A 112367-nucleotide genomic window follows, 5' to 3' on the forward strand; every position below is an offset into this window, starting at 1 on the left:
CCCCCGGGGGCGATCAGCAGGGACCTTGCCGACATGGCCGCTCTCCTCCACACCCGGTGGAGGGGTCGGCAGCGGTCGCTACGCAGGTGCGATGGAGCTGCCGGGGTCCGGCGCCGGGCCCAGCCGCCCCCCGGCCGGAAGGGGGCGCCACGAGCCCGGCGGTAGGTGTCAGGCGCCCTCGGGGGCGATCAGCAGGACCTTGCCGACATGGCCGCTCTCCTCCACCACCCGGTGCGCCGCGGCAGCGTCCGGCATGGGGAGTTCCCGGTCGACGACCGGGCGCAGGTGGCCGCCGGTGAACAGCGGCCAGACGTGTTCGCGTACGGCCGCGACGATGGCGGCCTTCTCCTCCGGCGGCCGGGCGCGCAGGGAGGTCGCACTGATCGCGGCACGCTTGGCCAGCAGGGCGCCGATGTTCAGCTCGCCCTTGACGCCGCCCTGCATGCCGATGATCGCGAGCCGGCCGTTGACGGCGAGGGCCTTGACGTTGCGCTCCAGGTACTTGGCGCCCATGTTGTCGAGGATGACGTCGGCACCGGCGCCGTCCGTCGCCTTCCTGACCTCCTCGACGAAGTCCTGCTCGCGGTAGTTGACCAGGATGTCGGCGCCCAGCTCGGCGCACCGCTCGAGCTTCTCCTTCGTCCCGGCCGTCACGGCCACCCGCGCACCGACGGCCTTGGCCAGCTGGATGGCCATGGTGCCGATGCCGCTGGAGCCGCCGTGCACGAGGAGCGTCTCACCGGGCCGAAGGTGGGCGATCATGAAGACGTTCGACCAGACGGTGCAGGCCACCTCGGGCAGCGCCGCGGCCTGCGTCAGGCCGACCCCGTCGGGCAGGGGCAGCAGCTGCCCGGCCGGGACGGCCACCTTCTCGGCGTAGCCGCCGCCGGAGAGCAGCGCGCACACCTCGTCGCCGACGTTCCAGCCGGAGACACCGGGGCCGATCCCGGCGATCCGCCCGGAACACTCCAGGCCGGGGTAGGGGGACGCGCCGGGCGGCGGTTCGTAGAAGCCCTGCCGCTGCAGGATGTCGGCCCGGTTGACGGCGCCGGCCGCCACCTCGACCAGGACCTCGCCCTCGCCGGGCACGGGATCCGGGACCTCGGCCCAGACCAGCGCCTCGGGCCCACCAGGTTCGGGAATCGTGATCGCATGCATGCAGGGGACCGTACCCGTCGGTCCCCGCACGGAGTCCCCCTCCGTCCCCGGGACCGCCCCGCCTACGCCATGGGACCGGTCCCGGCGAAAATCCATGTGCGGGACCGATGAGTTTGCGCGACGGTAAAGGTCTCCCCATGCGTAGCCCAAGCACGCGGAAGGACCCCCAGCATGAACACGCAGACGTCCGGCCTGGCAATCGAGACCGCGGGCCTGGTGAAAACGTTCGGCGAGACGAGGGCCGTCGACGGAGTCGACCTGGCCGTGCCCGCGGGCACGGTCTACGGCGTCCTCGGCCCGAACGGCGCCGGCAAGACCACCACCGTGAAGATGCTCGCCACACTCCTGCGGCCGGACGGCGGCGAGGCACATGTCTTCGGCCACGACGTCGTCCGCGAGGCGGACGAGGTGCGCGGCCGGGTGAGCCTCACCGGCCAGTACGCGTCGGTGGACGAGGACCTCACCGGCACCGAGAACCTGGTCCTGCTGGGCCGGCTGCTCGGCCACCACAAGAAGGCCGCCCGCGAGCGCGCCGCCCAGCTCCTGGAGGCCTTCGGGCTCACGGAAGCGGCCGCGAAGCAGGTCAAGCACTACTCGGGCGGCATGCGGCGCCGTATCGACATCGCCGCGTCCATCCTCAACACCCCCGACCTGCTGTTCCTGGACGAGCCGACGACCGGCCTCGACCCGCGCAGCCGCAACCAGGTCTGGGACATCGTGCGGGCCGTGGTCGCCCAGGGCACCACCGTGCTGCTGACCACGCAGTACCTGGACGAGGCCGACCAGCTGGCGTCCCGGATCGCCGTCATCGACCGCGGGAAAGTGATCGCCGAGGGCACCAAGGGCGAGCTGAAGTCGTCCGTCGGCGCCGGATCCGTGCATCTGCGCCTGCGAGATCCCGACCAGCGCGATCTCGCGGCCGACCTGCTGCGCCGTGCCCTCGACGCGCAGGTGCAGCCGGAGCCCGACCCGGTGGCCCTCACCGCCCGCCTCGGCAGTGACGACTCCGCGGCCGAGCAGGCCGCCCGCGCGCTGAACGAGCTGGTCCGCGGCGGCATCACCGTCGACAACTTCTCGCTGGGCCAGCCCAGCCTGGACGAGGTGTTCCTCGCCCTCACCGGGCACGACACGCACGACTCCGCCGAGCACTCCGACGCCCCGAAGGACGAGGTGGCGGCATGAGCACCACGACGACCACCGAGACCAGAGACCTCGCCCCGGTCAAGACCGAGTCCCTCACCGCGCTGCTCGTCTCCCGGGAGCGGCCGCCGCGGCCCAGCGCGTGGTCGGCCTCGATGACCTTCGGCTGGCGGGCGATCCTCAAGATCAAGCACGTGCCGGAGCAGCTCTTCGACGTCACGGCGTTCCCGATCATGATGGTGCTGATGTACACGTACCTGTTCGGCGGGGCGCTGGCCGGCTCGCCGAAGGAGTACATCCAGTTCCTGCTGCCGGGCATCCTCGTGATGTCGGTCGTGATGATCACGATGTACACGGGTGTCTCCGTGAACACCGACATCGAGAAGGGCGTCTTCGACCGGTTCCGCAGTCTGCCGATCTGGCGGCCGTCCACGATGGTCGGCTATCTGCTCGGCGACGCCCTGCGGTACACCATCGCGTCGGTCGTGATGCTCACCGTCGGGATGATCCTCGGTTACCGGCCGGACGGCGGGGTCGCCGGAGTGCTCGCCGGGATCGCCCTGCTGGTGGCCTTCTCGTTCGCCTTCTCGTGGATCTGGACGATGTTCGGGCTGATGCTGCGCACCGAGAAGTCGGTGATGGGCGTCAGCATGATGGTGATCTTCCCGCTCACGTTCCTGTCCAACGTGTTCGTCGACCCGAAGACCATGCCGGGCTGGCTGCAGGCGTTCGTGAACAACAGCCCCATCACCCATCTGGCGTCGGCGGTGCGCGGCCTGATGGGCGGCGACTGGCCGGCCGACGAGGTCGCCTGGTCGCTGGGCTGGGCGGCGCTGTTCGTGCTGGTCTTCGGGCCGGTCACGATGCGGCTGTACAACCGGAAGTAGCTCTCGGACGCTCGGGCCCTGGCCGGCCGTCGCGCACCGTGCGGTGCGGGGCGGCCGGCCGTTCGCTCTGCTCGTCAGTTGCGGGGCATCGGGGGCATCGGGCGGATGTCCGGCGCGATCTGGGTGGCCGGAGTCTTCCGCACGATGGTGATGAGCCGGTCGGTCAACTCCAGTTTCCCGACGGCCGCATCGTCGTAGCCGAGCACCCGATGACCGCGTATGACGCTCACGACCAGATCGGCGACCTCCCTCGGCGCCTTGCCCACCTCGGCCTTGACGACCGGCCGCTCCACGATGTCGAGCCCGCTGCCCTGCTGGATGAGGTCCTCCAGCACCATGCCGGCGGAGGGGCTGAGCACGGAGAGGCCGAGCAGACGGCCGGCGGCGCTGGCGCTGGTGATGACAGCGTCGGCGCCGGACTGCTTCAGCAGCGGCGCGTTCTCCTCCTCGCGCACGGCGGCCACGATGTTCGCCCCGCGGTTGAGCTGCCGTGCCGTCAGTGCCACCAGGACCGCCGTGTCGTCGCGCTGGGTCGCGATGATGATCTGGCGTGCCTTGTGGACCTCGGCCTGCCTGAGCACCTCGCTGCGCGTCGCGTCTCCGACGATGCCCGCGTACCCCTCGGCGGTCGCGGCGTCGATCACCTTGGAACTGGGATCGACCACGACGACCTGTTCCTTCTTCAGTCCCGTCGCGCAGACGGTCCGGATCGCCGACCTGCCCTTCGTGCCAAAACCGATGACGACGGTGTGATCGCGCAACGTGGACCTCCAGCGGGTCAGTCGCCACTCCTCCCGAGTGCGTTCGGTGAGAGCTTCGAGCGTGGTACCGACCAGGATGATCAGGAACAGCACACGCAGGGGCGTGATGACGAGGATATTCGTCAGCCGGGCGCCATCACTGGCGGGAATGATGTCACCGTAGCCGGTGGTGGAGAGAGTGACGGTCGCGTAGTAGAAGGCGTCGAGGAGGTCGACGCCGCCGCCCGCGTTGTCGTTGTAGCTGTCGCGGTCGGCGTAGACGATCAGCGCGGTCATGAGAAGGACCCCCAGCGCCATCGACAACCGCCTGGCGACCTGGCGGATCGGATGCTCCACCACGGTCTTCGGGAGTTTCACCCGATGGGTCACCAGATGCTCGTCGGCCTGGCGGGCGATCGCGTCCTGGCCCGGAAGTTTCACGTGAAACACACCCCGATTCCTCCGGACGCCCACGGCAGGTCCAGCAGTTCCGTCTCCAGCCCAGGTCCAGCGCCGCCCGGCGGGACCACGGCCAGCGCGTCGGCGGCCGCGATGCCGCGCAGCATGGCGGGGCCGTTGTAGTGCAGCGGCACGGCCTCGTCGCCGCGCAGGACGACGGGGACGAGCCGGGTGTCGTGCGGGTGCCCCTGCACGGCGTCCCGGAGCGGCATCGTGTACGGCTCCGGGGCCGGGCGGGCCGTGAGGATCCGCAGCAGCGGCTCGGCGAGCGTCAGCAGCCCGGAGACGGCGGCGAGCGGGTTGCCGGGCAGGCCTACGAGGTGCTGGGTCTCCGTGGTGCGGGCCAGCAGCATGGGATGGCCCGGGCGGACCCTGACGCCGTCCACGAGGAGTTCGGCGCCGATCCGGCGCAGGGTCGGGTGGACGTGGTCGACCGGGCCCGCCGCGGTGCCGCCGGTGGTGAGGATGACGTCGGCGTCGGAGGTGGTGATGGCCTCGTGCAGGGCGTCGGCGTCGTCGCGGATGCGCCGGACGGCGGTGACCTCGGCGCCGAGCGCCCGCAGCCACGGCGGCAGCATCGGGCCGAGCGCGTCCCGGATCAGGCCGTCGTGCGGCCGCCCCTGGGTCAGCAACTCGTCCCCGAGGACCAGGACTTCGGCGCGGGCGCGGGGAACGGCGGTGAGGGTGTCGTATCCGGCCGCCGCCGCGAGCCCCAGGACGGCCGGGGTGACGAGGGTGCCGACGGCGAGGAGCTGATCGCCGGTGCGGCACTCCTGGCCGCGCGGGCGGATGTCCTGGCCGGGGACGACGTCCCTGGTCGCGTGGAGGCGGCCCGTGTCGTCGGTGCGGCCGTGCTCGCTGCGCAGGACCGCGCTGGTGTCCGGGGGGATGCGGGCGCCGGTGGCGATCCGGACAGCCTCGCCGTCGGTGAGGGGCGCGGGCGCGGCGTGTCCGGCCAGGACGCCCTCGTCCCGGACGTGCCAGGGGGCGGGGCCGCAGACCGCCCAGCCGTCCATCGCGGAGGTGTCGAAGGAGGGGAGGTCGGTGAGGGCCTCGAGCGGGGCGGCGAGGGTCAGGCCGAGGGCGGTGTCGAGGGGCGCGGAGACGGGTGCGCGGCGGGCGGCCCGGGTCGCGTTGCGGCCGGCGCGTTCGGCGAGGGCCCGGGCCTCGGGCCAGGGGGTGGCGCGGTGGCGGGCCTCGGGCCGGGCGGAGGGGTCCGGCTGGTGGGAGGTGCGGGCGCGGTCCGTCTCACCTCGCGCGGCGGGGCCGGGCAGGTGGTTGCCGTTGCTGTTCTTCACGAGGGCGAGCACCTCCTCGACGTCGAGATCCTCGGCGTCCTCACCGGCACGGGCGCCGTGCGGGGTCATCCGGCGTCCGGGCGGGTGTCGGGCGTGGCGTCGGGGGCCACATCGCCCTGAGAGGGCTGCGGCCCGCTGCCGGAGGGCCGGGCCTCCTCCGAGGTGCTCTCCTGCGCCCAGCGGACGGCGAGTGCAGCGGCCTTGCGGGCGGCCTCGGCGACCGCCTCGGGGCCTCCGCCGGCCCGGGCGGCCGCGTAGCCGACGAGGAAGGTGGTCAGCGGGGCCGCGGGCCGGGCCACACCGTGGGCGGCGTCGCGGGCGAGGTCGAGCAGCCCGTGGGTGTCGACATCGAGGTCGATCCCCAGTTCGTCCTTGACGGCGGAAATCCATTCATCCAACACGTGCCCATGCTCCCTGATACGTGCCCTGGCGACGGCGATGTCGTCCCAGGTGTCGCAGTCGAAGGACGCGACGGGGTCGGAGATGCGGGTGAGGTTCAACTCGGCGGTGAGACGCCGCAGGGGGAGACCGGTCAGGGCGCCGTGCCGGCCGGCGAGGAGCGCGAGCTCCTCGCGCAGCCGCGGCGCGCGGTAGGCGGCCACGAGCGGCTGGTCACGGCCGCCGGGGTCGGTCAGCAGCACGCCGTCGCAGGCGCTCGCCCGCAGCGCGCCCAGCAGGCGCCCCACGGTCGGCTCCTGAAGGAACGGCAGGTCGGCGGAGAGCACGACGACGTGCTCGGCCGTGGTGTGGCGGAGCCCGGCGTCGAGCGCGGCGAGCGGTCCGCCGCCGGGCGGCGGGTCCTCGCGCGCCCAGGTCACGGGCCGTGCGGTCGGCCGGGGCGCGGCGACGACGATGGTGCACCGGGCACCGCCGCAGGCGGCGAGCACGCGGTCGAGCAGGGCCCGCCCGCCCACGCGCACACCGGGTTTGTCCGTGCCGCCGAGGCGCCGGGCGGCGCCACCGGCGAGCACGACGGCGTCGTACCCGGCGGGGTCCGCCCCCTGCGCGGGGCCGGCGCCGGCGCCGGGTTCACCGGGGGGCTCGTAGGCGGTCACCCCACGAGTATGCGTGCCCCCGCGATCACAGGGAACGCGGGGGAACCGACACGATCACTGGCCCCGGTCCGCGGGCCGGACAGGAATCACCGCGTCCGCACGGTGGCCACGCAGCAATCCCGGCATCCGCGCGGTGGCCGCACGGTAGTCACGGCCGCCCGTCCCTTCGGCCGCGCAGGAGTCACGGCCGCCCGGCCTGTTGCCACCCAGCAATCCCGGCATCCGCGCCCGGTTGCCGCCCGGTGATCACGGCCGCCCGTCCCTTCGGCCGCGCAGAAGTCACGGCCGCCCGGCCTGTTGCCACCCAGCAATCCCGGCATCCGCGCCCGGTGATCACGGCCGTCCGTCCGGTCGGCCGCGCAGGAGTCAGGCCGTCCGTCCGTCGGCCGCGCGGGAGTCACGGCCACCCCTCCGGTCAGCCGCACAGGAGCCGGCCGGACGGGATCAGAGCGTGCCCGGACGGGATCAGAGCGTGCGCAGCAGCACCGCCGGTTGTTCCACGCAATCCGCCACGTACCGCAGGAAGCCGCCCGCCACGCCCCCGTCGCACACCCGGTGGTCGAAGGTGAGCGAGAGCTGGACGACCTGCCGTACCGCCAGCTCGCCCTCGTGCACCCACGGCTTGGGGACGATGCGGCCGACGCCGAGCATGGCGGCCTCGGGGTGGTTGATGATCGGGGTGGAGCCGTCGACGCCGAAGACACCGTAGTTGTTCAACGTGAAGGTCCCGCCGGTGAGTTCGCCCGGCGTCAGCGTCCCCGTCCGGCCCGCCTCGGTCAGCCGGGCGAACTCGGCGGTCAGCGACTCGGCGTCCCGCGCGTGCGCGTCCCGTACGACCGGGACGACGAGGCCCCGGTCGGTCTGCGCCGCGAAGCCCAGGTGCACATGGCCGAACCGCACGACCTCCCTGGCCTCCGCGTCCACCGTGGAGTTGAGCTCGGGGAAGCGGGCGAGGGCCGCGGTGCAGATCCGGGCCAGCAGGGCCAGGAGGGAGATCTTCGGTCCGCCGGCCGCGTTCATGGCCGTGCGCGCCCGCATGAGCTCCGTGGCGTCGGCGTCCACCCAGCAGGTGGCGTCCGGGATCTCGCGGCGACTGCGCGCGAGCTTGTCGGCGACGGCGCCCCGGATGCCCTTGAGCGGGGTGCGGATCTCGCCGGCGGCCGCTGCCTCCGAGGGCCGGGACGCCGGAGCCGGGCTCGGTGCCTGCGGCACGTGCGGCTGCGGCTCGGCCGTCGGCGCCGCCGCGGCGCCCTGGCCGGCGGCGCGCAGGGCGTACTCCACGTCCGCCCGCAGGATCAGCCCGTCGGGGCCGGACCCGGTCAGCGCCCGCAGGTCCAGGCCGTTCTGCCGGGCCAGCCGGCGCACCAGCGGCGAGATCACGGGGACGGGACCGTCGTCCGCCCCGGGCCCGCCCTGCCCGTTCACCGTCGTCGCGGGGCCGCCGGCCTGCGCGGTCAGCGCGGTCGCGGGGCCTGCGGCCCGCGCGTGCACCGGCGTCGCGGCGGCATCGGCCCGCCCTTTCACCGCCCCGGCGGCACCGGCCTGCCCGGCTGTCGCGGACGCGCGGGACACCGGCCGCTCCTGCCGTACCCGGCGACGCCGCGCGGGCGCCTCGGAGGTGCCGTAACCGACCAGGACGTTGCCCGAGCCCTGGGAGCCGGTGTCCCCGGCGCCGGAGGCCGGCCGCTCCCCCACCGCCACCGTGATCAGCGGCGCGCCGACGGGCAGTTCCGTGCCCTCCTCGCCGAAGCGGGCCGTGACCACACCGCCGTAGGGGCACGGCACCTCGACCATCGCCTTGGCCGTCTCGACCTCGACGACCGGCTGGTCGATGGCGACCACGTCGCCGACCTCGACCAGCCAGCGCACGATCTCCGCCTCGGTGAGCCCCTCACCGAGGTCGGGCAGCTTGAACTCCAGCACCTGTGCCATCAGCTCTCGGCCTCCCACTGCAGACGCCCCACGGCGTCCAGGATCCGGTCCACACCGGGCAGGTGGTGGCGCTCCAGCATCGGCGGCGGATACGGGACGTCGAACCCGGCCACGCGCAGCACCGGCGCCTCCAGGTGGTGGAAGCAGCGCTCCGTGACCCGGGCCGCGATCTCCCCGCCCGGGCCCCCGAAGGAACCCGATTCGTGGACGACGACCGCGCGTCCCGTCCGCCGCACCGAGGCGCACACCGTCTCGTCGTCGAACGGCACCAGGGAGCGCAGGTCGACGACTTCGAGGTCCCATCCCTCGGCCCGGGCCGCCTCGGCCGCCTCCATGCAGACGGGTACGGACGGCCCGTACGTGATGAGCGTGGCGCTCCGGCCCGGGCGCCGCACCACCGCGCGGCCGATCGGCTCGACGGGCGCCGGCTCCTCGGGGTTCCAGGAATCCTTCGACCAGTACAGCCGCTTCGGCTCCAGGACGACGACCGGGTCGTCGGAGGCGATGGCGGCGCGCAGCAGGCCGTAGGCGTCGGCGACGGTGGCGGGCGTGACGACATGGAGCCCCGGAGTCGCCATGTAGTACGCCTCGGAGGAGTCGCTGTGGTGCTCGACGCCGCCGATGCCGCCGCCGTAAGGGACGCGGATGGTGATCGGCAGGGGCATCCTGCCGCGGGTGCGGTTGCGGGTCCGGGCCACGTGCGAGATGAGCTGCTCGAACGCCGGGTAGGCGAACGCGTCGAACTGCATCTCCACGACCGGCCTGAGGCCGTACATCGCCATGCCGACGGCCGTGCCGAGGATGCCGGCCTCGGCGAGCGGGGTGTCCGTGCAGCGGTCCTCGCCGAACTCCTTGGCGAGTCCGTCGGTGACGCGGAAGACGCCGCCGAGGGCGCCGACGTCCTCGCCCATGACGTGCACGGCGGGGTCGGCGGCCATGGCGTCGCGCAGCGCGCGCGTGAGGGCCTGCGCCATGGTGGCCGGCTTGACGGCGACGGTGGTCATCGGTGCGTGCCCCCCTCAGGCTCGGTGTCGGCCTCGGCCTCCAGCTCGGCCCGCAGCTGGGCCTGCTGCTCGCGCAGTTGCGGGGTGGGCTCGGCGTAGACGTGGGTGAACAGGTCCATGGGGTCCAGGGCCGGGTCCTGGTTCATGTGCTCGCGCAGGGCCGCGGCCATGGTCTCGGCGTCCTGGCGGGCGGCCTCGATGCCGGCCTCGTCGAGCAGGCCGCGCGCGGTCAGCTCGTGCTCCAGCAGCTGGATCGGGTCGTGCTCGCGCCAGGTCTCGACTTCGGCGTCGCCGCGGTAGCGGGTCGCGTCGTCGGCGTTGGTGTGGGCGTCGACGCGGTAGGTGATCGCCTCGACGAGGGTGGGGCCGCCACCCGCGCGGGCGTGGCGTACGGCGTCGGAGAGCACCTCGTGCACGGCGGCGGCGTCGTTGCCGTCGACCAGGCGGCCGGGCATGCCGTAGCCGACGGCCTTGTGGGCCAGCGACGGGGCCGCGGTCTGCTTGGCGAGCGGGACGGAGATCGCGAAGCCGTTGTTCTGCACGAGGAAGACGACCGGGGCCTGCCAGACGGCGGCGAAGTTCAGCGCCTCGTGGAAGTCGCCCTCGCTGGTGCCGCCGTCGCCGACCATGGCCAGCGCGACCACGTCGTCGCCCTTGAGGCGGGCGGCGTGCGCGAGACCGACGGCGTGCGGCAGCTGGGTGGCGAGCGGGGTGCACAGGGGGGCGACCCGGTGCTCGTACGGGTCGTAGCCGGTGTGCCAGTCGCCGCGCAGCAGCGTGAGCGCCTCGACGGGGTCCACCCCGCGGGCCACCACGGCGAGGGTGTCGCGGTAGCTCGGGAAGAGCCAGTCGCGCTCCTCCAGGACCATGGCGGCGGCGACCTCGCAGGCCTCCTGGCCGGTCGTGGAGGGGTAGACCGCGAGACGGCCCTGCTTGGTGAGGGCGGTGGCCTGCGCGTTGTAGCGGCGGCCCTTCACCAGCTGCGCGTACAGCGTCCTGAGCAGCTCCGGGTCGGCCTTCGCGGCCGCCTCGGTGCCGAGGACGCGGTACGGCTCCGCGTCGGGCAGCAGCGGCGCGGGATCCGTCCGGGGCTGCCAGGCGGGCGGCGGGGTCGGCTTGTACGCGCCCCGCTGCTCCATGACCGTCATGACGGCACCTCCTCGTGGGAGCGGCTCGAAGAGGCGCGTCGGCTGTGACCCGCCTCACCTACCGATTGTTCGGTCGACGGCACAATTTGGCTATGGGTGGCCTCAGGCTGTGGACAAACGGTTCTCCACAGCCTGTGATGGACGCAGTACGTCCATGGCGGAGAGGCGGGGACGGGTGGCATCTGAACAAATGGCCGACGGCCAGGCCGACAGCGGTGTGCTGCCGCCGGCTCGGCCCCTGGACGCCATCGATCAGGACATCCTGCGCATGCTCCAGGCGGACGGCCGCGCCTCGATACGGTCGGTCGCCGAGCGGGTCCACGTCTCGCGCGCGAACGCCTACGCCCGCATCAACCGGCTCGTCGAGGACGGCGTCATCCGCGGCTTCGGCGCCCGGGTCAACCACGAGCGGGCAGGTCAGGGGACGTCCGCGTACGTGACCCTGAAGATCGTCCAGAACTCCTGGCGCACGGTCCGCGAGCAGCTCAGACAGCTGCCCGGCGCCTCCCACATCGCCCTGGTGGGCGGCGACTTCGACGTGCTGCTGCTGGTGCACGTGTCCGACAACCGGGCGCTGCGCGAGCTGGTGCTGACGCGGCTCCAGGCGATCCCGGAGGTGCTGAGCTCGCGCACGCTGCTGGTGTTCGAGGAGGAGGACCTGGAGCCGCAGAGCTGAGTCAGGCGGCTTTGCGCAGGCCGGAGAAGGCCAGTTGCACCACCGCGTCGGCCACCTCGCGCTCGCTCATGCCGCGGCCGTCCGGCCGGTACCACTCGACGATCGAGTTGATCATGCCGAAGAGCAGCCGGGTCACCAGCCGGACCTCTATGTCGGCGCGGACGTCCCCGTCCGCGGCGGCCGCCTTGAGCAGGTCGGCGACCTGGTGGTCGAAGTCGCGGCGCCGCTCCAGGGCCCACCGCTCGGTGTCGGTGTTGCCGCGCACGCGCAGCAGGAGCGTCACGTAGGGCAGTTCGGTGATGAGCACCTCGACCATGCGCCGGACGACGTACTCCAGACGGTCCGAGGCGCGCCCCACGCGCGCGTGCTCCTCGTCGAGGATCCCGAAGAGGCCGTCCAGCGCCCGGCTCACGGCCCGGCGCAGCAGCTCCTCCTTGCCGGCGACATGGTGGTAGATCGAGGACTTGGAGATGCCGGCCGCCTTGGAGAGGTGCTCCATGGAGGTGCCGTCGTAGCCGCGCTCGATGAACACCTGGACGGCGACGGACAGCAGCGTGTCCGGGGTGTACGTGTCGCGCTTGGCGGTGGTCATGAGGCTGTGCCCTCCCGCGGGTCGGAGGCGTGGGCGTGGCGGTACAGCGCCAGGGACGGCGCGTAGCGCCCCGAGGGATCGCGCCGGTGCAGGTCGTCCAGGAGCACGTAGGCCCAGGTACGGCCGAGCCGGCGGCTCCACTCGAAGGGGCCGAGGGGGTAGTTGACGCCCAGGCGCATCGCGGTGTCGATGTCCTCCTCGGTTGCCACGCCCTTGGCGACCGCGTCGTGCGCCAGGTCGATGATCCGCGCGACGGTGCGGGCGACGATCATGCCGGGCACGTCGCCGACGAAGCTGACCTGCTTGCCGAGCGCCTGGAAGAGTCCGGCGGCCTCGGCGAGGGTCTGCGCGGAGGTGTCCTGGGAGGCGGACAGGGCGATCCGGGTGGCCCTGCGGTAGTCCAGGGCGAGGTCGAAGTAGACGAGGTCCCGGAACTCCACGGAGGTCTGCCCGTCGGCGAGGACGAGCCGGCCGCCGCTCGGGAGCAGCAGAGAAGCCCCCTGGTCCTCGTCGTCGCTCTCGTCGCGGACCGGGATGCCCGCCTCGCGGATCAGCGCGAGCAACTCGGCGGCCGGCCCCAGATCGCCCTCGGCGACGACGTACGCGGGCGGCTGCCGCTGCTCGGCGGTGTCGGGCTCGGGGCGCTCGGCGCCGTCCCGGTGGTCGTACCAGCCGTGGCCGGTCTTGCGGCCGAGCCGGCCGGACTCGACCAGGCGCCGCTGGGCGAGGGACGGTGTGAAGCGCACGTCCTGGAAGAAGGACTGCCACACCGACTGCGTGACCGACTCGTTGACGTCCTGGCCGATCAGGTCGGTCAGCTCGAACGCGCCCATCCGGAAGCCGCCCGACTCGCGCAGCACGGCGTCGATGGTGGCCGGGTCGGCGCCCTGCGCCTCGTAGACCGCGAAGGCCTCGGCGTAGAAGGGCCGGGCGATGCGGTTGACGATGAAGCCGGGGGTGTCCGCGCAGGCCACCGGCGCCTTGCCCCAGGCGCGGGCGGTCTCGTACGCGCGCGTGGCGTACGTGACGTCCGTGGCGAACCCGGAGACGACCTCGACCAGCGGCAGCAGCGGCGCCGGGTTGAAGAAGTGCAGGCCGACGAACCGGCCGGGGGCGCGCAGGGCGCCGCCGATGGCGGTGACGGACAGCGAGGAGGTGTTGGTGGCGAGCAGGCAGTCGCCGTCGACGACGTCCTCCAGCTCGCGGAACAGCCCCTGTTTGACGTCCAGCCGCTCCAGGACGGCCTCGACGACCAGGGCGCAGTCGGCGAGGTCGGCGAGGTCCTCGGCGGGCAGCAGCCGGGCGCGGGCGGCGTCCCGGTCGGGGCCGGTGAGCCGCTCCTTCTCGACGAGCCGGTCCAGGCGGGCTCCGATCGCGTCGGCGGCCTCCCGCGCCCGCCCGGGGACGGTGTCGTACAGCCGTACCGGATGGCCCGCGACCAGCGCGACCTGGGCGATTCCCTGGCCCATGGTGCCGGTGCCGACGACGGCCACGGGACTGCTGAGGTCGAGTGCTGTCATGTGCGCGATCCTCCCGCACGGGGTTTTCCACAGATGCGGCGGACCCCCTTGAACCGACCGATCGTTCGGTTACTCTAGCTCTGTCTGAGTGTTCCTGCCCAGGTTTCTGCCCAGGTCATGAACTCGACGAAGAGTTCTTGAGACGAGGAGATGGTCACCCATGACCGCCGCACTCTCGGCGCACGAGCTGATCGCCCGGCACCGGTCCACCCTCGACCAGGCGCTGGAAGCGATCCGCACGCGCGCGTACTGGTCCCCGCACCCCGAGCACCCGAAGGCCTACGGGGAGAACGGCAGCCTGGACGCGGCGGCGGGCAAGGCCGCCTTCGACGCCCTGCTCGGCTCCCGCCTCGACCTCGGCCAGCCGGGCACGGACGACTGGGTGGGCGGCGAGACGTCCCCGTACGGCATCGACCTGGGCGTGACGTACCCGCACGCGGACCTCGACGTGCTGCTGCCCGCCATGAAGGCCGGACAGCGGGCCTGGCGGGACGCGGGCGCGGAGCAGCGCGCGGTGGTCTGCCTGGAGATCCTCAAGCGCATCAGCGACCGGACGCACGAGTTCGCGCACGCGGTCATGCACACCTCCGGCCAGGCCTTCATGATGGCGTTCCAGGCGGGCGGGCCGCACGCGCAGGACCGCGGCATGGAGGCGGTGGCCTACGCCTACGTGGAGCAGGTGCGCACGCCCGACAACGCCGAGTGGACCAAACCGCAGGGCAAGCGCGACCCGCTGGCCATGACCAAGCAGTTCACGCCGGTCCCGCGCGGCATCGCCCTGATGATCGGCTGCAACACCTTCCCGACGTGGAACGGCTACCCGGGCCTGTTCGCCTCCCTCGCCACCGGCAACGCGGTCCTGGTCAAGCCCCACCCGCGCGCGGTGCTGCCGCTCGCGCTCACCGTGCAGGTCGCGCGCGAGGTGCTCGCGGAGACCGGCTTCGACCCGAACCTGATCGCGCTGGCCGCCGAGCGCCCGGGCGAGGGCATCGCCAAGACGCTCGCGCTGCGCCCCGAGATCCGGATCATCGACTACACCGGCTCGACCGAGTTCGGCGACTGGCTGGAGGCCAACGCCCGCCAGGCGCAGGTCTACACCGAGAAGGCCGGCGTCAACACCGTCGTCGTCCACTCCACGTCCGACTACAAGGGCATGCTCTCCAACCTGGCCTTCTCGCTGTCCCTGTACAGCGGCCAGATGTGCACCACCCCGCAGAACCTCCTCGTCCCCCGGGAGGGCATCTCCACGGACCAGGGCCCGAAGTCCTACGACGAGGTGGTCGCGGATCTCGCCAAGTCGGTGGACGGGCTGCTCGGCGACGACGCCCGGGCGAACGCGCTGCTCGGGGCGATCGTCAACCCGGACGTGAAGGCCCGCCTGGAGGCCGCGGCGGGACTGGGCGAGGTCGCCCTGGCCTCCCGGGAGATCACCAACCCGGACTTCCCGGGGGCGGTCGTCCGTACGCCGGTGATCGTGAAGCTGGACGGGGCCAAGCCGGACGCGGAGGCCGCGTACATGAGCGAGTGCTTCGGGCCGGTGTCCTTCGCCGTCGCGGTCGACTCGGCCACGGACGCGGCGGAGCTGCTGCGGCGGACCGTCCGCGAGAAGGGCGCGATGACCGTCGGGGCGTACACGACCGACCCGGAGGTCGAGCAGGCCGTGGAGGAGGTCTGCCTGGAGGAGGCGGCGCAGCTGTCGCTGAATCTGACGGGCGGGGTGTATGTGAACCAGACGGCCGCGTTCTCCGACTTCCACGGTTCGGGAGGGAATCCGGCGGCGAGTGCGGCCTTGTGTGACGGGGCCTTTGTCGCCAACCGGTTCCGGGTGGTCGAGGTACGGCGGGACGCCTAGAAGCGCCCCTGGAGAGGCGCTCCAGAACCCGCGCTCCAGTGGTAGAGGGTCATCGCCACGCTCGTCGCCAGGTTGTAGCTGCTGACCTGGGGGCGCATCGGCAGGGACAGCAAGTGGTCCGCGCGGGCACGGAGTTCCGTCGACAGGCCCGTGCGTTCCGAGCCGAACGCGAGGACGGCGTCATCCGGGAGCTTGACGCCCCGGATGTCGTCGCCCTCGGGGTCCAGGGCGAACAGCGGGCCGGGCGGCAGGTCGGGCACCTCCAGCCGCTCCACCGTCGTCGCGAAGTGCAGGCCCGCCCCGCCGCGTACGACCGTCGGATGCCAGGGGTCGACCGTCCCGGTCGTCACCACGCCGGTCGCCCCGAAGCCGGCGGCCAGGCGGATCACCGCCCCCGCGTTGCCCAGGTTGCGCGGGTTGTCGAGGACCACGACGGGTGCCGTGCGGGGCACGCGCACCAGCTTCTCCAGGCTGGAAGCGCGCGACGGGCGTACGGCCAGCGCGGCCAGGGCGGTGGGGTGCGGGCGCGGCACGAACGACGCGTACGTCTCGTACGGCACCTCCGTCAGCAGCCCGGCCAGCGTGTCCCGGACGTCCGGGGCCAGCTCGTCGGCGAGGGCGAGGGCGGCCGCCCGGTCCGCGGTGACCGCCACCGGCACCTCGGCGCCGAAGCGCAGCGCGTGCTTCAGGGCGTGGAACCCGTCGAGCAGGACGGTGTCACCGGCGAGCCGGTGCCAGACGGTCACGGGGTCGGTCATGCCCCGAAGCCTACGTGCGTGGCCTCGGCGCTCTCGGGGGCGCGTTGCCCGGGGAGGGGCACCCGCCCGCCCCGGCGCGGGAGCCGGTCACGCGCGCGTGCCGCCCGGCCGCCCAGGCGGCGCAGGAAGCCCGTCGGCAGGAACACCGCGTCCGCCGCGATCATCGCCAGCGAGAAGAACGGCAGACCGAGGACCACGGCGATCACGGCGTGCTCGGTCATCATGACCGCCAGCAGGACGTTCTTCACCCGCCGGTTGAACAGGGTGAACGGGAAGGCGACCTGCACGAGGACCGTCCCGTAGGTCACCAGCATCACCATCGTGCCGCTGGCGGAGAGCAGGTCGGCGAGGGCGGGCCAGGGCGAGAAGTACTCCAGGTGGAGCGGGTAGTAGACCGCGGTGCCGTCCTGCCAGCGGGAGCCCTGGATCTTGTACCAGCCGGCCGTCGCGTAGATCAGGCACGCCTCGGCCATGATCACGAGCAGGGCGCCGTTGTGCACGATGTTCGCGACCACGTCCAGCAGGATCCGCGGCTCGCCGGTCCCGGCCCGGCGCCCGACCAGCCACCACAGGGCCTGCACCACCCACACCGTCCACAACAGCGCGGGTATCAGCCGGTCGCTCTCCATCCGGCCGGCCAGGGTGATGGCGACCAGCACGAACCCGAGCACGCCCCACAGGGCCGGGCCGGTCCGGTCCGTGACCCGCTCGCCCCGCGCACGCGCCGCCCGGTCCCGCGCGGCCCGCCGGGCGTCCAGCGACCACACCTGGGCGCACCGCGTGAACACCAGGTAGATCGACATCAGGTGCAGCACGTTGTCGCCGCCGTCGCCCATGAAGACGCTGCGGTTCTGCAGCGACAGCACGCCGACCATGAACAGCACCGACATCGTGCGGGTGCGCCAGCCCAGCATCAGCAGGGCACTGGAGAGGACCGCGAGCGCGTAGACGATCTCGAACCAGATCCGGCCGTCCGACCACATCAGGGTGGTGAAGGAGCCGTTGGACGCGACCAGCTGCTGGGCGAGATCCCAGCTCCAGGGGCCGTCGGGACCGTACAGCTCGCGGCGGTGGGGGAGCTCGCGGAGCAGGAACAGCAGCCAGGTGGCGCTGAAGCCGATACGGACGACGGCCGTCTGGTAGGGGCCGAGGGCGGTCTCGGTGACGCGGGCGATGCCGCGCGAGACGGCCAGGGAGAACTGGTTCACCGCACGCCTCCCCGGGCCTCGTCCCGCGGCACCGTCCACCACGGCAGCTCCCGGTAGGACGGCGTCATGGAGACCTTCTCCCGGCTCCACTCCGGCGGGGGCACATTGCTGGTCCGGGAGCGCACCTGTACGCGCTCGATGACACCGGCGCCCCCGGTCGCGGCCCGCACCGTGTCGTCGCGGCCGAGGCGCAGCACCATGATCCGGCGCAGATACGACTCCGAGAGCGAGCCGCGCAGGCCCACCGGCCGGTTCTCCCCGTCGTGCGTCGCGACGAAGAAGTCCCAGGCCCGGCGCAGTTCGTTCTGCTGGGTGTGGCTGGGCAGCAGGTTGCCGTCGATAGCCCTGCCGTCCTCGGCGGACAGGTCGTACCAGCCGGTCGTCAGCGTCATGCCGTCCGGCCCGCGGACCCCGGCCCGGACCTGGATCGAGATGTTCTGCTGGAGCGGGTTCGGCGCGAAGAGCTTCCAGTTCTGCTCGAACTCCGGATAGATCCAGTCGTCCACGGCCTCGCCGTGCGCCCTGGTGACCGTGTTCGCCGGCGCGACGTGCAGGAACGTCATCGCCAGGTGCACACACACTCCGATGGCGACGACCGCGAGGGCCAGGGCGACCCCGACCTGGTAGCGGAGGGAGAGCGCGGCGATGCCGGTACGGGGTTCACCGGGCGGGTACGGCTCGGCCGGCCCGAGCGACACGACCGGCGCGACCGGCCCGGCAGGCCCGGACGGCCCGCCCGGCTCGACGGAGTCCGCCGGTGCGCTCTGCTCCCCGGGCGCGGCCGGCCGGCTCGGCGTGTCCGGCCGGCTCGGCGTGTCCGGGCCGTGCCGGGCGTTCGAGCCCTCGTCGTACGCGTCCATCCCGCCCCGTTCCACGATCCCGGTCCGTCGTTCCGTCCGCCCGGCCGCGAGGGCGTCGTACCGCCCCCGCAGCACTGCGCGGCGTCGGCACGGGCACGGTACTCAGGACGCCCACCCCGGGCACAGCCCCCGTCCGCCGGTCCCGCCGTGGCCGTCGCCACACCGCGGAGGCCGACCGTACGGCGAGTGCGACCGTCCGAGGGCCGCGGTCCCCCTGGTCCACAGGGGACCTCCGCAGGTTATCCACAGGGCACCCCGGCCGGTCGTCCACAGGAGTGACACCCTACGGCGCCCGCCCGTACACCCATTCCCTTCTTCTAGAACCTGTTCTATCTTGACGCCCCGTCAGCTCAACGGGATCCGCCGGAAGGACAGGCACCGTGGACTTCACCTTCACCGAGGAGCAGCAGGCGGCGGCCGAGGCGGCGAAGGGCGTGTTCGCCGGGGTCGCGCCCGACGCCGTGCCCAGCCCGGCCCTCACCCAGGGCGCCGTCGCCGAGACGTACGACCGCGCCCTGTGGGCCAGGCTCGCCGATGCGGACCTGCTGAGCCTGCTGCTCGACGCCCGGTACGGCGGGGCCGGCCTGGACGCCATCGCGCTGTGCCTGGTGCTGCGGGAGTCGGCGCGGGTCCTGGCCAGGGTGCCCCTGCTGGAGAGCAGCGCGGCAGCGGCGGCCGTCCAGGCCTACGGCGGTGAAGAGGCGAAGGAAGACCTGCTCGCCCGGGCCGGCCGGGGCGAGACCGTCCTGACCGTCGCCGCGCACGGCCGCACCGGCCACGACCCGGCCGAGCAGGCCGTGACCGCCCGGCAGGACGGCGAGACCTGGGTGCTGGACGGGGTGCAGACGGCGGTGCCGTGGGCCTACGACGCGGACGTCACGGTCGTCCCCGCGCACACCGGGACCGGCCGGACCGTACTGGCCCTGGTGCCGCGCGGGCTCGAGGGCGCCGCCCTCGCCGAGCAGTTCTCCACCAGCGGCGAGCGGCTCGGCGAGCTGCGCCTGGAGTCGGCACGGCTCGCCGCCCGGGACGTGATCGACACCGCCGGGGCGTGGGAGTGGCTGCGGGAGCTGCTGACCACCGGGACGTGCGCGCTGGCGCTCGGGCTCGGGGAGCGGGTGCTGCGGATGACCGGGGAGTACACGGGCAAGCGGGAGCAGTTCGGGTTCCCGATCGCGACCTTCCAGGCCGTCGCCGTGCAGGCCGCCGACCGCTACATCGACCTGCGCGCGATGGAGGCCACCCTGTGGCAGGCCGCGTGGCGGATCGCCTCCGGGGCCCCGGGCCCGCTGCCCGCCGCCGGTGACGTGGCCGTCGCCAAGATCTGGGCGGCGGAGGGCGTGCGCCGGGTCGTGCAGACCGCGCAGCACCTGCACGGCGGGTTCGGCGCCGACGTGGACTACCCCCTCCACCGGTACCACGCCTGGGCCAAGCACCTGGAACTGTCACTCGGCCCGGCCGCGGCCCACGAGGAGGCGCTCGGCGACCTGCTGGCGGCCCACCCGCCGGCCTGAGCGCGCGGCCGGGGGACGGGTGGGCCGAAGAGACGGGCGGGTGCTAGAGGACGAAGCCCTGCTGCCCGTCGTCCGTCACGACGGGACGGCCCACCGCCTCCCACACCTGCATGCCGCCGTCGACGTTCACGGCGTCGAGGCCCTGCTGGGCCAGGTACATCGTGACCTGGGCGGACCGGCCACCGGAGCGGCAGATCACATGGACCCGGCCGTCCTGCGGGGCGGCCTCGGTCAGCTCGCCGTACCGGCCCACGAACTCGCTGATGGGGATGTGCAGCGCCCCTTCGGCGTGACCGGCCTTCCACTCGTCGTCCTCCCGGACGTCCAGCAGGAAGTCGCCGTCCTTGAGGTCCGCGACCGCGACCGTGGGCACACCAGCTCCAAAACTCATGCGTCCGACGCTACCGGAACCGGCCGGAGCGTCGGCCGGGGCACGGCTCAGCCCTGGTCCTCGCCCTCGCCGAGCAGCGCGGCCAGCTCCATCTCCCGCTCGGTGACCTGGCCGAGCAGCCCCTGCCCGATCTCGTCCAGGAGCCGGTCCGGATCGTCCGGGGCCAGCTGGAGCATGTGGCCGATGGCGCTGTCCTCCAGTTCCCTGGCGAGCAGGCCGAGCAGTTCCTTGCGCTGGGCGAGCCACTCGAGGCGGGCGTAGAGCTCCTCGGCGCGGCTCGGGCCCCGCTTCAGCTCGGGTCCCCTGGCCCACTCCGCGGCGAGTTCGCGCAGCTCCGCCTCGTCGCCCCGGGCGTAGGCGGCGTTGACGCGCGTGATGAACTCCTCGCGCCGCTCACGCTCCTTCTCCTCCTGCGCCAGGTCCGGGTGGGCCTTGCGGGCGAGGTCGCGGTAGAGCTTGCGGGCCTCCTCGCTGGGGCGGACCCGCTGCGGGGGCCGGACCGGCTGGTCCGTGAGCATCGCGGAGGCCTCCGGGAACAGACCGCTGCCGTCCATCCAGCCGTGCAGCAGTTCCTCGACGCCGGGGATGGGGGCGAGCCGCGCCCGGGCCTCCTCCGCCCGCTGCCGGTCCGCGGGGTCGCCGCTGCGCGCGGCTCTGACCTCGAGGATCCGGGCGTCCAGCTCCTCGAGCCGGGCGTACAGCGGACCGAGCTTCTGTTCGTGCAGCCGGGAGAAGTTCTCGACCTCGACGCGGAAGGTCTCCACCGCGATCTCGTACTCGATCAACGCCTGCTCGGCGGCCCGCACGGCCCGCTCCAGCCGCGCCTCGGGCCGTGCGGCGTCGCCGCCATCCTGCTCAGCTTCCGGGGTCGTCACCCGACCAGCCTAGGTGACGGACCGACCGCGCCCGCGCCCCGGAGGCAGGGCCCGGGCCGTAGCGGCCCCGGGCGCTGCCGGGCGCACCCGGGCGGCACGAGCGGCTCGACGTGGCTCGATCGGCGCGGACGCCCGGGAGGCCGGGGTACGCCCGGGAGGCCGGGGTACGCCCGGGAGGCCGGGGTACGCCCGGGAGGCCGGGGTGGTCAAGCAGCACAGGGCGCAGCCCGCAGCGGCCCTCAGGCGTCCCTACACTCCCGTCTCCGCCGCGATCTTCCCCGCCCGCACGCCCGCCAGCAGGTCCGCGTGATCCGCCTCGGTCCGGTCCGCATAGGCCACCGCGAAGTCCGCCATCGCCTCGTCCAGCTCCTCGTTCTTCCCGCAGTACCCGGCGGTGAGCCGCGGATCGGCGCTGTGCGCGTGCGCGCGGGCCAGGAGGGCACCGGTCATGCGGCCGTAGTCGTCCAGCTGGTCGGCGGCCAGGGCGGCCGGATCGACGCTGCCCTTGCGGTTGCGGAACTGGCGGACCTGGAAGGGGAACCCGTCGACGGTCGTCCAGCCCAGCAGGTTGTCGCTCACGACCTGCATCCGCTTCTGGCCCAGGACGACCCGCCGGCCCTCGTGACCGGCCTCCGGCGTCTCGAAACCGGCCGTCACCAGATGCGGCACCAGCGCCGACGCCCGCGCCTCCTTCACCTGGAGCACCAGCGGCTCGCCCCGGTGGTCCAGGAGCAGCACGACGTAGGACCGAGTGCCGACACTGCCCGTGCCGACGACGCGGAAGGCCACGTCCTGCACCGCGTGCCGGGCGAGGAGCGGCAGGCGGTCCTGCTGCAGGGTGCCGACGTACTCCTCCAGGGACGCGGCCACCGCCGCGGCCTCCGCGTCCGGGACGCGCCGCAGCACCGGCGGGGCGTCGACGAAGCGGCGGCCGCCGTCCTCTGTGGCCTCGGTCGACTTGGCCGCGAAGCGGCCGCTGGTGTTGTGGCGGGCCTTCTCGGAGACCCGCTCCAGCGTGCCGAGCAGGTCATGGGCGTCCGCGTGGGAGACGAGCTCCTCGTCCGCGATGGCGTTCCACGCGTCCAGCACCGGGAGCTTGGCCAGGAGCCGCATGGTCCGGCGGTAGGCGCCCGCCGCGTCGTACGCCGCCTTGCGGCACTGGTCCTCGTCGGCGCCCGCCACCCGGCCCGCGAGCACCAGGGAGGCCGCGAGCCGCTTGAGGTCCCACTCCCAGGGGCCGAGCACCGTTTCGTCGAAGTCGTTGAGGTCGATGACCAGGCCGCCGCGCGCGTCGCCGTACAGGCCGAAGTTGGCCGCGTGGGCGTCGCCGCAGATCTGGGCCCGGATCCCGGTCATGGGCGTGCGCGCCAGGTCGTGGGCCATGAGGCCCGCCGATCCGCGCAGGAACGCGAACGGGGTGGCGGCCATGCGGCCGACCCGGATCGGGGCCAGCTCGGGCAGCCGCCCGCGGCCCGACTCCTCGACGGCGCTCACCGCGTCGGGCCGGGACGCGTCCAGGTCGAGCGCGGCATGTGCGCTGCGCGGGATCCGCTTGCGCAGGGCCTTGCCCTCGTCCTTGGGCGAGCCTTCGGCCGGCCACTCGGCGAAGCCCCCCACCCGGGGCAGCCGGCGCGGCGCTCCGTCCTTCGCCATGGCCCTGCCCTCGTCCTGAGCTCCAACCCCGGTCATCCTGACCGCCTCCCCCGCACGCGCACGAACATCAACTCGTGCCGACCGTACAACCGGCGGCCGAAGCGCGTCACACCCTGTGGACAACTCCACAGCTGTGGACAACCCGTGCCGGGCCCGTAGGGCGGTGGCGCTCTGGGGCTGTGGGGCGGTGGGGCGGTGGCTACGCCCCCGAGGGCACGGAGGCCTGGACCGGCACGGCCGCTTCCTCCTCCGTCCGCACCTGCGCCAGCACCCGCTCGGCCCGGTCCACCGAGATGTCGAGCCGGGCCAGCACCGCCGGCACGGTGATGCTGGGCAGGAAGTGCTCGAACAGCACGACGACACGGCGCTCCAGATCCTGCCGCTGGCAGCGCAGCTGGGACAGCAGCTGCACCCCGGAGAAGCTGCCGACCAACAGCTCCGCCGTCTCCGCCACGTCGACGTGCTGCAGCAGCTCGCCCCGCGTCTTCGCCTCGGTCAGCATCTGCACGTTCTGGTCGATCCACATCCGGAAGGCCGGGGTGCGGTCGAGGTCCATGGCCCCCTGGTCGAGGGCGAGCCCCACGCTGGCCCGCACCAGCGGTTCGGACCGCAGCCGGCGGGCCATCACCAGACCCGAGTCGACGAGTTCCTGGAGGTTGCTGGACTGCGGCGGGAGCGTGATCGCGAGCTGCTCCTCGAACACCCCCACCGCCAGCTCCTCCTTGGAGCCGAAGTGGAAGTAGAGCGCGCCCTTGGTGACGCCTGCCCGGTCCAGGATCTCGCCGATGGTCGCCGAGGTGTAGCCGCGTTCGTCGAAGACGGCCGCCGCCGCCTCAAGGATGGTCCGCCGGGTGCGGATCGCGCGCTCCTGTCGCGCCATCGGGTGCCTCCTGATCTCCGTCGATCCCTGTGAAGTCGCTGTGTGGCGAGGGCGCGAGAGCCTGTTCCCAGCGGCTTGGCTCACCCTTTGAAAAAAACCGGCTCGTCCGTATCTTAGTCAAGCGTCGACCGCGGCCAGGCAGCCGATCCTGGGGGTTCTCATGCCGCAGACAGGGCCTTTAAGCGCACTCACGGACGATCAGACCGGACGTGGGGGCCGTCCGGCAAACGCAACCGCTACGACCGTCGAGAACCCGCCACAGACCACAGCCCCCCGAGAGACCGTGCCACCGAGCCCCGTCACCGAAGAACCCGCGCCGCCGGTCGCTGCCACCGACGAACCCGCGCCACCGGCCACCGTCGCCGAAGAACCCGCGCCACCAGCCACTGCCACCGACGAACCCACGCCACCGGCCACCGTCGCCGAAGAACCTGTGTCCTCGGCCGCCGTGAGCGAGGAACCCGTGCCACCGGCAGCCGTCACCGAACGCCCCGCCCCCCATTCCCACACCGCCGTCACCAGAGAACTCGCCCATCGAACCACCGAGACGGACGTCTTCCCCGCCCGGTGGACCCGAATCTCCGACACCCGGTTCCGGTTCCTCGCGCACTGGCCGGCCGACCACCCCTTCTTCGGCCCCGTGGACGACCGCCACCAGGACCCGATGATCGTGGGCGAAACGTTGCGGCAGGCCTCGATGGTGCTGGCGCACGCCGAGTTCGGCGCCCCGGCCGACACGCACTTCGTCATGTGGGACCTGACGGTCCGCGTCGACCCGTCCGCGCTGCTGCTGGCGGACGCCGCCGAGCCGGTCGAGTTCGACGTCGTGTGCTCCGAGGTCCGCCGTCGCGGCCGCGGGCTGCACAGCATGCGGACCACGATGGAGTTCCGCCGCGCGGGACGGTTCGTCGCCAGCGGTACCGGCAGCACCGGCTGCACCTCGCCGCGCGCCTACCGCCGCCTGCGGGCGGGCAGGCTGAACGCCCTGGACACGCCGGTTCCGCTGCTGGCGGGAACAGCGCCCGAGGCCGTGGGACGGGCCCGCGCCGAGGACGTCGTCCTCGCCCCGGCCGACCGCCCCGGCGTCTGGAACCTGCGCGTCGACACCGGCCACCCGGTCCTCTTCCCGCGGCCCAACGACCACGTCCCCGGCATGGTCCTGTTCGAGGCGGCCCGGCAGGCCGCGACCGCCGCGTCCGGCTTGCACCCCTTCCTGCCGGTCACGATGACGGCCGGCTTCGCCCGGTACGCCGAGCTGCACAGCCCCTGCCGGATCGAGACCGAGGTCGTCGAAGAGCGCTCCGGGGAGGTGACCGTACGGGTGTCCGGGCGGCAGGACGGCGCGTCCGTCTTCACCGCCGGCCTGACCGCCGCCCGGTCGGCGCGGGTACGGTCCCTGTCGTGACGGTCAAGATTCTGATCACGGGCGCGAGCGGCTTCGTCGGCAGCCGGGTAGCCGCCACGGCGCAACGGCAACCGGACGTCCACGTGCGCCTGTTGTCCCGGCACGCACCGCACGGCCCCGAGTACGTCCACGGCGACCTCTGCGCCCCGCCCTCCCTGCGCGGCGTCTGCGCCGACACCGACGTCCTGGTGCACTGCGCCACGCGGGTCGGCGGCGACGCCGAGACCGTCCGGGCGGTCAACGACCACGGCACCCGGGCCCTGGTCGAGGAGGCCGTGCGCGCCGGAGTGCGCCGGATCGTGTACGTCAGTACGGCCGCCGTCCACGGCCGGGGCCCCTTCCGCGGCGTACGCCCCGGGGAGGTGCCGATCGCGCCCGCGTCGTCCACCAGCCGCACCCGGGCCGCCGCCGAACGGTACGTCCTCGACGCGGGCGGCCTGGTGCTGCGCCCGCACCTCGTGTACGGCGAGGGCGACCGCTGGGTGATCCCCGGGCTGGTGTGGCTGATGAAGGAGCTGTCGGCCACCCTGACCGGCTGCGAGGCGCTCCAGTCGATGATCAACGTCGACACCCTGGGCCGTGCGGTGGTGGCCGCCGCGCTCTCCCCGGCGCCCGGCGGCGGTGTGCACCACGTCAACCACCCCGAGCCGGTCGCGGTTCCGGACCTGCTGGCGGCCGTGTGCCGGGAGTTGGAGGAGCCCGGCGGCGGTGCGGCCGTGGACGTCGCCACCGCCCTCGGCCGGGCCGCCGGGTCACCGCTCGCCCTTCATCACCTCGGCATGCTCACGGTCGACCACTGGTTCGTGGACGACGCGTTCTGGAAGGACTTCGACTGCTCGCCCGGCGAGGGGTTCGCGGCCGCGTTCACCGGCGCGGCGCCCTGGTACCGCGCGTTCCTCCAGGGCCTGAGAGTTTCCTGATCGCCTCCGCCTCCTGCGGGCGCGGGCCCGGGTCCCGGCCGTGCAGCAGGACCGGCAGTTCCTCGTGGCCGGTGGAGATGATGGACCGCAGCCGCTTCGGCGGACGCGCCGGGTCGGCCAGGGCCAGCCGCGGGAAGCGCGCGAACAGCGACGTCAGGGCCACGGTCGCCTCGGCCATGGCCAGGGGCCGGCCCAGGCAGTGGTGCACGCCGTGTCCGAAGGACACGTGGTCGCGGCTGGTGGCACGTGTGACGTCGAACCGTTCGGCGTCCGGCCCGTGCCGCTCGGGGTCGCGCCCGGCCCCGGCGAAGGAGACCACCAGCGGGTCGCCCTTGGGGATGGTCAGGCCCGGCTCGATCTCGATGTCCTCGACGGCGTAGCGCAGGCCCGACATGGCGCCCGGCGCCTCGAAGCGCAGCGACTCCTCCAGGGCGTCCTCCCAGGTCACCCGCCCGGAGCGGACGAGGTCGAGCTGGGCGGGGTGGGCGAGCAGGCTGTGCACGGTGTTGTCGATGAGGTTGACGGTCGTCTCGAAACCGGCGGTGAGCAGCAGGATCAGGTTGTCCATCAACTCCTGTTCGCCGATGCTGCCTTCGTCGCGTGCGGCGATGAGTGCCGTCGTCAGGTCGTCGGCCGGGTGCTCGCGCTTGTGCTGGAGGAACGCGGTCAGCGTGCCGTAGAGGTCGACGGCGTTGGCCTGGGCGTCCTCCAGGGAGATCGCCGTGTCGAAGAAGCGGTTGATGATGCGGTAGAGGGACGCGCGCGGGCCGTCCTCGCCGGGCGGTACGCCGAAGAGCTCGCACACCACCTCGTGCGGGACCGGCGCCGCGAACGCCGCCCGCAGGTCGACCACTTCGCCCTCCGGGATCCGCTCCAGGGCGTCCAGCGCCCGGTCGACGATCTCCTGGACGCGCGGCAGCAGCGCGTCGACGCGGCGTTTGGTGAAGGCGGCGGCCATCGGCCTGCGCAGCCGGCTGTGGTCGGAGCCGTAAGCGGTGACCATGTTGCGTACCGAGACCCAGATGGCGAGCGGCCAGGTGCGGGAGATGTCCCCGTTGATCCAGGCGGGCCAGTGCTGGTAGGCGTCCTTGCTCGTCTCGGGGCCGGACAGGAGCCGCTTGTTCAGCTCCAGGCCGGTGATCCACCACGCCCGGACACCGCCGGGGAGTTCGACCTCCACGGCCGGGCCCTGGGCGCGGATCCGGGCTATCTCGCCGTAGAGGTCCTGACCGGACGGGTCGATCGACAGGAAGGGGCAGGCCTGCTGTGCCATGACTCATCGCTCCTTGGTCCAGGGGCTGGGAGACCATCGTGCGATCCGCGGGCCGAGAAAACTTGGCATCCGGTTTGTTTTGGCCATGGCTTCACGCACTGTCGGCCAGGGGCGGAGTGAACTACCGCAGGGCGAGCCCCACCCGGCCCGCCTCCGCCGGGACGTCCGGGGCGACCGGTCCGCTCCCCGTCGGCTCACTCCCCGCCGGTCCGCTCCCCGCCGGATCCAGCGCCCCGGCGACACACGGCGCCGCCAGGCACGGCAGCAGCAGCTGCCACAGGTCGGTCAGCGACGGCCGGGCGAGCCAGCCGTGGTCCTCCCGGGCCAGCACCTCGACGCCGGTCGTGGCGGCGAGGACGACGGCGCTGGTGCGCTGCGGCGTCACACCGGCGGCGAGTTCGCCCCTGCGCTCCGCCTCGTCCAGCAGTCCCTGCACGCACTCCCGCCATTCCCGGCGCAGGTCCCGCACCCGCCCGGCGAGTCCCTCGGCGTTCAGCCGCAGCCCCGCCCGCACCACGACCTCGGCGCACAGCAGCCGGGCGACGTGGTGCGTGACGTCCACGAGGCGTTGCAGGGCGCAGCCGTCGCCGTCGCGGCCGCGGACCGCGGCCTCGCGCAGGGCACCGGCGGCCGTGTGCTCGACGGCCTCGGCGACGGCGGCCTTGTTGGCGAAGTGGAAGTGCAGCGCGCCGGAGCTGACGCCGGCTCCGGCGCTGATCTCCGCCAGGCTGGCCCGGACGTACCCGCGGGCCTCGAACTGTTCGGCCGCCGACCGGATCAGCGCGAGACGGGTCCGGACGGCCCGGTCCTGTTTGGTCACCCGTGGCTCCCCTGCAGGGCTCTGATGGCGACGCAATGAAACCAACTCGCTGGTTTTTATACAACGCGTCGACGAGCCACGGGCCTTGGGGAGACCCCCTAGGCCCGCAGATACGCGAGCACGGCCAGCACCCGGCGGTGGGTCGCGTCCGCCGGCGGCAGGTCCAGCTTGGTGAGGATGCCGGAGACGTGTTTGCCCACGGCCGCCTCGGAGACGACCAGTTCGCGGGCGATCGCGCTGTTGGACCTGCCCTCGGCGATCAGCGCCAGCACCTCCCGCTCGCGCGGGGTGAGCCGCTCCAGCGGGTCGCGGCGGCGGCGCAGCAACTGCCGTACGACCTCGGGGTCGACGACCGTGCCGCCGTCCGCCACCTCGCCGAGTGCCTCGACGAACTCCTCGACCTGGCCGACGCGGTCCTTGAGCAGATAGCCGACGCCCGTGCCGTCGCCGGAGTCCAGCAGGTCGGCGGCGTACCGGCGCTGCACGTACTGGCTGAGGACCAGGACGGGCAGCGTGGGCCGCTCCCCGCGCAGCCGCACGGCCGCGTGCAGGCCCTCGTCCTGGAAGCCGGGCGGCATCCGCACGTCCGTCACGACCACGTCCGGGTCGTGCTCCCCGACGGCCGCGACCAGTGCCTCGGCGTCCCCCACGGCCGCGACGACCTCGTGCCCGCAGCGCGCGAGCAGTCCGACGAGCCCGTCCCGCAGCAGCACGCTGTCCTCCGCCAGGACGACCCGCAGCGGCCGCTCAACTCGCAGGGTCACAAGGGATCTCCACACGCAGCAGGGTCGGTCCGCCGGGCGGACTGGACAGGGAGAGTCTGCCATCGAGCACCGACACCCGGTCGGCGAGCCCGGTCAGCCCGCTGCCCTGCCCGGCCCGTGCGCCACCGCGTCCGTCGTCGCGTATCCGCAGGATCAGCCGCCCGTCCCGGTGCCCGCCGCTGACCTGCGCCCTGCCGGCTCCGCTGTGCCTGCCCACGTTGGCGAGCGCCTCGCACACCACGAAGTACGCGGCGGCCTCGACCGCCGGGGGGAGCCGCCCGGGCAGCTCCAGGTCGACGTCCACGGGCACGGCCGAACGGTCGGATGCGTCGGCGACGGCGGCTTCGAGACCGTAGTCGGCGAGGACCTTGGGGTGGATGCCGTGGATGAGCTCGCGCAGTTCCGCGAGGGCCGTGCCCGCCTCCTGGTGTGCCTTGGTGAGCTGGTCGGCGAGCGGGCCGGGCGGGGCGTCGAGGCGGGCCAGTCCCAGCGTCATCGTCAGGGCGACGAGCCGCTGCTGCGCCCCGTCGTGCAGATCGCGCTCGATACGCCGCCGCTCCGCCTCGAAGGCGTCCACCAACCGCACCCGGGACCGGGCCAGTTCGACCACCCGGGCCCCGAGATCGGCCTCCCGCGGCGCGACCAGCAGCCGGGTCAGCCCGGCCCGGGCCCCGGCCACGACGCCCAGCAGCCAGGCGCCCAGGGCGAGGAGGACCAGCCCGAGGAGGGCGAATCCGAAGGCAGCCGGCCAGGTGGTGACGAGCCACACCTTGAGCACCTTCGCCTCGCCGGAGACGGCCAGGAAGGCCGGGGTGGCGACCACGGTCAACGGGCACAGCAGGCCGACGGCGAGCGCGAGGGCGTCGACCGGCCACAGCAGCCCCGCGAACAGCAGGGCATGGCCCAGCTCCCGCCAGGTGGCCCGCTCCCGCAGCCGGGTCGTCAGCCAGGCCCGCAGCCCCGGCTCCCCCGGCGGCTTGTGCGGGTCGGACGCGGGCTCCGTGTCGACCATCCGCAGCCGGAACCTCTCGAGGGCCGCCACCGGAATGCCCGCCAGGGCCGTCCCGAGCAGCAACGGCAGCCCCACCAGCGCGACCGCGAGCACCCCGCCGACCGCCCCCGAGAGCACGATCCCCACCAACACGACGGCACCGGTCACCGTGCCGGTGAGCAGGTATCCGGCCGACCGCCACGGCCACGCCGACAGCAGGTAGCCGGGGCGGGACATGGCCTGCCACACGTTCCGAGGGCGCATGGGGATCACCGTAGAAGCCGGCCGGGGCCCCGGCCATGGGCGCAGGCGGAGGTCCGGGGGTATGCCTGGCCCTACCCCAGGTCTAGGCCCCGCCGCACTGCGCGGGCCCGCCCCCGACCGGTTTCGTGGAAGCGACACCGACACCAGGGGGAACCCATGACACACGACGCCGTCCGGCTGGACTCGGTCACCAGGGCGTACGGGCCCGTGACCGCACTCGACGGAGCCTCACTCGCCTTTCCGGCCGGGACCTTCACCGCCGTGATGGGCCCCTCCGGCTCCGGCAAGTCGACCCTGCTCCAGTGCGCGGCCGGCCTGGACCGGCCCACCTCCGGGTCGGTCACCGTGGGCGGCACCGAGCTGACCGGGCTGAGCGAGCGGCGGCTGACCCTGCTGCGCCGCGAGCGCGTCGGGTTCGTCTTCCAGGCGTTCAACCTGCTGCCCTCGCTGACCGCCGAGCAGAACGTGGCCCTGCCCCTGCGCCTGGCAGGACGCCGCGTCCCCAAGGGCCCGGGTACGTCAGGCGCTCCAGCAGGTCGGCCTGGCCGAACGGGCCCGGCACAGACCGTCCCAGCTCTCCGGCGGCCAGCAGCAACGCGTCGCCCTGGCCCGTGCGTTGATCACCCGGCCCGACGTGCTGTTCGGCGACGAGCCGACCGGCGCCCTGGACACCCGGACCGGCCGCGAGGTGCTGGAGCTGCTGCGCGGCATGGCCGACCGCGAGGGCCAGACGGTCGTCATGGTCACGCACGACCCGGTGGCCGCCGCGTACGCCGACCGCGTGGTCTTCCTCGTCGACGGGCGCGTCCACGGGGAGTTGACCGGCCCGGACCCCGAGGCCGTCGCCGCGCGCATGACCCGTCTGGAGGCCGTGCCGTGCTGAGCGTCGCCCTGCGCACCCTGCGCACCCGCTGGGTCACCTTCACCGGCAGCTTCGTCGCGCTCTCGCTGGGCGTGGCCCTGCTCACGGTGATGGGCCTGGCCCTGGCCTCGTCGGCCGCCGCCCCGGAGCGCGGCTCCGAACGCTTCGCCGCCGCCCCGGTCGTCGTCAAGGGCCAGGACACCCTGCGCGTACCGACCCCGAACGGCGACCGCACGGCCCCGCTCGCCCACCCGCGCCCGCTGTCCGCCGCGACGGTCGCGGAGGTACGGAAGCTGGGCCCCGTCGTGGCGGACCGCTCCTTCGCGGTACGCGCCGCGGGCGCCCCCGCCGATCTGGTCGGCCACCCGTGGTCCACCGCCGCGTTCGCCCCCTACGACCTCGCCACGGGCCGCGCGCCCCGCACGGCCGACGAGGTCGCCGTCACCGGCGACTGGGCACGCCCCGGCCGGCAGCTCCGCACCGACCGGGGCCCCGTACGCGTCGTCGGCACCCTGACCTCCCGCGGCTTCGAGAACGCCGTGTTCCTCACCGATGCCCGCGCCGCCGAACTGGCGCCTGAGATACACCAGTTGACGGTCACGGCGGATCCGGCAGCCGTGCGGAAGGCCGTGGGCGACAGCGCCCAGGTCCTCACCGGGAACGCGCGCCGCCTCGCCGACGCCGATCCCGACCGGGACAGCGAGGCGCTCACCGCGATGAACGCCCTGTTCGGCACCGCCGGCGGCGTCACCGCCTTCGTGTCGGTCTTCGTCGTGGCGTCCACCTTCGCCTTCGCGGTCGCCCAGCGGCGGCGGGGCTTCGCCCTGCTGCGCACCGCCGGAGCGACTCCCGGCCAGATCCGCCGGGCCGTCCTCGTCGAGGCCCTCGTCGTCGGCACCCTCGCCTCGGCCGCCGGCTGCGCCCTCGGCTCCTACGGGGCACCGCTGCTGGCGGCCCGGGTGGTCGAAGGGGGCCTCGCCCCGGCCTGGTTCACCATCGGCGAGCACACCTGGCCCTGCCACGCGGCCTTCTGGACCGGCCTGCTCGTCTCCCTGTGCGGAGCGGCCGCGGCCTCCTGGCGGGCCGGCCGCACCGCCCCCACCGAGGCCCTGCGCGAGGCGGCCGCGGACAGCAGGACACTGACGCCAGGCCGCCTGCTGTGCGGTACGGCCCTCCTGCTCACCGCCGCCGCGACCCTGGCCCTCTCGCTCACCGGAGACCCGTCCGACCTGCTCCACCGCAAGACGTACATCAGCCGCCCCATGCTGCTGATCACCGCGGCCGCCCTGCTCGCGCCCCTCGTGCTGCGGCCGCTGACCCGCCTGCTGACCTGCCTCCCCTCGGCCGTGGGCATGCTGGTCCGCGAGAACACGGCCACCGGAGTACGCCGAACCGCCGCACTCGTGGCCCCCGTCCTCGTCACGGTCGCCCTCGCCGGTTCACTGCTCGGCGCCACCGCGACCCTGAACCACGCGAAGACCACCGAGACGAGCGACCGCACCACGGCCGCCTTCGTCGTCACCCCGGCCGCCGCGGAGGGCTTCGACGCCGCCACCCTGCGCCGGCTGCGCGCGGTACCGGGCACGCGGATCTCACCGACGTCCTCGACGGCCGTGCACGTCCTGGAGGACGGCGTGGCCCTGATCCGCTCCGAGGCCCGCGCCGCGGCCCCCGGCGGCCTGGCGGCCACCACACGCCTGCCGCTCGCCACGGGCGGGCTGAGCGACCTCGACGACGGCTCGATCATCGTCAACGAGGAGTGGCAACGGCACCGGGTCGGCGAACGGGTCCGGGTGTGGCTCGGCGACGGGACACCGCGCACCCTGCGCGTCGCCGCGGTGATGACCACCGGTACCGGCGGCAACGGCGTCTACGTCACCCCGCGCAACGCCCCGGGCGCCACGGTCGACCGCGTCGACGTGGCACTCGCGGACGGCACGGCCCCGGACACCGTGGCCACCGCCCTGCACGAGGCGATCGGTACGGATGGCGGCCGGGTCCTCACCCGGGACGCCTGGATCCGGGCCACCCACCCGGAAACCAACCGCACCACTCGCCTCGGCCTCTTCCTGGTCCTGGGCATCGCCCTGCTCTACACGGGCATCTCCGTGGTCAACACCACGGTCATGGCGGCCTCCGACCGGGCCCGCGACCTGGCGGTGCTGCGGCTGGCCGGAGCCACCCGGTGGCAGGTGCTGCGGCTGACCGCCGCCGAGGCCCTGACGGCCGTCACGGCCGGCGCGCTCCTCGGCCTGCTGGTCACCGGCGTCAACCTGGCCGGCATGTGGAGCGCCCTCGCCCTGCTGTCGGTCCGGCCCACCGTCGGTCTCCCGTGGCAGGCCCTCGGCGCGACGGCGACCGCCTGTGCGCTCCTGGCCGTCCTCTCCGCGACGCTCCCCGCCGCCGTCGCCCTGCGCCGCCGCCCGGTGGAACTGGCAGGCGTACGGGAATGACGTCCCGAAGGCCGGTCGATCTCATCATGAGACCAACCGGGGGAAGCCCCCTAAAGTGGTGCCATGAGACGGACCTCGTTCGGCGGCTGGCCCTGCTCGATCGCCCGCACGGCCGACATCCTGGGCGACGCCTGGACCCTGCTGGTGCTGCGCGAGGTCTTCTACGGCGAATCCCGCTTCGACGGCTTCATCGGCACGCTCGGCATCGCCCGCAACACCCTCACCGACCGGCTGCGGCGCCTGGAGGCCGAGGGCCTGCTGCGGCGGCGCGCCTACCAGAGCGACCCGGTCCGCCACGAGTACCTGCCGACGGACAAGGGCCGCGACTTCTTCGGCGTCCTGGCCGCGCTCAACGCCTGGGGCGACCGCTGGCTGGCCGACGACGCGGGCGCCCCGGTGGTCCTGCACCACACGCCCTGCGGCCACGACACCGAGGCCCGGGTCGTCTGCTCGGCCTGCGGCGAGCCCCTGCACCAGCGGGACATGACCGCCCGCACCGGCCCGGGCTACCCGGCCCGCCTCCTCGACGACCCGGTCGTGCGGGAACGCTTCGCCCCGGGGCGGTCCCTGGGGGAGGCCCGGGCCGGCGAGGGCTGAGCGTTCCTCACCGGCTCGGCACCGAACCCGTCGTTCCCCGGCACCCGTTCGTTTCCCGGCACCCGTTCATTCCCGAGATCCGGTCACTCCCGAGAACCGGTCACTCCCCTTCCGGCTCCTTGACGCGGTCGGCGTCGCAGTAGTCCTGGTGCCAGTAGGGGTAGGGCAGCGGCGGGGCGCTGACCTCGTCGAGGGCGGCGCGCTCCTCGGGGGTGAGCGACCAGGTCGTCGCGGCCAGGTTGTCGGCGAGCTGGCGTTCGTTGCGCGCCCCGATCACGACCGAGGTGACGCCGCGGCCCTCCAGCGCCCAGCGCAGTGCCACCTGCGCCGGGCTCACCTGCCGCTCCCCGGCGATCTTGCGAAGGACGTCGATGGTGTCGAACGTGCGCTCCGGATCGACCGGTTCGAACCAGCCCACCGCCCGCCGCGTGCCCGGCGGCGGCGTCGCGCCCCGCTCCTGGTGGCCGCTGAGCAGACCGCCGGCCAGCGGGCTCCAGACCATCACGCCCACGCCCTCGCCCTCGGCCATGGGCAGCAGCTCCCACTCGACCTCGCGGGCGGCCAGGCTGTACTGGATCTGGTGTGAGACGAACCGTTCCAGACCCAGCCGCTCGCTGGTGGCCAGGGCCCGGGTGAGCTGCCAGGACGTCAGGTTGGAGGCGCCCACGTAACGGACCTTGCCGGCCCGCACGAGGTCGTCCAGGGCCCGCAGGGTCTCCTCCCACGGTGTCTGGCCGTCCCAGCCGTGCGTCTGGTACAGGTCGATGTAGTCGGTGCCGAGGCGGCGCAGACTGGCCTCGACCGAGCGCACGATGTGGTGCCGGGACAGTCCGCGGTCGTTCGGTCCGCTGCTGCCGTCCGGCATCTGCCAGCGCACCTTCGTCGCGATGATCACGTCGTCGCGCCGGTTGCCGAGGGCCCCGCAGAGGACCTCCTCCGACTGCCCGGCGGAGTACATGTCGGCGGTGTCGAAGAAGTTGACGCCCGCGTCCATGCTCGCCCCGACGAGCCGCCGGGCCTCGATGGTGGTGAGCTGGCCCATGTGCTGGAAGCCGTGGCGTCCGCCGAACGTCATGGTGCCGAGGCAGATCTCGGAGACCCGCAGGCCGGTGCGGCCCAGATAGCGCATACGCATGGGGATGCCGTTCCTCTCGGTCTCACCGGGCCTCGGCCGCGACCTGTTCGTCGAGGACCGGGGCGGGGCTCGGGGCGGTCTGCCGGGGCCGCAGGAAGGCGATGGCGACCAGGCCCGCGACGAGCAGCGCGCCGGCGGCGGTCAGCAGTCCGCTGCGCACACCGTCCAGGACCGCGGCGGCGCCGCTGCCGCCGGAGGCGTCGATACCGGCCGCGGCGACCGTGGCCAGGACCGGGGTGCCGACGGTGACACCGAGCTGCTGGCCCGTGTAGGCCAGGCCCGTGGCCAGGCCCTGCTCGTGGTCGGGCAGCCCCGAGGTGGCGGTGATCATGTAGCCGACGACCGCCAGCAGGTGGCCGAAGCCGCCCGTCGCGGTGGCCACGAGCAGCAGGGGCATGCTGCCGTCACCGGTGTCGAGGAAGAAGAGCACGGCCGTGCTGGCCGCCTGGAGCAGCAGGCCGTGGACAAGCGCCCGGTGGACGCCGATGGCGCCGATGATGCGGGCCGCGAAGGCACCGCCGAGGACGGCCGCGACGCCCAGCGAGGCGAAGGTGAATCCGGCGTTCAGCGGCGTCATCCCGCGCACCTGCTGCATGTACAGCGTGAGCAGGAAGACCATGCCGGTCATCATCGCGAAGGTGACCAGGCCGGTGGCGTTGCCCCAGCTGACGGTGCGGCGGCGCAGCACGTTCAGGTCCACGAGCGGAGCGGCGACCCGGGACTCGACGGCGAAGAAGGCGATCAGCAGCACCACACCGGCCGCGAGCGCGAGCAGGGTCGTGCCGGCGCCCCAGCCGTTGCGCTCGGCCGAGGTGATGCCGTAGATGATCGACAACAGACCGCCGGTGACGGTGATCGCGCCGAGGAGGTCCAGCCTCGGCGTCTCCTCGTTGCGGCTCTCCTTGATCAGGATCGGGGCGGCGATCGAGGCGACGAGGCCGACCGGGACGCTGATGAACAGCGTGACGCGCCAGCTGGTCAGGTCGGTGATGACACCGCCGAGCACCACGCCGGACAGGAAGCCGAGCGAGAGCAGGGCGCCGTTGATGCCGAGCGCGCGGTCGCGCTGCGGGCCCTCGGTGAAGCTGGTCGTCAGCAGGGACATCGCCGCCGGGGTCAGCATGGCGGCCGCGACACCCTGCGCCGCACGGGCCGCGAGCAGGAAGCCGGGCGAGGGCGCGAGGCCGCCGGCCAGCGAGGCGACGGTGAACAGGACCATGCCGGCGATGAACCAGTTGCGGCGGCCGTACAGGTCGGCCGCCCGGCCGAAGAACAGCAGCAGGCCGCCGGACGGCAGGGCGAACGCGGTGACGACCCACTGGAGGTCGCTCAGCGCGAAGCCGAGGTCCTTGCCGAGGACGGGCAGCGCGACGCTGAGGATGGAGAAGTCCAGCGCGAGCATGAACTGCGCGCCGCACAACAGGGCGATGACGAGCCACTGGCGCGTGGTGAAACGCGCCTTGGCCGCGGAGGTGCCGGGATCGGAAGTCATGGGACGAGGCTGGCCATGTCCAACCCGCCGCGGGGAGCCCGAACTTATCCTGGGTTTATGACCACCAGCCTCAACGCAGTACGGGAGTCCCGTCGACGCGAGGAGCTCAAGCAGTTCCTGCGCACCCGCCGGGAGCGGGTCAGGCCCGAGGACGTGGGCATTCCGCCCGGCGCGCGCAGGCGCACCCCGGGACTGCGCCGGGAGGAGGTCGCGATGCTCGCCGGCATCGGCGCCTCCTGGTACACCTGGCTCGAACAGGGCCGGGACATCAAGGTGTCGGAGCAGGTCCTGGACGCCATCAGCAGGACCCTGCGCCTGGACGCGGTGGAGCGGGACCACCTCTACCAGCTGGTGGGCATGAACCCGCCGCAGCGCACGGCGGACGAGACCCCCGGCACCGCGCAGTTGACGGCCCTGCTGGAGGGCTGGATGCCGAGTCCGGCGTACGTCATCGACCGGTGCTGGAACATCGTGGGGACCAACCGGGCGGCGGAGCTGGTCTTCGGGTTCCGCGAGGGCGACACCAACTGCCTGGTGGCCTTCTTCACCAACCCGGCGTTCCGGGCGCGCCACCGCTACTGGGACGAGATCGCTCCCGGTCTGGTGTCCGAGTTCCGCCGGGACGCCGCCCGTTACCCCGACGACCCGGAGTTCACCCGGATCTCGGACCTGCTGACCGAGGAGAGCGCGGAGTTCGCCCAGCTTTGGTCGCGGTACGAGATCACGGCGGCCAACCAGGGTGTGAAGGCGATCGACCATCCTCGGGCGGGGTGCCTGATCTTCGAGCACTCGGTGCTGGAGATCCCCGACCGCCCGGGCGTCCGGCTGATGCTGCACACCGCCCAGGCCGGAACGGACACCCGCGAGCGGGTCATGGAGCTGCTGGGCCGGGACGCCCGCAAGGGCAGGATCTCGCTGGTGGAGGCCGGCTGAGCCAGGCGCGCACGAGAACCACTGGAGAATCACAAAAGGCCTGTTCAGGAACTCAAGACAGGGCTCGATCCAGTGACAATGCTCTGATACACATGCTGCGGTCAGGTACCCGTGAGCGGAGGAGTACGTACCGTGGTCAGCAAGAGCAAGGTCGCAAGTGCCGGTGCCGTCGCCGCGGTGATGCTCGGCGCCGGATTCGTCGTCCAGCCCGTCGCCCGGGCCGAGGTGCCTCCGGTGAGCGCGGTCGTCCTGAGCCAGGGCGTCACATCGGCGCCGTTCAAGATCAAGGCGAACGGCGACCGCAAGGTGCTCTACCGCAAGGCGGTGGTGCAGCCGGGCGCGTCGACGGGCTGGCACTACCACGTGGGCGAGGAGATCGCCGTCATCAACTCCGGCACCTTCACCCGGATCGACGGCTCGGACTGCTCGGTGCGCGAGTACGGCCCCGGTGAGTCGCTCGTGGAGCCCGTGGGTCCGGACACCGTGCACATGGGCATCAACAACGGCACCGAGCCGGTGGAGCTGTACGTCGTCGACATCATCCCCAAGAACGCCACCGCACCGACCACGGCCGCCCCGGACCCGGGCTGCGACACGACCGGCACGCACGCGGGCCGCGGAGGCAAGTGATGCGGCTTCCCCGGCCGTTGGGCATCTCGGGCCCCACGCTCTGGCTGCCCGCCGGGCGGCAGAGTGCCCAGGAGGCCGTCGGCCTGGAGCTGCTCGACCCGGAGACCGCCGACGAACTGGGCTGTGACGAGCTGCCGGTGGCCGACCCGGCCCCGCCCGAGATGGCGGTCGAGGCGGGCCGCCGGGCACTCGGGGCGGCCGGTGTCGACGCCGGTGCCGTGGGCCTCGTCCTGCACGCCTGGATCCACTACCAGGGCCACGACCTGTGGTCCCCGGCGCACTTCATCGCCGACCGGCTGGGTGCGGCGGGCGCCGTTCCCGTCGGCGTCCAGCAGGTGTGCAACGGCGGTGCCGCGGCCGTGGAGCTGGCCGCGGCCCGGCTGTTCGTCGAACCCGGCCTCGGCAGCGCCCTGGTCACCACCGCCGACGCCTTCCTCGAGCCGGGCTTCGACCGCTGGAGGGGCGACTACGGCATCGCGTACGGCGACGGGGCCACGGCCCTGGTCCTGCACCACCTGCCGGGCACCGAGGGCGGCAGGCCGGCCGACCTGGTGCTGCACTCCCTGGCCACGGTGGCCGCGCCACGGCTGGAGCGGATGCACCGCGGGGACGACCCCTTCAGCCCGGCCGCCCGCTCGCTCGGCCCCCGGGTCGACATCCGCCGCACCAAGAAGGCGTATCTGCGCAGCGCGGGCATGGAGACCTTCACCGAGGCCAGCGGCGCGGCACTGCGGTCGGCGGTGGAGTCGTGCCTGGCGGACGCGGGCCTGGCGGCCACGGGCGATGTTCCGCTGCGGTACGTGGTGGCACCGCGCCTCGGCCGCAAGACCGTCGACCTGGCCTACGCGCCGCTGCTGACGAAGCTCACCGGGGCGGAGCTGCTGCGCCCCGGAGCCGGCACCGGGCATCTCGGGGCCGGGGACACCGCGGCGAACCTGGCCGAGCTGCGCACCGGGCGGATGCTGGGCCCCGGCGAGTACGCCCTCGTGGTGAGCGCCGGCGCGGGCTTCACCTGGTCGTGCCTGCTGGTGAGCGGCACCTGACCCCGGGCACCGACGCCCGGGTGGAGACGGGTGCCGGACGTGCGGGGGTCCGCGGGGCGATCCGCCCCGCGGACCCGGGTGGCGTCGGCCGGCTCAGCCGGTGGGCTGCATGGCGGACCGGGACACGCGCTGCACCACGCTCCGCACCGACATCCGGTCCTGCTGCCGTCCGGAGCACTGGGGCTCGGCGGCCCTGGGCCGCGACCGGTCCAGGGACGGCTCGCCGCGCAGGATGTCCTGTTCCATCTGGACCAGGAACGGCGAGGGCTCGAGGCCCAGTTCCTCCACCAGGCGGGCGCGCAGCCGCCGCATGACGGCGAGCGACTCCGCCCGCCGGCCGCAGCGGTACAGCGCGAGCATCAGATGCCGGTGGAAGTTCTCGTGCAGCGGGTGCCGGGCGGTGAGTTCCTTGAGTTCCGGCACCAGCGTGTGGTGCGCGCCGCGCTGGAGATCGGCGTAGATCCGGTGCTCCTGTGTGCACAGCAGCGATTCGTCCAGGTGGACGATCCGGGCGCCGAGCAGTTCACCCGCCTCCACGTTGACGAGTGCCGGGCCGCGCCACAGCGCCACTGCCTGATGGAGCAGGTCGGACCCCTGCACGAATTCACCGCGCTGCACGGCCACGCTGCCGGCTTCCGCCAGCATCTCGTATTCCGTGATATCGAGTGCGACCCTGGAAGTGGACAGCACATAACTGCTGCCCTCGGTTATCAGAATTTCTTCTGCGACTTCGGTGGCGCTTTTCCTGAGTGCTTCCGCGATGGTCCGCCGTACCTGGCCGATATACGTCTGGATCGTTGCCGTAGCGGTGCGCGGCGGGTTGCTTCCCCACAACTCCTGCACAAGTGCATTGACCGATACCGCCCGATCCGCGTTGACAGCGAGTAAAGCGAGAAGCCGTCGCGGTTTGGGTGCCAAAACGATCGGTTCCGACTCGTCGTCGAAGACCGTCATCGGGCCGAGGACATGAATCTGCACCATTCCCCCTTATTGGTACATCAACCTCGTGTGACGCAGCAACCATAGCAGGGTTTTGGCCAGAAATCGCGAATTAAGATGCACTGGGAACAAATGTTTACGCGCTGGTGCAGCGCTTGTTACGTGCCTCACATCTTGAAAAGCGAGAAACCGCGGTGCTGCACCTGTGGCGCAATCACCGCGGTTTCCGGCCGTGCAATGCTCAACTTTATGGCGCATACCCTCCAGGGGTATCAGTCCAGAGAACCCAGCAGAGCGATCGCCCGCTCCAGATACTCCTCGAAGTGGGCCAACTCCTCGGGCGTGAATTCGCCGCTCAGCGAGCCCTCGACGCGCAACGCCGCCTTGTCGGCCTTCTTGGCGATGGCACGGCCGGCCCGGGTCGCCCGGTTGACCACGACCTTCTGATGGAGTTCCGAAGGTTCGCGGAACACCAAATCGGCCTTTTCCAGGTTGGTCAGCACCGTGGCCATCGTCTGCGGCGTCACCATGCACTCCCGTGCCAACTGGGCCGCGGACATGCCGTCGGAGACCGACAGCAGCAGCAGGACCGAGTACTGGGGCACCGTCAGGCCGAACTCCCGCAGCACTTCCGTCTTGCGTGCGATGAGGGCCTGCTCCGCCCTCTTGATCGTGTGCCCGAGTCGGCCAGCGGCGACCGTCTCCGTCGTCGTGTTCGCCATGTCAATAGTCTTGCATACGACAGAGGACGAAGCATTAGTCGTGTATTGCCTCCGCCGGGGCGGCCGCCGGTCCTTCCCCCGGGCGGTTGCGGTCACCGGTTCTTCCGACGCCGGACGGCCGGGATCGCGCAGGTCAGGCGGGCGGTGCAGGTGCGCCGGTGCTGCTCGTCGCTGATGACGATCTCGTACGTGGCGGTGTGCGTACCCAGGTGCAGCGGCCGGCAGTGGCCGGTGACCCGACCGGAGCGGGCCGCAGCGTGGTGGGTGCAGGACAGTTCCTGGCCGACGATGATCCGGTCGGCGCCCGCGTGCACCCAGGCGGCGAGCGACCCGAGCGTCTCGGCGAGGACCGCGTTGGCCCCGCCGTGCAGCAGGCCGATGGGCTGGCGGTTGCCCTCCACCGGCATGGTGCCGACCACGAGGTCGGGCCCGCAGACGGTGATCTCGATGCCGAGGCGCTCCACCAGCTGCTGGTCGACGAAGGGCGGCAGGACCTCGACGGGGCCCAGGGCGGTCTGTGTCATGGTCTGCCCCTCAGTGCGCGGAGGCGGGTTCGGGCGACGCCGTGGCCGGGTCGCCGGGGGCCTCGGCGGGCGCGTCGGCGGACGGCTTCCCTCCCTTGAGCAGGCTGCCGACGACGACCACGCTGACCGCACACGCCGCCGCGACGATCCACATGGTGGTGTGCAGACCACTGGCGTACGCGTCGGCCATGGCCGTCACGGCCCGGTCCCGCGCCTCGCCGGCCGGCAGCGACTCGGCGGCCTCGGGCAGACCGCCCTGCAGCGTGCGGGAGGTCAGCGCCTCGGCGCCGCCCGGGTACGCGGACACCGCACCGCTGTCGAGGGCGCTCTTGGTGAGGGCCGTGACGAGCGTGCCCAGTCCGGCCATGGAGACGGCGTCGGAGGCGAGCCGCACCGTGTTGAACATGCCCGCGGCCATGCCCATCCGCTCCGGCTCGACGGCCGAGACCGCCGCGCCGTCCAGGATGCCCAGGGAGATGCCGTACCCGATGCCCAGGAAGAGCAGCGGGCCGGCCAGCGCGGCCGTGGAGGCGCCGGGGTCGACGAGGGTCAGCCAGGCGGCTCCGGCGGCGGAGAAGCACAGCAGCACGACGAACAGGGTGCGCTGCGAGACCTTCTGCGCGATCACGCCCGTGACGGCGGGCATCACCAGGGACGGCCCCGTCAGGAGCAGCAGGACCAGGCCGATCCGGAAGGCGGACAGACCGCTCGTGGAGGTCAGGTACGGCGGCAGCACGATGACGAGGGCCACGAAGCTGAACGCCAGGACCAGCGGCACCAGGCAGACGGCCAGGAACTGCGGGCGGGCGAACAGGCCCAGGTCGAACATCGGGTGCTCGGTACGGCGCTCCACCACCACGAAGACGGCCATCAGGATCAGGCAGCCGACGGCCGAGCCGAGCACGATCGGGTCGGTCCAGCCCCGGCCCGGCCCCTCCACCAGCGCGAGGACGAACAGACCGACACCGAAGCCGAAGGTGAAGGTGCCGGTCCAGTCGAAGCGGGGGCCGCGGTGGGGTGCCGGGCGCGGCAGCAGCGGAGTGCTCAGCAGGACGAGCGCGGAGACTGCGGCCAGGACGAGGAAGACCGAACGCCAGCCCCACAGGTTGACCAGCACGCCGCCGAACATCGGCCCGAAGGCCAGGCCCGCGCCCAGGAACGTGCCGAAGAGGCCGAACGCCTTCGCGCGGGCGGCGCCGTCGAAGGACTGCGCCAGGATCGCGGTGATGGAGGCGAGCGCCGCGCCGCTGCCGAAGCCGGCGATCGCGCGCGAGACGTCGAGCAGCAGGATGCTGTTCGCCAGGCCGGAGACGGTCATCCAGAAGGCGAAGAAGGCCATGCCCCAGGTGAACATCCTGCGGTGGCCGACGCGGTCGGCGAGCGAGCCCATGGCCGCGAGGCTGCTGGACGCGGTCAGCATGTAGCCGTCGACCACCCACTGGGCGGCGGCGAGTGAGCTGTGCAGATCGGCGCCGATGTCGGGGACGGCCACGGACGGGCCGGTCACCACCAGGGTCATGAGCGGGCCGACGACGCACGCCGCGGCGAGCGTGGCCCGCGGGTTGCCGGTGGACACGGAGGATCACCTCTGTCTGTTCGTAGTCAGCTGACTATTCGTGGTCAGCCATGTGTAAGAACCCTGGCATAGATTAGGGGGCTGAACACAGCAGCTGTCAATGTCGTATGGCAGGGTTCTGTGTAAAGATGGAGGCCTGTCAATCGACGGACAGGTACGGCACACGGGCGAGTGGGAAAGGCGGTGCGCACGGCGATGCGCAGGATCCAACTGGGCGGCTCACAGCGGACCTTCGCGGCCGTCGGCCTCGGCTGCATGGGCATGTCGTGGGGCTACGACGAGCTGGGCCGGGACGAGAGCGAGTCGATCGGAGTCATACGGCATGCCGTCGACATCGGCGCCGACCTGATCGACACGGCCGACCAGTACGGCCCGTTCACCAACGAGGAACTGGTCGGCAAGGCGCTGCGGGGCTACCGCGACAAGGTGCTGCTCGCCACCAAGGGCGGGCTCGTCGTGGACGACCCCGCGACCTACCGCAGCCACCGCGACGGCCGGCCCGAGTACTTGCGTGCCGCCGTCGACGCGAGCCTGCGGCGGCTCGGCGTGGATCACGTGGACCTCTACCAGCTGCACCGCATCGACCCCGACGTGCCGGTCGAGGAGAGCTGGGGTGCGCTCGCGGAGCTGGTGAAGGAGGGCAAGCTCGGCGCGCTCGGCCTGTCCGAGGCGTCGGTGGAGGAGATCGGCCGGGCGCACGCCGTCCACCCGGTCGCCTCGGTGCAGAGCGAACTGTCCCTGTGGAGCCGGAACGCCCTGACCGACGGCGTGGTGGAGTACTGCGGGCGCGAGGGCATCGCGTTCATCGCGTTCGCCCCCCTCGGCCGGGGTTTCCTGTCCGGGCTGATCAGCAGCCCGAAGGACCTGCCGCAGGTGGACGGGCGGCACCGGATCCCGCGCTTCCAGCCCGAGGCCATCCAGGCCAACCAGGCCATCGTCGACCGGGTGCGGGCCGTGGCCGACGCACTGGGAGCGACCGTGGCGCAGGTGGCGATCGCGTGGGTGCTGGCCCAGGGCGACCACGTCGGCGTCATCCCCGGCACGAAGACCCGCCGCTACCTGGAGGACAACGTGGCAGCCGGCTCACTGACCCTGCCTCCTCAGGCCCTGACGGACCTGGCCGCCCTGCCGGAGGCGGTCGGCGCCCGCTGAGCACGCCACCACGGACACGACACCGCCCCGCGCCCCTCATGGGGTGCGGGGCGGTGTCGTCGTGGGGGTTCACACCGGGTGGCGCCTCGTGCCGGGGACGAGGGTCGCCGGGATGACCGGCCAGCCGTGTTCCGCCGCGTGCGCCGTCATCCTCGGGTTCGCTCCGACCACGGTCGGACGGCCCACCATGCGCAGCATGGTCAGATCCCCGGGGTCGTCCCCGTACGCGTAGCAGTCCGCGGGATCCGCGCCGAACTTCTCCAGCGCCTGCCGGACCGCGTCCGCCTTCGCCGGGCCGAACATGGCGTGCCGGATCCCCCCGGTCATGCGCCGGTCCTCGTCCAGCTCCGGCTCGGTGCACAGGACCAGGTCGACCCCGAGGTCGTCGGTGATCGGGTGCAGGGTGGCGGGCCACGAGCCGGAGACGACCACCGTGTGGTGGCCCGCCTCCTGGTGGCGCCGCAGCCGGGCGACGGTCGGCTCGATGAACGGCGCGCCGCCCTCGCGCAGTTCGGCGTACCACCCGCGGGCCTCCGCGACGACGTCGTCCCAGGGGATGCCGGTGTGCAGTTCGTAGAACTTGGACACCACCTCGACCGGGGTGACGCCCATCGACGCCAGCCGCCGCAGCGGCTCCACGAGCCGTTCGTACTCGGCGCCCGTGATGTCGCCCTGCCGCCGCAACCGGTGGCGCAGCAGCGAGAACGGGGTCTTCATCGCGATGAGGGTCTCGTCGGCGTCGAAGAACGCCACCACGGGACGGGAGTGTTCGATGGTCAGCGGGGGCAGGACGGTGGTCATGGCCGGCTCCTGAGGTGGGCCGCTCGGGTGAGCAGGTGGGTGGTCTCCTGGGGTCGCCGGGGGTCGAGCCGGGCCAGCAGATGGCCGTCCGGACGCACGACCGCCACGGCCGGCCCCGGGCCCAGAGCGGCGGCGAGCCCCTTCGGGACCGCACGGGTCAGGTCGAGCACGGGCGTGCCCTCGGGCAGCGCCCGCCGCAGCCGGTCACGGGTGTGCTGCCAGTCCGGCGGCGGCGTCCGCCTGCCCGGCCACAGGAGCACGGTGTGCCGGTCCCGGTCGACCGCGGGCCACCCGCCGCTGCCGGGGCGCGAGGGGGCGTCGCCCGGCCCGTCCGCGCCCGAGACCATCACCGGCAGGCGGGGATGGCGATCACCGTCGTAGCTGACGGCCGTCTGGCCGAGCTGCGGAGCGATCTTGCGCTGGAACAGGCCCGTCCGGTCGGCCGCCATGAACGCCGCGTCCCGCAGAGCGACCTTCGCCGGCGTGCTGACCAGTCCCGCCTTGGTCAGCAGCTCGGTCGAGCGCGCCACGTCGTGGGAGACGGCCCGGCGTTCGGTGTCGTAGGAGTCCAGGATCGGCTCCCCGAACTCCCCGCGGATGACTCCCGACAGCTTCCACGCCAGGTTGAACGCGTCCTGCATGCCCGTGTTCATGCCCTGCCCGCCTGCCGGGCTGATCACGTGGGCGGCGTCGCCCACCAGGAAGCAGCGCTCGCCGCGGAAGGCGGAGGCGATCCTGACCCGCACCCGGAAGGAACCGCTCCACAGCAGTTCCTCGATCCGGCTGCGGCCTGCCGCACGGTCGTCGACGACCTGCTGGAACATCTCCATCGGCGGGGGATTGCCCTCGTCGTACGCGTCGTGCGGCACGTTCAGGGCGATGCGGTGCACGCCGTCGCCCATCGGGCCGAGCACCATGGCACCGCTCGGCGCGTAGCAGTAGTGCGACAGGTCCTCGGAGAGGGTGGTGCTCAGCCGGGCGTCGGTGATGGCGAACGACACGTCGACCGGCGGGCCGTCGTAGGCGATGCCCAGTTCCTTGCGCACGGTGCTGTGCGCGCCGTCCGCGCCGACCAGCCAGCCGGGCTCCAGCTCCTCGATACGCCCGCCCTCGTGCTCCAGCTTGACGGCCGGTCCGCCCGGGGTGTTGTCCAGGGCCGTGAGCCGTACGCCCTCCTCCAGGGTGCCGCCCAGTTCGGCGAACCGGCGGCGCAGGACCCGCTCGGTGTCGGCCTGCGAGAGGGTGAGCGCGAACGGGTAGGGCGAGTCGGGCAGTCTGCTCATCCAGGCCGTCGCCAGGCGGCGGCCGCGCGAGTAGAACGCCGTGCCCGCCAGCCGGTGGCCGATGTCCAGCAGGTCGCCGGTGACCCCGATCCGGTCGAGCAGTTCGAGGTTGCGCGGCCAGACGACGTTCGCCCGAGAGTGCGCGGAGTGCCCGCGCCCGGCGTCCACGAGGCGTACCGGGATGTCCCGCCGGCGCAGCTCGCAGGCGACGACCAGACCCACCGGTCCGGCTCCGACGACCAGCACGGGCGCCGCGGGCCGGCGCTCGGTCAGGCCGCCCACATCAGACCCCCGTTGACCTCGACCACACTGCCGTTGACGTACGAGCTGTCCTGCGAGGCGAGGAACACGGCGGTGGCGCCGACCTCCTGGGGACGGCCGAGCCGCCCGGACAGCAGCCGGCCCCGGTAGCTCTCCCAGGCGCGCTCGTTGGCGGCCAGCTCCTTGCCCATGCCCTCGTCGATGTAGCCGGGCGACAGGCAGTTGACGGTGATGCCCTTGGGTGCCAGCTCGGCCGCCGAGGTGCGGGTGAACATCTCCACCGCGGCCTTGCTCGCGCTGTAGGCGGACGCCCCGATCGCGGCCCGGCCGGCCACGCAGGACGACACGTTGATGATGCGGCCGCCGACGCCGGTCGCCTCGCGCCGGGCGGTCATCGGGCCGATCACCGCGCGCGTGCAGAGGAAGACACCGGTCAGGTTGGTGGCCAGCGTGGTGTTCCAGTCGGCCACCGACAGCCGGGAGATCCTGCCGTCCCGGTTGACTCCGGCGTTGTTGACCAGGACGTCGACGCCCCCGTACGTCTCGGCGGCGGTGGTCATCAACCCGTCCACCGAGGCCTCGTCGGTGACGTCCGTGTGGTGGTAGAGCAGCCGGTCACCGTACTCGTCGGCCAGCTCCTTGATGTCGTACGGGTTGCGTGCGGCGACCACCACCGAGGCGCCCTCGGCGAGGTAGGCCTCGGCGATCGCCCGGCCCAGGCCGCGCGTGCCCCCGGTGATGACGGCCGTCTGTCCGTCGAGCCTCATGGCTCCTCCGATGCTGCGTGTGGTGTACGTGTGGTCGGTGTGCCGTGCTGGTGGGAAGGGGCGGCGCGTCAGTACCAGGTCAGCAGGGCCGCACCGGCGGTCATGCCACCGCCCACGGACGCCAGCAGCACCCGCTCGCCGCGTCGCAGGGGCTTGTCCCGGTGGGTGGCGTGCAGGGTGAGCGGCACCGACGCGGCGACGGTGTTGCCCAGGTGCGGCGCGGTGTAGGCGACCCGCTCCGGGTCGATCCCGGCGTCCGCCACGAAGGTCTCCAGGAGCCTGGTGTTCGCCTGGTGGAAGACGAACCGGTCCACGTCCGCCAGGGCCAGCCCGCACTCGTCGAGCGTCAGGGTGGTCAGCTTCGCCAGCACCGACAGCGCGTAGTCGCGCACCGCGCGTCCGTCCATGCGGAAGAAGTGCCCGCCGGCCTCGCGGGCCTCGGCGTCGAGCGGAGTCCGGGTGCCGCCTGCCTCCACGCCGACGTAGTGGTGGAACTCCCCGTCCGTGACCAGGTGCACCGACCGCAGGCCGTAGCCCTCGGGCACCTCGCCGAGCAGGACGGCGCCCGCGCCGTCACCGAACAGGCTGACCGTGCGCCGGTCGGACCTGTCCATGATCGTGGAGAACATGTCGGCCCCGACGAGCAGCACCTGATCGCCGTGCCGGCCCGCCTTCAGCAGGCCCTCGGCGACCGCGAGGCCGTAGAGGAAGCCACTGCACACGGCGTTGATGTCGAAGGCGGGCAGGGTGGAAAGACCCAGCTTGTGCTGGAGGATCGCGGCCGTGGACGGCTGCGGCACGTCGGGGGTGCTGGTCGCCACGACCAGCGCGCCGAGCCGCTCGCGCGCCTCCTCACAGACACCCCGGAGCGCCTCGCGGGCGGCGGGGACGGCGAGGTCGGAGGTCGTGGTGCCCGGCTCGGCGTACCGCCGCTGGAGCACCCCGGTGCGCTCGGTCACCCACGACTCGGGCATCCCGGTCCAGGCGCTGATCTGCTGGTTGTCGACGACCTTGTCCGGTGTGTAGGAGCCCATCGACAGGACACCGACTGGCATGGTTTCCCTTTCCTGTGCTTTTTCGTGTGGTGGTGGGCAGCTGCGGCACGGGGCGTCAGTGACCCATGCCGAGCCCACCGCTGACCGGCAGCACGGCGCCGGTGATGTACGAGGCCTCGTCGCCGGTGAGGAACCGCACGGCGGCGGCCACCTCCTCGGCGCTGCCGGCCCGGCCTAGCGGCGTCATCGCCAGGTACTGGTCGAGGCGGGCCGGGCGCACGCCGCGCAGCATGTCCGTCTCGACGAGGCCGGGGGCGACGACGTTGACGGTGATGCCGCGGCTGCCGAGCTCCCAGGCGAGCGAGCGGGCCAGCCCGAGAAGGCCGGCCTTCGCGGCGGTGTAGTTGGTCTGGCCGGGCGAGCCGGTGAACGCGACGGCGGAGGAGACCAACACCATGCGGCCCCAGCGCCTGCCCAGCATCGCCCGGGAGGCGTGCCGGGCCAGGCGGATGACCGACCTCAGGTTGGTGTCGAGCACGGCGTCGACCGCGCCGTCGTCGAGGGCGAGCAGCAGCCCGTCCCGGGTGATCCCGGCGTTGGCGACGAGCACCTCGACATCGCCCTGCTCGGCCGCGACCTCCTTGAAGGCGCGCTCCACCTGCGCCTCGTCCGTCACGTCGCACCGCACCCCGAGCAGCCCCGCCGGGGGCTCACCGGTGCGGTAGGTGACCGCGACCCGGTCACCGCGGGCGGCGAGCGCCCGCGCGACGGCCAGGCCGATGCCGCGGTTCCCCCCGGTGACGAGCACGGAGCGGCCGGTGCCGCCGTCGGGCACCGCGGTGTCCGCAGTCGGTGTCATGCCGGCGTCACCACGATCACCGCGTTCTGGCCGCCGAAGCCGAAGGAGTCGTTCACCGCCGCGCCGATCTCCAGCGGGCGGGCCTCCTTCGCCACGACGTCCACCCCGATGCCCGGGTCCAGGCTGGTCAGGTTGGCGGTCGGCGGGACGAGGCTCCGCTCCACGGCGAGCACCGTGTACACCGCCTCGGCCGCTCCGGCCGCGCCCAGCAGGTGCCCGACGACGCCCTTGGTCGAGGTGACCGCCGGCTTCTCACCGAAGACCCGGCGGATCACACCGGCCTCGGTGATGTCGTTGAGCGGCGTGGACGTGCCGTGCGCGTTGACGTGGTCCACCTCGGACGGATCGACCAGGGCGTCGGCCAGGGCGGCCCGGATCGCCCGCTCGGCCCCGCCGCCCGTCGGGTCGGGCGCCGAGGCGTGGTGGCCGTCGGCGGACGCGCCGAACCCGGAGACCCGGGCCCGGACCCGGGCGCCCCGCGCCCGCGCGTCCTCGACGCGCTCCAGCACCAGCATGGCCGCGCCCTCGCCCGCGACGAAACCGTTCCGGTCGGCGTCGAACGGGCGGGAGGCGGACGCCGGGTCGTCACCGCGCGTGGACAGCGCACCGGCCCGGGCCAGACTCGCCATCGCGGTCCGCGACATGGCCGCCTCGGCACCGCCCGCCAGGACGATGTCGCAGACGCCGGCCTCCAGCAGGGCGCGGGCGTACCCGATCGCCGTGTTGCCGGAGGCGCAGGCCGTCGACACCACCTGGTTGGGGCCCAGCGCCTTGAGGTCCATGGCGATGTAGCCGGCGGTCATGTTGACCGGGCCCATCACCATCAGCAGCGGGGAGACGAACTCCTGGCCGTCCTCCAGGTGTTTGCCGTGCTCCCGCTCGACCGTGGACCAGCCGCCCAGCGACGTGCCGACGACCACACCGACCCGGGCGCCGTCCCAGGACGCCGGGTCGAGCCCGGCGTCCTCGACGGCCTGCCGGGTCGCCACCACGCCGAAGTGGCTGACGGGGTCCATGCGTACGGCGCTGCGCCGCCCGAGCAGCGCTCCGGCGTCGAAGCCGGGGACCCGGCAGGCGAAGTCGACGGGCAGACCGGCCAGGTCCGGGTCGGTGGCGGCCGTGGACTCGCCCGCCCAGACCCGCTCGATGTTGGCCTCGACGCCCAGCCCGGCCGGGGTGACCAGGCCGACGCCGGTGACCGCCACGTCGAAGCGTTCCGTGCGCCCGCCCGGGCGCTGCGTGGGTATGCCGCTCATCAAGCCACCGGAGCCTTGGCGTCGATGGTGGCGAGGACGTCACCGAAGGTGTTCTCCGGGGTCAGCGCCGTCTCGTCGATCTGGACGCCGAACTCCTTCTGCACGATGACGCTGAGCTCGATCAGCGCGAGCGAGTCCAGGTCGAGGCTGTCGAAGGTGGCCTCGGTGTTCAGCTCCTCGGCGAGCACACCGAGCTTCTCGGAGACGAGGGCGAAGAGACGGTCCTGGGTTGCGGACATGGCTGTATCTCCTTGAGTGGATCGAGTGACTTGGGTGGATCGAGAGTTGAGTGGAGCGGGTGGGTCGGGCGGAGCGGGTGGAGCGGGTGATGCGGGTGGATCGGGTGGTGCGGCGGGTCAGTGCCTGCTGACGACGACCGCGGTGAAGGTGAATCCACCGCCGCCGTTGAGCACGAGCGCGTGATCCCCCCTCTCCAGCAGGTCCGTCCGGGCCAGGTCGGCGAGGGAGGCGTTGAGGTCGCCGGCCCCCACGTGCCCGGTGGCACGGCCGAGGTCGAGCACCTCGGCCGGGGTGACGTCGGTCAGCGGCGGGATGTACGCCTCCGCCATCGCCTTGCTTCCCAGCCGGGGAATCACGGCGTAACGCAACCGCGGGTCGTCGCCCGCGAGTCCGGCACCGGCCAGGGCCTCCTCGACCACGGCCCGGATCCGGTCGGCCGCGGTCTTGAGGAAGAACTCGACGCCGTACGCCTTGATGAACGCGCGCTTGGTACGCCGTACGTCGATCATCGGGCTGTGCCCCATGGGCGTCGCGTTGAACTCGTCGTCCCCGCGGTGCATCACCTCGAGTTCGGCCGCGACCCGGGTGGCCAGGGAGTGCAGCAGCAGGTCCGGCCCGTGCGTGTGCGCCGCCGGGGTGGCGTGGTGGACGAGGACCGCCGTGGCCGCGTCCCCGGCCGCCATGCCGTAGTCGCTGAGCCAGCGGTGCCAGCTCGGCATCAGGAACCGGTCGGCGGTCGTGACCAGCGCGGGTCCGGCCTCCGGGTCGCCCTGGAGCCTGCTCGCGGCCAGTTCGATGCCGATGGCGCCGCCGTTGCACTGCTGGAGCAGCCCGATGGGTACGGCACCGTGGGCGCCGATGCGCCGGGCGACGTAGTGCGGGGCGGACCAGGCGTCGTGGCCCTGGTGGTGGACGCTCGCGTGCAGCACCAGGGAGAGGTCCTCGGCCCGGGCTCCGGAAAGCGCCAGGGCCTCGGCCGCGGCCTCGACGGCCATGTCGGGCGGTGCGGTGTCCTCGCTGACCGGCAGGGACGTGTAGCCGAGCTCGCGGGCGGTCCGGGCGTCGATGTCACCGGCGGCCAGGGCCTCCTCGACCGTCTGGCGCTGCTCCGGGTACCAGGCCGTCGCCGTCAGCCCGAGCGGTGCGTGAAGTCGCACGGCCGTCACCCGCCGTCCGTGTCCGGGCCCGTGGGCACCGGGGCGACGGCGACCTCGGCCGTGCAGACCGACTCCCCGTCCTGAAGGAAGTCGACGACGCAGCGCGCCTCGCCCGAGGGCGTGACGGCCACCGTCACGGGGCTGTCCAGCTCCACGAACCGGCGGAAGGTGGCGCCGAAGGCGCGGGCGTGGTGCCGCTCGGCGGGAGCACCGGCGGCGAGCACGGCGGCCTGGCGTGCGGCCTCCATGAGCGCCATCGCGGGCACGTGGTCCAGGGGGTGGTCGTAGAGGGCCGGATGCCCCACGGGGACGTCCAGCGTGGCCCGCAGGGCGAGCGCGCCGCCGGGGCGTTCCACATCGGTGAGCACCACGTTCTCGGCCCGCTCCCGCCCGACCGATGCGGGTTCCACGGTCGCGCCGAGCCGGGTCGGCGGCATGTCGGACGAGGAGGGGGGAACGGTTCCCCGGCTCTTCTCCCGGTGGGCCGTGTAGCCGTCCCGGCTGAGGTAGCCGGCCACGATGGCGCTGGTCCCGGCCCTGCGGCCGGCGACGACGAACACGCACTCCAGCGTGGCGGCCAGCGGTCTGCTGCCGCGCCGCTTGAGGTCCCGCGCGCTCACCTCGATCACGAACTCGTCCGGAGCCTCGCCCCGGGCCCGCAGCGCCGCGAGATCCGTGAACTCGGTCGTCCAGTCGCTGATCAGGAAGGACGTGTCGTAGGAGACGCCCAGCCACTGATGCGCGACGACGGTGACCGCCTGGCGGGCCGCCTCCAGGAGGAACAGCGGATCGAGCAGCGCGGGGCGCTGCGTGTGGTCGTTGTAGTAGCTGTGCGCGCGTGGTGCCTGGACCGCCACGGCGAACGTCTCGTCGCCGAGCCGCACCGCGTCCGTGACGAAGACCTCCATGACGGCCCGGCGGTGCACCAGGACGCGGTCCATCGAACGCTGGTAGGCGAGTTCGGCCGCGGCCGGAGCGGATTCCGTCCGCTCCTGCTCAGCAATGGTCATGCCCCGTTCCGTTCGTCCGTGGGTCTGCTTCGACGGCCCCTGAGGGCGTGGAATCAGCCTCACAGCCGCCTCTGTGGGTTCGGCCGCGAACGGCGAGGGGCCCGGCCGACGGTCCGGGGCGGCTGGGTGGAGAGCCGCTCAAGAACCACTGGAGACCCGGCGCAGGGAGCGCGCCTCGGACATGCGAAAGGGCCGCCCCCTCAGGGGACGGCCCTGCTTCTCGCTCCGCCGCACCCCGGAAACCAGGGGCTGCCCGGTCTGTCTCCCGCGCGCCGGATCAGGACGGGTCGACCGCCAGGACCACCTTCCCGCGCACATGCCCGGTCTGCACGAGCTCATGCGCGCGCACGGCGTCGGACAGCGGGAACTGAGCGCTCACGTGGACCCGCACCGCCCCGCGGTCCGCCATCCCGGCCAGCTCGGCGAGGTCGGCCGGGTCGGGGCGCACGAACACGTAGCGTCCGCCCAGCCGCGTGACGTCACCGGAGATGGAGGCGAGCCGCCCGCCCGGCCGCAGCAACGCCGGTGAGCCGAAGAGGGTGTCACCGCCCATGAGATCGAAGACGGCGTCGACGCCCTCGGGGGCCAGGGAGCGCACCCGGTCGGCGAGCCCCGGCCCGTAGGTCACCGGCTCCGCCCCGAGCGAACGCAGGAAGTCGTGGTTGCGCTCGCTCGCCGTGCCGATGACACGCGCGCCGAGGGCGCGGCCGATCTGAACGGCGAGCGAACCGACCCCGCCGGCCGCCGCGTGGACGAGCAGCACCTCACCGGCGGCGATCCCCAGATGGCGGCGCAGCGCCTGGTGGGCGGTGAGGCCGGCGGCCGGCAGTCCGGCCGCCTCGCGCCAGTCGAGAGCGCGCGGCTTGTGCGCCAGGGTCCGCACGGGCGCGGCGACGAGTTCCCCGTAGGTGCCGCGCTGCATGTGGTCGGCGCGGACGTACCCGACGACCTCGTCGCCCGGGGAGAACTCGGTGACGCCGAGGCCGGTGCGTTCGACCACACCCGCCAGGTCGCAGCCCATCACCAGGGGGAAGTGCGACTCGAACCAGTCGTCGATGTAGCCCTCCCGGATCTTCCAGTCCGCCGGGTTCACGCCCGCGTACTTCACCCGGACGAGCACGACGTCCGGTCCGAGACGCGGTTCGGGGAGGTCCATCAGCTCCAGGACCTCCGGACCTCCGTAGCGCTGAATGGCGATGGCCTTCACGGACGAAACCCCCTGCTGGGACGGCGACAGCACGCACATCAGGACGATGGCACTCGCACTATAGGCGAGACTTGAGCCAGAGTTCTGCCACACAAACGGCAATTGACATATGACCGAGTACTCCGTCAGAGTCGCGGTCATGCTCGTACTGTCCGCCGCCACCGGCAAGTTCGGCACGAACGTCCATCTCGTCGCCGCCGGACCGGGAAACCCCTGCCTCATCGTCGACCCCGGGCACGACTCCGCCGACGCGGTCCTCGAGGCCGTCCGCGCCCACCGCCTGGAGCCCGAGGCCATCCTGATCACGCACGGCCACATGGACCACACCTGGGACGCGGTGCCGCTCGCCCGGCACTTCGGCGTCCCGGCCTGGATCCATCCCGCCGACCGCTACCAGTTCGGCGCCCCGGCCAAGGGGCTGCCCGACTCGTTTCCCCGCGACCTGCTCATCGGCCACCCCGACCGCGAGCCCGACGAGGTGAGCGAACTCCCCGAGCAGGGCGGCGAGCTGACCTTCGCGGCGGGCCGGGTCACCGTGCTGCACACCCCCGGCCACACCGGCGGCTCCGTCATGTTCCGCTTCGGCACCGGCGACGTCCCGCTGCTGGCCACCGGCGACGCCCTGCTCGCCGGCGGTCCGGGGCGCGCGGACGCGCCGGGCGCCAGCCCGGCCGCCCTGCAGAACTCCCTGCGCATGGTCGCGACCATCTGCCCGGACGACACGCGACTGCTCACCGGGCACGGCCCCACCACCACCCTCAGCGAGACGGGAATCCGATGACCGACACCTCCGAGACCCCGGCGAACGAGACCTCCACGACCTCAGGGAGCCGTATGCGCACCGTCCGTTTCCAGTCCTTCGGCGACCCGTCCGTCCTGGCCGTCGCAGAGGTCGCCGCGCCCGGACCGCAGCCCGGGCAGGTCACGATCGACGTCGAGTACGCGGGCGTGAACTTCGCCGAAGTGATGTTCCGGCGCGGCCAGTTCCCCGTCGACCTGCCGCACTTCCCCGGCCTGGAGGCGGTCGGCACGGTACGCGCCGTGGGTGACGGCGTCACCGGCATCGCGACCGGCGACCGGGTGGCCGCCCTGACCCTGGGCGGCGGCGGCAACGCCGAGGTCGTCGCCGTCGGAGCGGAGCACGTCGTGCGGCTGGACGGCGAACTCGCCCAGCTGGACGGGGCCTTGGCGGCAGGCGCCCTGTGCAACGTCACCACCGCGCTGGGCGTGCTCACCTCGGCCGGGCACCTCGCTCAGGGCGAGACCGTGGTCGTTCTCGCCGCCGCCGGCGGAGTGGGCACGGCCGCCGCTCAGCTCGCCCGGTCACTGGGCGCGGCCCGGGTGATCGGCGTGACGAGCTCCCCGGCCAAGGCCGAGTACGCGCGCGGCTACGGCTACGACAGCGTCGTGTCGTACGACGAGATCGAGCAGGAGGTGGCCGAGCGGACCGGCGGAGCGGGCGCGGACCTGGTCCTGGACTCCGTCGGCGGCGCGTTCCGCTCCTCGGTGACCGGCCTGCTGGCGGCCTTCGGCCGGCACGTCGTCTTCGGCAACGCGGCGGCCGAGGACGTCACGTTCGAGGGCAACCACCCCTGGTACACGAACAGTTCCCTCGTCGGCTACAACCTCGGCGGTGTCGCCGGCCGGGCCCCGAAGCTGCTGCGCGCCCATCTGGAGCAGGCACTGTCGGAGGTCGCGAAGGGCAACGTCCGGGTGGACGTGAAGGTGCTGCCGCTGAAGGACGTGGCACACGCGCACGAGCTGCTGGAAACCCGGGCCTCCACGGGGAAGTACGTCCTCGATGTCCGCTCCTGACATGCGTGAGTCGGAGTCCGGACTGCCGATCGAGCCGGTCTACGGGCCGGAGGTGCTCGAGACGCCTGGCGGCCCTGCGCGCCCAGCACCACCCCTCGACCACACCCCCAGGCCTATCCGCATCTCCTCGACGCATCGCCGCCTGCCGCGCCACCCCGTCGGCGGGCAGGCGCTGCGGATCTCCGGGACGCTCAGGCCTCGCCCGTGAGATAGCTCACGCGCGGGGCCTGTGCGATGCCTCACAGGCGAGAGGACAACGAGAAACGGGCCCCTGCCGGTGACTTCCGTCACCGGCAGAGACCCGTTCATCGGTATCTCTGGTTTGGTGGGGCACCGACGGAACTCGCTGTTCAGCGGCTATATGAGGGTTTGTGAAGATCGGTTCCCGCGCTGGTGTAGATCGTTTCCCGCCGCCCTGGTCACCCGATGCCGGTCAGCATCGGGTGACCAGGGCGAAACCACCGGGCTCGGTTGCGCTCACCCGGGTGGTTCGGTCCCGGCCGCGTCGGGAGGGGTCGGGACGACACCCGGGAGTGGGTTCATCACCCAATCCGCTTTCTCCCAAGTGATGGTCTCGGTGACGCGGATGGGTCGGTGCTTGGTACCTGCGGTGCCGGTCATATCCACTTTCCATACGCCCTCGAAGTCAGAGGTGCGCGTCCACCGGACGTCCCAGTCCTGTCCACCGTATGCCTTGATCCGGGCGCGGGCGTCCTTGGAGCCCTGGGGATGGGCGTCGAGCAGCCCGGCCAGCCCATCCTCGTCCGATGTGTTGAGGAACCGTACGTAATCGTGGAGGAAACGGTCCTGGTCCGCCAGGTCGGGTTTCGCGGACGCGGAGCCGTCCCCGCCGCCGCACGCGGTGAGCAGTAGTGCGAAGAGCACCGCCATGAGCAGCCCAGCGCGACGCCGCCGTGAGTGGTGTCCGCTCCCGTCAGGTGCGGAAGGCGTAGTAGGTCGCGCGCGGGTACTGCGCCACAAGGCTTTTCACCGACTTCCGGTAGGTGTTGGTCGAGTGGTAGGTGAGGTAGGGCACTCCATTGCTCTTGTACGTGGTGATCATGGAGTGGTCCTTGGACCGGTTGCCGCTGAAGTCCATCTGGAGGATGTCCCCGATCCCCAGCTTGTACACGTTGTCCAGGTTGTAGGCCCGGTCGCTGTGCAGAGCGAAGGACGCCCAGTAGTTGACGTTGATCCAGGACGTCGTCTGGTTCGAGGAGTTGTACCACCAGTTCTTGTAGCTCTTGTACCAGCCGGTGTCCTTCTTCCAGCCGCCCGCCCGCAGCGCCTGGCTGATGAAGTTGGTGCAGTCGCCCCCGACGTCGTTGAACTTGCGGTAGCTGGAGTTGTAGTTCTTCCAGTACTTCTCCGCGTACTTGGCCATGGCGGTGTAGTCGTAGCTCGCGGTGACGCTGACCTTGGCCTGGGCCTGGGCCTGGACGGTGGGCTGGGTCGTGCCCGCCTTGGTCTCCTCGGGGGCGGGGCCGTCGGTTTCGGGCTCGCCGCCCTCGTCGATCGGTTCCTCCGCCGCTCCGGCGGGCATGGGGCCGCTGTCCCCGGCGGTGTCCACCACCGAGTTGACCGCGGCCGGCCCTCCCTCGTCGAGAGGCCTGAATTGAGTCAGCTCCCACGTGCCGTCCGGCGCTGCTACGAAGGTCAGCTCGTGCCTGGCCTGGAAGCCGGTGGTAGGTGGCTCGTCGCCCTCGATCTTCTTGTAGGTGAGCATCGTCGTCTCGGTGACCTGGGCGGTGGCCCGGTCGCCGGTCACCCGCACCTCGTCCACGTCGACCTCGGTCTCGGCCGCCGTGTAGGCCTCATCCAGGGCGGCGAGCCGCGCCTTGCGGTCACGCAGGACGTCTGTCGCGGTGTCCTCCGCGCGGGACAGCCTGCTGGTGACGTGTACGTCGCCCTTCAGCGGCAGCGACGCGCCGGCACGGGGAGTCGCCTGGGATCCGTCCAGGATCGCGGAGGTCCGTCTGGTCAGGACGGCATCGGCGAGGGTGGCGAAGTCATCGGTGGTCTCGGCATCCACGGCGCGGGCTGCCCCGGCCGTGGCCTGGGCGGCTGCGGTGTCCGCGGCATGAGCGGTCGCGGCGGGCGGCAGCGCGGCCAGCAGCGTCGCCCCCAGGGCCAGCGCCGTGGCACGTCTGTAGCTCCCGTTTCTCATACAAGTCCCCCAACTTGGGCCCCACGCAGGCCGGTTGAGGGAATCCTGTCACCTCCCGTCACGGGCTGCGAGACCTTTTCGCACATACATTCCCGGATGTCCGGCTTCCGTTCTTGGCTCCCAGTGCTCCCCAAGGAGCCTTGACCATCAAGTGCTCAGCCGGGGTTGCCGGTCAGATGACCGAGCTGAGCAGTGCAACGAGGCGGTGGAAAGCCGCGGCGGCCGCTGCCGCCGCGGCTTCGGGTGCCGACGCCTCGGAAGCGCCCTGTTGACGCAAGTCGGTTGGCGGCACCTGGTTCCAAGGGTGTCTGCGACGTGGTGCGAAGGCCGTATGGATCCGCAGTGGCGGTCCACGGTAGTTGACGGCCGTCGGGTGCTGGGCAAAGGTCGCCGCCGCGGCTGCGGATGTTCAACGGCTGAAGTCCACCGAAACACGAACAACGGCGACGAGCGAACCGACACAAAAGGTGAGCGTTACCAGGACCATGCCTCGCTCAGCCCGGCCGGAGCGGATTCTCGCCAGGCTCCCCGCGGAGCACCGCCACACGCTGCGCGTCCACGCGTGGACGTAATGAGTTCCATACCCCATCAACGCTGGACGCCCAGGCCATCAGGATGCGTATTCATCCCGCTCGTTTGTGCGCACCCACGTTGCTAGCCTGACCGCCGTACGCCAACTGAGCGCACGGGGGAAGGCATTCATGACGCAGCCAGCAGGAGAGCAGCACATAGGCGCCGAGGGGGGACCCGTTGGTGTGCGGCTGAACCAGGTGCCTCTTGATCCGGGGGGAAGTTCTTCACCGGGAGGCAGCCAGCCGGGCCTTGCATCCTCGCCCGCGGAGAAGAAGGCCGCGGCCAAGGCGATCGAGGACCACATCGAGCCGGACACGAAGAAGGCCGGCGAGTGGGCGGATACCGAGACGAACTCGGCCGTCAAGGCGTTCGAGCCGAAGGGCGGCGACGGGTGGGTCACGTCGGGGGCCCTCAAGAAGGCCCACACGACGTGGGGTGAACAGGTCCGGAACCTGATGAACCGACTCGCGTCGGAGAAGTCCGCGCTGCGCAGCACCAACAACCTGCTGCAGAACACGGACCTGGGAGTCGGTTCAGGGCTGCGCCAGATCTCGCCACTCGACGGTTACTGATCGCACCACGGTCCGGCCTCGGCGCCGACCGAGCCGGCCAGCCACACGCGACCACGCACAACGGGGACCCATGCCGACGTACCACGAGATCATGACTGGCCTGCAGAAGACCGGCAGGAAGAACTACGGGTCGAACGACAACCCGCTGTACGGCTACCAGTCGTTCGTCAGCATGATCAGCACAGCGACGTCAAGTACGACGACCAGTTCCTGTATCAGATGGGCGAGGATCTCATAGCAGCCGAGAAGAAGCAGTCGGGGCTCTTCACCGAGTGGGGAGCCGGCCACGACGGCATCCGCGCCGACGCGATCGACGGCCTCCTGGGCGTGATGAGCAAGAACCCGGACGCCGCGACCGCCTTCTTCGACCCGGCCGGCAACGGCGCCGGCGCCGACCACGTCGACAACGACCATCTGCACTACCTGGCTGGCAGCGGGGACGGCACACGGGAGTGGCCCCAGCACCTGGTCACCGGGATCTCGGTCATCGAGATGGACGATCCGCTCAGCCGGACCGGGCTGGGGGCTGCGCTGGAGGCTGCGGCAACGGGGCATCCGCCGCTCGCGGCCGGTCAGGACCCATGGCCCGACGTGAAGCACAGCGAGGCCCAGGCCCGTGTGATGCACTCGATCATCACCGAACTGGCACCGTCGTCGGGTACGGATGCCGGTGTGGAGGCAAATCTTCGGCAGCCTCTGGCCAACGCTCTGGCGGGGTACACCAACGACACTCACGAGATTCTCGGCGGTATGGACGCGGACTACGTGCGGGCCGCGACAGGAGACGGATACTTCCGTGACGGCGACACCACGCGCATGGCGGTGTCACAGAAGGATCTTGTCCAGGTCATGCGCGGCTTTTCCGAAGACCCGGATGCCTACGCCACTCTGCACAAGGCCGAATCCAGGTACATCGATGCCCAGATGCGCAGCATCCCAGAAGGAGCAACCGACTTCGAGACGTCCGCACCCATGAGCAAGGCGGGTGCCACACTCGGGGCCTACTCGGCCATCCGAGAGGACGTACTCAACGACGGGCGTATGGCGGGCTACAGCGAGGCGGACTGGAAGTCGAAGATCGCCTACCACATCATCGGTGGAGCCGTCACTCCGCTGGCCATTCCCACGGCCGGTGGCTCCCTCGTCGTCGGTGACGCTCTCCAGCGAGGCGTGGACACGTGGGCCTGGCAGTGGGGGAACTCCATGAAGGCCGACGCTGACGCCACGGCCAATGCCGGAATCGCCGATGAGTACCTCAACGCCCATAACCAGATGGTCACCATGGTCGATGTGTGGGCCAGCGACCGGTCGGACATCGACACGACGACCAACAGCGGCAAGGCCGAGCTGGCGGTGCTCACCAACGACATCCTCAACGGCCACGACCGCGGAGCGAGCTCGGCCCAGAAATACCTCACGGATACCTCCAACTGACATCAGCCATCCGGCAGCACCTCATACCGCAACAAGGAAGAACATGTCCGAAGCACCTTCGCCGCACGTCCGGCGCTCACGCCGCGTTGCGCTGATCGCTGTTGTCTCCTGCGTGGCGGTGGCTGGGGGAATCGGAGCCTGGCTTCTTCTCGGCTCCGACGCAAATCCAGGGAGCTGCGAAGAACTGCTGAAGGACAAGCGCGTCCATGAGGCGTTGGGCGGTAACTACAAGGCCGGCCTGAGTTGTTCCGAGTTGGGGACGGCGGTCAGGAAGGCCACTGTGGGGTCCACGGCGGGGCAGCACTCGCTTCCGCAGGCTCAGGCCATGAAAGATGTGCTCATGGCCGTCGAGGACAGCCTGGAGACCACGGGTGGTGGCCTCGACCCGATCCTGCGCCCGCCTCTCGCCGAGTCGCTGGCGGACTACGCAGCGGACACCGATGCCATTCTGGGCATCGGAGACGCCGAGTACGTCAGCAACAGCTCCTATTCCAAGCCGGCTTGGGAGGACGCCGACGGCGTTCACATGGCCGTGCCGCGTACCTCGCTCCTCCGTACCGTGAGGGCGGTCTCGGAAGACCCCACGGCGTACACCACACTGCGAATCGCGGCGACTCGTCATGCCGCCGAAGGGCTTGCCGCCGTGGAACGCGGCGCCGATGGCGCCGAACTGACCGCACCACCGGCGCGAATCGCCCGCACGCTCGGCACCCTGGACGCTGTGGCCGCCGATACCCGGCGGGACCTAGGTGAGAACCAGGCGGCCCAGTGGGAACGCGACGTCTTCGAGGGGCTGACGGAGAAGACTCCCGAGTCGCCCTCCTACTCGAAGAACCCCGTGGACCACCTTGTTGATTCATGGCGGCGAACCTTGTCGGCGGATGGTGCCGGGAACAGCGCCACCGCTCTTGAAGAGCAGAGCGCCGACATGGTCAGCGCTTGGGGGAAGGCCCTGGGGCTGGACAGCACAGTGCAGAACTCGCTGCGGGAGGACTCGCTCGACGATTCCTATCACGCACGCAGTGACGCACTCCGTGAACTCGAGTGAGACAGGCTTCCGGCGGACGTACGACGACACGACGGACTACCCCCATCCATTGTCCTGGCCGACCCCCTGACCGGGGACACCCCACACACCGAGGACACGACACGTGACACACCCACGACCCCGGCTGATGATCGCAGCCGCTCTGACCGCGGCTGCCCTGGTGACCGGCTGCCAGAGTGACAGCGGCGCGGCGCCACTGAGCCTGAACGGCCTGACCGAGACCGCCGACGGTGTGCCGGAGGACGGGGCGAAAACTTGCCCACTGCCCTACGACATGACCGAGGCAGCGAAGGCCGTGGGCCTGGACGCGGAAGCCGGCCCCGGGTCGGTGCAGGAGGATGACACGCCCGTCGCCACGACCGCGGGCGGAAAGCGTGCCAAAGCCGGTGACGGACTGGCCGCGAACCCAGGTGCCCTGGTGAGCTGCACGTTCCACATCGGCCAGGAGGACATTAACGTGCACACCGTCGCAACCCGCGAGCGGCATGCGATCTACCAGCTGACACCGGTGGTCTCGTCGCTGGCCGCCGTATCTGCATCCGACGCGGTCAGCTACGTCGAGAAGGCCGGCGCAGCCGAGGTGGGAGAGGTGGTCATCACGGACAGCGGCAATGTCGCCGCCGTACGCCTGAAACTCGACGGCGACGGAGACGCCGCCCTCCTGGTCGGTGCCGGGCAGGAGGGAACCGCATCGCTGGACCGGAAGCAGATCAGCGACCTCACCGAAGCGCTCGTGGAACAGGTTCAGTAGACCGGGATCGTTCCCGTGGCCGTCTCGCCGCTCTGGCGGCCGTCCAGCCACGGCGTTCGCGCCTGCTCGTCAGTGCGCGCCAGGCCGCGCTGCCGCGCGGGCCTTCGCTGTTCCACCCCGGGTGGGTGGTCGGCCGACTTCGGCTGCGTCACCGTCCAGGGCGTAGACCGTCCCTGGTCGCGGATGCCGCGGGACGGCCGGTCCGTCCGCGAGGCGGATCAACTCGCCGTCCGCGTCGGTGTCCGGTGCCACATTTCATGGACGGCGGTGTGCGCGTGCGTGAACCAGCGGTCAGGAACCGGCACCACGATCATCGAGTGGCTGATGCGGACCATGGCGTCAGGCCGCCTCGGCGTGTGCCTCGACGTTCTCGATGCCGGCGTCCGGCCCGGGTCCAGCGGACGTACAGCCCGCCGGCTATGAGCAGGGTCGCGGCCGGAGAGAGCATCGGCCAGCCACGCAGCAGGTTGACCGCGAGGGTGACGGTGACGGCCACGGCGGCGAGGGCGTTGATCCAGGTCAGGGCCGTCTTGCGACGCGATGACGTCCTGGTCTCTGCCGTCATGGCGGGCGGCGGTACGACACGAACGCCGCACCGTCCTCGCGTGGCGCGACTGCCCTCCCGATACCGCCGGATTCTGCTCCCGCTGGTGGGCCTGCGGCGGCGGCTGAGCTCTGATCGGCCTGCGGGAGGAGCGGGTGTCGTGTTCCGCTACCGCACAACCGTTGGACACGACCGGTTGTCTTCTCCGTGGAAGCCACGTGGACCAAGGGAACCGATGATCACACTCCGGCAAGCCCGGACGACGCGACGATGTTCTATCGTCTCCAGACGGCGTCCTGGGCCGGTCCGCGGACCCGTCAGCTGCCGGAGGGTGCGCGGCGACGGCTCCCCGGGCGGTACCGAGGGCCCACAGCATGCGATGGCGCGAGGTGCTGGGTGCACTCGCACCGGGCCGGACGCCGCGTTCTTCGCCGTCCGCGATCGGCTTGCCCTTCGGTGTGGCATGGTCGTCCGTCCGATCGATGAGATCCAGCGGCATGCCCGTCTGTACGGAGGCATGCGGGATGGCTGACCGTCATCGCAGGTCCGACCACGCGCCCGCCCCGATGTGCCTGTACGGCCACGGCATGAGGTCCATCGGCAGCACGACCTCGGCTGGAGCGGTCGCTACGGAGGGCGGGGATCCGAGCGTGAACGCGTTCTTCTGTCGGGTGTGTGACGTGACCGAGCCGCTGATGCGGCGCGCCGACCTGCTTTCCCAACTCCTGTCGGTGGGGCGCGCACACGATCAGGCAGAGGACATGGAGAGTCGTCCGGCCGACCACCGGTAGGCGGGGGCCAAGGACAGTACCTCTGGCGCCTGGGGCTAACGTCCCTCTGCGGGAGTGGGCTCGCCCCACCAGCGTTCGGACCGGAGAGGAGACTCTGCGTGGCTGCTGACTCGGTGTCCCGCCTCGCAGTGGGGAGTCCGGCGGAGTTGACGTGGGGGCGGCTGCTGTCCTCGTGACAGCTGGACGTGCCCGCACTGCTGCTGGTCGCTGCCCTGGGACGCGCTCTACGTCTGGGGCGTGCTCCGGCTGCGCCGGCGCGGTGAGCGCTGGCCCCTCCCCCGCGTCGCGGCGTTCGTGCTGCCAGGGCTGAGTGGGCTGGTGGTGGCCACGATGTCGGCGCTCGCCGTGTACGACCACGTACTTGTTCTGGCCGGCCGCGGTCCAGAACGTCCTGCTCGACCTGGTCGCGCCGCTCGGCGCCTCGCTGCGCCTCACCGTCGAGACCCTGCCCGAGGACGCCGCCCGGCGGGTTCGGGCGGTCATGACCGGGCGGGTCGTGCGGCTGCTCACCTTCCCTCTGGTCAGCACGGTTTCCCTCTGGTCAGCACGGTCTGGTGCTGACCACCGAGCTGACGGTCTACTTCACCCCATACTTCGCCAGCGCCCTGCGCGTCGGCTGGCTGCACGAGCTGACGCACTTGCCTCGTACACCCCTGGTGGGAGACCGAGCAGGGTGAGGTGGCCGACCACGTCCGGCGCCAACGGCACGGCTGACCAGGCCTGCCGCGCCCGTCAGGTGCCCCAGGCTGCGAAGACGCCGGCAGCGCGGCAGCCGGGTGCCACGACGTGGAGGACTCGGCTGAGTGCTGAGCGCTGGGTACCGTCGACAGGGCGACATGGCCGGGCCTCAGCCCCTCATCCACGCGGAAGGACCATCGAACGGAGCGGTCGGCTGGAATACCGGCCCTCATCTGACAACCGCCGTGTCGGCCGTCGTCCATCCGTCGTGCGGTCGGGTGTGGTAGGAGCGGGCCTGACGCCGCGCCGCCGGGGCCCTCTGGTGTCCATGACTCGATGCCAACTGTGCGGGCAGATGCACAGCCGGGGGGCCGTACCCGCCTGTCGTGGGTACGGCCCCCGGTACGGACGGGAACCGCCGGTCAGGCTGCGGCGCCGGGGACGGTGCCCTTGCGGCGGCGGACGACGAAGACGGCACCCGCGCCGACGGCGACCGCGGCACCACCGGCGAGCGCGATGGTCGGGAGCATCGAGCTGGAGCCGGTCTCGGCAAGGTGGCCCTGCGGGTCGATCTGTGTATTGCCGGAGGGCTTGTTCGGCAGCGGCTTGCTGCCGCCCTGCGGCTTGGAGTCGTCCACGTCACCGGGGGTGGAGCCGGCCTTGAGGATGTCGAACTCGTAGTAGCTGTCGTCGCCGGAGTAGACGCAGTTGCCCTTGTCGTCGGCGTACATGCCGATGCTGATGGCGAAGCCCAGGCCGGTGGGGGCCTTCTTGTCCACCGCCAGGCGCAGGTCGATGGAGAAGGACTCCTTCGCCCGGACGTCGGTGTAGCCGAGGTAGCCGGCACCCTCGTCGTTCTCGTCCAGGGAGATGTCGGTCCACTGGCCGGTGGCCGGGTCCTTGAACTGCAGGGCGAGGTAGCTGGTGTCGATGAAGAAGTCGTCCTCGTCCACCTGGGCGGCGAACACACCGAGGTCGACGCGCTGGTAGGCCTTGTTGCCGGTGTTGTCGACGTTCAGCTTGAAGCCGTGAAAGCCGCTGCCCGCCACGATCTTCGACGGCAGGCCGGAGAGGCTGGTGTGCAGGTTCTCGTCGAACTTGGGCTCGTCGCCGTCCTCGCACTGCACCGGGCCCGGCGACGCCGAAGCCGACGCCGAGGCAGAGGCAGAGGGGGAAGCCGACACGGTGGCCGAAGCGCTGGGCGAGGCCGAGCCGGTGGCGGCCGGGGTCGACTCGTCGGCAGCCGGAGTGGACTCGTCCGCGGCGGGGGTCGACTCATCGGCGGCCGGGGTGGACTCCTCCGCGGCAGGTGTGGACTCCTCCTCGGAGGGCGCCGAGTCGCTGGCCGTGGGCGACGGGCTGTCGTCCGTGGCGTACGCGGCCGGGGCCGCCAGCAGGACGGCGGGGGCTATGGCGGCCGTCGCAGCGGCGAGGGCCAGGGAACGGCGAAGCTTCATGCGAACCTCGGAGGCAGGAGTGATCGATGTGTCCGCAAGATCGACCCACAGAGTGGGAAAAGGTTGCCCGAAGCCTCACAGATTCTTTACGTGATGCACATCACAAGGGTCGAACGGAGGTGTTGCGGGCATCTCAGCCACCGGCCAGGATCCAGATGGTGGGCAGCCGGGCGTACATCTCACGGTTCAGGCCCTCGTCGCGGGCTGTCGCGGCTTCGGGCGGTGAGTGTGTCAGTCGCCTGGCGATCGTCGGGGCATCGACACGGAAGCCCGGTCCGGGACCAGGGAGCGCATCCCCGGGCGAGTGAGGGGAGGTGTTGGCCAGGAGGCGGTCCGGCACAGCCCTGCCGCGGTCGACTCCGTCGCCGTGCGGGGCGCGGTGGCTGTCCATCGCCGACGAGCCGCAGTGCGGCACAGGCAGGTCTGCCAGGATGTGGCCATGCAGCCGTACGGGACAGCAGCACGCGCCCGACGAGGCCTCGGCCGGCTGCGGAACTTGCCCCTCCGCCGATGCCGCACCTCGGCGGCGGCATGCTCCGCGATGGAGGCCGGAGCACGATGCCCCGGGCCTGGAGCATGGGTGCGCGGGGCTGCTGGACCTTGCGGCTGAACAGGGTTCATCCGCAGAAGCGGAATCGCCCCATGGAGATCGTCCTGCGCGACGGCCGGGAGCGGGTGATCGCGCGGCTGCGTTTCCGGGCGTGTCCGGTATGCCGTACGGGGCGGATCCACGACGTCTGGGTCGGCGAAGCGTGGCAGCGGCAGGGACTGGGCCGCGAGGCCCTCCACTCACTGCTCGCTCTGCATCCCGGACACCGCTGGAGCACTACCCTGAAGACCCGGCAGGGGCGGGCCTTCTTCAGCGCGATGACCCGGGAGACGTCCACCGGCTTCCCGACCGCAGCCCCGTTGTGCCCTCATCTCAGGGGACGGTTCGGGCAGTTCGTGCACCGTGTGACCGGTCGGTCCCCGGCGCCGTGAACGGAGCCGGGGATGCGGCGGCCCGACTCGGGCCGTGAGTACGGGCCCGGCCGTCTGCGACTATGGATCTCGCTTCGCGGGGAGTGTGTGACGGCAAGGGCGGCGAGCTGTGCCGTCCTGGGGGCGCGGGGCGTGACCGCGTGGCGCTGGAGGGGGATGTGTCCGAGGAGAACGACCGGCTCGCCGTGCTGTCCGCCCTGCCGTTCGCCATGATGGCCGCGGTGACGGTGGTCGACGTCGCCACCGGACCGGCGGTGGGACTGTTGCCGTTGGTGTCGCTCGGACCGGCCTTCGCCCCGCTGGTCGGCGGCTGGCGGCGCACCCTGGGCATCGGTGTGATCGCGTTGCTGCTCACCGTCGGGCTGGGCGTGTACAACGACCTGTTCGACGCCGCGCGCGGCTACGTGAGCACGGCCTCGGTCATCGGCGTCACCGCGGCGGGGCTCGTCGCCGTGTCCATGCGCCAGAAGCGGGAGGCGGAGCTGGCCAGCGTCCGCTCGATCGCCGAGGCCGCCCAACGGGTGCTGCTCAAGCCGGTGCCGCGCCTGGCCGGGCAGCTGCGCGCCGCCGTCTCCTACATGTCCGCCGTCGCCGAGGCCCGCATCGGCGGCGACCTGTACGAAGTGGTCGCCGCACCGCAGGGCGTACGGGTGATCGTGGGCGACGTACAGGGCAAGGGACTGGACGCGGTGGAGACCGCGGCCATCGTCCTGGGCGCCTTCCGCGAGGCGGCCCTGGACGAGGCCGATCTCACCCAGGTCGGGCACAGACTGGCGCGGTCCGTGGACCGGCAGCTGGAAGGGGAGAAGTTCGTCACCGCCATCCTCGCCGAAGTGCGCGACCGCGAGGTCACCTTCCTCAACTACGGCCACCCCGCCCCCCTCCTGATCCACGCCGACGGCTCCGCGACGCTCCCCGAACCGGCCGAATACGCGCTCCCCCTCGGCCTGAGCGCCCACGGCCCGTCGGAACCGGAGCCGTTCCAGGCCGACTTCCACCCGGGGGACCAGCTGCTGCTGTACACCGACGGGGTTACCGAAGCCCGAGACGGCGAAGGTCAGTTCTACCCGCTCGCCGACCGCGCTCCCCTGCTCAAGGAACGCGATCCGGAAGCCGCTCTGGAGAGCCTGCGGCAGGACCTGCTCCAGCACGTCGGCGGTCCGCCGCAGGACGACGCCGCCATGCTGCTGCTTCGCTACCGGTGACAGCCGGATCACACCTGACGGTATTCGACCACCGGCGGCGGATGGGCGAAGCGTGCTGTCCACCGACACGGGAAGCCGTCCGGTCACAGGGGCGATCCGCAGTGCGGGCAGCCGCACGGCCTGCTGACATTGCTTGCCCTCGGCTTCGGCTGCGCCCTGGACTCACCCGAGATCATCCCGCTGCGCACTCACGACGTCCGCGAGGCACCCAACGGCGCCGTCGCGGTCCGCGGACAGCGCGCCCGTGTGGTGCTGTGCCGCACCGCCTGGGCCCCGGTCCTCACCGAGACCACCGCCTGGGCCTCCCGCCCCGGCCAGGCTCGCTATCTCTTCCGCCCGAGCAGTCACGCCCGCGGCACCAACACGGTCACCAACTTCCTCGCCCGCACCAAGAAGCCGCCCGGAGCGCCTCTGCTGGTCATGGGCCGGGCCCCGCCACCTGGCTCGTCGACGCCATCGAAGCCCGCATGCACCTGCCCACCCTGATGGCCGCCGCGGGCCTGACCACCCTGCGCTCCATCGACCGGGTCCTGCCCCACGTCCGCAACCTCTCCTCCGACCAGGCCGCCGCCGCGCTCAAGGAGGTCCGACCATGACCAGCCGCCTCGCACGCCACACCCGCATCGCCCGCCTGCGCTCCCAGCGCGCCCTCGTTCCCGACCCCGAAGCTGGCGAGGTCCGCGACGAAGTGGCCGGCTCCGGCCTGATCGAGGAGATCGAGCCGCTCGTCGCACGCCGCACCGGCTGCCCTTGCAAGCTCCCGGTCGAGGCCCTGCTGGTCGGCATGAGCCTGGCCTCCGCCCGCAACGGCGGCGTCGTGACCTTCACCGCGGTCACCGACTTGCTGTTCTTCTCCCTCTCCGAGCCGATGCGCGAACAGCTCGGCCTGCGCCGCTACCCCGACCACGACCGCGGCTTCGAAGCCGCCTACGCCACCGTCCGCCGCCTGCACAACATCCTCGGAGCGATCGATCCGTCCCCGTGGCCCAAGAACCACCGATTGGCCCGCCGCCATGCCGAGTCATGGCCAAGGCCGACCCGGACGAGCTCGCCCGCAAGCGCGCTCTCATGATCAAGCTGGCCAACCTGATCCTGGCCATGTCCCTGCGGGAGGCGATGCCCCTCCTGGAAGACCGCTGGAACGGCTCGGTCTGCGTCGACGCCACCCACGCCAAGGGGCTCGCCCCGAACAGCCCCGTTACCTCCACCGACCCCGACGCGGCCTGGTACGTCCGCACCGCCAAGCACAAGGACCCCCTCGCCCTCGACGACCTCGCCCCCGACCGGCAGGACAAGACGGGTGCCAGGCTCCTGACGAAGGCGGAACGCATCAAGAAGAGCCTGTTCGGCTACGACGCCTCCCTCGTCATCGCCCGTGACCCCAGCCGCAACGGCGTCCCCCTGCCCGACGGCTCCGCCGACCCCGACGTCGTCCCGGCCCTGGTCATCGCCTTCTCCGTCGACAAGCCCAGCCACCGCCCCGGCCACGTCGCCGTCGAGGCCCTCCAGCAGATCGACGACAGCCTCCCGCGCGGCTACCTGACGGGCGACCGCGCCTACAACGACCAGAAGCCGGAGAACTTCCAGCTCCCCGTCCGCGCCATGGGCTACGAACCCGTCTACGACTACCCAAAAGACCAGCTCGGCGTCCAGGCCGGCTTCGCCGGCGCGGAACTCGTCGAGGGCAACTGGTACTGCCCGTCCATGCCACCAGGAGCTCAAGGAAGCCACCAAGGACCTGATCAACGAGAGGATCGACAAGCAGACCTGGATCAACCGCATCCGCGCCCGAGCCGCCTACCTCCCAAGCAGCGGCCCGACGCCGAAGGCCACCGCCGCTGATGTGCCCCGCCGAGGCCAGCCGGGCCCAGTGCCCCTCAAGGCCTACACCCTCGGCCGCGGCACCCACCTGCCCCTCGTCGACCCCGCCCCCGACCCTGCGGGCTCACCTCCGTGCTGCGACCAGAGGACCGTCACCGTCCCGCCGGAGGCCGGTGCCAACCTCTGGCCGCCCCTCCAGTACGGCTCCGAAGCCTGGCAGCGCGTCTACTTCCGGCTCCGCAACAGCGTCGAAGGCATCAACGGCTACGCCAAGGCCCCCCTACGAACGCCTCGAAGACACCGGCACCCGCCGCATCCGCGGCATCGCCGCCCAGACCCTCCTGCTGGCCTTCCAACTGGCCCACGCCAACCGCCGCAAGCTCACCGCCTGGGCGAACTCCATCGCCCTCCACGCGACCGGCCCCACCGCCGGCCCACCCGCCGCCGCAAGACCAAGCCACTGGGCACTTGGACCCCCAAGGGCTACGTCACCCAGCCCTGAGACCTTCCTCACAAGCCACCAGTAGCCCGAGGAAGGAATGCCAGCCCGCAGCAGAACAACCGAAGATCCTCGCGCCCTAAAAACCGGACCGCCGACGGCCCCAAGCCGTCGGCGGTCCACGTGTTTTTCGCCACACACAGCAGAACAGGCGGCATCGTGATCACGATGCCGCCCGTTCCGTCAGTGCAACTGGAGCACTTTCGTCGGTGCTCCCTGGTGCGCGAGGGGGGAGTTGAACCCCCACGCCCTTGCGGGCACTGGAACCTGAATCCAGCGCGTCTGCCTATTCCGCCACCCGCGCATTGGGTGTGTCCTGGGCGTCCGCCCCTTGGGGCCGGGCGCCTGCCGACACCCAGAACATTAGCACGCTGGAAGGGGTGGGTTCACATCCCTTATCCCCGCAGGCAGACCCCCCGTCGAACCATCGATGTCCCTGCCACGTATCAACACGTACCGGTTCACGTATCAACCTCGTACCGGTACCCGCCGTCTCCGCAGGAGGGGTCCGGGTCCACAGTCAGGTGCGGGACACTGGTCTTCGGCCGCCTCTACGATCCTTGTCAGGCATACACGAGGCGGTTACGCGCAGCAGTACCACCGGAGGAGTTCGAAGAGGAGCTCCACAGGGAACTTCGTCATGCGTCGACACCCGTCGGCGGGGCTGACAGGGGGAACCAGCCGATCGAGCGGCGCGTGGATACGATCAGTAAGCAGTACCAGCAGTACCCGGCAAGCGGCCCGCAGGGCAGTGCACAGGACGGCAGCCAAGGAGGAGGTGCCCCATGGGAGTCCTGAAGAAGTTCGAGCAACGTCTCGAAGGTCTGGTCAACGGCACCTTCGCCAAGGTGTTCAAGTCCGAGGTCCAGCCCGTGGAGATCGCGGGAGCGCTCCAGCGCGAGTGCGACAACAACGCCACCATCTGGAACCGCGACCGGACGGTCGTGCCCAACGACTTCATCGTCGAGCTGAGCACTCCTGACTTCGAGCGGCTCAGCCCCTACTCCGGCCAGCTCGGCGACGAGCTCGCCGGCATGGTGCGCGACTACGCCAAGCAGCAGCGCTACACCTTCATGGGCCCGATCAAGGTGCACCTGGAGAAGGCGGACGACCTCGACACCGGCCTGTACCGGGTGCGCAGCCGCACGCTCGCCTCCTCCACGAGCCAGCAGGGCGGCCCGGGAGGCGGCGGCGCCGCGCCCGCCGCCCCGCAGGGCGGACGCCCCGGTGGCTACGGCTACCCGCCGTCCGCGGCGCCCTCCGGCGCCCCGCCCATGCCGGCCGCGCCGCCGCCCGGCGGCCGTCCCGGCGGCTACGGCTACCCGCCCGCCGCGAGCGGCCAGCGGCCCCCGGCCGCCCCGGCCGCCGGCGGACGCACCCGCCACTGGATCGAGATCAACGGCACCCGCCATCAGATCTCCCGCTCGACCCTGGTGATGGGCCGCAGCACCGACGCCGACGTGCGGATCGACGACCCCGGCGTCTCCCGCCGGCACTGCGAGATCCGGACCGGAACGCCCTCGACGATCCAGGATCTCGGATCCACCAACGGCATCGTGGTGGACGGGCAGCACACCACCCGCGCTACGCTCCGCGACGGCTCGCGGATCGTCGTGGGCAGCACCACCATCATTTACCGGCAAGCCGAAGGGTGAAGCGGGGGCAATGTCAGAGCTGACCCTCACGGTCATGCGGCTGGGTTTCCTGGCCGTACTGTGGCTGTTCGTGATCGTGGCCGTGCAGGTCATCCGAAGCGACCTGTTCGGCACGCGTGTCACGCAGCGCGGAGCGCGCCGCGAGGCAGGCCGGCAGCAGCAGGCCGCCGCCGCCCGCCAGGCGCCGCCACCGCAGCGCCAGCAGTCCGCCGGCGGCCGACGGGGCCGTAACGCCCCCACCAAGCTGGTCGTGACCGAGGGCACCCTCACCGGCACCACGGTCGCGCTCCAGGGCCAGACCATCACCCTGGGCCGGGCGCACGACTCGACGATCGTGCTGGACGACGACTACGCCTCCAGCCGCCATGCCAGGATCTACCCGGACCGCGACGGCCAGTGGATCGTCGAGGACCTCGGCTCCACCAACGGCACGTACCTGGACCGGTCCCGGCTGACGACTCCCACACCGATTGCGCTGGGCGCGCCGATCCGCATCGGCAAGACCGTCATCGAGCTGCGGAAGTAGTGCTACATCATGGATAGGCGCGAGCGGAGCGAGCACGCAGTGGCGGGCCCCACCCCGGCCCCCCGCGCGCTCCCGACCGGAGGGTGGGCAGTGTGGCTCGACACGACCGGCTGTACCCGGAGCCGACAGGCGAGGTGCGCATGAGTCTGTCACTGCGCTTCGCGGCCGGATCGCACAAGGGCATGATCCGGGAGGGCAACGAGGACTCCGGATACGCGGGACCGCGCCTGCTTGCCATCGCCGACGGCATGGGCGGCGCGGCCGCCGGTGAGGTCGCCTCCTCCGAGGCCATCTCCACCATCGTGGCGCTCGACGACGACGTCCCCGGCTCCGACATCCTCACCTCGCTCGGCACGGCCGTGCAGCGCGCCAACGACCAGCTGCGCTCGATGGTCGAGGACGACCCCCAGCTGGAAGGCATGGGGACCACCCTGACCGCCCTGCTGTGGACGGGCCAGCGCCTCGGCCTGGTCCACGTCGGCGACTCCCGCGCCTACCTGCTCCGCGACGGCGTCCTCACACAGATCACCCAGGACCACACCTGGGTGCAGCGCCTGGTCGACGAGGGCCGTATCACCGAGGAGGAGGCGACCACGCACCCGCAGCGCTCGCTGCTGATGCGCGCCCTCGGATCCGGCGACCACGTCGAGCCGGACCTGTCCATCCGCGAGGTCCGCGCCGGCGACCGCTACCTGATCTGCTCCGACGGCCTGTCCGGCGTGGTGTCCCACCAGACCCTGGAGGACACCCTCGCCAGCTACCAGGGCCCCCAGGAGACCGTCCAGAACCTGATCGAGCTGGCGCTGCGCGGCGGCGGCCCGGACAACATCACGGTCATCATCGCCGACGTCCTCGACCTCGACACCGGCGACACCCTCGCGGGGCAGCTGTCCGACACCCCCGTCGTGGTCGGCGCCGTCGCCGAGAACCAGCACCAGCTGCACGACAACGGCATCATGCAGACCCCCGCGGGCCGCGCCTCCGGGCTCGGCCGCCACGGGCACGGCCAGGACGGTGGCGGCGAGTTCGGCCCGCCCGGCTCCGGCGACACCACCGGCTACATCCCGGCGACCGGCTTCGACTACGGCGACGACGACTTCACCAAGCCCCGCAGGAAGGGCCGCTGGCTGAAGAGATCCCTCTACGGCGCCCTCGCGCTGGCCGTCGTCGGCGGCGGACTGTACGGCGGATACCGCTGGACGCAGACGCAGTACTACGTCGGTGCCGAGGACGAGCACGTCGCGCTGTACCGGGGCATCAGCCAGGACCTGGCCTGGGTCTCGCTCTCGAAGGTCGAGAAGGACCACCCCGAGATCGAACTCAAGTACCTGCCGCCCTACCAGCAGAAGCTGGTCGAGGCGACCATCGCCGAGGGCGGCCTGAAGAACGCCCAGGCGAAGATCGAGGAACTGTCGGTGCAGGCCTCCGCGTGCAAGAAGCAGGCGCAGCGGCGCGAAGCCGAGAGCAAGAACAACTCCAAGACCGGCGAAGGCGAGGCCGGGGGCACCACGGGAACCACTCCCGCCTCCTTCACGTCCAAGGCCACACCGACGCCGAATCCGTCGAACCCGTCGGGCTCACCGTCGGCGCCGGAGAAGTCCACGCCCCCGACCACGACCGCACCCACTCCCAGCCCCGGCCCCAGCCTCTCGGAGGAAGAGCAGAAGGTCGTCTCGCTGTGCGGTAAGCAGTAGCCGTGAGAGGCCCTGTCACACGATGAGCGGTACGAATACGTCGCACTCGCCGACGCACCACACGTCCACGATCGGCGCCATCGGCGCGCCGAGCCGGCGCAACACCGAGCTCGCGCTGCTGGTGTTCGCCGTCGTCATCCCGGTGTTCGCCTACGCCAACGTCGGCCTGGCCCTCAACGACTCGGTGCCACCGGGCCTGCTGAGCTACGGGCTCGGACTCGGCCTGCTCGCGGGCGTCGGCCACCTCGTCGTACGGAAGTTCGCACCGTACGCCGACCCGCTGATGCTGCCACTGGCCACCCTGCTCAACGGGATCGGGCTGGTCGTCATCTGGCGGCTTGACCAGTCCGAGAAGCTGCAGGCGAGCAAGACCTTCGTCGAAGCGGCACCGCGCCAGCTGCTGTACTCGGCGATGGGCGTCGCCCTGCTGGTGGTCGTGCTGATCTTCCTCAAGGACCACCGCGTCCTGCAGCGCTACACCTACATCTCCATGGCCGGGGCCCTGCTCCTGCTCGTGATGCCGCTCATCCCCGGCATCAGCGCTCCGACCTACGGCGCCAAGATCTGGATCAAGATCCCCGGCTTCGGCACGCTCCAGCCCGGCGAGTTCGCGAAGATCGCCCTCGCGGTGTTCTTCGCCGGCTACCTCATGGTGAAGAGGGACGCCCTGGCGCTGGCCAGCCGCCGCTTCATGGGCCTGTACCTGCCGCGCGGCCGCGACCTGGGTCCGATCCTCGTCGTCTGGGTGATGTCGATCCTCATCCTGGTCTTCGAGACCGACCTCGGTACGTCCCTGCTGTTCTTCGGGATGTTCGTCATCATGCTGTACGTCGCCACCGAGCGGACCAGCTGGATCGTCTTCGGTCTGCTGATGTCCGCGGTCGGCGCCGTCGGCGTGGCGAGCTTCGAGCCGCACATCCAGACGCGAGTACAGGCCTGGCTCGACCCGATGCGCGAGTTCGAACTCTCCCGCGCCGCCGTCCAGGACGGCATCGTCCACTCCGAGCAGGCCATGCAGGCCCTGTGGGCCTTCGGCTCCGGCGGCACCCTCGGCACCGGCCTCGGGCAGGGCAACTCCGACCTCATCGGCTTCGCCGCCAACTCCGACTTCATCCTCGCCACCTTCGGCGAGGAACTGGGACTGGCAGGCGTCATGGCGATCCTGCTGCTCTACGGCCTGATCATCGAAAGGGGCGTACGCACCGCCCTCGCGGCCCGCGACCCGTTCGGCAAGCTGCTGGCCATCGGCCTGTCCGGTGCCTTCGGCCTCCAGGTCTTCGTCGTGGCCGGCGGTGTGATGGGCCTCATCCCGCTGACCGGTATGACGCTGCCGTTCGTGGCCTACGGCGGTTCCTCCGTGATCGCCAACTGGGCCCTCATCGGCATCCTGCTGAGAATCAGCGACACGGCCCGCCGCCCGGCCCCCGCTCCCGCCGCCAACCCCGACGCCGAGATGACCCAGGTGGTCCGCCCGTCATGAACAAGCCCCTGCGCCGGATCGCGATCTTCTGCGGCCTGCTCGTGCTGGCCCTGCTCATCCGCGACAACTGGATCCAGTACGTCCAGGCCGACGAGCTCAGGACCGACAAGAACAACCGCCGCGTCACCATCGAGCGCTACGCCTCGCCCCGCGGCAACATCATCGTCGACGGGGAGCCGGTCACCGGCTCCGCCGAGACGCCGGGCAGCGACTACAAGTTCAAGCGCACCTACAAGGACGGCGCCATGTGGGCGCCGGTCACCGGCTACGCCTCGCAGGCCTTCGGCGCCACCCAGCTGGAGAACCTCGAGGACGGCATCCTCACCGGCAACGACGACCGGCTCTTCTTCCGCAACACCCTCGACATGCTCACGGGCAAGAAGCAGCAGGGCGGCAACGTCGTCACGACGCTGAACGGCGCCGCGCAGAAGGCCGCGTACAACGGCCTGAAGAAGCAGGGCGGCAAGGGTGCCGTCGTCGCCCTGGAGCCGTCCACGGGCAAGATCCTGGCCCTGGCCTCCTACCCGTCGTACGACCCGACGTCCTTCGCCGGGAACTCCACGACGACGGACACCAAGGCCTGGCAGAAGCTGCAGAAGAAGGCCAACCCGAACGACCCGATGCTCAACCGGGCGCTGCGCGAGACCTACCCGCCCGGCTCCACCTTCAAGGTGGTCACCGCGGCCGCGGCGCTCGAGGACGGTCTGTACGAGACCGCCGACGAGAAGACGGACTCGCCGGACCCCTGGATCATGACGGGCACCAACACCAAGCTGCCCAACGAGGGCAACATCCCCTGCAAGAACGCGACACTGCGGGTGGCCCTCCAGTACTCCTGCAACACCGTCTTCGGCAAGATCGGCGCCGACCTCGGCAACGACAAGATGCTGGACATGACCAAGAAGTTCGGCTTCGACGAGGAACAGTTCACGCCGGTGCGCGCCAACGCCTCGGTCTTCTCCGACGACATGAACCCCTCACAGACCGCGCTGTCGTCGATCGGCCAGTTCAACACCGCCGCCACCCCGCTGCAGATGGCCATGGTCGCCTCGGCCGTCGCCAACGACGGCAAGCTGATGAAGCCGTACATGGTCGACGAGCTCCAGTCGCCCGGCCTCGACCCGGTCGAGAAGACCGAGCCCGAGGAGCTGAGCCAGCCGCTGTCGGCGGAGAACGCCCAGATCCTCCAGTCGATGATGGAGACGGTCGTCGACAAGGGCACGGGCTCGAACGCCAAGATCGGAGGCGTCACGGTGGGCGGCAAGACCGGTACCGCCCAGCACGGCGTCGACAACAGCGAGAACCCCTACGCGTGGTTCATCTCGTACGCCAAGGGCGACGACGGCAGCGCGCCGGTCGCCGTGGCGGTCGTGGTCGAAGACGACGACGCCGTCCGTGACGACATCTCCGGCGGCGGCCTCGCGGCGCCGATCGCGCGGAACGTGATGGAGGCGGTCATCGACAGCAAGAAGTGACCCCGCTCACGTCTGCTTCACATCGGTGCACGTTGCGATACCGGTCCTGTATCGGCTGACGGGCTTGGCCAGGTCACACAAAGCGAGCCGGGTACGGTAGGCCCGGACGGCAGCCCCGACCGTACAAGCGTGCCGGTCGGGACCGACGGAGAGGGCTGGTAGGTAGCTATGGAAGAGCCGCGTCGCCTCGGCGGCCGGTACGAACTGGGCCAGGTGCTCGGGCGTGGTGGCATGGCGGAGGTCTACCTCGCGCATGACACCCGCCTCGGACGCACCGTGGCGGTGAAGACGCTGCGCGCGGACCTCGCGCGCGACCCTTCCTTCCAGGCCCGGTTCCGCCGGGAGGCCCAGTCGGCCGCCTCGCTCAACCATCCCGCGATCGTCGCGGTCTACGACACGGGCGAGGACTACATCGACAACGTGTCGATCCCGTACATCGTCATGGAGTACGTGGACGGCTCGACGCTGCGTGAACTGCTGCACTCCGGCCGCAAGCTGCTGCCGGAGCGGTCCATGGAGATGACCATCGGCATCCTCCAGGCCCTGGAGTACTCCCACCGCGCCGGCATCGTCCACCGCGACATCAAGCCCGCGAACGTCATGCTGACGCGCAACGGCCAGGTCAAGGTCATGGACTTCGGCATCGCCCGCGCCATGGGCGACTCCGGCATGACGATGACGCAGACCTCCGCGGTCATCGGCACCGCCCAGTACCTCTCGCCGGAGCAGGCGAAGGGCGAGCAGGTCGATGCCCGGTCCGACCTGTACTCCACCGGCTGTCTGCTCTACGAGCTGCTGACCGTCCGTCCGCCCTTCGTCGGCGACTCCCCGGTGGCCGTGGCCTACCAGCACGTCCGCGAGGAGCCGCAGTCACCGAGCGTCTTCGACCCCGAGATCACGCCCGAGATGGACGCGATCGTGCTGAAGGCGCTCGTCAAGGACCCGGACTACCGCTACCAGTCCGCCGACGAGATGCGCGCCGACATCGAGGCCTGCCTCGACGGCCAGCCGGTCGCCGCCACCGCCGCGATGGGCGCGGCGGGCTACGGCGGCTACCCCGACGACCAGCCGACGACGGCCCTGCGCGCGGACTCCGGCGCGGGCGCCACGTCCATGCTGCCCCCCATGAACCCGGACGACGGCGGCTACGGCTACGACGACCGCCCCGACCGGCGCCGCGGCCAGCAGCGCAAGTCCAACACCTCCACGATCCTGCTGGTGGTGGCGGGCGTCCTCGTCCTGGTCGGGGCGATCCTGATCGGCCGGTGGGCGTTCAGCGGTAACGACGCGGCCGACGACCCGGCCACCGTCCCCAACCTCGTCGGCCAGAAGCTGAGTGACGCCAAGCAGCTGGCCGAGAACAGCGACCTGAAGCTGAGCACCACGGAGAAGCCCTGCGAGAGCCAGAGCAAGGGCAATGTCTGCGAGCAGAACCCGGACCCCAATACCGAGGTCAAGAAGTACTCCACCATCGAGGTCGTGGTGTCGACGGGCGCGCCGAAGGTGACGGTTCCCAGCGTCACCGGCCTGAATGTGGACGAGGCGAAGGAAAAGCTGGAGGGCGACAAGTACGAGTTCAAGATCGAGACGAAGACCCGGACGTCCCCCGAGGAACCGGGCAAAGTGCTCGATCAGAACCCGACCACGGGCGAAGAGGTGGAGAAGGGCTCCACGATCACCCTGACCGTCGCCAAGGAGGCGGAGAAGTCCACCGTCCCGGACGTGCTCGGCCGGAGCTGTGACGAAGCCAAGCAGCAGATGCAGGCCAGCAACCTGGTCGGCAACTGCACCGAGGTGGAGACCGACGACGACAACCAGGTCGGCAAGGTCATCCAGACCACGCCGCAGGCCGGTACGTCGGTCGACCCGAATTCGTCGGTGAACATCCAGATCGGCAAGAAGAAGCAGCAGCAGAAGGTCAAGGTCCCGCAGGTCGTCGGCCAGACGGTCGGCCAGGCCAAGCAGATCCTCGCGCAGGCCGGTTTCACGAACATCCAGTTCGCGGGCGGCAGCGACCAGAGCGACAACGCCCGCGTCGTCGCCCAGGCTCCGCAGGGCGACCAGGAGGTCGACGACCCGGCAGGGACGACGATCACCCTCCAGACCGTCGGCTTCGGGGACAACAACGGCGGCAACAACAACGGCGGCGGCGGAAACGGCGGCATCTTCGGCGGCCTCAGCGGCAGCCAGGACTGACCCCACCCGCACCGCACCTACGCCCCACAGAGCCCCCGGCCCCCAAAGGCCGGGGGCTCTGCTCTTCCCGCCCGACGACAACGCCGCAAGAGTGTGCGTCCGTCGATCGTGTCTGACAGGGACAGAACTGAGTGACTTCAAGCAACTCAGTGGGATCCAGTCACGCACCCGATCCCTGGCTCTCTTCTCCCGTCGCGCCGTCCTCAACATCGCCATGCTGCTCCGAGACAGCGAAGTCGCACGTCAGGTACGTGTGTACCTCCTCGACATGGAGTACCTGGCGCGCACACAGCCTGTGGAAAACCCCGCACCGGTCAGCGCCGCCTCCCTCGACGAACGCATCGACCAGCGCATCACCCAGATCCTGGGCACGACCATCGTCCCCATGTTCAACGCCCTGATCGAAACATCGGGCGAGCACCGGCGAGAGCTCATCGCCCTCCGCGCGGGCGTCCAGCGCATCGAGAAGCGGCTCCGGCAGCACAACGCCCGGCTGCAGCGGCTGGAAGGCCCACGAGAAGACCGCCCCCTCGCCGGAGACATGGCCTCCATGGACGCCATGAACGGGCGCGAGTTCGAAGAACACGTCGCCGAGCTGCTGCGCCGCGACGGCTGCACCAATGTCATCGTGCAGGGCGGCGGCAGGGACCGTGGCATCGACATCACCGCGCTCACGGCCGGTGGGAAGCGCCTCGTCGTCCAGTGCAAGAGGTTCGCGCCTCACCTCTCCATCACCAGCCCCGACGTCCAGAAGTTCACCGGAGCGGCCAAGGTCCTGCACACCTCCGAAGTAGCCCTGTTCGTGGCGACATGCCCCTTCACCCGCGACGCCCTCAACATCGCCGCCGAGAGCGGCATCACCGCCGTACACCGTTGGGCTGCTGGAGGAATGGAGCGCAGGGGCGGCACTGAGCGTCCTGGAGTAACAGCCGGACTATGACGAAAAGGCCCGAAGCCGCAAGAGAAGGTTGCGGCTTCGGGCCTCTGTCAGGCTAACGACCGACCTCCCACAAGGAACGCAGTCAGCCCAGTTCCTTCGGCGGTGTCCGCTCCTCGTCCACCTTCTCCACCCGCTCCAGCTCCCCCCACACGACATACCGGTACGTGCTCGTATACACCGGCGTGCAGGTCGTCAGCGTGATGTAGCGCCCCGGCTTCTTCCGGCCGGACTCCTTCGGGACCTTCGAGAGGACCTCGACGTTGTACTTCGAGGTCTCGGGAAGGATGCCGTAGACCTTGTAGACGAACCACTTGTCCTTCGTCTCGAAGACGATCGGGTCGCCCTTCTTGATCTTGTCGATGTGGTGGAACTTGGCGCCGTGGCCGTCGCGGTGGGCGGCGAGGGAGAAGTTGCCGTCCTTGCCCGACATCGGCAGGGTCGCCTTGACGGGATCGGTGTAGTACCCGGCGACACCGTCGTTGAGGATCTTGTTCGACGTGCCCTTCTCGACCAGGACCTCGCCGTTCCTCATCGCAGGCACATGCAGGAACCCGATGCCGTTCTTCGTGTCCAGCGCACCGGGCCCGCCCCGGCCGTGCGCCCAGTCGTCACGGACCTGGTCCGCCTGCTTCCCGGCCGCCCGGTCGGCGACCACGTTCGTCCACCACAGCGAGTAGGCGACGAACAGGCCGAGGACCAGGCCCACGCTGATGAGGAGTTCCCCGAAGAAGCTCACCGCCACGGCGATCGGGCCGGGCCTGCGACGTGCCGCAGGCGGCCGGAACCCCCCGCCGGTGTGCTTCTCGTGGTCCGTGTCGGTGGTCGCTGCCACTGGTCATCTGCCCTTAACTGACGAGCGCATCCGGCTTGCCCTTGCTGCGCGGCCGTTCCTCGACCATCTTGCCCCAGACGATCATCCGGTACTTGCTGGTGAACTCCGGCGTGCACGTGGTCAGCGTGATGTAACGGCCGGGCTCGGTGAAGCCCGACCCCGGGGGGACGGGCTTCAGGACGCTCGTGTTGCTCGGCGGGGTCACCGGCAGGATCGACGCCATCTTGTAGACGAAGTACTCGTCCTGCGTCTCCACGACGATCGGATCACCCGGAGCGAGCTTGTTGATGTACCGGAACGGTTCTCCGTGGGTGTTGCGGTGGCCCGCGAGCCCGAAGTTCCCGGTCTTGTCGCCGGGCATCGCCGTCTTCAGCGCGCCCTCGGCGTAGTGGCCGACCATGCCCCGGTCGAGCACGCCCTTGCTGCTGATGCCCTCGGCGATCGGGACCACCACGTCCAGCTTCGGAATGTGCAGTATGGCGAAGCCCTGCCCCGGTTCGAAGGCCCCCGGGTTGCGTTTGCCGCTCGCCCAGTCGTTCTGGAGGCTGCTGGCCTCCTTGCCGGCCTGCGCATGCGCCTGGACGTTCGTCCACCACAGCTGGTAGGTGACGAACAGCAGCATCAGCACGCCGGTGGTGATGAACACCTCGCCGATCGCCCGGCTCGCGACGACCGCCGCGCCGGGCTTGCGCGCCCGTGCCTGCCGCCGCGCCTCGACCCGCGACAGCGGCGCCCGGGAGCGGCTCCCGGTGCCGGTGTCGGTGGGGGCGGCCGACGGCGTGTCCGACGCGCCGCCATGACGCCCGTGACGGCGCTTGGCGGCCTTTCTGCGGGCCGCACGGCCGCCGTGGGCGGGTCCGTCCTGCCGCGAGGCGGACGAGGCCGGAGAGCCCGCTGTGGAGCCGCCGGTCGCCGGCGGTGGCTCCGGAATCCGCAGCGCCACCGTCTCCTCGTCGACAGGCGGAAGATACGGATCGTCCGGGACGGACCCGTACGACGCGTACGGCTCCGGCTGCGGCGGGCTCGGCTGCGGCTGCGCGCCCGGCCCCGGCGGATACGGCTCCGGCTGCGGGGACGCACCGTACTGCCCTCCGCCCGACCAGTCCTCGAACGCACCCGGCGCCCCGTACGACTGCTGCCCGTACGAGGTGTCGGACTCGCGCTCGGGGCGCAGCGCCGTCACGCCGAGGCCCTGCCCACCACCGGGGCGAGCCCGGCCGACCTCGCCACCGCGCCCTGGTCGCCGCACTCCACCAGCCAGTTGGCCAGCATCCGGTGCCCGTGCTCGGTCAGCACCGACTCGGGATGGAACTGCACGCCCTCGACAGGCAGTTCACGGTGCCTGAGGCCCATCACGATGCCGTCGTGCGTGCGGGCCGTGACCTCCAGCTCCGCAGGGACCGTGGCCGGCTCGGCGGCCAGCGAGTGATAGCGCGTCGCCGTGAAGGGCGAGGGCAGGCCCGCGAAGACACCACCGCCACCGTGCTCGACCAGCGAGGTCTTGCCGTGCAGCAGCTCGGGCGCACGGTCCACCACACCCCCGTACGCCACCTGCATCGACTGCATGCCGAGGCAGACGCCGAACACCGGGACGCCCGTGCCGGCACAGTGCCGGACCATGTCGACGCAGACCCCGGCCTGCTCCGGCGTGCCGGGGCCCGGCGAGAGCAGAACTCCGTCGAAACCGTCCTGGGCGTGCGCCGTCGACACCTCATCGTTGCGCAGGACCTCGCACTCGGCGCCCAGCTGGTACAGGTACTGGACCAGGTTGAAGACGAAGCTGTCGTAGTTGTCGACGACGAGAATGCGCGCGCTCACTGGTTGTCCACCGTCACATCGTTGAAGGGCAGCAGCGGTTCCGCCCACGGGAAGACGTACTGGAAGAGGACGTAGACCACGGCCACGACCAGGACGAGTGAGATCACTGCCTTCACCCACGTGTTCCCCGGCAGATGCCGCCAGATCCAGCCGTACATGCCGTCCCTTCCGTCGTACCACGGCACCAGACCCACGCCGTACAGCCACCAGACTAACGGCGCAGCGCCTCTGGTTTCCCGGCCTCCACAGGCTGGGTGGAGTCCAGGTGCGCCCAGACGATCAGCCGGTGACTGTGCCCCCACTCCGGTTCGCACGTGGTCAGCGTCAGATACCGGCCCGAACGCGTGTACCCGGATGTACGTGGGACAGGGTCGATCACCTCGATGTCCGAGGGCACTGTTTTGTACGGGCCTTTGTCGATCCGATACGTGAACCATGCCGTGCCGTCGGTCAGCACCACCGCGTCACCGGGCCTGAGCTCGGGGAAGTCCTTGAAGGGGTCGCCGTAGGTACGGCGGTGACCGGCGACCGCGAAGTTCCCCTTCTGCCCGAGCTGGGCGGTCCCGGCGTAGTGCCCGAGGCCCTTCTTCAGCGTGCCGGTGGCGGTGCCTTCGAGCACGGGCTTGTTCCACGTGAAACCAAGCCGCGGGATGTACATGATCGCGAAAGGCCTGCCCTTGGCGTAGGGCGCGGGTTTCGCAGGACCCACAGGGGAGCCGCCGGCCGGCGGACGGGGCTTCGACCACTCCTTGCGGAGCAGATCGATCTGGTCGTCCATGACGCCGTCGGCCTGCACACCGGTCCAGAAGAGCACATAGACGACGAACAGCACGATCACGCTGCCGACGGTGATGCACAGTTCGCTGACGGTCCTGACGATCACGCGCACCGGCAGCTCCCCGGTCCGGCTACTGCTCCACAGGCTTCGCGTAATGCAGATCCACTGTGCCCGAGTAGCCGGGCAGAGTCACCGGGCCGTTCTCCTCGACTTTCCATCCGAGCCCGTAGACATTGACGTAGACCATGTAGTTCTGGATCGCCGGGGACGCCGCGAGCGCCTTCTGCAGCTTGCCCGGGTCACCGACCGCCGTGATCTTGTACGGCGGCGAGTAGACGCGGCCCTGCAGGATGAGCGTGTTGCCCACGCAGCGCACCGCACTGGTGGAGATCAGCCGCTGGTCCATGACCTTGATGCCCTTGGCCCCGCCCTGCCACAGCGCGTTCACCACGGCCTGGAGGTCCTGCTGGTGGATGACCAGGTAGTCGGGCTGCGGCTCGGGGTAGCCCGGGAGCTTGGCGGTGGCGTCCGGAGGGGCGTCGTTGAGCGTGACCGAGAGCGAGTCGCCCCTGAGCTCCTGCGTGCCCGCACGCTTCTCCAGCGCGGCGAGCTTGTCGTCCTCCGCCTTGGTGCTGCCGTCGTCACGCTCGGCCAGCGCCTCTATGTCCTGGCGCAGGGTGCCGTTGGTCTCGTCCAGCTCGCCGTTCTCACGGCTGCGCTCGTGGATGAGGTCGGACAGCTTCAGCAGGGAGGTGTCCGTGCGGATATTGGTGCCCTTGGCGGTGTTGAAGCTGGTGAAGAAGATGAGCCCCGCGAGAGCGAACACGGCCGCCGTGAGGATGCGCACAGGCCGAAAACGGCGCGCGCGCTCAGGGGTGGATCCCGTCCCGGGGGAGTCGGCAGAATTGCTCAACGTACCCTTATCTCCTTCGGCGCGGCGGAAGCACTACGCTAACGGACGCCCGGGGGAGCAATCGGAGTCCCCTTACGCTGCCCCCTGACCGACCCAGTTACCTGCGCGGCCACGCAGCGCATCGACAGGAGAGACCCTCGTGCCGAAGTCACGTATCCGCAAGAAGGCCGACTACACGCCGCCGCCCGCGAAGCAGACGACCGCCATCAAGCTGACCAACCGCGCCTGGGTCGCGCCCGTCATGCTGGCCATGTTCCTCATCGGTCTGGCCTGGATCGTCGTCTTCTACGTGACCGACGGCTCGCTGCCCATCGACCAGCTGGGCAACTGGAACATCGTGGTGGGCTTCGGCTTCATCGCGGCCGGATTCGGTGTCTCGACCCAGTGGAAGTAGCGGTCACCGCACGGTGAACGCAGCTCTGCCCAGGGGTGTTCGCTGAGTTATCCACAGCGGTTTTCCACATGGGGATAATGAAGACGATCTGTGGATAACCCGTTGGGCGTTGACGCCGGTATGACGGAAGTACCAGCGCTCGAAAACTTGTTCGCCCCCTGCCTGACCTGCGGAAACGCAGGTCGGTGACAGGGGGCACATGTGTTCCCGCACCCTATGCACAAGATCCGACACCCGCTGTGGACAACGCCTGCTCAGACGAGCTGCGCCGTCCTCAGAACGGTCACCAGGACGACCACGCACAGGACCAGGGCGCAGGCGCCGTACTGGACCAGTGTGCGGCGCTCGCGCGGGGCGTGGACCATGGCGTATCCGACGACGACACCGGCGACCAGGCCCCCGATGTGGGCCTGCCAGGAGATGTTGAACCCCGGGCTGAAGGTGAAGATCAGGTTGATCACCAGCAGTGCGATGATCGGCCGCATGTCGTAGTTGAGCCGGCGCATGAGCACGGCCGTCGCGCCGAAGAGGCCGAAGATCGCGCCGGAGGCGCCCAGGGTCGCCGTGTTGGGAGACGCCAGCAGGTAGGCCAGCGCACTGCCCGCGAGGCCGGAGATGAAGTAGAGCGCGAGATAGCGGACGCGGCCGAGCGCCGCCTCGAGCGGGCCGCCGAGCCACCACAGGCTGAGCATGTTGAACGCGATGTGCCAGATCTCCTGGTGCGTGAACATCGACGTCACCATGCGGTACCACTCGCCGCCCGCCACGCCCTGTGTGGGTGTGAAGGGTGCCGGCGGCCAGGCACCGAGCAGGACGATGTCGCTCAGCAGCGACTTGCGGACCTGGACGGCGATGAACACGGCCAGGTTGATCCCGATGAGGATCTTGGTCAGCAGCCGGGGGTCGGCGGCGATGGAGCCGCCCGCGATCGTCCGGGGCATGGCGGCCGTGGGCGAGTGGCCGGTGCCGGAGCCGGTGCGGACGCACTCGGGGCACTGGAAGCCGACGGAGGCGTTGACCATGCACTCGGGGCAGATCGGGCGCTCGCAGCGGGTGCAGCGGATGCCCGTCTCGCGGTCCGGGTGGCGATAGCACATGGGGACGCTGTGGGCGTCCTGCGGGCTGCCCGCAGCCTGGTCGTCCATGGTCTCCCCTAGGTCGTGTGAGAAAAGCCCGCCCCGCTCATCCTTACGGACGAGCGGGGCGATTGGTTCCCTGCGGGAGCCTCGCTCAGCGGGTCTCGATGACGACCGACTCGATGACCACGTCGTTCAGCGGGCGGTCGGTGCGCGGGTTCGTCTGGATCGTGGCGATGGTGTCCACGACCTTCTGGCTCGCCGCGTCGGTGACCTCGCCGAAGATGGTGTGCTTGCGGTTCAGCCACGCCGTCGGGGAGACGGTGATGAAGAACTGCGAGCCGTTGGTGCCCGGGCCGGCGTTGGCCATGGCCAGCAGGTAGGGCTTGTCGAAGCGCAGGTCCGGGTGGAACTCGTCCTCGAACTGGTAGCCGGGACCGCCGGTGCCGTTGCCCAGCGGGTCACCGCCCTGGATCATGAAGCCACTGATCACCCGGTGGAAGACCGTGCCGTCGTAGAGCTTGTCCGTGGACTTCTGCCCCGTCTCCGGGTGGGTCCACTCCCGCTCGCCCTGGGCGAGCTCGACGAAGTTCTTGACCGTCTTGGGCGCGTGGTTCGGCAGGAGCCGGACGTCGATGTCGCCGTGATTGGTCTTCAGGGTGGCGTAGAGCTGCTCAGCCACGATCTGCCTTCCGTTGTCTTTCCGTGACTCCCTGATCCTCGCACGGCCGGGCCCGCGCGTCGCCCGACCTCGGTGCAGCGGGGGGAAACCCTCGGCGGGTGCTCGCAGAAAACCAGTCGAGTAGTCCCGGGGCGGGGGCGCTCGCCGGCGATCCGTGGCATTGTCGACGACAAGCTCCTGTTGCTCCCTATTCATCCGCTATTGCACATGATCGGCGCTGGATGCCGACTTGCGTGACCCGGATGCCCTTCCGCGCATGCCTGGTCGTGCACCGGGAGGCATGATCCGTAAAAGGGTGGAAAGTCGAATTCCGTACGCCACCGAGGAGGAGGAACCCGTGACCCGCATCGACAGCGTGCGCGCCGCGACTGGTTCGGCGAAGGACAGCGTGCTGCACGCCGCGGAAGTGGTGGCGCCCTACGCCGACACGGCCAAGGACAGGGCCACGCACTACGCACACGAGGCACGCGTACGGCTAGCGCCCAAGGTGACGCAGGCCGCAGGGCAGGCGCGTGTCCAGTACGGCACTATCGTGCAGCCGTATCTGGAGCAGGCCCGCACGCATGTGCCGCCGAAGGTCGACCAGGCCGCCCAGGAAGCCGCCGAACGCACCCGCAAGGCCGCCCGTCAGGCGGCGGAGTACTCCAGGCCGCGGATCGAGCAGGCAGTGGCCGCGGCCGTGCCCGTCACGGCCGCGGCCGCGGCCCGGAGCACGGCCGCCATGGCCGCGCTGCGCGGTCAGGTCACGTCCAAGGAGATCCAGAAGCTGGTCCGCAAGCACGAACGGCGGGCCAAGGCCGGCAAGGCCATGAAGACGCTGGTGATTCTGGGCGCCGTCGCGGGCGGTGCCTTCGCCGCGTGGAAGTGGTGGGACAAGCAGGCCAACCCGGACTGGCTGGTGGAACCGCCGGCGGCGACGGAGGTCCCCGAGTCGGGGCATCTGTCGTCCGTGGACGGCACGGGCCAGTCGGCTCTGGACCCGGAGGTCGAGGCGAAGCAGGCCGAGGACGAGGCCGCCCAGCGCGACGACCGTTCCTGAGGGCGCCGGATTCAACAGCACGGCGGGGCGGGAGACTTGAGGGTCTCCCGCCCCGCCGTGCTGTTTCACGTGAAACACGCGTCACCGACCTGCGCCGGGTGCGCAAAAATGCCCTCCGAGACCGCGTTTCCGCAGTTCGGAGGGCATTTCCGGAGTGGAGCCTAGGGGAGTCGAACCCCTGACATCTGCCATGCAAAGACAGCGCTCTACCAACTGAGCTAAGGCCCCGGAAGGGGACGTCCGGCCGGAGAAACCGCATCCCGGCGGGCGTCGGAGACCAGAGTACCGGGTCACCCCCGTGGTTCCGCAAAAAGATTGGGGGTCCCCGTCGCCGACCACTCTCCGTAAGATGCTCGGCGTGGTTCGCTACCGCGAACCGCCGTACATGGGGAAGCGATGGGGAGACGCAAATGGACGCCGCACAGCAGGAAGCGACCGCAAGAGCGCGGGAACTGCAGCGGAACTGGTACGGGGAGCCGCTGGGGGCGCTCTTCCGTAAGCTTATCGACGATCTTGGTCTCAACCAGGCTCGTCTCGCGGGGGTTCTGGGACTGTCCGCGCCGATGCTGTCGCAGCTGATGAGCGGTCAGCGGGCGAAGATCGGCAATCCCGCTGTGGTGCAGCGGGTGCAACTGCTGCAGGACCTGGCGGGGCAGGTCGCGGACGGCAGTGTGAGCGCGGCCGAGGCCACTGAGCGCATGGAGGAGATCAAGAAGTCACAAGGGGGCTCGGTGCTCAGCAACACCACAACGACGACGAGCAGTTCGGGGGCGCCCACGGTCAAGCGCGTCGTGCGCGAGATCCAGTCGCTGCTGCGGTCGGTCGCGGCCGCGGGCGACATCATCGACGCCGCCGACACCCTCGGCCCGACCCATCCGGAGCTGGCAGAATTCCTCCGGGTCTATGGCGCCGGCCGCACCTCGGACGCCGTCGCGCACTACCAGTCCCACCAGAACTGATCCCACCGCCCGGCCGCCGAAGGGGGTTCGGCAGCGGGCTGAGGAGTGAAGTGACGGGGGACGCGTCGCGGTACGGACGGGCACGAGGGGGCGTGTTCCGTACGGGGGACCGGTCGACGCGAGGGGGATGTATCGCTCATCGGGGGAGTCGGGGGTCGTTTCGCCCGTCGGGGAGTCGCAGCGCTCGCCGAGGGGGAAGCAACGGGGGAAGCCACAGGGGGAGGAGCGACGTACAGCCATGGGTGAGGTCTTCGCCGGCCGGTACGAACTGGTCGACCCGATCGGGCGCGGAGGGGTCGGTGCCGTCTGGCGCGCCTGGGACCACCGCCGCCGCCGCTACGTGGCCGCCAAGGTCCTGCTGCAGAGCGACGCGCACTCGCTGCTGCGCTTCGTCCGGGAACAGGCCCTGCGGATCGACCATCCCCATGTACTCGCCCCCACCAGCTGGGCCGCCGACGACGACAAGGTCCTGTTCACCATGGACCTGGTCGCGGGCGGATCCCTGGTCCACCTGGTCGGGGACTACGGCCCTCTCCCGCCTGCTTTCGTCTGCACGCTGCTGGACCAGTTGCTGGCGGGCCTGGCCGCGGTGCACGCGGAGGGCGTCGTGCACCGTGACGTCAAACCCGCCAACGTGCTGCTGGAGGCCACCGGCACGGGCCGGCCGCGGCTGCGGCTGTCCGACTTCGGCATCGCGATGCGGCTGGGCGAGCCCCGCCTGACCGAGACCAACCTGGTGGTCGGGACGCCCGGTTATCTCGCGCCCGAGCAGATGATGGGCGCCGAACCGGACTTCCCCGCCGACCTGTTCGCCGTAGGTCTGGTCGCGCTGTATCTGCTGGAGGGCGCCAAGCCGGACAGCAAGGCGCTCATCCAGTACTTCGCCGAGCACGGGACGCCGGGTGCGCCCAAGGGCATTCCGGAGCCGCTGTGGCAGGTGGTGGCCACGCTGCTCCAGCCGGATCCGGAGGCGCGGTTCCGTACGGCCACAGGGGCGCGCAAGGCGCTCGCCGCCGCGGCGGAGCTCCTCCCGGAGCCCGGCCCGGACGACGAGCTGATCGAGATCTTCGACCAACTCGGCCCGCTTCCGCGGGGGTTCGTGGCCGAGGGGCCGCTGGAGAGAGCGAAGGGGCTGGGTCCGAGAGAGGCGCCGCCGGGCCCGGAGGCGGGCGAGGAGCACTCTCGGCAGGGAGAGGACGAGGGTGAGCCGTCGGTGCCCGGCGGGCAGCACGCCGAGCCCCACCGGCAACGCGGCACGACGGGTCCGGCCGACCCGCGGGGGACCACCGACCCGTCGGGCGGCCCCGCCCAGCCGCCCTCCATGTCGGACACCGGCAGCTTCCATCTGCCGCCTCCGCAGACGACCGTCACCCCGTCCCCTGTGCCCGGGCAGTCCCACTCCGCCCCGGCCCGTGCCCCGCATCAGCAGGCGCCTGTCTCCCCCTACGACACCACGCACCGGCTGTCCCCCGCCCAGCCACTCCCACCGGTGTACTCCGGCCCGCCCCTGCCCCCTGCGGAGCAGTACCGCACAGACGCCTCCACAGCCTCGTACACCGCCCGGACCCCACAGGCCCCACCGGTCGGCCAGACGCCGTCACGGCACCGGGCGCAACGGCCCTCCCGCCCCGGTCCTCCGGCCACGGTGGCGGTGCCGCTGCTGCTCCTCGCGCTGGTCTGCTACGCGGTGGGCTTCTGGGCCCTGACCCGCATCTGAGCGCGATCAGGCAGCCGGGCCGGGGAACACCGGGACCGGCCCGGTGCTCTCCCTAAGCGGCGCTCCTCCGACGAGCCATCACGGTCCAGACCCCGAGCCCCACCAGTAGTGCGCTCCCGGTGCCGATGCCGCCCACGGCGAGCGCTCTCATGGCGGTGTCATCGCCCGCGGCCACACCCTCTGCGGCTGCTTCGCGGTCCTGGTCCGAGACCTCGAAGACGCCCTCGGGCTCGGACTCCCCCGCGTACTCGGGTCCGCCCCGCGCCTCCCCGCTCACCCGGACGCGCAGGGTCATCACGAACGGCCCGTCTCCGAAGGTGCCGGCGACGCCCTCCGAGAGATGGGCGACGAGGTAGTAGGAGCCGGCGAAGCGCAACGCGCTCACCTGTGCGGTGGCGGCGGAGCGGTTGGCGTGGTCGACCGGTGGCAGGGGAGGCAGGCTCCCGGACTTCTGGTCGCCGTTGTAGCCGACGCCCACGCCGGCGACGCGACCGCGCGCGGGGTTGTAGAGGTCCAGGTCCAGCGCGTCGGTCGTGTAGCCGGTGCCGCCGGAGCTCGAGCTGCCGAGCTCGGCGGTGACGGAGACCTGCTGTCCCCAGTCGACCGGCACCTTGTAGAAGAGGGTCTGGCCGGGCCGGATGTCGTCCCGCCAGACTCCCTGGTCGAGAGGGGTCGCCCCGGTGTATCCCGCGCCGCCCTTACGGCGCTCGGCCTCTCCCTGGAGCGGCTGGGGGGTGGCGGAGTTCCACACCTCGGGTGCACTGGTCGCCCCGGTCTTCGCCGTGCCCGGTTCCGTCATGGCGACGAGCTCCAGATCCCAGGCTTCCGGTGAGGAGCCCTCGCCCTGCGGGTCGACGCGCTCGACGGACAGGAAGTACACACCCGCTTTCTGGCACAGCGACTTGTTGGGCGAGATGTCGCGCACGCCCCACGCCGCGATGGGGTGAGGGCTGCGGGCGGCCCCGAAACTGGCGGTGTCGCCGGAGCAGGAGTTGCCCTCGGCGTCCTGCAGGGACACTTTGACCCCGTCGATGACGGAGACCGTGCTGCCGGGGGAGGGGACGGCGGTGACGGAGACGTACGCGTTCGACGCGGCGTCGAGTTCGAGGCGGTAGTTGACCTTGCCGCTGCTCGGCAGGGAGCTCTTGTAGGACCCGCCGGGCTTCAGGAGTTCGGCGTTCCCGGTGCTCCTCGCTCCCTCGACGCTCTGTGCGCCGTCGGCGAAGGCGTAGGGGCTCGGCGTGCCGGAGGCTTCTCCGGCAGCGGCGGTCTGTCCCGGCACCAGGGCCGCGGTCGTTCCCAGCACCACCGCGACTGCGCCGGCGCGCACAGCCGCCGAAGGACGGTGGTGCCACGCCTGCGCACGCCGCCCCCACGCGGTACGACACCGTCCCCTCACGCGCCACCCCTCACCGTCGTCGGACCACCATGGCGTGAAGCCGTGGCCCATCCTGCCGCGCCGGCCGGGTTCACGACCGGCCCTCGGCACACAAAACCCCGACCGCGAGGCGGCCGGGGTGTGCTCGGTCTGGGTTGTCGTGACTCACGAACCCGTGGGCACGGAGTCAGTCGCCTCCGTCCACAGATCCTGCTCGGCGCGATCCGCCTGGATCTGGCGGTACACGAGGAGCCCGCCGATGGCGGCCAGTGCGACCAGGAGAAGCTTCTTCACCGCGCGACCTCGTCTTTCGTTGACGTAGGGGACCTCTGGCGCCCGACTATACACACCGACCGATACCGATCGGTGACCTGAGTCGGCCCTCAACTCCCGTCCCGGGAGCCGGGATAGAAGCGGAGTACGCCGCTCCGATCGGAGGGTGATCACACCCCGACGGAGGGTTACTTTGATCTCCTTTCGCCGCTCTCCTCACCTTTTCATCCTTCTTGCGCCCATACGGGTGGTGTTCATCTGAACATCGACGCGCCACGGGCGTAGGTCCACCACTTCTCGACCCTCATACACATCATGAGGAAAGTACGCAAATCGCCCAACCCGAAAGTGAGGGGCCATGGCCCGGAACAAGGTCATGAAGCTGTGGACCACCATCGTCACCGCCTTCCTCGCGCTGTGCACGGCGCTCGGACTCGTCACCACGACCGCCGCCGCGGCCGTACCGCAGACCGAGCAGAAGAGCAACAGCAACGGCGCGAGCATCCCGCAGCAGCGGACGGCGGCACCGGCGGCGTTCCCCTGGTCCACCCCCAAGGCCCTGCCCCCCACGATGAAGCAGCGCATCCGCGCCGAGGCCCACGGCAAGACTCCCCGCTGCCGGCACCGCTCCCCCGCGGACACGGCGGCCTCCCCCGGCACCGACTGCACCGACGAGGACCCCGACCCCGACCCCGAGGCGGACCATCTCACGCCCCTGCAGCGCTGAACCCCCCGGAACGACACCCCGGCGATCCTGCGTACAAAGCCCGGCAGCTCGGCAGAGCGGCCGGGCTTACGCATGTCCCGACCACCGGCCCTGGGTCATGGGCGTACCCGGCAGGCCGTCTCGGGCCGGAGCCTCGCGCAACCGTGCACTGCTGTGGATGCCGGGCCTCAGACGTCAAGACCGGCCTCCAGACGTAAAAGACCCCCAGTCGTATTCGACTGGGGGTCTTTTCGCTGGTGGGGCTAACAGGATTTGAACCTGTGGCCTCATCCTTATCAGGTCGATCATGGGGCCCCTGGAACGTCGGCCAACTCGTCTCCCGCCTCGACTGGCTGTCCGTCGAGGTTCGGCGGTGTACGCCGCTGTCCGGCCTTGTTGGTGGCAGGTACTGGTGTCAGCGATGAGGGGCGCTCTTGACAACCTCAACACAGCCTACTAAGCGGCTCCGCCGAAGTCCGCTGCTGATCCGCACCTGCGGTACAAACCTGGCCGCCCCCGGTGAACGGGGTCCGGGGGTGAGCTTGTGACAAGATCGCGGGATGCTGCGACTCACCGATTTCATTATCGACTGCCCGGACACGATGAAGCTGGCGGCTTTCTACTCCGAGGTGACGGGCCGTCCGATCAAGGAAGGCAGCTCCGAGGACTGGGCTGGCATCCAGTTCGGCGAGATCGAGCTGGCATTCATCCGGGTGGATGACTACCGCGCTCCGCAGTGGCCCGACACCGAGCACCCCAAGCAGTTCCACCTCGACTTCGAAGTGGACGAGATCGAGTCCGAGCAGCGCCGCGTCCTCGACCTCGGCGCGACGCTAAGGCAGGACTTCATCGGCCCCAACGGCTACGGCTGGCAGGTCTACACCGACCCGATCGGCCACCCCTTCTGCCTGTGCCGCAACAAGGGCGTCATCTGGACCGACCAGGGCCCGATCTGGCCCAAGCGCGACTAATTAGCCGCCCACTTCCTCGCCCACCACTCTCCCCAGCTCCCATCCCGTCCGCCGTCGACCCACACGCATGTGGAGCGGGCGTGGTCCATGGCGTCCAGGTGGAGCGCGCCACTGTACGAACGACCTGGACGCCATGGGCCGCGTCTGCTCGGCTTCGCCTGGGTCGACGGTGGACGGGATGGGAGCTCCCCGCGCACGCCCCTACGGACCCGCACTCGCGTACGGCGCCCCCTCCATCCCGGTGCCGGCCGATCCCCCGCCGGAGGCATGTTCTTGATCGGGCCGCGATATGTGGTGATCGACTCATGGCCACCGGCCCTATCCATGTGGGCGCGCGTCGGCGCAGCGTGCGCGGAGCGGGCCGAAGGCAGGAGCGCAGCGCGCAGCGGAGCCGGGTGCCTTGATGAGGTAGAGAAACCTGTAACAGCTTCGCTGTCGCCTGGTTGTCCGGTCCCGGTAGATGCTTGACACTTCGGTCCCAGCTGATGGTTGACAGTGGCCGTGTTCGGCTTTTCTGTGCGCGTCGTTGCGGCGTGTGTGGGGAGGCCGGGATTGGCGCTGGTGGAGTTGTCGGTTGTCGAGCAGAGATACCGGGCTGTGCTTGCTGTGCTGGCGGGTTCGACGGTGACGGAGGTCGCCGCCCAGCTGGGTGTGTCGCGGCAGACGGTGAGCGGGTGGAAGTCCCGGTATGAGGCCGCGGGGCTGGCGGGTTTGGTGGACCGGTCGCGGAGGCCGGTCTCGTGTCCGCATCAGGCTTCCGCGGAGGTGGAGGCGGCGGTGTGTGAGCTGCGGCGCAAGCATCCTCGGTGGGGCCCGCGGCGGATCGCTCATGTGCTGGAGCGGTCCGGGGCGGTGGCGCCGGTGCCGTCGCGGATGACGGTGTATCGGATCCTGGTGCGGCATGGGCTGGTGGAGCCGGGGGTTCGGCGCCGGAAGCGGTCCGATTACAAGCGCTGGCAGCGGGACAGTGCGATGCAGTTGTGGCAGATGGACATCGTCGGCGGCGTGATGCTGGTCGACCCGGTCACTGGGGAGTTGACCGAGGCCAAGGTCGTGACGGGTGTGGATGATCATTCCCGGTATTGCGTGATCGCGTCGGTGGTCGAGCGGGCGACCGGGCGGGCGGTCTGTGCGGCGTTCGTGGGTGCTTTGCGGTCGTTCGGGGTGCCGGAGGAGGTGCTGACCGACAACGGCAAGCAGTTCACCGACCGGTTCGGGCCCGGGGGTGAGGTGTTGTTCGACCGGATCTGCCGGGAGAACGGGATCGCGCACCGCCTCACCCAGCCGGCGTCCCCGACCACGACGGGCAAGGTTGAGCGGTTCCATCAGACGCTGCGGCGTGAACTCCTCGACGACTGCGGTGCGTTCGAGAGCATCGGGGCGGCTCAGGCGGCGCTGGATGCGTGGGTGGAGGAATACAACTTTGTCCGGCCTCATCAGGCCCTGGACATGCAGTCTCCGGGCGACCGGTTCACCCCGGTTCCCGAGCAGGAACGGGATGTGCTGGGCCTGCGGGTGCCGGGAGTGCTTGGGCTGGTGCCGCAGCAGAGGTCTGCCCCCGCTGAGCAGGAACCGGCTGAGGCGGTGGCTGTTTCCGTCAGTGCGCTTGAGGAGATGGCGCCGTCGGCGCAGGTGGAGGACGGCGGGCCTGTGGAGTTCGAGCGGGTGGTGCCTGTGAGTGGGAATCTGCAGGTCGCGGGCAAGCAGTTCTGGCTGGGCCCGGCCCGCTCGGGCCTGACGGTGACGTTCTGGGCCGACACACAGGTGATCCACCTGTTGATCGCCGGGTCGCGGATCAAGTCGGTGCGGTCCCACCTGTCGGTGGCGGATCTGGCTCAGCTGGCGGCCCGGGGTGGGCGTGCGGCGGGGCCGTCGCCGCTGCCGACGGGTGACAGTGCTGCGTTCGAGGTGGACCGGACGGTGAACAACCACGGGCTGGTGGGTCTGGGCGGGCGCCAGGTGCTGGCAGCGGAGATCCTGGGCGGGCGCCGGGTGAGCGTCCGCATCGACGAGGCCACGCTGTCGTTCTTCGACCCGTCCTCGAGGGAGCTGCTGCGGGTGCGGCCCAACCCGCTCACCAGCGAGGAGGTGCAGCGGTTGCACGGCCTGCGGCCCGCGGGCCCGCTGCCCCGGCCCCGGATGGAGCCGGTGCAGGTCCAGCGGCGGGTCAGCGCGGTCGGCACGGTCATGGTCTGCCGGCAGGTCGTCCACCTCGGTCGCCCCTACGCGGGGCAGACCGTGATCATGCACGTGTCGGAGTCGACGATCACCGTCGAGCTGGACGGCCAGGCCCGAGTCATCCAGCGCACCACCGACATCCCCGTCCGCAACGTGAAAGCGAACAAGCCCTACAAGATTTCCGATGTTGTCTAGGCCCACCGTCAAGCATCAGCTGGGACCAGAACGTCAAACATCACCTGGGACTAGACACGCTGTCGCCTGGTCAGGCTGAAGGTGCGCCGGTGGTCAGGAGTCGGCTCGTGAATCCGGCTTGGCACAGGCGCTCGTACGCGGCGACCACGTCGGCAGGTAGGGGCTGGCTGATCATGAAGCCCTGCTCCGGGTAGACCATCAACCGCTGGAGCGCACCGACCAGCATGTCGATCACCAAGCGGGCATCACCGATGGAGTCGACGTACTCGTCCAGCGTCATCGGACTGGAGGCGCTGACGACCTCGACTCCGGGCCAGAGCTTCCGCGCGGTGGCGTAGGCCCGCCGCTCCTCGTACGGCTTGCTGATCAGGAGCACCGAGGACACCTCCACCCCGGCCTCCTCCAACAACTCTCGTGAGAAGCGGATGTTCTCGCCCGTGTTGCGGGCGCGAGGCTCGACCAGGACGTCACTGCTGGGGACCCCGAGTTCCACTGCCCGCTCCCGGTAGTGGACGGCCTCGCCACGGGGCATGCGTTCCCGTGTCGTGGGGCTCGTGGCACCGGTGAACAGGAGCAGGGGGGCCATGCCGCGCCTGTATAGGTCCACTGCTCTATCGGCTACGCCCAGGTCGTGGCTGCCAAGTCCGATGGCCACCGAGCACGGCCGGGGAGAGTGGCCCATCTGGTGGTAGTCCCACACGCGTCGGGCGTCTGCCCAGTTCTGTGTCGAGATCACTGCTGCCCCTTCCTGTCCTTGGCCGAGTCGGGCACCTTGAAGTCGTACTCCCATGCGAAGCGGGATGCCGCGTGGACCCCAACGGCGAATTCCACGACGGTGCCCGCGGCCGTGTACGTCGTCCGGTGCAACTCGACGACCGGTTCGCCAGGCGGTAGCTGCAGCTGCTTCACCTCGTCCGGTGTAGCAGCACGGGCAAAGAGTCGCTCCCTCATGTGATCGATCTCGTAACCCGCGTCGTACAGCACGCGAAATCCGCCACCTCGGCCGACGGGCCCCGGCACAGATCCGCGTCTTCATGGCGGCCCTGACCCGGGAGAAGGTCGGCGCCTCGGCCCTGCGCCCGCGTCCTGGAGGAGCGGCGCGAGCTGCAAGACCTGGAACGGAAGATCGCCGGTGAGCACTGGTCCCAGGAGCCGGACCATGACCTGATCTTCTCCTCCGAGCACGGCGGCATGATCGACCCGATGGGCTTCTCGCGCACCTTCGATCGGCTCGTCAAGCGTGCCGGTGTCCGCCGCATCACGGTCCGCCTGGCCCGGCACACCTGCGGCACGCTTCTCGCCTTCCTGAAGGTGCACCCCAAGGTCGCTCAGGCGATCCTCCGACACAGCCAGATCAGCATGACCATGGATGTCTACACGCACGTGGTAGGGGACAGCGAGCGGGAAGCGGTCGGCATGCTCGCCGAACTCCTGGAAGATCCACTCATCGGCTGATGTCAGCCATGGATGTCAAAGACCCCCAGCCGCTACCGACTGGGGGTCTTTTCGCTGGTGGGGCTAACAGGATTTGAACCTGTGGCCTCATCCTTATCAGGGATGCGCTCTAACCAACTGAGCTATAGCCCCGCCGCGCTCTGCGGTGTGTCCCGCGCGCTGACTCCTGAAGATTAGCGCACGACATGGGCAGTCCCAAAATCGGTTGTCGGGACAACGTCAAAGGACGTTACTCGTCCTCGGCGAGCGTCAGCTCCACGCCGCCCACGAAGCCCGCGGACAGGTTGTAGATGAACGCGCCGAGCGTCGCGAGGGCGGTCGCCAGGACGACGTCGATGACCGCGATGATCGACGCGAACAGCAGGACGTTGGGCAGCGACAGGAAGGCCTGCAGGTCGAAGCCGTTGGACTCGTTCGAGCCGGTGGCCTCGGAGATCGTGCCGCCGACCGTCGAGAAGACACCCATCGCGTCCATGACCATCCACAGCACGGCGGACGCGACGATCGTGCAGATGCCCAGGGCGATGGAGAGCAGGAAGCTGACCTTCATCACCGACCACGGGTCGGCCTTCGCCACCCGCAGCCGCGCCTTGCGGACGCGGGGCGTGGTGCGCGCCCCCGTGCGCGGACGCCGTACGGCACCGGTACCGTCGCCCGCCCCGGCCGCCGCCTGCTGCTGCGCCGGGTAGGCCTGCGGCGGGTGGTACGGCCCGGCCGGCTGCTGCGCCTGCCGATCCCCGGGCAGGGGCGAGGCCGTGCCCGGCTCCTGCGCGGCCGACTGCGGCTGCGCGCCGGAGGCGGCCGGGCCCGCGCCGGCCTTGTGCTGGGTCTGCGGACCTCGGGTGTCCGTCACTCTTCCCCCCTGGGAGTCATGCGAGGGCGCGTCCTTGGTCGGGGACTTGATCGCCTTCAGGTTGGTCGTGTGCGGGTCCGCCGCACGCGCGGCGGAGCCACGGCCGCCGTCGTCCGTGTCCGTACCCCTCGAGGTACCGCTCGGTCCGGCGCCCGTGGCTCCGCTCACGCTGACTCACTCCTCGTGCCTACTCGGACGAGGGCGCCTCACCCTCGTCCGTGCCGGTGACAGCGGCACCCTCGGCGGTCTCGTCGACGACCACATCGCCGTCGACCTCCTCCGCCTCGCGTCCCGCCTCGGCGTTGCGAGCGATGCCCACGACGGCATCGCGCTTGCCCAGATTGATCAGTTGGACGCCCATGGTGTCACGGCCGGTTTCCCTGATCTCGTTGACTCGCGTACGAATCACACCGCCCGACAGCGTGATGGCGAGGATCTCGTCGGTCTCCTCGACCACCAGCGCGCCGACGAGGGATCCGCGGTCCTCGACGATCTTGGCGGCCTTGATGCCGAGGCCGCCGCGACCCTGGACGCGGTACTCGTCGACGTTGGTCCGCTTCGCGTACCCGCCGTCTGTGGCAGTGAACACGAACGTACCGGGTCGAACAACATTCATCGAGAGCAGCTCGTCTCCCTCGCGGAAGCTCATGCCCTTGACACCCGAGGTGGCACGGCCCATGGGCCGGAGTGTGTCGTCCGAGGCCGTGAACCTGATCGACTGTGCCTTCTTGCTGATCAGAAGCAGATCGTCGTCCGCCGAGACCAGTTCGGCTCCGATCAGTTCGTCGTCCGAACCGTCCTGACCCTCACGCAGGTTGATCGCGATCACACCGCCGGAACGGGGCGAATCGTAATCCTTCAGAGGCGTCTTCTTCACAAGTCCGGCCTTGGTGGCGAGCACGAGGTAGGGAACCGCCTCGTAGTCGCGGATCGCCAGGATCTCGGCGATCGCCTCGTCCGGCTGGAAGGCGAGCAGGTTCGCCACGTGCTGACCGCGCGCGTCCCGGCCGGCGTCGGGCAGCTCGTAGCCCTTGACGCGGTAGACGCGGCCCTTGTTGGTGAAGAACAGCAGCCAGTGGTGCGTCGTGGACACGAAGAAGTGGTCGACGATGTCGTCTTCCTTGAGCTTCGTGCCGCGCACGCCCTTGCCGCCGCGCTTCTGGGCGCGGTAGTCGTCGGTCTTGGTGCGCTTGATGTAGCCGCCCCGGGTGACCGTGACGACGATGTCCTCCTCGGCGATCAGGTCCTCGATGGACATGTCGCCCTCGTAGGGGATCAGCGTCGTCTTGCGGTCGTCGCCGAACTTCTCGACGATCGCGGCCAGTTCGGCGCTGACGATGCCCCGCTGACGGACCGGGGAGGCCAGGATCTCGTTGTACTCGTTGATCTTCGCCTGGAGCTCGTCGTGCTCCTGGACGATCTTCTGGCGCTCCAGGGCGGCCAGTCGGCGCAGCTGCATCTCGAGGATGGCGTTGGCCTGGATCTCGTCGATCTCCAGGAGGCTCATCAGGCCGCCGCGGGCGATCTCGACGGTGTCGCTGCGCCGGATCAGCGCGATGACCTCGTCGATGGCGTCCAGGGCCTTCAGCAGGCCGCGCAGGATGTGCGCCCGCTCCTCGGCCTTGCGCAGCCTGAAGCGCGTACGGCGGACGATGACCTCGATCTGGTGCGTCACCCAGTGGCGGATGAACGCGTCGAGCGAGAGGGTGCGCGGCACGCCGTCCACCAGCGCCAGCATGTTGGCGCCGAAGTTGGTCTGCAGGTCGGTGTGCTTGTAGAGGTTGTTCAGGACGACCTTGGCGACCGCGTCCCGCTTCAGGACGATGACGAGACGCTGGCCCGTGCGGGAGCTGCTCTCGTCCCGGACGTCCGCGATGCCGCCGATCTTGCCGTCCTTCACCAGGTCGGCGATCTTCTGCGCGAGGTTGTCGGGGTTGGTCTGGTACGGCAGCTCCGTGACCACCAGGCACTGGCGGTTCTGGATCTCCTCGACCTCGACGACCGCGCGCATGGTGATGGAGCCGCGGCCGGTGCGGTACGCCTCCTCGATGCCCCGGCGGCCGACGACGAGCGCGCCGGTCGGGAAGTCCGGGCCCTTGATGCGCTCGATCAGCGCGTCCAGCAGCTCCTCGTGGGAGGCCTCGGGGTTCTCCAGGTACCACTGGGCGCCGGCCGCGACCTCGCGCAGGTTGTGCGGCGGGATGTTGGTGGCCATGCCGACCGCGATACCGGCCGAACCGTTGATCAGCAGGTTCGGGAAGCGGGCCGGCAGGACGGTCGGCTCCTGGGAGCGGCCGTCGTAGTTGTCCGTGAAGTCGACGGTCTCCTCGTCGATGTCGCGGACCATCTCCATCGACAGCGGCGCCATCTTGCACTCGGTGTACCGCATGGCCGCGGCCGGGTCGTTGCCCGGGGAGCCGAAGTTGCCGTTGGAGTCCACGAGCGGCATGCGCATCGACCACGGCTGCGCGAGGCGGACCAGCGCGTCGTAGATCGAGGAGTCGCCGTGCGGGTGGTAGTTGCCCATGACGTCGCCGACGACGCGAGCGCACTTGTAGAAACCGCGCTCGGGGCGGTAACCGCCGTCGTACATGGCGTACAGCACGCGGCGGTGGACGGGCTTGAGGCCGTCACGGACGTCCGGCAGCGCACGCGAGACGATGACGGACATCGCGTAGTCGAGATACGAGCGCTGCATCTCCGTCTCGAGCCCGACAGGCTCGACGCGCATGGCCAGGGCGTCACCCTCGGGCGTCGTCACGGGAGTGTTCTCGTCGGTCATTGCTGGTGAAGATCCTTCCTGGTGCGGTCAGCTGAGACCGACTCAGATGTCGAGGAAGCGGACGTCCTTGGCGTTGCGCTGGATGAACGCGCGGCGGGCCTCGACGTCCTCGCCCATGAGGACCGAGAACAGGTCGTCGGCCTGGGCGGCGTCGTCGAGGGTGACCTGGCCGAGGACGCGGTGCTCCTGGTCCATGGTCGTGATGCGCAGTTCCTCGGCGTTCATCTCACCGAGACCCTTGAAGCGCTGCACCGAGTCGTCCTTGATGCGCTTGCCCGCGTTGCGGCCCATCTCGATCAGGGCGTCGCGCTCGCGGTCGGAGTACGCGTACTCGAAGTCGTCCTTGCCCCACTTGATCTTGTAGAGCGGCGGGCGGGAGAGGTACACGTGCCCGGCCTCGACCAGGGGCCGCATGAAGCGGAACAGGAAGGTCAGCAGCAGGGTGTTGATGTGCTGGCCGTCGACGTCGGCGTCAGCCATCAGGATGATCTTGTGATAGCGCAGCTTCTCGATGTCGAAGTCCTCGTGGACTCCGGTGCCGAAGGCCGAGATCAGCGCCTGGATCTCCTGGTTCTGCAGGATCTTGTCGATCCGCGCCTTCTCGACGTTGAGGATCTTGCCGCGGATCGGGAGGATCGCCTGGTACTGCGGGTTGCGGCCGGACTTGGCCGAGCCGCCGGCGGAGTCACCCTCGACGATGAAGATCTCGCACTTGGCGGGATCGTTCGACTGGCAGTCGGAGAGCTTGCCCGGCAGGGACGCGGTCTCCAGCAGCCCCTTGCGGCGGGTGAGGTCACGGGCCTTGCGGGCCGCCACGCGCGCGGTGGCCGCCTGGATGCCCTTGCGGATGATGTCCGCGGCCTCGTTCGGGTTCCTGTCCAGCCAGTCCGCGAGGTGCTCGTAGACGACCCTCTGCACGAAGGTCTTGACCTCGGTGTTGCCCAGCTTGGTCTTGGTCTGGCCCTCGAACTGGGGCTCACTCAGCTTGACCGAGATGATCGCCGTCAGACCCTCGCGGATGTCGTCGCCCGTGAGGTTGTCGTCCTTCTCGCGCAGCAGCCTCTTGTCGCGCGCGTACTTGTTGATCAGCGAGGTCAGCGCGGCGCGGAAGCCCTCTTCGTGCGTACCGCCCTCGTGCGTGTGGATGATGTTGGCGAAGGAGTACACCCCCTCGCTGTAGCCGCCGTTCCACTGCATGGCGACCTCGAGGGACAGGTGCTTGTCCTTGTCCTCGGCCTCCAGGTCGATGACGGTGGGATGCACCGCCTCGCCCTTGCGGGAGTTGAGGTACTTCACGAAGTCGACGATGCCGCCCTCGTAGTGGTACGAGACGGCCTTGACCTCGTGCTTCTCGTCCTCGCCCGCCTCGTCCGCCCCGGCCGTGGCCTTCGCCGACTCGCGCTCGTCGGTGAGGTTGATCCGCAGGCCCTTGTTGAGGAACGCCATCTCCTGGAAACGCCGCGACAGCGTCTCGAAGGAATAGTGCGTGGTCTCGAAGATGTCCGGGTCGGCCCAGAAGGTGACCGTGGTGCCGTGCTCGTCCGTGGCCTCGTGCTGGGCAAGCGGGGCCGTCGGGACGCCCAACTTGTAGTCCTGGGTCCAGCGGTAGCCGTCGGTCTTGATCTCGACGGACACCTTGGTCGACAGGGCGTTCACGACGGAGACACCCACGCCGTGCAGACCACCGGAGACCGCGTAGCCGCCGCCGCCGAACTTTCCGCCCGCGTGCAGCACCGTCAGCACGACCTCGACGGCCGGCTTGCCCTCGGAGGGGACGATGCCGACCGGGATGCCACGGCCGTTGTCGACGACCCGCACGCCGCCGTCGGCGAGGATCGTCACGTCGATGGTGTCCGCATGCCCGGCCAGCGCCTCGTCGACGGAGTTGTCGACGACCTCTTGCACAAGGTGGTGAAGTCCGCGCTCACCGGTCGAGCCGATGTACATACCGGGGCGCTTGCGGACCGCGTCCAAGCCCTCGAGGACGGTGATGGCGCTGGCGTCGTACGAGGCGGTGACCTCGCCGTTCGACGAAGTCACCGCGACGTTCTCGCCGGCGTCGGTGGACGGGATGTTCTCGTTGGGGTTGCCGGAATCGGCCACGAAGCGCCCTTTCTGGCACAGCACTAGCCAGGCTCGTCGGCGGGTTGCCGGAGCGGCTGCGGCATGTTGCGTTGGTAAGCCTTGATCAGCGTTGCTCAGCTTTTCCCGGACGGTCCCCACGATTGGGGCGGGATTGCTTCCAGTCTACCGGTAGCACTGACACTGATGGGGGTTTGCCGGTACCTGAGTCCGCATGTGCCGCCCTCGACGGGTCTTGTCCGACTCCCGATATACGGATGGGGGCTCCAAGAGGCTCACAGAGGCACTCAGCGCTTCCGGCCGTCAACCCTTGGCTACTTCGGAGTCAGGTCGCGATTCGCAACCGTGTGCGGGCACACGACGGGAGGGCCGTCGGCGCTCCGACCGAGCAGATGGAAGCCCTCGATGTGATGTCAGTCACGTGCTGTCAACGGGTGGGAAACCGGTGCCGATCAACCGTAGGTGTCGCCCGGACCGGTGCTGCCGGGGGCGCGCAGCGGGCCGTAGCGCCGGGCGGGGCCACCGGGGCCCTGCACCTTGATCAGCTTCACCCTGCCGTGGCCCAGGTCCTCGTTGAGGCGCGCGACCAGCGTGGGCGCGAGCAGCCGGAGGTTCGTCGCCCAGGCCGTCGAATCGCAGCGCACGGTCAGGACGCACTCGTCCTCGTCGTACCTCTCCGGCTCACAGTGCTTCGCCACATCCTCGCCGACGATCTGCGGCCAGCGGCCCATCACACCGCCCACCGCCGCCGGCGCCTCCCAGCCGCGTTCGGTGATCAGCCGGTTGATCGCGGACCCGAGCGCCATGGGGTCGCGCCCGTCGGCGCGCGCACCGGAGCGCAGACCGCCGCGGCGCGCCTGCTTCTTCTGCTGCGCCGCGTCCCCACGCGCGCGTGCGGCTTCCTTGGCGGCGCGCAGCGCCACGCGCGCGAGGTCGACGCCGGAGGGCTCGGGCTGCTTCGGGGCGCCGCCGGGTGTGTTTTCCGTCATACCCGCTCCACCGTCCCCTCGGACACGGCGAACCGCGTCCCGGACAGCACATGCGGTACGTCGTCGTCGACCGCGGCCGTCACCAGGACCTGCTCGCCGGGCGCGACCAGTTCCGCGAGGCGCTCACGGCGGCGGGTGTCCAGCTCGGCGAAGACGTCGTCGAGCACCAGCACCGGCTCGTTGCCCTCTGCTCGGAGCAGGTCGTACGAGGCCAGGCGCAGCGCCAGCGCGTAGGACCACGACTCGCCGTGGGAGGCGTAGCCCTTGGCGGGGAGCTGGCCGAGCTTGAGCTGAAGGTCGTCCCGGTGCGGGCCGATCAGCGTGACGCCCCGCTCGACCTCCTGCCTGCGGGCCCCGGCGAGCGCAGCCATCAGCTGCTCGAAGAGGTCCTCGCGGGTGTGCGCCTCGCCCGGCGCGGACGGCTTGTACTCCAGCGCGATCGGGCCGCCGCCGGGGGCGAGTTGCTCGTAGGCCTTGTCGGCCAGCGGCTGGATCGTGGCGATCAGGTCCAGGCGCTGGGCGAGCAACTCGGCGCCCGCGCGCGCGAGATGCTGGTCCCACACGTCGAGGGTGGACATGTCCATGGTGCGGCCGCCGTGCCGACGGGCCAGCGCTGCCGACTTCAGCAGGGTGTTGCGCTGCTTGAGGACCCGGTCGTAGTCGGAACGGACCCCGGCCATGCGCGGGGAGCGCGCGGTGATCAGCTCGTCGAGGAAGCGGCGCCGCTCACCGGGGTCGCCCTTGACCAACGCGAGATCCTCGGGCGCGAACAGCACGGTCCGCACGATCCCCAGCACGTCACGCGGCCTGACCTGCGAGGACCGGTTGATCCGGGCCCGGTTGGCGCGCCCCGGGTTCAGCTCAAGCTCGACCAGCTGCTGCCGTTCGCCCTGCCGGACCTGGGCCCGGATGATCGCGCGGTCGGCGCCCATGCGGACCAGGGGGGCGTCGGAGGAGACCCGGTGGCTGCCGAGGGTGGCGAGATAGCCGACCGCCTCGACGAGGTTGGTCTTGCCCTGCCCGTTCGGCCCGACGAAGGCCGTCACCCCGGGGTCGAGAGGGACCTCGACCCGGGGGTACGAGCGGAAGTCGGCCAGCGACAGATGCGTGACGTGCATGGTCGTTTCGCCGACCTCCCCGGACGGTTGTGGACTGCGGTGCAGCCCTGTGGACTACTTCTTCTCGGCTGGGCTACTTCTTCTCGACCGCGTGGCCGCCGAACTGGTTCCGCAGCGCCGCGATCATCTTCATCTGGGGCGAGTCCTCCTGGCGGGAGGCGAACCGCGCGAACAGCGACGCGGTGATCGCCGGCAGCGGCACCGCGTTGTCGATGGCGGCTTCCACAGTCCAGCGTCCCTCGCCCGAGTCCTGTGCATAACCCCGGAGCTCGTCCAGGTGCTCGTCCTCGTCGAGCGCGTTGACCGCGAGGTCGAGCAGCCAGGAGCGGATGACCGTGCCCTCCTGCCAGGAGCGGAAGACCTCCCGGACATCGGTCACGGAGTCGACCTTCTCCAGAAGCTCCCAGCCCTCGGCGTAAGCCTGCATCATCGCGTACTCGATGCCGTTGTGGACCATCTTCGCGAAGTGGCCCGCGCCGACCTTGCCGGCGTGCACCGATCCCGCGTCGCCCTCCGGCTTGAGGGCGTCGAAGACCGGCTGCACCTTGGCGACGTTCTCCTTGTCGCCGCCGTACATCAGCGCGTAGCCGTTCTCCAGGCCCCAGACACCGCCGGAGACGCCGCAGTCGACGAAGCCGATGCCCTTGGCCGCCAGCTCCTCGGCGTGCCTCTCGTCGTCGGTCCAGCGGGAGTTGCCGCCGTCCACGACGACGTCGCCCGGCTCCAGCAGCTCGGCGAGCCGGTCGATCGTGGTCTGCGTGGCCTCACCGGCCGGGACCATCACCCAGATCACGCGCGGGCCGCTGAGCTTGCCCACAAGCTCTTCCAGGCTGTGGACATCGGCGAGGTCCGGGTTGCGGTCGTATCCGAGGACGGTGTGACCTGCGCGGCGGATCCGCTCGCGCATGTTGCCGCCCATCTTGCCGAGGCCGACGAGACCGAGCTCCATCAGTTGTGTTCCTTAGGTTCTGCGACGTGGCGTGGCGGCACGTGCTGTACCGCGAGGCACTTTCGTACCCGCGCCCGAGCCTAAACCCGGACGCTCGCGCACATCTGTGGGCATACGCGCTCAGTCGTACGCCCTCACCTGCGGGTTTGCCCTCAGCCTGTGGACAACCGCGGATGATCCCCAGCCCGTCACCGGCCTTCGCGCCGGGTCAGCCGCTGAGGCGCACCGGCATGATCAGGTACTTGTAGGCCTCGTCCGCCTCGGCGTCCAGCGCCGGCTTGCCGCTGAGCAGCGCGGGCTTGGTGGACGTCGTGAACGACAGCTGGGCGACCGGGGAGTCGATCGCGCTCAGGCCGTCCAGCAGGAACGTCGGGTTGAAGGCGATCGACACGTCGTCGCCCTCCAGCTGGGCGTCGACCCGCTCCACAGCCTGTGCGTCGTCGCTGGAACCGGCCTCCAGGATCAGCACGCCCTGCTCGAAGCTGAGCCGCACCGGGGTGTTGCGCTCGGCGACCAGGGCCACACGCTTGACGGCCTCCACGAAGGGGGCGGTCTCGATCACGGCGACGCTGTTGAACTCGGTCGGGAACAGCGAGCGGTACTTCGGGAGGTCACCCTCCAGCAGACGCGTGGTCGTGCGACGGCCCGCGCCCTCGAAACCGATCAGGCCCTCGCCCGAGCCCCCGCCGGACAGCGCCAGGATGACGCTGTCGCCGCTTGTGAGGGCCTTGGCGGTGTCCAGAAGCGTCTTGGCGGGCACCAGGGCGACCGCGGAGGCCTCCGGGTTCTCCGGCTTCCACAGGAACTCGCGGACCGCGAAGCGGTAGCGGTCGGTGGACGCCAGCGTGACGGTGTCGCCCTCGATCTCGATGCGCACACCGGTGAGGACGGGCAGCGTGTCGTCACGGCCGGCCGCGATGGCGACCTGGGCGGCCGCGGAGGCGAAGACCTCGCCGGGGACCGTGCCCGTCGCGTTCGGCATCTGGGGCAGGGCCGGGTACTCCTCCACAGGCAGGGTGTGGAGTGTGAACCGGGACGAGCCGCAGACCACGGTCGCCCGTACACCGTCTGTGGAAATCTCCACCGGCCGGTTGGGCAGCGCGCGGCAGATGTCCGCGAGCAGGCGGCCGGAGACCAGGACCGTGCCCTCCTCGTCGACCTCGGCCTCCACCGACACACGGGCGGAGACCTCGTAGTCGAAGCTGGACAGGCTCAGCTGGCCTTCCTCGGCCTTCAGCAGCAAGCCGGCGAGGACAGGCGCCGGCGGACGGGCCGGGAGGCTGCGTGCCGCCCAGGCCACTGCCTCCGCGAGTACGTCGCGTTCCACCCGGATCTTCACTGTTGCCGCCTCCTGCTGTTGCCGGCGCTTCTCGCTCTGCCTGGCCCTCGTCGTCTGTCTCGGTGTCGACGGTCCCTGTGAGGGGAGGACACCGGGGACCAGTCTGACGCACCGCACTGACAGTAGGTGCCTCTCGGGGTCAAGTCGTGACGAGGGGCAGCCGGGCACCGAAGAGCGAGTTGTGCACAGGGCCCTCTTCGAAACGGATTCCCAGCTCTCTCTAGTCGGGAGTAGTAGTAGGGCCTGTGGATACCGTGGATAACCTCGTTTTCCCAGCTCAGAGCGGGAATTTTATCCACTGGTCCTGTGGGCGGAGGCGGTGGACAACCGGACGCATCTGTGGAGAACAGAAAGTTCTGCACACGCCGTGCACAGGGAGAGGCGAGTTCTCCCCAACGCCATCCCCAGCTTTACCCACCTTTCCCACAGGCCAACCCGGCACCTTCGTGTGACGCCTTTCACTCGACCCGGTGAGGAGGCGCGTCGCGTTGCCGAACAGTGGACAGGCATGTGGAGAAGCGGGCGATCGCTGGGGACAACCGCCCCCAGCCTGTGGGCAGCCGGTGGACAACTCGGTGCACAGACTGTGGATCACCCCGTCGTCCACAGTCTGTGGAGATCCTTCGTCCACCAATCCACAAGCACCTGAGCTGGCCTGATGGTCTTTCAACAGTGGCCGCTGTGGACACGATCTGGACAACTCCCCGGTCCCCAGGATGTGGACGGCAGAAAGTCCCCGAATCTGTGGAGGGAGGCCGTAACCCGGCGATTAATCGAACAGCGGGGTGCGGCCGGGTGCCCGGGGTGAGGGCCGATGATCCGCCGTGGAGGCCCGGAAACAGGGCCGTACGGGTCATGGAAGCGGCCCTGGGGACCACAGAAGCCGACGCACACCACGACCGCGGGGACCACGGAAGCCGAGGCACACCAGAAGAAGGGCGCCCCCGGATTCCTCCGCGGGCGCCCTCAGTGGCGTTCTGCCGTCGCCGTCAGCCGTTCTTGATGCGGTTGGTCAGCTCCGTGACCTGGTTGTAGATGGAGCGGCGCTCGGCCATCAGATTGCGGATCTTGCGGTCCGCGTGCATGACCGTCGTGTGGTCGCGGCCGCCGAACAGCGCACCGATCTTCGGCAGCGACAGGTCCGTCAGCTCACGGCACAGGTACATGGCGATCTGCCGGGCGGTGACCAGGGCGCGGCCGCGCGAGGTGCCGCACAGGTCCTCGACGGTCAGCCCGAAGTAGTCCGCCGTCGCGCCCATGATGGCCGTCGACGTGATCTCGGGCGCCGAATCGTCGCCACCGGGGATGAGGTCCTTCAGAACGATCTCCGTCAGCCCCAGATCCACCGGCTGCCGGTTGAGCGAGGCGAACGCCGTGACCCGGATCAGCGCGCCCTCCAGCTCACGGATGTTCCGCGAGATCCGGGACGCGATGAACTCCAGTACCTCCGGCGGCGCGTTCAGCTGCTCCTGCACCGCCTTCTTGCGGAGGATCGCGATCCGAGTCTCCAGCTCGGGCGGCTGGACGTCCGTGATCAGACCCCACTCGAAACGGTTCCGCAGCCGGTCCTCCAGCGTCACCAGCTGCTTCGGCGGCCGGTCGGAGGACAGCACGATCTGCTTGTTGGCGTTGTGGAGCGTGTTGAAGGTGTGGAAGAACTCCTCCTGCGTCGACTCCTTGTCCGCCAGGAACTGGATGTCGTCGACGAGCAGGATGTCCATCTCGCGGTACCGCTTGCGGAAGCTGTCGCCCTTGCCGTCGCGGATGGAGTTGATGAACTCGTTGGTGAACTCCTCCGAGCTCACGTACCGCACCCGCGTGCCCGGGTAGAGGCTGCGCGCGTAGTGCCCGATCGCGTGCAGCAGGTGCGTCTTGCCGAGCCCGGACTCCCCGTAGATGAACAAGGGGTTGTACGCCTTCGCGGGTGCCTCGGCCACAGCGACCGCGGCCGCGTGCGCGAAGCGGTTGGAGGCGCCGATGACGAACGTGTCGAAGAGGTACTTCGGATTCAGGCGGGCGGTCGGCTCGCCGGGGCCGGTCGCCGGCGCGGGCTGCGCGGCCAGCGGGCCGGGCGCACCGGTCGTCGGCAGGTTCGGGCCGACCGGGCCGCCCCGGTGGACGTGCCCCGAGCCGGCCGGCGGCTCGGGCAGCTCCCGGCGCACCGCGTCGCGCTGGTCGTAGTCGCCGCGTGACGTGTCGTAGTCGGAGCGCTGCTGCTCGTAGGAGGGGCGCTCCGTGGGCTGCGGGCGGTAGTCCTGCGAGGGGGAGCCGTAGGCGTCCTGGGAGGGCGGGCCGTAGGAGTCCTTGGACCCGTAAGCGTCCTGGGAGCCGTGGGATCCGTAGGTGTCCTGCGAGCCGGAGCCGTATGCGTCCTGCGGGTTGTAGGAGTCCCGGGAGCCGTACGCGTCCTGCCCGGGTGACGCGTACGGGTCACGCTCGGGAAAGCCGAGGCGCTGCTGCTGCCAGCCGTACTCGTCCTGCTGTGCCGGCCGCGGCCAGGCGCCGGGCTCGGGGCGCTGGTACTCGGACGGGTACGCGGGACGGGCCGTGGGAAGTTGATCTGCGCGCGTAGGCGGATGCTGGTCGCCGGCCGGGCCGGGCAGCTGGTCGGCCCGGTGGCGGCCGTACCCCTCGTACCCGTCGCGGTCCTGGCGGTCATAGGCGTCGCGCTCCGGGCGGTCGTATCCGTCACGCTCGGGACGGTCGTATCCGTCACGGTCCTGGCGCGCGGCCGGAAGCTCGGGCTCCTCGTAGCGCTGCTGGGGGCGGGACGGGGGCGCCGGCGGGGCGGGGGGCTCACCCGCGGAGTCGTCGACGGTGATCGCGATCCGGATCGGGCGGCCGCACTCGCGGCTCAGCGTCTCGCTGACGATCGGCGCCAGCCGGCCCTCGAGTACGCCTTTCGCGAATTCGTTCGGTACGGCGAGCAGGGCGGTGTCCGCGACCAGCGCGAGCGGCTGGCAGCGCCGGATCCAGTGCTCGTCCTTCCCTTCCACTCCTTGACCGCGGCCCTCCCCGAGGAGCTGCTCCAATACGCGTGGCCACACTGCGGCAAGATCGGCAGGTACGTCAGCCACAGGGCACGCTCTCTCACAGGTCCCACGAACGTGTGGTTCTGGGACGGCTAGGGATGTAAATCGGGTGGGGCAGGGATAAGGGAACGAATCGGAGTTCCGTCACGGTAGTCAGGGCGGCCGGTACGGTTCAAGTTGTTGTCCCCAGCCTGTGGACAAGTGTCTCCCGGCGACTCCTGGTTTGACCGGATGGCGTAGCCGCGCGTACCGTAACCAGGTCGAGTTGTCGATGGCTGCTGCCGCCTGCCTCCGATGGGCACAGATCATTTGGGTGATCGGTCAGCGGTGCACTCGGGCGTAACTGCGAGCTACTCGTGGGCGCACGGTGACAGCCAGGACGGCACCCCGCAACTACCGAATTCTTCTGGAGCCCCCGAGTGAGCAAGCGCACCTTCCAGCCGAACAACCGTCGCCGCGCGAAGACCCACGGCTTCCGCCTGCGGATGCGTACCCGTGCCGGTCGCGCGATTCTCGCGAACCGTCGCAGCAAGGGTCGCGCCAGCCTGTCCGCCTGATCCCGATCAGGTCATGACACCGTGCTGCCCACCGAGAACCGGCTGAGGCGGCGCGAGGACTTCGCGACCGCGGTACGACGAGGCCGTCGGGCAGGACGCCCGCACCTCGTCGTCCACCTCCGAAGCGGTGCCACGGACCCGCATGCGCCTGGGGAGAGCGCTCCCCTGACGCGTGCGGGTTTCGTCGTGAGCAAAGCAGTGGGTGGCGCGGTCGTGCGCAACAAGGTGAAGCGCAGGCTTCGCCACCTGATGCGCGAGCGAGTCGCCCAGCTGCCCCCCGGTAGCCTGGTAGTCGTACGAGCATTGCCCGGATCGGGCGACGCCGACCATGCACAGCTGGCCCGAGACCTGGATGCCGCTCTCCAGCGGTTGCTGGGAGGGGGCGCGCGATGAAGTACCCGCTGCTGGCTCTGATCAAGCTCTACCAGTGGACGATCAGTCCATTGCTGGGGCCGGTCTGCAAGTACTACCCGTCGTGCTCCCACTACGGCTACACGGCCATCGACCGGCATGGTGCCATCAAGGGAACAGCACTCACGGCCTGGCGCATCCTGCGGTGCAATCCGTGGTCGCTGGGCGGTGTGGATCATGTCCCGCCGCGCAAGCGCCCGCGGTGGCACGAAACGCTGCGTATCGCGTGGCGTGCACGCAAGGGCGGGCCCTCCGCCGCCGGACCGGCCACCGAGGGACAGGCTTCTCCCACAAGTCCGTCGAGTCCTTCGAGCCCGGCCGCAGAGACACCGTCCCATGCCCAAGGAGCATGATTAGTGGACACGATTGCCAGCCTCTTCAGCTTTATCACCACACCCGTCTCCTGGGTCATCGTCCAGTTCCACTCGGTGTACGGCGCCCTCTTCGGCCCTGATACCGGCTGGGCCTGGGGCCTGTCGATCGTGTCCCTGGTGATCCTGATCCGTATCTGCCTGATCCCGCTCTTCGTGAAGCAGATCAAGGCGACCCGGGCCATGCAGACGCTGCAGCCCGAGATGAAGAAGATCCAGGAGCGCTACAAGAACGACAAGCAGCGTCAGTCCGAAGAGATGATGAAGCTGTACAAGGAGACGGGCAC

The 112367-nt window shown here is 70.8% G+C and carries 105 protein-coding genes, 3 tRNA genes and 3 pseudogenes (1 of these 111 running past the window's edge); 48 read left to right on the forward strand and 63 right to left on the reverse strand.

Features of this window, described 5'->3' with window-relative positions:
- Positions 1-168: 168 nt before the first annotated feature.
- Positions 169-1158, reverse strand: a complete 990-nt coding sequence (locus G3I77_RS11860) for an NAD(P)H-quinone oxidoreductase (RefSeq protein ID WP_248502961.1) — start codon at positions 1156-1158, stop codon at positions 169-171.
- A gap of 171 nt (positions 1159-1329) precedes the next feature.
- Between G3I77_RS11860 and G3I77_RS11865 the strand changes: the two genes are divergently transcribed.
- Positions 1330-2340, forward strand: a complete 1011-nt coding sequence (locus G3I77_RS11865; RefSeq protein WP_248502963.1) for an ATP-binding cassette domain-containing protein — start codon at positions 1330-1332, stop codon at positions 2338-2340.
- Positions 2337-3185, forward strand: coding sequence for an ABC transporter permease (locus G3I77_RS11870; protein WP_248502965.1), 849 nt, complete (start codon positions 2337-2339; stop codon positions 3183-3185). The genes G3I77_RS11865 and G3I77_RS11870 overlap by 4 nt, the downstream gene beginning before the upstream one ends.
- A 74-nt stretch (positions 3186-3259) precedes the next feature.
- On the opposite strand, the gene G3I77_RS11875 is transcribed toward G3I77_RS11870, so the two are convergent.
- The 6 genes from G3I77_RS11875 to pdhA form a co-directional block, all read right to left on the reverse strand.
- A complete protein-coding gene (locus tag G3I77_RS11875) occupies positions 3260-4366 on the reverse strand; it encodes a potassium channel family protein (protein WP_248502967.1) in 1107 nt (368 codons plus the stop codon).
- Positions 4363-5751: a molybdopterin molybdotransferase MoeA gene (locus tag G3I77_RS11880; protein ID WP_248502968.1), complete on the reverse strand. Its 1389-nt coding sequence runs from the start codon at positions 5749-5751 to the stop codon at positions 4363-4365. The genes G3I77_RS11875 and G3I77_RS11880 overlap by 4 nt, the downstream gene beginning before the upstream one ends.
- Positions 5748-6737 carry an NTP transferase domain-containing protein gene (locus tag G3I77_RS11885; protein WP_248502970.1) on the reverse strand — a complete coding sequence of 330 codons (990 nt, stop codon included), beginning with the start codon at positions 6735-6737 and terminating at the stop codon, positions 5748-5750. Before G3I77_RS11885 ends, G3I77_RS11880 begins: the two co-directional genes overlap by 4 nt.
- Positions 6738-7202: 465 nt before the next feature.
- A complete protein-coding gene (locus G3I77_RS11890; protein WP_248502972.1) occupies positions 7203-8669 on the reverse strand; it encodes a dihydrolipoamide acetyltransferase family protein in 1467 nt (488 codons plus the stop codon).
- On the reverse strand, positions 8669-9673 hold the full coding sequence (locus G3I77_RS11895) for an alpha-ketoacid dehydrogenase subunit beta (protein ID WP_248502974.1): 1005 nt from the start codon (positions 9671-9673) through the stop codon (positions 8669-8671). The genes G3I77_RS11890 and G3I77_RS11895 overlap by 1 nt, the downstream gene beginning before the upstream one ends.
- Positions 9670-10821 (reverse strand): pyruvate dehydrogenase (acetyl-transferring) E1 component subunit alpha, encoded by a 1152-nt coding sequence (gene pdhA / locus G3I77_RS11900; protein WP_248502976.1) that lies wholly within the window; start codon positions 10819-10821, stop codon positions 9670-9672. The genes G3I77_RS11895 and pdhA overlap by 4 nt, the downstream gene beginning before the upstream one ends.
- 190 nt (positions 10822-11011) lie before the next feature.
- On the opposite strand from pdhA, the gene G3I77_RS11905 reads away from it, so the two are divergent.
- Positions 11012-11497, forward strand: a complete 486-nt coding sequence (locus tag G3I77_RS11905; RefSeq protein ID WP_248503443.1) for an Lrp/AsnC family transcriptional regulator — start codon at positions 11012-11014, stop codon at positions 11495-11497.
- Position 11498: 1 nt separating this feature from the next.
- On the opposite strand, the gene G3I77_RS11910 is transcribed toward G3I77_RS11905, so the two are convergent.
- A complete protein-coding gene (locus tag G3I77_RS11910) occupies positions 11499-12089 on the reverse strand; it encodes a TetR/AcrR family transcriptional regulator (protein ID WP_248502978.1) in 591 nt (196 codons plus the stop codon).
- Positions 12086-13609, reverse strand: coding sequence for a 3-hydroxyacyl-CoA dehydrogenase (locus G3I77_RS11915; protein WP_248502980.1), 1524 nt, complete (start codon positions 13607-13609; stop codon positions 12086-12088). The genes G3I77_RS11910 and G3I77_RS11915 overlap by 4 nt, the downstream gene beginning before the upstream one ends.
- A 160-nt stretch (positions 13610-13769) precedes the next feature.
- Here G3I77_RS11915 and paaN point away from each other — a divergent pair, with 160 nt between their 5' ends.
- Positions 13770-15461, forward strand: coding sequence for a phenylacetic acid degradation protein PaaN (paaN, locus tag G3I77_RS11920; protein ID WP_248502982.1), 1692 nt, complete (start codon positions 13770-13772; stop codon positions 15459-15461).
- Here the strand turns inward: paaN and G3I77_RS11925 are convergent.
- From G3I77_RS11925 to G3I77_RS11935, 3 genes are read right to left on the reverse strand one after another with little or no spacing between them, the layout of a single operon-like run.
- Positions 15458-16219, reverse strand: coding sequence for an RNA methyltransferase (locus tag G3I77_RS11925; RefSeq protein ID WP_248502983.1), 762 nt, complete (start codon positions 16217-16219; stop codon positions 15458-15460). The genes paaN and G3I77_RS11925 overlap by 4 nt on opposite strands.
- Entirely contained in the window at positions 16216-17427 is a 1212-nt protein-coding gene (locus tag G3I77_RS11930; RefSeq protein ID WP_248502985.1) for an HTTM domain-containing protein, read from the reverse strand. The genes G3I77_RS11925 and G3I77_RS11930 overlap by 4 nt, the downstream gene beginning before the upstream one ends.
- A complete protein-coding gene (locus G3I77_RS11935) occupies positions 17424-18287 on the reverse strand; it encodes a DUF5819 family protein (protein WP_248503444.1) in 864 nt (287 codons plus the stop codon). The genes G3I77_RS11930 and G3I77_RS11935 overlap by 4 nt, the downstream gene beginning before the upstream one ends.
- Before the next feature lie 380 nt (positions 18288-18667).
- Here G3I77_RS11935 and G3I77_RS11940 point away from each other — a divergent pair, with 380 nt between their 5' ends.
- Positions 18668-19801, forward strand: coding sequence for an acyl-CoA dehydrogenase family protein (locus G3I77_RS11940; protein ID WP_248502987.1), 1134 nt, complete (start codon positions 18668-18670; stop codon positions 19799-19801).
- A 43-nt stretch (positions 19802-19844) separates the two neighbouring features.
- Here G3I77_RS11940 and G3I77_RS11945 read toward each other — a convergent pair whose 3' ends face one another.
- From G3I77_RS11945 to G3I77_RS11960, 4 genes are all read right to left on the reverse strand, one after another.
- Positions 19845-20174 carry a rhodanese-like domain-containing protein gene (locus G3I77_RS11945; protein ID WP_248503445.1) on the reverse strand — a complete coding sequence of 110 codons (330 nt, stop codon included), beginning with the start codon at positions 20172-20174 and terminating at the stop codon, positions 19845-19847.
- 65 nt (positions 20175-20239) lie between these two features.
- Positions 20240-21067 carry a hypothetical protein gene (locus G3I77_RS11950; RefSeq protein WP_248502989.1) on the reverse strand — a complete coding sequence of 276 codons (828 nt, stop codon included), beginning with the start codon at positions 21065-21067 and terminating at the stop codon, positions 20240-20242.
- Between the two features lie 249 nt (positions 21068-21316).
- Complete coding sequence (locus tag G3I77_RS11955) at positions 21317-22756, reverse strand: DUF2252 domain-containing protein (protein WP_248502990.1); 1440 nt, start codon at positions 22754-22756, stop codon at positions 21317-21319.
- Positions 22757-22919: 163 nt separating this feature from the next.
- A complete protein-coding gene (locus G3I77_RS11960) occupies positions 22920-23600 on the reverse strand; it encodes a ScbR family autoregulator-binding transcription factor (protein ID WP_248502991.1) in 681 nt (226 codons plus the stop codon).
- Positions 23601-24048: 448 nt separating this feature from the next.
- Here G3I77_RS11960 and G3I77_RS11965 point away from each other — a divergent pair, with 448 nt between their 5' ends.
- Both G3I77_RS11965 and G3I77_RS11970 read left to right on the forward strand, forming a co-directional pair.
- Entirely contained in the window at positions 24049-25005 is a 957-nt protein-coding gene (locus G3I77_RS11965) for a ScbA/BarX family gamma-butyrolactone biosynthesis protein (protein WP_248502992.1), read from the forward strand.
- Entirely contained in the window at positions 25002-25925 is a 924-nt protein-coding gene (locus G3I77_RS11970) for an NAD-dependent epimerase/dehydratase family protein (protein WP_248502993.1), read from the forward strand. Before G3I77_RS11965 ends, G3I77_RS11970 begins: the two co-directional genes overlap by 4 nt.
- On the opposite strand, the gene G3I77_RS11975 is transcribed toward G3I77_RS11970, so the two are convergent.
- The 4 genes from G3I77_RS11975 to G3I77_RS11990 all read right to left on the reverse strand — a co-directional run bounded on the left by G3I77_RS11975 (position 25870) and on the right by G3I77_RS11990 (position 30010).
- Positions 25870-27198, reverse strand: a complete 1329-nt coding sequence (locus G3I77_RS11975; RefSeq protein ID WP_248502994.1) for a cytochrome P450 — start codon at positions 27196-27198, stop codon at positions 25870-25872. The two genes, G3I77_RS11970 and G3I77_RS11975, sit on opposite strands and share 56 nt — an antisense overlap.
- Before the next feature lie 121 nt (positions 27199-27319).
- Positions 27320-28018: a ScbR family autoregulator-binding transcription factor gene (locus G3I77_RS11980; RefSeq protein ID WP_248502995.1), complete on the reverse strand. Its 699-nt coding sequence runs from the start codon at positions 28016-28018 to the stop codon at positions 27320-27322.
- Positions 28019-28116: 98 nt separating this feature from the next.
- Entirely contained in the window at positions 28117-28776 is a 660-nt protein-coding gene (locus G3I77_RS11985; protein WP_248503447.1) for a response regulator transcription factor, read from the reverse strand.
- Positions 28766-30010, reverse strand: a complete 1245-nt coding sequence (locus G3I77_RS11990; RefSeq protein WP_248503449.1) for a sensor histidine kinase — start codon at positions 30008-30010, stop codon at positions 28766-28768. Before G3I77_RS11990 ends, G3I77_RS11985 begins: the two co-directional genes overlap by 11 nt.
- 183 nt (positions 30011-30193) lie before the next feature.
- Between G3I77_RS11990 and G3I77_RS11995 the strand changes: the two are divergent.
- The 3 genes and pseudogenes from G3I77_RS11995 (at position 30194) to G3I77_RS12005 (ending at position 33949) form a co-directional block, all read left to right on the forward strand.
- Positions 30194-30920 (forward strand): annotated as a pseudogene (locus G3I77_RS11995) (ABC transporter ATP-binding protein).
- Positions 30914-33352: an ABC transporter permease gene (locus G3I77_RS12000; RefSeq protein WP_248502996.1), complete on the forward strand. Its 2439-nt coding sequence runs from the start codon at positions 30914-30916 to the stop codon at positions 33350-33352. The pseudogene G3I77_RS11995 and the gene G3I77_RS12000 overlap by 7 nt, the downstream one beginning before the upstream one ends.
- A gap of 63 nt (positions 33353-33415) precedes the next feature.
- Positions 33416-33949 carry a helix-turn-helix domain-containing protein gene (locus tag G3I77_RS12005; protein WP_248502998.1) on the forward strand — a complete coding sequence of 178 codons (534 nt, stop codon included), beginning with the start codon at positions 33416-33418 and terminating at the stop codon, positions 33947-33949.
- A gap of 100 nt (positions 33950-34049) precedes the next feature.
- On the opposite strand, the gene G3I77_RS12010 is transcribed toward G3I77_RS12005, so the two are convergent.
- Together G3I77_RS12010 and G3I77_RS12015 are read right to left on the reverse strand one after the other, a co-directional pair.
- On the reverse strand, positions 34050-35084 hold the full coding sequence (locus G3I77_RS12010; RefSeq protein ID WP_248503000.1) for an aldo/keto reductase: 1035 nt from the start codon (positions 35082-35084) through the stop codon (positions 34050-34052).
- A gap of 22 nt (positions 35085-35106) precedes the next feature.
- Positions 35107-36576 carry an MFS transporter gene (locus G3I77_RS12015; protein ID WP_248503001.1) on the reverse strand — a complete coding sequence of 490 codons (1470 nt, stop codon included), beginning with the start codon at positions 36574-36576 and terminating at the stop codon, positions 35107-35109.
- A gap of 57 nt (positions 36577-36633) precedes the next feature.
- Between G3I77_RS12015 and G3I77_RS12020 the strand changes: the two genes are divergently transcribed.
- The 3 genes from G3I77_RS12020 to G3I77_RS12030 all read left to right on the forward strand — a co-directional run bounded on the left by G3I77_RS12020 (position 36634) and on the right by G3I77_RS12030 (position 39182).
- Positions 36634-37509 carry a helix-turn-helix transcriptional regulator gene (locus tag G3I77_RS12020; protein ID WP_248503003.1) on the forward strand — a complete coding sequence of 292 codons (876 nt, stop codon included), beginning with the start codon at positions 36634-36636 and terminating at the stop codon, positions 37507-37509.
- 132 nt (positions 37510-37641) lie between these two features.
- Positions 37642-38139 (forward strand): cupin domain-containing protein, encoded by a 498-nt coding sequence (locus G3I77_RS12025; protein ID WP_248503005.1) that lies wholly within the window; start codon positions 37642-37644, stop codon positions 38137-38139.
- Positions 38139-39182: a 3-oxoacyl-ACP synthase gene (locus G3I77_RS12030; protein WP_248503007.1), complete on the forward strand. Its 1044-nt coding sequence runs from the start codon at positions 38139-38141 to the stop codon at positions 39180-39182. Before G3I77_RS12025 ends, G3I77_RS12030 begins: the two co-directional genes overlap by 1 nt.
- A 93-nt stretch (positions 39183-39275) precedes the next feature.
- Here G3I77_RS12030 and G3I77_RS12035 read toward each other — a convergent pair whose 3' ends face one another.
- The 4 genes from G3I77_RS12035 to G3I77_RS12050 all read right to left on the reverse strand — a co-directional run bounded on the left by G3I77_RS12035 (position 39276) and on the right by G3I77_RS12050 (position 42943).
- Complete coding sequence (locus G3I77_RS12035; RefSeq protein ID WP_248503009.1) at positions 39276-40163, reverse strand: AfsR/SARP family transcriptional regulator; 888 nt, start codon at positions 40161-40163, stop codon at positions 39276-39278.
- A 230-nt stretch (positions 40164-40393) separates the two neighbouring features.
- A complete protein-coding gene (locus G3I77_RS12040) occupies positions 40394-40843 on the reverse strand; it encodes a MarR family winged helix-turn-helix transcriptional regulator (RefSeq protein ID WP_248503010.1) in 450 nt (149 codons plus the stop codon).
- Positions 40844-40935: 92 nt separating this feature from the next.
- Positions 40936-41367, reverse strand: coding sequence for a hotdog fold thioesterase (locus G3I77_RS12045; protein ID WP_248503012.1), 432 nt, complete (start codon positions 41365-41367; stop codon positions 40936-40938).
- A gap of 10 nt (positions 41368-41377) precedes the next feature.
- Positions 41378-42943, reverse strand: a complete 1566-nt coding sequence (locus tag G3I77_RS12050; protein ID WP_248503014.1) for an MFS transporter — start codon at positions 42941-42943, stop codon at positions 41378-41380.
- 195 nt (positions 42944-43138) lie between these two features.
- Between G3I77_RS12050 and G3I77_RS12055 the strand changes: the two genes are divergently transcribed.
- Positions 43139-44095, forward strand: a complete 957-nt coding sequence (locus tag G3I77_RS12055) for an aldo/keto reductase (protein ID WP_248503015.1) — start codon at positions 43139-43141, stop codon at positions 44093-44095.
- Between the two features lie 69 nt (positions 44096-44164).
- On the opposite strand, the gene G3I77_RS12060 is transcribed toward G3I77_RS12055, so the two are convergent.
- From G3I77_RS12060 to G3I77_RS12105, 10 genes are all read right to left on the reverse strand, one after another.
- Complete coding sequence (locus G3I77_RS12060) at positions 44165-44896, reverse strand: HAD family phosphatase (protein WP_248503017.1); 732 nt, start codon at positions 44894-44896, stop codon at positions 44165-44167.
- Positions 44893-46461: an FAD-dependent monooxygenase gene (locus G3I77_RS12065; protein ID WP_248503019.1), complete on the reverse strand. Its 1569-nt coding sequence runs from the start codon at positions 46459-46461 to the stop codon at positions 44893-44895. The genes G3I77_RS12060 and G3I77_RS12065 overlap by 4 nt, the downstream gene beginning before the upstream one ends.
- Positions 46449-47207 carry an SDR family NAD(P)-dependent oxidoreductase gene (locus G3I77_RS12070; RefSeq protein ID WP_248503021.1) on the reverse strand — a complete coding sequence of 253 codons (759 nt, stop codon included), beginning with the start codon at positions 47205-47207 and terminating at the stop codon, positions 46449-46451. The genes G3I77_RS12065 and G3I77_RS12070 overlap by 13 nt, the downstream gene beginning before the upstream one ends.
- Before the next feature lie 68 nt (positions 47208-47275).
- On the reverse strand, positions 47276-48262 hold the full coding sequence (locus G3I77_RS12075; protein ID WP_248503022.1) for a 3-oxoacyl-ACP synthase III family protein: 987 nt from the start codon (positions 48260-48262) through the stop codon (positions 47276-47278).
- Positions 48263-48317: 55 nt separating this feature from the next.
- Entirely contained in the window at positions 48318-49061 is a 744-nt protein-coding gene (locus G3I77_RS12080; RefSeq protein ID WP_248503024.1) for an SDR family oxidoreductase, read from the reverse strand.
- A complete protein-coding gene (locus G3I77_RS12085; protein ID WP_248503026.1) occupies positions 49058-50317 on the reverse strand; it encodes a beta-ketoacyl synthase in 1260 nt (419 codons plus the stop codon). Before G3I77_RS12085 ends, G3I77_RS12080 begins: the two co-directional genes overlap by 4 nt.
- Positions 50317-50556, reverse strand: a complete 240-nt coding sequence (locus G3I77_RS12090) for an acyl carrier protein (RefSeq protein WP_248503028.1) — start codon at positions 50554-50556, stop codon at positions 50317-50319. The genes G3I77_RS12085 and G3I77_RS12090 overlap by 1 nt, the downstream gene beginning before the upstream one ends.
- A gap of 117 nt (positions 50557-50673) precedes the next feature.
- Positions 50674-51714 (reverse strand): 3-oxoacyl-ACP synthase, encoded by a 1041-nt coding sequence (locus G3I77_RS12095; RefSeq protein ID WP_248503029.1) that lies wholly within the window; start codon positions 51712-51714, stop codon positions 50674-50676.
- A gap of 5 nt (positions 51715-51719) precedes the next feature.
- Positions 51720-52724 carry a ScbA/BarX family gamma-butyrolactone biosynthesis protein gene (locus G3I77_RS12100; protein ID WP_248503032.1) on the reverse strand — a complete coding sequence of 335 codons (1005 nt, stop codon included), beginning with the start codon at positions 52722-52724 and terminating at the stop codon, positions 51720-51722.
- A gap of 277 nt (positions 52725-53001) precedes the next feature.
- Complete coding sequence (locus G3I77_RS12105) at positions 53002-53931, reverse strand: NADP-dependent oxidoreductase (protein WP_248503033.1); 930 nt, start codon at positions 53929-53931, stop codon at positions 53002-53004.
- A gap of 139 nt (positions 53932-54070) precedes the next feature.
- On the opposite strand from G3I77_RS12105, the gene G3I77_RS12110 reads away from it, so the two are divergent.
- Positions 54071-54712, forward strand: a complete 642-nt coding sequence (locus G3I77_RS12110) for an MBL fold metallo-hydrolase (protein ID WP_248503035.1) — start codon at positions 54071-54073, stop codon at positions 54710-54712.
- Positions 54709-55746 (forward strand): zinc-binding dehydrogenase, encoded by a 1038-nt coding sequence (locus G3I77_RS12115; RefSeq protein ID WP_248503037.1) that lies wholly within the window; start codon positions 54709-54711, stop codon positions 55744-55746. The genes G3I77_RS12110 and G3I77_RS12115 overlap by 4 nt, the downstream gene beginning before the upstream one ends.
- Positions 55747-56223: 477 nt before the next feature.
- On the opposite strand, the gene G3I77_RS12120 is transcribed toward G3I77_RS12115, so the two are convergent.
- The gene (locus G3I77_RS12120) at positions 56224-56637 is read right to left on the reverse strand and encodes a hypothetical protein (RefSeq protein WP_248503039.1); all 414 of its coding nucleotides are present in this window, start codon (positions 56635-56637) and stop codon (positions 56224-56226) included.
- Positions 56638-56680: 43 nt separating this feature from the next.
- Positions 56681-57913 carry an amidase domain-containing protein gene (locus tag G3I77_RS12125; protein WP_248503040.1) on the reverse strand — a complete coding sequence of 411 codons (1233 nt, stop codon included), beginning with the start codon at positions 57911-57913 and terminating at the stop codon, positions 56681-56683.
- A 701-nt stretch (positions 57914-58614) separates the two neighbouring features.
- On the opposite strand from G3I77_RS12125, the gene G3I77_RS12130 reads away from it, so the two are divergent.
- From G3I77_RS12130 to G3I77_RS12150, 5 genes are all read left to right on the forward strand, one after another.
- Positions 58615-59058 carry a hypothetical protein gene (locus G3I77_RS12130; RefSeq protein WP_248503042.1) on the forward strand — a complete coding sequence of 148 codons (444 nt, stop codon included), beginning with the start codon at positions 58615-58617 and terminating at the stop codon, positions 59056-59058.
- A 91-nt stretch (positions 59059-59149) separates the two neighbouring features.
- Positions 59150-59296 carry a hypothetical protein gene (locus G3I77_RS12135; RefSeq protein WP_248503043.1) on the forward strand — a complete coding sequence of 49 codons (147 nt, stop codon included), beginning with the start codon at positions 59150-59152 and terminating at the stop codon, positions 59294-59296.
- A complete protein-coding gene (locus tag G3I77_RS12140) occupies positions 59278-60492 on the forward strand; it encodes a hypothetical protein (RefSeq protein WP_248503045.1) in 1215 nt (404 codons plus the stop codon). Before G3I77_RS12135 ends, G3I77_RS12140 begins: the two co-directional genes overlap by 19 nt.
- Positions 60493-60535: 43 nt before the next feature.
- Positions 60536-61540 carry a hypothetical protein gene (locus G3I77_RS12145; protein ID WP_248503046.1) on the forward strand — a complete coding sequence of 335 codons (1005 nt, stop codon included), beginning with the start codon at positions 60536-60538 and terminating at the stop codon, positions 61538-61540.
- Positions 61541-61700: 160 nt separating this feature from the next.
- Positions 61701-62291 (forward strand): hypothetical protein, encoded by a 591-nt coding sequence (locus tag G3I77_RS12150; protein WP_248503048.1) that lies wholly within the window; start codon positions 61701-61703, stop codon positions 62289-62291.
- A 310-nt stretch (positions 62292-62601) separates the two neighbouring features.
- Here G3I77_RS12150 and G3I77_RS12155 read toward each other — a convergent pair whose 3' ends face one another.
- Positions 62602-62856: a hypothetical protein gene (locus G3I77_RS12155; protein ID WP_248503051.1), complete on the reverse strand. Its 255-nt coding sequence runs from the start codon at positions 62854-62856 to the stop codon at positions 62602-62604.
- A gap of 629 nt (positions 62857-63485) precedes the next feature.
- Here G3I77_RS12155 and G3I77_RS12160 point away from each other — a divergent pair.
- A complete protein-coding gene (locus G3I77_RS12160; protein ID WP_248503053.1) occupies positions 63486-63626 on the forward strand; it encodes a hypothetical protein in 141 nt (46 codons plus the stop codon).
- Positions 63627-63805: 179 nt separating this feature from the next.
- A pseudogene (locus tag G3I77_RS12165) lies at positions 63806-64267 on the forward strand (cytochrome c oxidase assembly protein); the annotation flags it as partial.
- A gap of 459 nt (positions 64268-64726) precedes the next feature.
- Here the strand turns inward: G3I77_RS12165 and G3I77_RS12170 are convergent.
- Positions 64727-65761: an LAETG motif-containing sortase-dependent surface protein gene (locus G3I77_RS12170; protein WP_248503054.1), complete on the reverse strand. Its 1035-nt coding sequence runs from the start codon at positions 65759-65761 to the stop codon at positions 64727-64729.
- Between the two features lie 642 nt (positions 65762-66403).
- Here G3I77_RS12170 and G3I77_RS12175 point away from each other — a divergent pair.
- The 6 genes from G3I77_RS12175 (at position 66404) to G3I77_RS12195 (ending at position 69789) form a co-directional block, all read left to right on the forward strand.
- Positions 66404-66742, forward strand: a complete 339-nt coding sequence (locus G3I77_RS12175; RefSeq protein ID WP_248503055.1) for a GNAT family N-acetyltransferase — start codon at positions 66404-66406, stop codon at positions 66740-66742.
- A 209-nt stretch (positions 66743-66951) separates the two neighbouring features.
- Positions 66952-67947 (forward strand): PP2C family protein-serine/threonine phosphatase, encoded by a 996-nt coding sequence (locus tag G3I77_RS12180; RefSeq protein WP_248503451.1) that lies wholly within the window; start codon positions 66952-66954, stop codon positions 67945-67947.
- 129 nt (positions 67948-68076) lie between these two features.
- A complete protein-coding gene (locus G3I77_RS12185; protein ID WP_248503056.1) occupies positions 68077-68433 on the forward strand; it encodes a hypothetical protein in 357 nt (118 codons plus the stop codon).
- The gene (locus G3I77_RS40640; protein ID WP_282572848.1) at positions 68415-68543 is read left to right on the forward strand and encodes a hypothetical protein; all 129 of its coding nucleotides are present in this window, start codon (positions 68415-68417) and stop codon (positions 68541-68543) included. Before G3I77_RS12185 ends, G3I77_RS40640 begins: the two co-directional genes overlap by 19 nt.
- Positions 68540-69019 carry a hypothetical protein gene (locus tag G3I77_RS12190; protein ID WP_248503058.1) on the forward strand — a complete coding sequence of 160 codons (480 nt, stop codon included), beginning with the start codon at positions 68540-68542 and terminating at the stop codon, positions 69017-69019. The genes G3I77_RS40640 and G3I77_RS12190 overlap by 4 nt, the downstream gene beginning before the upstream one ends.
- A complete protein-coding gene (locus G3I77_RS12195) occupies positions 68971-69789 on the forward strand; it encodes a hypothetical protein (RefSeq protein ID WP_248503060.1) in 819 nt (272 codons plus the stop codon). Before G3I77_RS12190 ends, G3I77_RS12195 begins: the two co-directional genes overlap by 49 nt.
- A 695-nt stretch (positions 69790-70484) precedes the next feature.
- Here the strand turns inward: G3I77_RS12195 and G3I77_RS12200 are convergent.
- Positions 70485-70571, reverse strand: a tRNA-Leu gene (locus G3I77_RS12200).
- 481 nt (positions 70572-71052) lie between these two features.
- On the opposite strand from G3I77_RS12200, the gene G3I77_RS12205 reads away from it, so the two are divergent.
- From G3I77_RS12205 to G3I77_RS12235, 7 genes are all read left to right on the forward strand, one after another.
- Complete coding sequence (locus G3I77_RS12205) at positions 71053-71922, forward strand: DUF3662 and FHA domain-containing protein (RefSeq protein WP_248503062.1); 870 nt, start codon at positions 71053-71055, stop codon at positions 71920-71922.
- Positions 71923-71932: 10 nt separating this feature from the next.
- Complete coding sequence (locus G3I77_RS12210; protein ID WP_248503064.1) at positions 71933-72448, forward strand: FHA domain-containing protein; 516 nt, start codon at positions 71933-71935, stop codon at positions 72446-72448.
- 140 nt (positions 72449-72588) lie between these two features.
- Positions 72589-74142, forward strand: a complete 1554-nt coding sequence (locus G3I77_RS12215) for a Stp1/IreP family PP2C-type Ser/Thr phosphatase (protein WP_248503065.1) — start codon at positions 72589-72591, stop codon at positions 74140-74142.
- Between the two features lie 22 nt (positions 74143-74164).
- Positions 74165-75622: an FtsW/RodA/SpoVE family cell cycle protein gene (locus G3I77_RS12220; RefSeq protein ID WP_248503066.1), complete on the forward strand. Its 1458-nt coding sequence runs from the start codon at positions 74165-74167 to the stop codon at positions 75620-75622.
- Positions 75619-77097, forward strand: coding sequence for a penicillin-binding transpeptidase domain-containing protein (locus tag G3I77_RS12225; protein ID WP_248503067.1), 1479 nt, complete (start codon positions 75619-75621; stop codon positions 77095-77097). The genes G3I77_RS12220 and G3I77_RS12225 overlap by 4 nt, the downstream gene beginning before the upstream one ends.
- Positions 77098-77265: 168 nt before the next feature.
- The gene (pknB, locus tag G3I77_RS12230; RefSeq protein ID WP_248503068.1) at positions 77266-79293 is read left to right on the forward strand and encodes a Stk1 family PASTA domain-containing Ser/Thr kinase; all 2028 of its coding nucleotides are present in this window, start codon (positions 77266-77268) and stop codon (positions 79291-79293) included.
- A 214-nt stretch (positions 79294-79507) separates the two neighbouring features.
- The gene (locus G3I77_RS12235; RefSeq protein ID WP_248503069.1) at positions 79508-80233 is read left to right on the forward strand and encodes a restriction endonuclease; all 726 of its coding nucleotides are present in this window, start codon (positions 79508-79510) and stop codon (positions 80231-80233) included.
- 82 nt (positions 80234-80315) lie between these two features.
- Here the strand turns inward: G3I77_RS12235 and G3I77_RS12240 are convergent, their stop codons facing one another.
- From G3I77_RS12240 to G3I77_RS12265, 6 genes are read right to left on the reverse strand one after another with little or no spacing between them, the layout of a single operon-like run.
- On the reverse strand, positions 80316-81065 hold the full coding sequence (locus G3I77_RS12240; protein ID WP_248503070.1) for a class E sortase: 750 nt from the start codon (positions 81063-81065) through the stop codon (positions 80316-80318).
- A gap of 13 nt (positions 81066-81078) precedes the next feature.
- Positions 81079-82248 (reverse strand): class E sortase, encoded by a 1170-nt coding sequence (locus G3I77_RS12245; RefSeq protein WP_248503071.1) that lies wholly within the window; start codon positions 82246-82248, stop codon positions 81079-81081.
- Positions 82245-82883, reverse strand: coding sequence for an aminodeoxychorismate/anthranilate synthase component II (locus G3I77_RS12250; RefSeq protein ID WP_031105357.1), 639 nt, complete (start codon positions 82881-82883; stop codon positions 82245-82247). Before G3I77_RS12250 ends, G3I77_RS12245 begins: the two co-directional genes overlap by 4 nt.
- Entirely contained in the window at positions 82880-83077 is a 198-nt protein-coding gene (locus G3I77_RS12255) for a hypothetical protein (protein ID WP_033309918.1), read from the reverse strand. Before G3I77_RS12255 ends, G3I77_RS12250 begins: the two co-directional genes overlap by 4 nt.
- A gap of 17 nt (positions 83078-83094) precedes the next feature.
- Positions 83095-83772, reverse strand: coding sequence for a class E sortase (locus tag G3I77_RS12260; RefSeq protein WP_248503073.1), 678 nt, complete (start codon positions 83770-83772; stop codon positions 83095-83097).
- Positions 83773-83791: 19 nt separating this feature from the next.
- Positions 83792-84574 (reverse strand): DUF881 domain-containing protein, encoded by a 783-nt coding sequence (locus G3I77_RS12265; RefSeq protein ID WP_248503075.1) that lies wholly within the window; start codon positions 84572-84574, stop codon positions 83792-83794.
- Between the two features lie 139 nt (positions 84575-84713).
- On the opposite strand from G3I77_RS12265, the gene crgA reads away from it, so the two are divergent.
- Entirely contained in the window at positions 84714-84968 is a 255-nt protein-coding gene (crgA, locus tag G3I77_RS12270; RefSeq protein ID WP_248503078.1) for a cell division protein CrgA, read from the forward strand.
- A 254-nt stretch (positions 84969-85222) separates the two neighbouring features.
- On the opposite strand, the gene G3I77_RS12275 is transcribed toward crgA, so the two are convergent.
- Positions 85223-86113, reverse strand: a complete 891-nt coding sequence (locus G3I77_RS12275; RefSeq protein ID WP_248503080.1) for a rhomboid family intramembrane serine protease — start codon at positions 86111-86113, stop codon at positions 85223-85225.
- 85 nt (positions 86114-86198) lie between these two features.
- Positions 86199-86726, reverse strand: a complete 528-nt coding sequence (locus G3I77_RS12280) for a peptidylprolyl isomerase (protein ID WP_248503082.1) — start codon at positions 86724-86726, stop codon at positions 86199-86201.
- 337 nt (positions 86727-87063) lie between these two features.
- On the opposite strand from G3I77_RS12280, the gene G3I77_RS12285 reads away from it, so the two are divergent.
- A complete protein-coding gene (locus G3I77_RS12285) occupies positions 87064-87765 on the forward strand; it encodes a DUF5324 family protein (protein ID WP_248503084.1) in 702 nt (233 codons plus the stop codon).
- A gap of 155 nt (positions 87766-87920) precedes the next feature.
- Here the strand turns inward: G3I77_RS12285 and G3I77_RS12290 are convergent.
- Positions 87921-87993: transfer RNA gene (locus G3I77_RS12290), tRNA-Ala, on the reverse strand.
- Positions 87994-88175: 182 nt separating this feature from the next.
- On the opposite strand from G3I77_RS12290, the gene G3I77_RS12295 reads away from it, so the two are divergent.
- Together G3I77_RS12295 and G3I77_RS12300 are read left to right on the forward strand one after the other, a co-directional pair.
- On the forward strand, positions 88176-88724 hold the full coding sequence (locus G3I77_RS12295) for a DNA-binding protein (RefSeq protein ID WP_248503086.1): 549 nt from the start codon (positions 88176-88178) through the stop codon (positions 88722-88724).
- 238 nt (positions 88725-88962) lie between these two features.
- On the forward strand, positions 88963-90441 hold the full coding sequence (locus G3I77_RS12300) for a serine/threonine-protein kinase (protein WP_248503089.1): 1479 nt from the start codon (positions 88963-88965) through the stop codon (positions 90439-90441).
- A gap of 52 nt (positions 90442-90493) precedes the next feature.
- Here the strand turns inward: G3I77_RS12300 and G3I77_RS12305 are convergent, their stop codons facing one another.
- Entirely contained in the window at positions 90494-91891 is a 1398-nt protein-coding gene (locus G3I77_RS12305; protein ID WP_248503090.1) for a hypothetical protein, read from the reverse strand.
- 93 nt (positions 91892-91984) lie between these two features.
- Positions 91985-92113: a DLW-39 family protein gene (locus G3I77_RS12310; protein ID WP_003999697.1), complete on the reverse strand. Its 129-nt coding sequence runs from the start codon at positions 92111-92113 to the stop codon at positions 91985-91987.
- 337 nt (positions 92114-92450) lie between these two features.
- Here G3I77_RS12310 and G3I77_RS12315 point away from each other — a divergent pair, with 337 nt between their 5' ends.
- The 3 genes from G3I77_RS12315 to G3I77_RS12325 all read left to right on the forward strand — a co-directional run bounded on the left by G3I77_RS12315 (position 92451) and on the right by G3I77_RS12325 (position 96142).
- Positions 92451-92819, forward strand: a complete 369-nt coding sequence (locus tag G3I77_RS12315; RefSeq protein WP_248503092.1) for a DUF6344 domain-containing protein — start codon at positions 92451-92453, stop codon at positions 92817-92819.
- 539 nt (positions 92820-93358) lie between these two features.
- Positions 93359-93769 (forward strand): VOC family protein, encoded by a 411-nt coding sequence (locus tag G3I77_RS12320; protein WP_248503093.1) that lies wholly within the window; start codon positions 93359-93361, stop codon positions 93767-93769.
- 552 nt (positions 93770-94321) lie between these two features.
- The gene (locus G3I77_RS12325) at positions 94322-96142 is read left to right on the forward strand and encodes an IS481 family transposase (RefSeq protein WP_248503094.1); all 1821 of its coding nucleotides are present in this window, start codon (positions 94322-94324) and stop codon (positions 96140-96142) included.
- A 70-nt stretch (positions 96143-96212) separates the two neighbouring features.
- On the opposite strand, the gene G3I77_RS12330 is transcribed toward G3I77_RS12325, so the two are convergent.
- Together G3I77_RS12330 and G3I77_RS12335 are read right to left on the reverse strand one after the other, a co-directional pair.
- The gene (locus tag G3I77_RS12330; protein WP_248503095.1) at positions 96213-96878 is read right to left on the reverse strand and encodes a YdcF family protein; all 666 of its coding nucleotides are present in this window, start codon (positions 96876-96878) and stop codon (positions 96213-96215) included.
- Positions 96875-97159 (reverse strand): annotated as a pseudogene (locus G3I77_RS12335) (UTRA domain-containing protein); the annotation flags it as partial. The gene G3I77_RS12330 and the pseudogene G3I77_RS12335, both read right to left, overlap by 4 nt.
- A 108-nt stretch (positions 97160-97267) precedes the next feature.
- On the opposite strand from G3I77_RS12335, the gene G3I77_RS12340 reads away from it, so the two are divergent.
- Positions 97268-97597, forward strand: coding sequence for a tyrosine-type recombinase/integrase (locus G3I77_RS12340; RefSeq protein WP_308311383.1), 330 nt, complete (start codon positions 97268-97270; stop codon positions 97595-97597).
- A 55-nt stretch (positions 97598-97652) separates the two neighbouring features.
- Here G3I77_RS12340 and G3I77_RS12345 read toward each other — a convergent pair.
- From G3I77_RS12345 to dnaA, 9 genes are all read right to left on the reverse strand, one after another.
- Positions 97653-97729 (reverse strand) — tRNA-Ile (locus G3I77_RS12345).
- 97 nt (positions 97730-97826) lie between these two features.
- Positions 97827-98618, reverse strand: a complete 792-nt coding sequence (locus G3I77_RS12350; RefSeq protein ID WP_248503096.1) for a DUF3566 domain-containing protein — start codon at positions 98616-98618, stop codon at positions 97827-97829.
- 19 nt (positions 98619-98637) lie between these two features.
- On the reverse strand, positions 98638-101232 hold the full coding sequence (gene gyrA, locus G3I77_RS12355) for a DNA gyrase subunit A (RefSeq protein ID WP_248503099.1): 2595 nt from the start codon (positions 101230-101232) through the stop codon (positions 98638-98640).
- Between the two features lie 42 nt (positions 101233-101274).
- Positions 101275-103335 carry a DNA topoisomerase (ATP-hydrolyzing) subunit B gene (gyrB, locus tag G3I77_RS12360; protein WP_248503102.1) on the reverse strand — a complete coding sequence of 687 codons (2061 nt, stop codon included), beginning with the start codon at positions 103333-103335 and terminating at the stop codon, positions 101275-101277.
- A gap of 431 nt (positions 103336-103766) precedes the next feature.
- Positions 103767-104303, reverse strand: a complete 537-nt coding sequence (locus G3I77_RS12365; protein WP_248503104.1) for a DUF721 domain-containing protein — start codon at positions 104301-104303, stop codon at positions 103767-103769.
- Positions 104300-105421 carry a DNA replication/repair protein RecF gene (gene recF / locus G3I77_RS12370; RefSeq protein WP_248503106.1) on the reverse strand — a complete coding sequence of 374 codons (1122 nt, stop codon included), beginning with the start codon at positions 105419-105421 and terminating at the stop codon, positions 104300-104302. Before recF ends, G3I77_RS12365 begins: the two co-directional genes overlap by 4 nt.
- Positions 105422-105494: 73 nt before the next feature.
- Positions 105495-106370, reverse strand: a complete 876-nt coding sequence (gene gnd / locus G3I77_RS12375) for a phosphogluconate dehydrogenase (NAD(+)-dependent, decarboxylating) (RefSeq protein WP_248503107.1) — start codon at positions 106368-106370, stop codon at positions 105495-105497.
- A 208-nt stretch (positions 106371-106578) separates the two neighbouring features.
- A complete protein-coding gene (dnaN, locus tag G3I77_RS12380; protein ID WP_248503108.1) occupies positions 106579-107709 on the reverse strand; it encodes a DNA polymerase III subunit beta in 1131 nt (376 codons plus the stop codon).
- Between the two features lie 989 nt (positions 107710-108698).
- Positions 108699-110786 (reverse strand): chromosomal replication initiator protein DnaA, encoded by a 2088-nt coding sequence (dnaA, locus tag G3I77_RS12385; RefSeq protein WP_308311379.1) that lies wholly within the window; start codon positions 110784-110786, stop codon positions 108699-108701.
- A 374-nt stretch (positions 110787-111160) separates the two neighbouring features.
- Here dnaA and rpmH point away from each other — a divergent pair, with 374 nt between their 5' ends.
- The 4 genes in view from rpmH to yidC are tightly spaced (at most 21 nt apart) and all read left to right on the forward strand, a layout consistent with a single transcriptional unit that may run on beyond the window.
- Positions 111161-111298, forward strand: a complete 138-nt coding sequence (rpmH, locus tag G3I77_RS12390; protein ID WP_005482975.1) for a 50S ribosomal protein L34 — start codon at positions 111161-111163, stop codon at positions 111296-111298.
- Positions 111299-111319: 21 nt separating this feature from the next.
- Positions 111320-111691: a ribonuclease P protein component gene (gene rnpA, locus G3I77_RS12395; protein ID WP_248503110.1), complete on the forward strand. Its 372-nt coding sequence runs from the start codon at positions 111320-111322 to the stop codon at positions 111689-111691.
- Positions 111688-112062, forward strand: coding sequence for a membrane protein insertion efficiency factor YidD (gene yidD, locus G3I77_RS12400; protein WP_248503111.1), 375 nt, complete (start codon positions 111688-111690; stop codon positions 112060-112062). Before rnpA ends, yidD begins: the two co-directional genes overlap by 4 nt.
- A 3-nt stretch (positions 112063-112065) precedes the next feature.
- A protein-coding gene (yidC, locus tag G3I77_RS12405; protein ID WP_248503113.1) for a membrane protein insertase YidC crosses the window boundary here: on the forward strand, positions 112066-112367 show its start. The gene runs 988 nt beyond the window's last position; the window shows 302 of its 1290 coding nt (coding positions 1-302); the start codon lies at positions 112066-112068; its stop codon lies off the right edge, out of view.

This window comes from Streptomyces sp. D2-8, assembly GCF_023184515.1.
In the GTDB taxonomy this organism is placed as follows: Bacteria; Actinomycetota; Actinomycetes; order Streptomycetales; family Streptomycetaceae; genus Streptomyces.

Excerpts from the sequence above, each read along its gene's own strand:
- pdhA (WP_248502976.1), bottom strand. The coding sequence starts at position 10,821 with ATGACGGTCATGGAGCAGCGGGGCGCGTACAAGCCGACCCCGCCGCCC.
- G3I77_RS12120 (WP_248503039.1), bottom strand. The coding sequence starts at position 56,637 with ATGGCGGTGCTCTTCGCACTACTGCTCACCGCGTGCGGCGGCGGGGAC.
- G3I77_RS11860 (WP_248502961.1), bottom strand. The coding sequence starts at position 1,158 with ATGCATGCGATCACGATTCCCGAACCTGGTGGGCCCGAGGCGCTGGTC.
- G3I77_RS12145 (WP_248503046.1), top strand. The coding sequence starts at position 60,536 with ATGTCCGAAGCACCTTCGCCGCACGTCCGGCGCTCACGCCGCGTTGCG.
- G3I77_RS12130 (WP_248503042.1), top strand. The coding sequence starts at position 58,615 with ATGACGCAGCCAGCAGGAGAGCAGCACATAGGCGCCGAGGGGGGACCC.
- G3I77_RS12010 (WP_248503000.1), bottom strand. The coding sequence starts at position 35,084 with ATGCGTATGCGCTATCTGGGCCGCACCGGCCTGCGGGTCTCCGAGATC.
- G3I77_RS11865 (WP_248502963.1), top strand. The coding sequence starts at position 1,330 with ATGAACACGCAGACGTCCGGCCTGGCAATCGAGACCGCGGGCCTGGTG.
- G3I77_RS12085 (WP_248503026.1), bottom strand. The coding sequence starts at position 50,317 with ATGAGCGGCATACCCACGCAGCGCCCGGGCGGGCGCACGGAACGCTTC.
- G3I77_RS11895 (WP_248502974.1), bottom strand. The coding sequence starts at position 9,673 with ATGACCACCGTCGCCGTCAAGCCGGCCACCATGGCGCAGGCCCTCACG.
- G3I77_RS11915 (WP_248502980.1), bottom strand. The coding sequence starts at position 13,609 with ATGACAGCACTCGACCTCAGCAGTCCCGTGGCCGTCGTCGGCACCGGC.
- G3I77_RS12215 (WP_248503065.1), top strand. The coding sequence starts at position 72,589 with ATGAGTCTGTCACTGCGCTTCGCGGCCGGATCGCACAAGGGCATGATC.
- gyrA (WP_248503099.1), bottom strand. The coding sequence starts at position 101,232 with ATGACCGACGAGAACACTCCCGTGACGACGCCCGAGGGTGACGCCCTG.
- G3I77_RS12275 (WP_248503080.1), bottom strand. The coding sequence starts at position 86,113 with ATGGACGACCAGGCTGCGGGCAGCCCGCAGGACGCCCACAGCGTCCCC.
- G3I77_RS12295 (WP_248503086.1), top strand. The coding sequence starts at position 88,176 with ATGGACGCCGCACAGCAGGAAGCGACCGCAAGAGCGCGGGAACTGCAG.
- G3I77_RS12205 (WP_248503062.1), top strand. The coding sequence starts at position 71,053 with ATGGGAGTCCTGAAGAAGTTCGAGCAACGTCTCGAAGGTCTGGTCAAC.
- G3I77_RS11960 (WP_248502991.1), bottom strand. The coding sequence starts at position 23,600 with ATGGCGCGACAGGAGCGCGCGATCCGCACCCGGCGGACCATCCTTGAG.
- G3I77_RS12005 (WP_248502998.1), top strand. The coding sequence starts at position 33,416 with ATGAGACGGACCTCGTTCGGCGGCTGGCCCTGCTCGATCGCCCGCACG.
- G3I77_RS12190 (WP_248503058.1), top strand. The coding sequence starts at position 68,540 with ATGACCAGCCGCCTCGCACGCCACACCCGCATCGCCCGCCTGCGCTCC.
- G3I77_RS12180 (WP_248503451.1), top strand. The coding sequence starts at position 66,952 with ATGATGGCCGCGGTGACGGTGGTCGACGTCGCCACCGGACCGGCGGTG.
- gnd (WP_248503107.1), bottom strand. The coding sequence starts at position 106,370 with ATGGAGCTCGGTCTCGTCGGCCTCGGCAAGATGGGCGGCAACATGCGC.
- G3I77_RS12300 (WP_248503089.1), top strand. The coding sequence starts at position 88,963 with ATGGGTGAGGTCTTCGCCGGCCGGTACGAACTGGTCGACCCGATCGGG.
- G3I77_RS12110 (WP_248503035.1), top strand. The coding sequence starts at position 54,071 with ATGCTCGTACTGTCCGCCGCCACCGGCAAGTTCGGCACGAACGTCCAT.
- G3I77_RS12195 (WP_248503060.1), top strand. The coding sequence starts at position 68,971 with ATGGCCAAGGCCGACCCGGACGAGCTCGCCCGCAAGCGCGCTCTCATG.
- G3I77_RS12155 (WP_248503051.1), bottom strand. The coding sequence starts at position 62,856 with ATGACGGCAGAGACCAGGACGTCATCGCGTCGCAAGACGGCCCTGACC.
- G3I77_RS12080 (WP_248503024.1), bottom strand. The coding sequence starts at position 49,061 with ATGACACCGACTGCGGACACCGCGGTGCCCGACGGCGGCACCGGCCGC.
- G3I77_RS12040 (WP_248503010.1), bottom strand. The coding sequence starts at position 40,843 with ATGGCGAACACGACGACGGAGACGGTCGCCGCTGGCCGACTCGGGCAC.
- G3I77_RS12020 (WP_248503003.1), top strand. The coding sequence starts at position 36,634 with ATGACCACCAGCCTCAACGCAGTACGGGAGTCCCGTCGACGCGAGGAG.
- G3I77_RS11890 (WP_248502972.1), bottom strand. The coding sequence starts at position 8,669 with ATGGCACAGGTGCTGGAGTTCAAGCTGCCCGACCTCGGTGAGGGGCTC.
- G3I77_RS11935 (WP_248503444.1), bottom strand. The coding sequence starts at position 18,287 with ATGGACGCGTACGACGAGGGCTCGAACGCCCGGCACGGCCCGGACACG.
- pknB (WP_248503068.1), top strand. The coding sequence starts at position 77,266 with ATGGAAGAGCCGCGTCGCCTCGGCGGCCGGTACGAACTGGGCCAGGTG.
- G3I77_RS12235 (WP_248503069.1), top strand. The coding sequence starts at position 79,508 with ATGCTGCTCCGAGACAGCGAAGTCGCACGTCAGGTACGTGTGTACCTC.
- G3I77_RS12225 (WP_248503067.1), top strand. The coding sequence starts at position 75,619 with ATGAACAAGCCCCTGCGCCGGATCGCGATCTTCTGCGGCCTGCTCGTG.
- G3I77_RS12175 (WP_248503055.1), top strand. The coding sequence starts at position 66,404 with ATGGAGATCGTCCTGCGCGACGGCCGGGAGCGGGTGATCGCGCGGCTG.
- G3I77_RS40640 (WP_282572848.1), top strand. The coding sequence starts at position 68,415 with ATGCACCTGCCCACCCTGATGGCCGCCGCGGGCCTGACCACCCTGCGC.
- G3I77_RS12035 (WP_248503009.1), bottom strand. The coding sequence starts at position 40,163 with ATGGTGCAGATTCATGTCCTCGGCCCGATGACGGTCTTCGACGACGAG.
- G3I77_RS12075 (WP_248503022.1), bottom strand. The coding sequence starts at position 48,262 with ATGCCAGTCGGTGTCCTGTCGATGGGCTCCTACACACCGGACAAGGTC.
- G3I77_RS12030 (WP_248503007.1), top strand. The coding sequence starts at position 38,139 with ATGCGGCTTCCCCGGCCGTTGGGCATCTCGGGCCCCACGCTCTGGCTG.
- G3I77_RS12015 (WP_248503001.1), bottom strand. The coding sequence starts at position 36,576 with ATGACTTCCGATCCCGGCACCTCCGCGGCCAAGGCGCGTTTCACCACG.
- G3I77_RS11880 (WP_248502968.1), bottom strand. The coding sequence starts at position 5,751 with ATGACCCCGCACGGCGCCCGTGCCGGTGAGGACGCCGAGGATCTCGAC.
- G3I77_RS11990 (WP_248503449.1), bottom strand. The coding sequence starts at position 30,010 with ATGTCCCGCCCCGGCTACCTGCTGTCGGCGTGGCCGTGGCGGTCGGCC.
- G3I77_RS12090 (WP_248503028.1), bottom strand. The coding sequence starts at position 50,556 with ATGTCCGCAACCCAGGACCGTCTCTTCGCCCTCGTCTCCGAGAAGCTC.
- G3I77_RS12135 (WP_248503043.1), top strand. The coding sequence starts at position 59,150 with ATGACTGGCCTGCAGAAGACCGGCAGGAAGAACTACGGGTCGAACGAC.
- recF (WP_248503106.1), bottom strand. The coding sequence starts at position 105,421 with ATGCACGTCACGCATCTGTCGCTGGCCGACTTCCGCTCGTACCCCCGG.
- G3I77_RS11870 (WP_248502965.1), top strand. The coding sequence starts at position 2,337 with ATGAGCACCACGACGACCACCGAGACCAGAGACCTCGCCCCGGTCAAG.
- G3I77_RS11910 (WP_248502978.1), bottom strand. The coding sequence starts at position 12,089 with ATGACCACCGCCAAGCGCGACACGTACACCCCGGACACGCTGCTGTCC.
- G3I77_RS12170 (WP_248503054.1), bottom strand. The coding sequence starts at position 65,761 with ATGAAGCTTCGCCGTTCCCTGGCCCTCGCCGCTGCGACGGCCGCCATA.
- paaN (WP_248502982.1), top strand. The coding sequence starts at position 13,770 with ATGACCGCCGCACTCTCGGCGCACGAGCTGATCGCCCGGCACCGGTCC.
- G3I77_RS12320 (WP_248503093.1), top strand. The coding sequence starts at position 93,359 with ATGCTGCGACTCACCGATTTCATTATCGACTGCCCGGACACGATGAAG.
- G3I77_RS12365 (WP_248503104.1), bottom strand. The coding sequence starts at position 104,303 with ATGACGGAAAACACACCCGGCGGCGCCCCGAAGCAGCCCGAGCCCTCC.
- G3I77_RS12070 (WP_248503021.1), bottom strand. The coding sequence starts at position 47,207 with ATGAGGCTCGACGGACAGACGGCCGTCATCACCGGGGGCACGCGCGGC.
- G3I77_RS11955 (WP_248502990.1), bottom strand. The coding sequence starts at position 22,756 with ATGACCGGGGTTGGAGCTCAGGACGAGGGCAGGGCCATGGCGAAGGAC.
- G3I77_RS12045 (WP_248503012.1), bottom strand. The coding sequence starts at position 41,367 with ATGACACAGACCGCCCTGGGCCCCGTCGAGGTCCTGCCGCCCTTCGTC.
- G3I77_RS12305 (WP_248503090.1), bottom strand. The coding sequence starts at position 91,891 with ATGGGCCACGGCTTCACGCCATGGTGGTCCGACGACGGTGAGGGGTGG.
- yidD (WP_248503111.1), top strand. The coding sequence starts at position 111,688 with ATGAAGTACCCGCTGCTGGCTCTGATCAAGCTCTACCAGTGGACGATC.
- G3I77_RS12100 (WP_248503032.1), bottom strand. The coding sequence starts at position 52,724 with ATGACCATTGCTGAGCAGGAGCGGACGGAATCCGCTCCGGCCGCGGCC.
- G3I77_RS12210 (WP_248503064.1), top strand. The coding sequence starts at position 71,933 with ATGTCAGAGCTGACCCTCACGGTCATGCGGCTGGGTTTCCTGGCCGTA.
- G3I77_RS11925 (WP_248502983.1), bottom strand. The coding sequence starts at position 16,219 with ATGACCGACCCCGTGACCGTCTGGCACCGGCTCGCCGGTGACACCGTC.
- G3I77_RS11975 (WP_248502994.1), bottom strand. The coding sequence starts at position 27,198 with ATGGCACAGCAGGCCTGCCCCTTCCTGTCGATCGACCCGTCCGGTCAG.
- G3I77_RS12140 (WP_248503045.1), top strand. The coding sequence starts at position 59,278 with ATGGGCGAGGATCTCATAGCAGCCGAGAAGAAGCAGTCGGGGCTCTTC.
- G3I77_RS11905 (WP_248503443.1), top strand. The coding sequence starts at position 11,012 with ATGGCCGACGGCCAGGCCGACAGCGGTGTGCTGCCGCCGGCTCGGCCC.
- G3I77_RS12125 (WP_248503040.1), bottom strand. The coding sequence starts at position 57,913 with ATGAGAAACGGGAGCTACAGACGTGCCACGGCGCTGGCCCTGGGGGCG.
- G3I77_RS12220 (WP_248503066.1), top strand. The coding sequence starts at position 74,165 with ATGAGCGGTACGAATACGTCGCACTCGCCGACGCACCACACGTCCACG.
- G3I77_RS12315 (WP_248503092.1), top strand. The coding sequence starts at position 92,451 with ATGGCCCGGAACAAGGTCATGAAGCTGTGGACCACCATCGTCACCGCC.
- G3I77_RS12055 (WP_248503015.1), top strand. The coding sequence starts at position 43,139 with ATGCGCAGGATCCAACTGGGCGGCTCACAGCGGACCTTCGCGGCCGTC.
- G3I77_RS12060 (WP_248503017.1), bottom strand. The coding sequence starts at position 44,896 with ATGACCACCGTCCTGCCCCCGCTGACCATCGAACACTCCCGTCCCGTG.
- G3I77_RS12115 (WP_248503037.1), top strand. The coding sequence starts at position 54,709 with ATGACCGACACCTCCGAGACCCCGGCGAACGAGACCTCCACGACCTCA.